General features: G+C 42.6%; 101 protein-coding genes, 31 tRNA genes, 1 other RNA gene and 3 pseudogenes. 73 read left to right on the top strand and 63 right to left on the bottom strand.

Annotation, left to right across the window (positions count from 1 at the left end):
- Nucleotides 1-60: 60 nt before the first annotated feature.
- Together CTN07_RS06155 and CTN07_RS06150 are read left to right on the top strand one after the other, a co-directional pair.
- Nucleotides 61-984, top strand: coding sequence for an ABC transporter ATP-binding protein (locus CTN07_RS06155; RefSeq protein ID WP_005297648.1), 924 nt, complete (start codon nt 61-63; stop codon nt 982-984).
- Nucleotides 981-1,751: an ABC transporter permease gene (locus CTN07_RS06150; RefSeq protein WP_005297650.1), complete on the top strand. Its 771-nt coding sequence runs from the start codon at nt 981-983 to the stop codon at nt 1,749-1,751. Before CTN07_RS06155 ends, CTN07_RS06150 begins: the two co-directional genes overlap by 4 nt.
- Nucleotides 1,752-1,866: 115 nt before the next feature.
- Here the strand turns inward: CTN07_RS06150 and panC are convergent, their stop codons facing one another.
- From panC to sfsA, 7 genes are all read right to left on the bottom strand, one after another.
- Complete coding sequence (gene panC, locus CTN07_RS06145) at nt 1,867-2,757, bottom strand: pantoate--beta-alanine ligase (RefSeq protein ID WP_005297652.1); 891 nt, start codon at nt 2,755-2,757, stop codon at nt 1,867-1,869.
- Nucleotides 2,758-2,766: 9 nt separating this feature from the next.
- Entirely contained in the window at nt 2,767-3,561 is a 795-nt protein-coding gene (gene panB / locus CTN07_RS06140) for a 3-methyl-2-oxobutanoate hydroxymethyltransferase (protein ID WP_005297653.1), read from the bottom strand.
- 25 nt (nt 3,562-3,586) lie between these two features.
- Nucleotides 3,587-4,072, bottom strand: coding sequence for a 2-amino-4-hydroxy-6-hydroxymethyldihydropteridine diphosphokinase (folK, locus tag CTN07_RS06135; RefSeq protein ID WP_036763212.1), 486 nt, complete (start codon nt 4,070-4,072; stop codon nt 3,587-3,589).
- A complete protein-coding gene (gene pcnB, locus CTN07_RS06130; protein WP_080551703.1) occupies nt 4,069-5,517 on the bottom strand; it encodes a polynucleotide adenylyltransferase PcnB in 1,449 nt (482 codons plus the stop codon). Before pcnB ends, folK begins: the two co-directional genes overlap by 4 nt.
- 56 nt (nt 5,518-5,573) lie before the next feature.
- A complete protein-coding gene (gene gluQRS / locus CTN07_RS06125; protein ID WP_036764796.1) occupies nt 5,574-6,464 on the bottom strand; it encodes a tRNA glutamyl-Q(34) synthetase GluQRS in 891 nt (296 codons plus the stop codon).
- Between the two features lie 265 nt (nt 6,465-6,729).
- Nucleotides 6,730-7,179: an RNA polymerase-binding protein DksA gene (dksA, locus tag CTN07_RS06120; RefSeq protein ID WP_005297660.1), complete on the bottom strand. Its 450-nt coding sequence runs from the start codon at nt 7,177-7,179 to the stop codon at nt 6,730-6,732.
- 129 nt (nt 7,180-7,308) lie between these two features.
- Entirely contained in the window at nt 7,309-8,022 is a 714-nt protein-coding gene (sfsA, locus tag CTN07_RS06115; protein WP_005297662.1) for a DNA/RNA nuclease SfsA, read from the bottom strand.
- A gap of 223 nt (nt 8,023-8,245) precedes the next feature.
- Between sfsA and hrpB the strand changes: the two genes are divergently transcribed.
- Entirely contained in the window at nt 8,246-10,738 is a 2,493-nt protein-coding gene (gene hrpB, locus CTN07_RS06110; protein WP_005297665.1) for an ATP-dependent helicase HrpB, read from the top strand.
- Between the two features lie 180 nt (nt 10,739-10,918).
- Complete coding sequence (gene mrcB / locus CTN07_RS06105) at nt 10,919-13,462, top strand: penicillin-binding protein 1B (protein WP_005297667.1); 2,544 nt, start codon at nt 10,919-10,921, stop codon at nt 13,460-13,462.
- 256 nt (nt 13,463-13,718) lie between these two features.
- Here the strand turns inward: mrcB and CTN07_RS06100 are convergent.
- The 21 genes from CTN07_RS06100 to mutY all read right to left on the bottom strand — a co-directional run bounded on the left by CTN07_RS06100 (nt 13,719) and on the right by mutY (nt 18,477).
- Nucleotides 13,719-13,794, bottom strand: a tRNA-Thr gene (locus CTN07_RS06100).
- 52 nt (nt 13,795-13,846) lie between these two features.
- Nucleotides 13,847-13,922: transfer RNA gene (locus tag CTN07_RS06095), tRNA-Asn, on the bottom strand.
- A gap of 4 nt (nt 13,923-13,926) precedes the next feature.
- Nucleotides 13,927-14,002, bottom strand: a tRNA-Phe gene (locus CTN07_RS06090).
- A 57-nt stretch (nt 14,003-14,059) separates the two neighbouring features.
- Nucleotides 14,060-14,135 (bottom strand) — tRNA-Thr (locus tag CTN07_RS06085).
- A gap of 52 nt (nt 14,136-14,187) precedes the next feature.
- Nucleotides 14,188-14,263: transfer RNA gene (locus CTN07_RS06080), tRNA-Asn, on the bottom strand.
- A 4-nt stretch (nt 14,264-14,267) separates the two neighbouring features.
- Nucleotides 14,268-14,343 (bottom strand) — tRNA-Phe (locus CTN07_RS06075).
- Nucleotides 14,344-14,400: 57 nt separating this feature from the next.
- A tRNA-Thr gene (locus tag CTN07_RS06070) sits at nt 14,401-14,476 on the bottom strand.
- A 52-nt stretch (nt 14,477-14,528) separates the two neighbouring features.
- Nucleotides 14,529-14,604, bottom strand: a tRNA-Asn gene (locus tag CTN07_RS06065).
- Nucleotides 14,605-14,644: 40 nt separating this feature from the next.
- Nucleotides 14,645-14,720: transfer RNA gene (locus tag CTN07_RS06060), tRNA-Phe, on the bottom strand.
- Nucleotides 14,721-15,078: 358 nt separating this feature from the next.
- Entirely contained in the window at nt 15,079-15,558 is a 480-nt protein-coding gene (locus CTN07_RS06055) for a hypothetical protein (protein WP_036763213.1), read from the bottom strand.
- A gap of 249 nt (nt 15,559-15,807) precedes the next feature.
- Nucleotides 15,808-15,883, bottom strand: a tRNA-Thr gene (locus CTN07_RS06050).
- Nucleotides 15,884-15,935: 52 nt separating this feature from the next.
- A tRNA-Asn gene (locus tag CTN07_RS06045) sits at nt 15,936-16,011 on the bottom strand.
- Between the two features lie 4 nt (nt 16,012-16,015).
- Nucleotides 16,016-16,091 (bottom strand) — tRNA-Phe (locus CTN07_RS06040).
- Nucleotides 16,092-16,148: 57 nt separating this feature from the next.
- A tRNA-Thr gene (locus CTN07_RS06035) sits at nt 16,149-16,224 on the bottom strand.
- A 52-nt stretch (nt 16,225-16,276) separates the two neighbouring features.
- A tRNA-Asn gene (locus CTN07_RS06030) sits at nt 16,277-16,352 on the bottom strand.
- Between the two features lie 4 nt (nt 16,353-16,356).
- Nucleotides 16,357-16,432: transfer RNA gene (locus CTN07_RS06025), tRNA-Phe, on the bottom strand.
- 57 nt (nt 16,433-16,489) lie between these two features.
- Nucleotides 16,490-16,565: transfer RNA gene (locus tag CTN07_RS06020), tRNA-Thr, on the bottom strand.
- Between the two features lie 52 nt (nt 16,566-16,617).
- A tRNA-Asn gene (locus CTN07_RS06015) sits at nt 16,618-16,693 on the bottom strand.
- A gap of 40 nt (nt 16,694-16,733) precedes the next feature.
- Nucleotides 16,734-16,809 (bottom strand) — tRNA-Phe (locus CTN07_RS06010).
- Between the two features lie 211 nt (nt 16,810-17,020).
- A complete protein-coding gene (locus CTN07_RS06005; protein WP_005297669.1) occupies nt 17,021-17,293 on the bottom strand; it encodes an oxidative damage protection protein in 273 nt (90 codons plus the stop codon).
- Nucleotides 17,294-17,406: 113 nt separating this feature from the next.
- Nucleotides 17,407-18,477 carry an A/G-specific adenine glycosylase gene (mutY, locus tag CTN07_RS06000; RefSeq protein ID WP_005297671.1) on the bottom strand — a complete coding sequence of 357 codons (1,071 nt, stop codon included), beginning with the start codon at nt 18,475-18,477 and terminating at the stop codon, nt 17,407-17,409.
- Nucleotides 18,478-18,684: 207 nt separating this feature from the next.
- Here mutY and trmB point away from each other — a divergent pair, with 207 nt between their 5' ends.
- The 3 genes from trmB (at nt 18,685) to CTN07_RS05985 (ending at nt 20,912) form a co-directional block, all read left to right on the top strand.
- The gene (trmB, locus tag CTN07_RS05995; RefSeq protein ID WP_005297673.1) at nt 18,685-19,422 is read left to right on the top strand and encodes a tRNA (guanosine(46)-N7)-methyltransferase TrmB; all 738 of its coding nucleotides are present in this window, start codon (nt 18,685-18,687) and stop codon (nt 19,420-19,422) included.
- A 118-nt stretch (nt 19,423-19,540) separates the two neighbouring features.
- On the top strand, nt 19,541-20,461 hold the full coding sequence (gene glsB, locus CTN07_RS05990) for a glutaminase B (RefSeq protein ID WP_005297674.1): 921 nt from the start codon (nt 19,541-19,543) through the stop codon (nt 20,459-20,461).
- A gap of 46 nt (nt 20,462-20,507) precedes the next feature.
- The gene (locus CTN07_RS05985; RefSeq protein ID WP_050787742.1) at nt 20,508-20,912 is read left to right on the top strand and encodes a DUF2884 family protein; all 405 of its coding nucleotides are present in this window, start codon (nt 20,508-20,510) and stop codon (nt 20,910-20,912) included.
- Nucleotides 20,913-20,986: 74 nt separating this feature from the next.
- On the opposite strand, the gene hemW is transcribed toward CTN07_RS05985, so the two are convergent.
- The 6 genes from hemW to CTN07_RS05955 all read right to left on the bottom strand — a co-directional run bounded on the left by hemW (nt 20,987) and on the right by CTN07_RS05955 (nt 25,242).
- The gene (gene hemW / locus CTN07_RS05980) at nt 20,987-22,147 is read right to left on the bottom strand and encodes a radical SAM family heme chaperone HemW (RefSeq protein ID WP_005297677.1); all 1,161 of its coding nucleotides are present in this window, start codon (nt 22,145-22,147) and stop codon (nt 20,987-20,989) included.
- Nucleotides 22,147-22,740 carry an XTP/dITP diphosphatase gene (locus CTN07_RS05975; protein WP_005297680.1) on the bottom strand — a complete coding sequence of 198 codons (594 nt, stop codon included), beginning with the start codon at nt 22,738-22,740 and terminating at the stop codon, nt 22,147-22,149. The genes hemW and CTN07_RS05975 overlap by 1 nt, the downstream gene beginning before the upstream one ends.
- A gap of 101 nt (nt 22,741-22,841) precedes the next feature.
- Complete coding sequence (gene yggU, locus CTN07_RS05970) at nt 22,842-23,141, bottom strand: DUF167 family protein YggU (protein ID WP_036763214.1); 300 nt, start codon at nt 23,139-23,141, stop codon at nt 22,842-22,844.
- Entirely contained in the window at nt 23,138-23,695 is a 558-nt protein-coding gene (locus CTN07_RS05965) for a YggT family protein (RefSeq protein WP_005297682.1), read from the bottom strand. Before CTN07_RS05965 ends, yggU begins: the two co-directional genes overlap by 4 nt.
- Nucleotides 23,696-23,706: 11 nt before the next feature.
- Nucleotides 23,707-24,525 (bottom strand): pyrroline-5-carboxylate reductase, encoded by an 819-nt coding sequence (gene proC / locus CTN07_RS05960; RefSeq protein WP_005297684.1) that lies wholly within the window; start codon nt 24,523-24,525, stop codon nt 23,707-23,709.
- A gap of 15 nt (nt 24,526-24,540) precedes the next feature.
- The gene (locus CTN07_RS05955; protein WP_005297686.1) at nt 24,541-25,242 is read right to left on the bottom strand and encodes a YggS family pyridoxal phosphate-dependent enzyme; all 702 of its coding nucleotides are present in this window, start codon (nt 25,240-25,242) and stop codon (nt 24,541-24,543) included.
- Nucleotides 25,243-25,264: 22 nt separating this feature from the next.
- On the opposite strand from CTN07_RS05955, the gene CTN07_RS05950 reads away from it, so the two are divergent.
- Together CTN07_RS05950 and CTN07_RS05945 are read left to right on the top strand one after the other, a co-directional pair.
- Nucleotides 25,265-26,299 (top strand): type IV pilus twitching motility protein PilT, encoded by a 1,035-nt coding sequence (locus CTN07_RS05950; RefSeq protein ID WP_005297689.1) that lies wholly within the window; start codon nt 25,265-25,267, stop codon nt 26,297-26,299.
- A gap of 11 nt (nt 26,300-26,310) precedes the next feature.
- A complete protein-coding gene (locus CTN07_RS05945) occupies nt 26,311-27,417 on the top strand; it encodes a PilT/PilU family type 4a pilus ATPase (protein WP_005297691.1) in 1,107 nt (368 codons plus the stop codon).
- 327 nt (nt 27,418-27,744) lie between these two features.
- Here the strand turns inward: CTN07_RS05945 and ruvX are convergent, their stop codons facing one another.
- The 7 genes from ruvX to metK all read right to left on the bottom strand — a co-directional run bounded on the left by ruvX (nt 27,745) and on the right by metK (nt 33,289).
- Nucleotides 27,745-28,170 carry a Holliday junction resolvase RuvX gene (ruvX, locus tag CTN07_RS05940; RefSeq protein ID WP_005297693.1) on the bottom strand — a complete coding sequence of 142 codons (426 nt, stop codon included), beginning with the start codon at nt 28,168-28,170 and terminating at the stop codon, nt 27,745-27,747.
- On the bottom strand, nt 28,167-28,730 hold the full coding sequence (locus CTN07_RS05935) for a YqgE/AlgH family protein (protein WP_005297695.1): 564 nt from the start codon (nt 28,728-28,730) through the stop codon (nt 28,167-28,169). Before CTN07_RS05935 ends, ruvX begins: the two co-directional genes overlap by 4 nt.
- Nucleotides 28,731-28,883: 153 nt before the next feature.
- Nucleotides 28,884-29,831 carry a glutathione synthase gene (gshB, locus tag CTN07_RS05930; RefSeq protein WP_005297697.1) on the bottom strand — a complete coding sequence of 316 codons (948 nt, stop codon included), beginning with the start codon at nt 29,829-29,831 and terminating at the stop codon, nt 28,884-28,886.
- 20 nt (nt 29,832-29,851) lie between these two features.
- Nucleotides 29,852-30,583 (bottom strand): 16S rRNA (uracil(1498)-N(3))-methyltransferase, encoded by a 732-nt coding sequence (rsmE, locus tag CTN07_RS05925; RefSeq protein ID WP_005297699.1) that lies wholly within the window; start codon nt 30,581-30,583, stop codon nt 29,852-29,854.
- Between the two features lie 131 nt (nt 30,584-30,714).
- Nucleotides 30,715-31,419, bottom strand: coding sequence for a deoxyribonuclease I (gene endA / locus CTN07_RS05920; protein WP_005297700.1), 705 nt, complete (start codon nt 31,417-31,419; stop codon nt 30,715-30,717).
- A 130-nt stretch (nt 31,420-31,549) separates the two neighbouring features.
- The gene (locus CTN07_RS05915) at nt 31,550-32,032 is read right to left on the bottom strand and encodes a SprT family zinc-dependent metalloprotease (RefSeq protein ID WP_036763215.1); all 483 of its coding nucleotides are present in this window, start codon (nt 32,030-32,032) and stop codon (nt 31,550-31,552) included.
- 102 nt (nt 32,033-32,134) lie between these two features.
- Nucleotides 32,135-33,289 carry a methionine adenosyltransferase gene (gene metK, locus CTN07_RS05910; protein ID WP_005297702.1) on the bottom strand — a complete coding sequence of 385 codons (1,155 nt, stop codon included), beginning with the start codon at nt 33,287-33,289 and terminating at the stop codon, nt 32,135-32,137.
- A gap of 417 nt (nt 33,290-33,706) precedes the next feature.
- Here metK and tkt point away from each other — a divergent pair, with 417 nt between their 5' ends.
- The 5 genes from tkt (at nt 33,707) to mscS (ending at nt 40,735) form a co-directional block, all read left to right on the top strand.
- Nucleotides 33,707-35,719 (top strand): transketolase, encoded by a 2,013-nt coding sequence (gene tkt, locus CTN07_RS05905; protein ID WP_005297704.1) that lies wholly within the window; start codon nt 33,707-33,709, stop codon nt 35,717-35,719.
- A gap of 287 nt (nt 35,720-36,006) precedes the next feature.
- Nucleotides 36,007-37,047: an erythrose-4-phosphate dehydrogenase gene (epd, locus tag CTN07_RS05900; protein ID WP_036763217.1), complete on the top strand. Its 1,041-nt coding sequence runs from the start codon at nt 36,007-36,009 to the stop codon at nt 37,045-37,047.
- Nucleotides 37,048-37,121: 74 nt separating this feature from the next.
- Nucleotides 37,122-38,285 carry a phosphoglycerate kinase gene (locus CTN07_RS05895; protein WP_005297708.1) on the top strand — a complete coding sequence of 388 codons (1,164 nt, stop codon included), beginning with the start codon at nt 37,122-37,124 and terminating at the stop codon, nt 38,283-38,285.
- Between the two features lie 140 nt (nt 38,286-38,425).
- Complete coding sequence (gene fbaA / locus CTN07_RS05890) at nt 38,426-39,502, top strand: class II fructose-bisphosphate aldolase (RefSeq protein ID WP_005297710.1); 1,077 nt, start codon at nt 38,426-38,428, stop codon at nt 39,500-39,502.
- Between the two features lie 348 nt (nt 39,503-39,850).
- Complete coding sequence (mscS, locus tag CTN07_RS05885) at nt 39,851-40,735, top strand: small-conductance mechanosensitive channel MscS (protein WP_005297712.1); 885 nt, start codon at nt 39,851-39,853, stop codon at nt 40,733-40,735.
- An 85-nt stretch (nt 40,736-40,820) separates the two neighbouring features.
- Here mscS and CTN07_RS05880 read toward each other — a convergent pair whose 3' ends face one another.
- Nucleotides 40,821-41,351 carry a YbaK/EbsC family protein gene (locus tag CTN07_RS05880; protein ID WP_036763218.1) on the bottom strand — a complete coding sequence of 177 codons (531 nt, stop codon included), beginning with the start codon at nt 41,349-41,351 and terminating at the stop codon, nt 40,821-40,823.
- 246 nt (nt 41,352-41,597) lie between these two features.
- Here CTN07_RS05880 and CTN07_RS05875 point away from each other — a divergent pair, with 246 nt between their 5' ends.
- Complete coding sequence (locus CTN07_RS05875; RefSeq protein ID WP_005297715.1) at nt 41,598-42,326, top strand: oxidative stress defense protein; 729 nt, start codon at nt 41,598-41,600, stop codon at nt 42,324-42,326.
- A gap of 67 nt (nt 42,327-42,393) precedes the next feature.
- On the opposite strand, the gene serA is transcribed toward CTN07_RS05875, so the two are convergent.
- The 5 genes from serA to zapA form a co-directional block, all read right to left on the bottom strand.
- Complete coding sequence (gene serA, locus CTN07_RS05870; protein ID WP_005297718.1) at nt 42,394-43,623, bottom strand: phosphoglycerate dehydrogenase; 1,230 nt, start codon at nt 43,621-43,623, stop codon at nt 42,394-42,396.
- A gap of 290 nt (nt 43,624-43,913) precedes the next feature.
- A complete protein-coding gene (rpiA, locus tag CTN07_RS05865) occupies nt 43,914-44,573 on the bottom strand; it encodes a ribose-5-phosphate isomerase RpiA (protein WP_005297720.1) in 660 nt (219 codons plus the stop codon).
- A 201-nt stretch (nt 44,574-44,774) separates the two neighbouring features.
- Nucleotides 44,775-45,356 carry a 5-formyltetrahydrofolate cyclo-ligase gene (locus CTN07_RS05860; RefSeq protein ID WP_005297722.1) on the bottom strand — a complete coding sequence of 194 codons (582 nt, stop codon included), beginning with the start codon at nt 45,354-45,356 and terminating at the stop codon, nt 44,775-44,777.
- A 133-nt stretch (nt 45,357-45,489) separates the two neighbouring features.
- A non-coding RNA gene (gene ssrS, locus CTN07_RS05855) (6S RNA) lies at nt 45,490-45,672 on the bottom strand.
- Nucleotides 45,673-45,680: 8 nt separating this feature from the next.
- Nucleotides 45,681-45,983, bottom strand: a complete 303-nt coding sequence (zapA, locus tag CTN07_RS05850; protein WP_036763220.1) for a cell division protein ZapA — start codon at nt 45,981-45,983, stop codon at nt 45,681-45,683.
- Nucleotides 45,984-46,309: 326 nt separating this feature from the next.
- Here zapA and CTN07_RS05845 point away from each other — a divergent pair, with 326 nt between their 5' ends.
- The 4 genes from CTN07_RS05845 to gcvH all read left to right on the top strand — a co-directional run bounded on the left by CTN07_RS05845 (nt 46,310) and on the right by gcvH (nt 49,847).
- Nucleotides 46,310-46,885 (top strand): YecA/YgfB family protein, encoded by a 576-nt coding sequence (locus CTN07_RS05845; RefSeq protein WP_036763222.1) that lies wholly within the window; start codon nt 46,310-46,312, stop codon nt 46,883-46,885.
- A 43-nt stretch (nt 46,886-46,928) separates the two neighbouring features.
- Complete coding sequence (gene ubiH / locus CTN07_RS05840) at nt 46,929-48,116, top strand: 2-octaprenyl-6-methoxyphenyl hydroxylase (protein WP_005297726.1); 1,188 nt, start codon at nt 46,929-46,931, stop codon at nt 48,114-48,116.
- 2 nt (nt 48,117-48,118) lie between these two features.
- On the top strand, nt 48,119-49,324 hold the full coding sequence (locus CTN07_RS05835) for an FAD-dependent 2-octaprenylphenol hydroxylase (protein WP_005297728.1): 1,206 nt from the start codon (nt 48,119-48,121) through the stop codon (nt 49,322-49,324).
- A gap of 136 nt (nt 49,325-49,460) precedes the next feature.
- Complete coding sequence (gene gcvH / locus CTN07_RS05830) at nt 49,461-49,847, top strand: glycine cleavage system protein GcvH (RefSeq protein WP_330942545.1); 387 nt, start codon at nt 49,461-49,463, stop codon at nt 49,845-49,847.
- 71 nt (nt 49,848-49,918) lie between these two features.
- Here the strand turns inward: gcvH and CTN07_RS05825 are convergent, their stop codons facing one another.
- Nucleotides 49,919-50,122 carry a DUF1107 domain-containing protein gene (locus CTN07_RS05825; protein WP_036763229.1) on the bottom strand — a complete coding sequence of 68 codons (204 nt, stop codon included), beginning with the start codon at nt 50,120-50,122 and terminating at the stop codon, nt 49,919-49,921.
- A gap of 541 nt (nt 50,123-50,663) precedes the next feature.
- Here CTN07_RS05825 and CTN07_RS05820 point away from each other — a divergent pair.
- From CTN07_RS05820 to nqrM, 3 genes are read left to right on the top strand one after another with little or no spacing between them, the layout of a single operon-like run.
- Nucleotides 50,664-50,957, top strand: coding sequence for a DUF134 domain-containing protein (locus CTN07_RS05820; RefSeq protein ID WP_036763230.1), 294 nt, complete (start codon nt 50,664-50,666; stop codon nt 50,955-50,957).
- Nucleotides 50,958-51,431, top strand: coding sequence for a NifB/NifX family molybdenum-iron cluster-binding protein (locus tag CTN07_RS05815; protein ID WP_005297730.1), 474 nt, complete (start codon nt 50,958-50,960; stop codon nt 51,429-51,431). It abuts the gene before it with no gap.
- Nucleotides 51,428-51,622 (top strand): (Na+)-NQR maturation NqrM, encoded by a 195-nt coding sequence (gene nqrM, locus CTN07_RS05810; protein WP_036763231.1) that lies wholly within the window; start codon nt 51,428-51,430, stop codon nt 51,620-51,622. The genes CTN07_RS05815 and nqrM overlap by 4 nt, the downstream gene beginning before the upstream one ends.
- A 91-nt stretch (nt 51,623-51,713) precedes the next feature.
- Here the strand turns inward: nqrM and CTN07_RS05805 are convergent, their stop codons facing one another.
- The 4 genes from CTN07_RS05805 to ygfZ all read right to left on the bottom strand — a co-directional run bounded on the left by CTN07_RS05805 (nt 51,714) and on the right by ygfZ (nt 54,727).
- Nucleotides 51,714-52,646: a LysR family transcriptional regulator gene (locus CTN07_RS05805; protein WP_005297735.1), complete on the bottom strand. Its 933-nt coding sequence runs from the start codon at nt 52,644-52,646 to the stop codon at nt 51,714-51,716.
- An 86-nt stretch (nt 52,647-52,732) separates the two neighbouring features.
- The gene (locus CTN07_RS05800) at nt 52,733-53,104 is read right to left on the bottom strand and encodes a hypothetical protein (RefSeq protein WP_050787743.1); all 372 of its coding nucleotides are present in this window, start codon (nt 53,102-53,104) and stop codon (nt 52,733-52,735) included.
- A 177-nt stretch (nt 53,105-53,281) separates the two neighbouring features.
- Nucleotides 53,282-53,749, bottom strand: coding sequence for an aminoacyl-tRNA deacylase (locus CTN07_RS05795; RefSeq protein ID WP_036763236.1), 468 nt, complete (start codon nt 53,747-53,749; stop codon nt 53,282-53,284).
- A gap of 6 nt (nt 53,750-53,755) precedes the next feature.
- Nucleotides 53,756-54,727: a tRNA-modifying protein YgfZ gene (gene ygfZ / locus CTN07_RS05790; protein ID WP_005297737.1), complete on the bottom strand. Its 972-nt coding sequence runs from the start codon at nt 54,725-54,727 to the stop codon at nt 53,756-53,758.
- 268 nt (nt 54,728-54,995) lie between these two features.
- On the opposite strand from ygfZ, the gene CTN07_RS05785 reads away from it, so the two are divergent.
- Both CTN07_RS05785 and CTN07_RS05780 read left to right on the top strand, forming a co-directional pair.
- The gene (locus CTN07_RS05785; RefSeq protein WP_005297738.1) at nt 54,996-55,256 is read left to right on the top strand and encodes an FAD assembly factor SdhE; all 261 of its coding nucleotides are present in this window, start codon (nt 54,996-54,998) and stop codon (nt 55,254-55,256) included.
- Nucleotides 55,225-55,677: a protein YgfX gene (locus tag CTN07_RS05780; RefSeq protein ID WP_151182663.1), complete on the top strand. Its 453-nt coding sequence runs from the start codon at nt 55,225-55,227 to the stop codon at nt 55,675-55,677. The genes CTN07_RS05785 and CTN07_RS05780 overlap by 32 nt, the downstream gene beginning before the upstream one ends.
- Before the next feature lie 47 nt (nt 55,678-55,724).
- Here the strand turns inward: CTN07_RS05780 and nadB are convergent, their stop codons facing one another.
- Nucleotides 55,725-57,341 carry an L-aspartate oxidase gene (gene nadB, locus CTN07_RS05775; protein WP_036763241.1) on the bottom strand — a complete coding sequence of 539 codons (1,617 nt, stop codon included), beginning with the start codon at nt 57,339-57,341 and terminating at the stop codon, nt 55,725-55,727.
- Nucleotides 57,342-57,754: 413 nt separating this feature from the next.
- Between nadB and rpoE the strand changes: the two genes are divergently transcribed.
- The 11 genes from rpoE to acpS all read left to right on the top strand — a co-directional run bounded on the left by rpoE (nt 57,755) and on the right by acpS (nt 66,827).
- Nucleotides 57,755-58,333: an RNA polymerase sigma factor RpoE gene (gene rpoE / locus CTN07_RS05770; protein ID WP_005297741.1), complete on the top strand. Its 579-nt coding sequence runs from the start codon at nt 57,755-57,757 to the stop codon at nt 58,331-58,333.
- Between the two features lie 23 nt (nt 58,334-58,356).
- Complete coding sequence (locus CTN07_RS05765; protein WP_005297743.1) at nt 58,357-59,007, top strand: RseA family anti-sigma factor; 651 nt, start codon at nt 58,357-58,359, stop codon at nt 59,005-59,007.
- On the top strand, nt 59,007-59,987 hold the full coding sequence (gene rseB / locus CTN07_RS05760; protein WP_005297745.1) for a sigma-E factor regulatory protein RseB: 981 nt from the start codon (nt 59,007-59,009) through the stop codon (nt 59,985-59,987). The genes CTN07_RS05765 and rseB overlap by 1 nt, the downstream gene beginning before the upstream one ends.
- 14 nt (nt 59,988-60,001) lie before the next feature.
- A complete protein-coding gene (locus tag CTN07_RS05755) occupies nt 60,002-60,499 on the top strand; it encodes a SoxR reducing system RseC family protein (RefSeq protein ID WP_036763243.1) in 498 nt (165 codons plus the stop codon).
- A gap of 77 nt (nt 60,500-60,576) precedes the next feature.
- Nucleotides 60,577-62,373 (top strand): translation elongation factor 4, encoded by a 1,797-nt coding sequence (gene lepA / locus CTN07_RS05750; protein ID WP_036763246.1) that lies wholly within the window; start codon nt 60,577-60,579, stop codon nt 62,371-62,373.
- Between the two features lie 148 nt (nt 62,374-62,521).
- Nucleotides 62,522-63,412: a signal peptidase I gene (lepB, locus tag CTN07_RS05745; RefSeq protein WP_005297748.1), complete on the top strand. Its 891-nt coding sequence runs from the start codon at nt 62,522-62,524 to the stop codon at nt 63,410-63,412.
- 10 nt (nt 63,413-63,422) lie between these two features.
- The gene (rnc, locus tag CTN07_RS05740) at nt 63,423-64,097 is read left to right on the top strand and encodes a ribonuclease III (protein WP_036763248.1); all 675 of its coding nucleotides are present in this window, start codon (nt 63,423-63,425) and stop codon (nt 64,095-64,097) included.
- Complete coding sequence (gene era, locus CTN07_RS05735) at nt 64,094-64,999, top strand: GTPase Era (RefSeq protein ID WP_036763249.1); 906 nt, start codon at nt 64,094-64,096, stop codon at nt 64,997-64,999. The genes rnc and era overlap by 4 nt, the downstream gene beginning before the upstream one ends.
- Before the next feature lie 9 nt (nt 65,000-65,008).
- Nucleotides 65,009-65,719, top strand: a complete 711-nt coding sequence (recO, locus tag CTN07_RS05730; protein WP_005297751.1) for a DNA repair protein RecO — start codon at nt 65,009-65,011, stop codon at nt 65,717-65,719.
- On the top strand, nt 65,716-66,447 hold the full coding sequence (gene pdxJ / locus CTN07_RS05725; RefSeq protein WP_005297752.1) for a pyridoxine 5'-phosphate synthase: 732 nt from the start codon (nt 65,716-65,718) through the stop codon (nt 66,445-66,447). Before recO ends, pdxJ begins: the two co-directional genes overlap by 4 nt.
- Nucleotides 66,447-66,827 carry a holo-ACP synthase gene (gene acpS, locus CTN07_RS05720; RefSeq protein WP_005297753.1) on the top strand — a complete coding sequence of 127 codons (381 nt, stop codon included), beginning with the start codon at nt 66,447-66,449 and terminating at the stop codon, nt 66,825-66,827. The genes pdxJ and acpS overlap by 1 nt, the downstream gene beginning before the upstream one ends.
- A 113-nt stretch (nt 66,828-66,940) precedes the next feature.
- Here the strand turns inward: acpS and barA are convergent, their stop codons facing one another.
- Nucleotides 66,941-69,706: a two-component sensor histidine kinase BarA gene (gene barA / locus CTN07_RS05715; RefSeq protein WP_005297754.1), complete on the bottom strand. Its 2,766-nt coding sequence runs from the start codon at nt 69,704-69,706 to the stop codon at nt 66,941-66,943.
- 121 nt (nt 69,707-69,827) lie between these two features.
- Here barA and rlmD point away from each other — a divergent pair, with 121 nt between their 5' ends.
- The 12 genes from rlmD to rpoS all read left to right on the top strand — a co-directional run bounded on the left by rlmD (nt 69,828) and on the right by rpoS (nt 83,070).
- On the top strand, nt 69,828-71,153 hold the full coding sequence (gene rlmD, locus CTN07_RS05710; RefSeq protein ID WP_005297755.1) for a 23S rRNA (uracil(1939)-C(5))-methyltransferase RlmD: 1,326 nt from the start codon (nt 69,828-69,830) through the stop codon (nt 71,151-71,153).
- A gap of 62 nt (nt 71,154-71,215) precedes the next feature.
- Entirely contained in the window at nt 71,216-73,435 is a 2,220-nt protein-coding gene (relA, locus tag CTN07_RS05705; protein ID WP_005297756.1) for a GTP diphosphokinase, read from the top strand.
- A gap of 65 nt (nt 73,436-73,500) precedes the next feature.
- Entirely contained in the window at nt 73,501-74,298 is a 798-nt protein-coding gene (gene mazG / locus CTN07_RS05700; RefSeq protein WP_005297757.1) for a nucleoside triphosphate pyrophosphohydrolase, read from the top strand.
- A gap of 232 nt (nt 74,299-74,530) precedes the next feature.
- Nucleotides 74,531-76,171, top strand: a complete 1,641-nt coding sequence (gene pyrG / locus CTN07_RS05695; protein WP_005297758.1) for a CTP synthase — start codon at nt 74,531-74,533, stop codon at nt 76,169-76,171.
- An 83-nt stretch (nt 76,172-76,254) separates the two neighbouring features.
- Nucleotides 76,255-77,556: a phosphopyruvate hydratase gene (eno, locus tag CTN07_RS05690; protein WP_005297759.1), complete on the top strand. Its 1,302-nt coding sequence runs from the start codon at nt 76,255-76,257 to the stop codon at nt 77,554-77,556.
- 303 nt (nt 77,557-77,859) lie between these two features.
- Entirely contained in the window at nt 77,860-78,147 is a 288-nt protein-coding gene (gene ftsB, locus CTN07_RS05685; protein ID WP_036763251.1) for a cell division protein FtsB, read from the top strand.
- Between the two features lie 42 nt (nt 78,148-78,189).
- Nucleotides 78,190-78,897, top strand: a complete 708-nt coding sequence (gene ispD / locus CTN07_RS05680) for a 2-C-methyl-D-erythritol 4-phosphate cytidylyltransferase (RefSeq protein WP_036763253.1) — start codon at nt 78,190-78,192, stop codon at nt 78,895-78,897.
- Nucleotides 78,897-79,370 (top strand): 2-C-methyl-D-erythritol 2,4-cyclodiphosphate synthase, encoded by a 474-nt coding sequence (gene ispF, locus CTN07_RS05675; RefSeq protein ID WP_005297766.1) that lies wholly within the window; start codon nt 78,897-78,899, stop codon nt 79,368-79,370. Before ispD ends, ispF begins: the two co-directional genes overlap by 1 nt.
- A gap of 3 nt (nt 79,371-79,373) precedes the next feature.
- Nucleotides 79,374-80,429: a tRNA pseudouridine(13) synthase TruD gene (gene truD, locus CTN07_RS05670; protein ID WP_005297768.1), complete on the top strand. Its 1,056-nt coding sequence runs from the start codon at nt 79,374-79,376 to the stop codon at nt 80,427-80,429.
- A 116-nt stretch (nt 80,430-80,545) separates the two neighbouring features.
- A complete protein-coding gene (locus CTN07_RS05665; RefSeq protein ID WP_005297770.1) occupies nt 80,546-81,175 on the top strand; it encodes a protein-L-isoaspartate(D-aspartate) O-methyltransferase in 630 nt (209 codons plus the stop codon).
- 3 nt (nt 81,176-81,178) lie between these two features.
- Nucleotides 81,179-82,015 (top strand): peptidoglycan DD-metalloendopeptidase family protein, encoded by an 837-nt coding sequence (locus CTN07_RS05660; protein ID WP_005297772.1) that lies wholly within the window; start codon nt 81,179-81,181, stop codon nt 82,013-82,015.
- Nucleotides 82,016-82,068: 53 nt separating this feature from the next.
- Nucleotides 82,069-83,070 carry an RNA polymerase sigma factor RpoS gene (gene rpoS / locus CTN07_RS05655; RefSeq protein ID WP_005297774.1) on the top strand — a complete coding sequence of 334 codons (1,002 nt, stop codon included), beginning with the start codon at nt 82,069-82,071 and terminating at the stop codon, nt 83,068-83,070.
- 149 nt (nt 83,071-83,219) lie between these two features.
- Here the strand turns inward: rpoS and mutS are convergent, their stop codons facing one another.
- Entirely contained in the window at nt 83,220-85,790 is a 2,571-nt protein-coding gene (gene mutS / locus CTN07_RS05650) for a DNA mismatch repair protein MutS (RefSeq protein WP_418005612.1), read from the bottom strand.
- 245 nt (nt 85,791-86,035) lie between these two features.
- Between mutS and pncC the strand changes: the two genes are divergently transcribed.
- The 3 genes and pseudogenes from pncC (at nt 86,036) to recA (ending at nt 88,418) form a co-directional block, all read left to right on the top strand.
- Nucleotides 86,036-86,524: a nicotinamide-nucleotide amidase gene (pncC, locus tag CTN07_RS05645; RefSeq protein ID WP_036763256.1), complete on the top strand. Its 489-nt coding sequence runs from the start codon at nt 86,036-86,038 to the stop codon at nt 86,522-86,524.
- A gap of 137 nt (nt 86,525-86,661) precedes the next feature.
- Nucleotides 86,662-87,156: pseudogene (locus tag CTN07_RS05640) on the top strand (ImuA'/RecA-like NTPase); the annotation flags it as partial.
- Nucleotides 87,157-87,368: 212 nt separating this feature from the next.
- Complete coding sequence (gene recA / locus CTN07_RS05635) at nt 87,369-88,418, top strand: recombinase RecA (protein WP_036763257.1); 1,050 nt, start codon at nt 87,369-87,371, stop codon at nt 88,416-88,418.
- 619 nt (nt 88,419-89,037) lie between these two features.
- On the opposite strand, the gene CTN07_RS05630 is transcribed toward recA, so the two are convergent.
- The 3 genes from CTN07_RS05630 to CTN07_RS05620 are packed head-to-tail and all read right to left on the bottom strand — an operon-like array spanning nt 89,038 to nt 90,609.
- Nucleotides 89,038-89,265, bottom strand: coding sequence for a hypothetical protein (locus tag CTN07_RS05630; RefSeq protein ID WP_036763259.1), 228 nt, complete (start codon nt 89,263-89,265; stop codon nt 89,038-89,040).
- Between the two features lie 14 nt (nt 89,266-89,279).
- The gene (locus tag CTN07_RS05625) at nt 89,280-90,023 is read right to left on the bottom strand and encodes a DUF2971 domain-containing protein (protein WP_005297788.1); all 744 of its coding nucleotides are present in this window, start codon (nt 90,021-90,023) and stop codon (nt 89,280-89,282) included.
- Nucleotides 90,013-90,609: a tyrosine-type recombinase/integrase gene (locus CTN07_RS05620; RefSeq protein ID WP_005297790.1), complete on the bottom strand. Its 597-nt coding sequence runs from the start codon at nt 90,607-90,609 to the stop codon at nt 90,013-90,015. The genes CTN07_RS05625 and CTN07_RS05620 overlap by 11 nt, the downstream gene beginning before the upstream one ends.
- Before the next feature lie 109 nt (nt 90,610-90,718).
- Here CTN07_RS05620 and CTN07_RS05615 point away from each other — a divergent pair.
- From CTN07_RS05615 to CTN07_RS05600, 4 genes and pseudogenes are all read left to right on the top strand, one after another.
- Nucleotides 90,719-92,421 (top strand): annotated as a pseudogene (locus tag CTN07_RS05615) (type I restriction-modification system subunit M).
- A complete protein-coding gene (locus tag CTN07_RS05610) occupies nt 92,411-93,676 on the top strand; it encodes a restriction endonuclease subunit S (protein ID WP_005297792.1) in 1,266 nt (421 codons plus the stop codon). The pseudogene CTN07_RS05615 and the gene CTN07_RS05610 overlap by 11 nt, the downstream one beginning before the upstream one ends.
- A complete protein-coding gene (locus CTN07_RS05605; RefSeq protein WP_005297794.1) occupies nt 93,677-94,876 on the top strand; it encodes an SIR2 family protein in 1,200 nt (399 codons plus the stop codon).
- Nucleotides 94,873-98,097 carry a type I restriction endonuclease subunit R gene (locus CTN07_RS05600; RefSeq protein ID WP_005297803.1) on the top strand — a complete coding sequence of 1,075 codons (3,225 nt, stop codon included), beginning with the start codon at nt 94,873-94,875 and terminating at the stop codon, nt 98,095-98,097. Before CTN07_RS05605 ends, CTN07_RS05600 begins: the two co-directional genes overlap by 4 nt.
- A gap of 53 nt (nt 98,098-98,150) precedes the next feature.
- On the opposite strand, the gene CTN07_RS05595 is transcribed toward CTN07_RS05600, so the two are convergent.
- Nucleotides 98,151-99,377, bottom strand: a complete 1,227-nt coding sequence (locus CTN07_RS05595; protein WP_005297805.1) for a ParB N-terminal domain-containing protein — start codon at nt 99,375-99,377, stop codon at nt 98,151-98,153.
- 150 nt (nt 99,378-99,527) lie between these two features.
- On the opposite strand from CTN07_RS05595, the gene CTN07_RS05590 reads away from it, so the two are divergent.
- Entirely contained in the window at nt 99,528-100,694 is a 1,167-nt protein-coding gene (locus tag CTN07_RS05590; protein ID WP_005297807.1) for a hypothetical protein, read from the top strand.
- Nucleotides 100,695-100,810: 116 nt separating this feature from the next.
- On the opposite strand, the gene CTN07_RS05585 is transcribed toward CTN07_RS05590, so the two are convergent.
- The 4 genes from CTN07_RS05585 to CTN07_RS05570 are packed head-to-tail and all read right to left on the bottom strand — an operon-like array spanning nt 100,811 to nt 106,956.
- Nucleotides 100,811-102,271: a site-specific integrase gene (locus CTN07_RS05585; RefSeq protein WP_005297809.1), complete on the bottom strand. Its 1,461-nt coding sequence runs from the start codon at nt 102,269-102,271 to the stop codon at nt 100,811-100,813.
- Nucleotides 102,272-102,985 (bottom strand): hypothetical protein, encoded by a 714-nt coding sequence (locus CTN07_RS05580; protein WP_005297811.1) that lies wholly within the window; start codon nt 102,983-102,985, stop codon nt 102,272-102,274.
- Entirely contained in the window at nt 102,966-104,987 is a 2,022-nt protein-coding gene (locus tag CTN07_RS05575; protein WP_050787744.1) for a hypothetical protein, read from the bottom strand. The genes CTN07_RS05580 and CTN07_RS05575 overlap by 20 nt, the downstream gene beginning before the upstream one ends.
- On the bottom strand, nt 104,974-106,956 hold the full coding sequence (locus tag CTN07_RS05570; protein WP_005297817.1) for a hypothetical protein: 1,983 nt from the start codon (nt 106,954-106,956) through the stop codon (nt 104,974-104,976). The genes CTN07_RS05575 and CTN07_RS05570 overlap by 14 nt, the downstream gene beginning before the upstream one ends.
- Before the next feature lie 167 nt (nt 106,957-107,123).
- Here CTN07_RS05570 and CTN07_RS05565 point away from each other — a divergent pair.
- From CTN07_RS05565 to CTN07_RS05480, 18 genes and pseudogenes are all read left to right on the top strand, one after another.
- A pseudogene (locus CTN07_RS05565) lies at nt 107,124-107,687 on the top strand (recombinase RecA family protein); the annotation flags it as partial.
- A 188-nt stretch (nt 107,688-107,875) separates the two neighbouring features.
- A complete protein-coding gene (gene kch / locus CTN07_RS05560) occupies nt 107,876-109,108 on the top strand; it encodes a voltage-gated potassium channel protein (protein ID WP_005297823.1) in 1,233 nt (410 codons plus the stop codon).
- A 276-nt stretch (nt 109,109-109,384) separates the two neighbouring features.
- Nucleotides 109,385-112,006, top strand: a complete 2,622-nt coding sequence (alaS, locus tag CTN07_RS05555; protein ID WP_005297824.1) for an alanine--tRNA ligase — start codon at nt 109,385-109,387, stop codon at nt 112,004-112,006.
- Nucleotides 112,007-112,063: 57 nt separating this feature from the next.
- On the top strand, nt 112,064-113,260 hold the full coding sequence (locus CTN07_RS05550; protein WP_005297825.1) for an aspartate kinase: 1,197 nt from the start codon (nt 112,064-112,066) through the stop codon (nt 113,258-113,260).
- A gap of 83 nt (nt 113,261-113,343) precedes the next feature.
- Entirely contained in the window at nt 113,344-113,541 is a 198-nt protein-coding gene (gene csrA / locus CTN07_RS05545; RefSeq protein WP_005297826.1) for a carbon storage regulator CsrA, read from the top strand.
- Nucleotides 113,542-113,757: 216 nt separating this feature from the next.
- Nucleotides 113,758-113,849: transfer RNA gene (locus CTN07_RS05540), tRNA-Ser, on the top strand.
- A 14-nt stretch (nt 113,850-113,863) separates the two neighbouring features.
- Nucleotides 113,864-113,940, top strand: a tRNA-Arg gene (locus CTN07_RS05535).
- A gap of 64 nt (nt 113,941-114,004) precedes the next feature.
- A tRNA-Arg gene (locus CTN07_RS05530) sits at nt 114,005-114,081 on the top strand.
- A gap of 11 nt (nt 114,082-114,092) precedes the next feature.
- Nucleotides 114,093-114,184: transfer RNA gene (locus tag CTN07_RS05525), tRNA-Ser, on the top strand.
- Between the two features lie 44 nt (nt 114,185-114,228).
- Nucleotides 114,229-114,305 (top strand) — tRNA-Arg (locus tag CTN07_RS05520).
- A gap of 57 nt (nt 114,306-114,362) precedes the next feature.
- A tRNA-Arg gene (locus tag CTN07_RS05515) sits at nt 114,363-114,439 on the top strand.
- Nucleotides 114,440-114,449: 10 nt separating this feature from the next.
- A tRNA-Ser gene (locus CTN07_RS05510) sits at nt 114,450-114,541 on the top strand.
- A gap of 43 nt (nt 114,542-114,584) precedes the next feature.
- Nucleotides 114,585-114,661: transfer RNA gene (locus CTN07_RS05505), tRNA-Arg, on the top strand.
- 93 nt (nt 114,662-114,754) lie between these two features.
- Nucleotides 114,755-114,831: transfer RNA gene (locus CTN07_RS05500), tRNA-Arg, on the top strand.
- A gap of 42 nt (nt 114,832-114,873) precedes the next feature.
- A tRNA-Arg gene (locus tag CTN07_RS05495) sits at nt 114,874-114,950 on the top strand.
- Nucleotides 114,951-114,992: 42 nt separating this feature from the next.
- A tRNA-Arg gene (locus CTN07_RS05490) sits at nt 114,993-115,069 on the top strand.
- A gap of 42 nt (nt 115,070-115,111) precedes the next feature.
- Nucleotides 115,112-115,188, top strand: a tRNA-Arg gene (locus CTN07_RS05485).
- A 42-nt stretch (nt 115,189-115,230) separates the two neighbouring features.
- Nucleotides 115,231-115,307: transfer RNA gene (locus CTN07_RS05480), tRNA-Arg, on the top strand.
- Nucleotides 115,308-115,343 lie beyond the last annotated feature (36 nt).

Here is a 115,343-nt window from a genome sequence, read left to right as displayed (position 1 = left end):
AGCTGAGCTGATAGCAAATCGGATTAGTTATGTAATTTTCTAACAATAAGATCGCATTTTATGAACGCTCTGGAAATAAAAAATTTAAATAAGATATATAAGGGTGGAGTAAATGCCCTTAAAAACATGAGCTTAGAAGTTAAGAAAGGTGACTTTTTTGCGCTTCTAGGTCCAAATGGTGCTGGTAAATCGACGACAATCGGTATCATAAGTTCGTTGGTAAATAAAACATCTGGTTCGGTTAGTATTTTTGGTTTTGACTTAGATAAGCAAAAAGTTGAAGCAAAAAATCAGCTTGGACTCGTACCGCAAGAGTTCAATTTCAACCCTTTTGAAACCGTAGAACAAATTGTGATGAACCAAGCGGGCTATTACGGGGTTGAACGCTCTGTTGCTAAAGAGCGAGCTAAAAAATATCTCTCTCAGTTGGATCTTTGGGGTAAACGAGGGGAGCGAGCTCGTAATTTATCTGGTGGAATGAAACGCCGTTTAATGATTGCTCGTGCTCTGATGCATGAACCTAAATTATTGATCTTAGATGAGCCAACTGCGGGGGTAGATATTGAACTTCGCCGATCTATGTGGACATTCTTACGCAGTATCAATGAACAAGGGGTGACCATTATTTTGACCACCCACTATTTAGAAGAAGCTGAGATGTTGTGTCGTAATATCGGCATTATTAATCATGGTGAGTTAATCGAAAACACCACGATGAAATCATTATTGAGCAAATTGGAGGCTGAGACCTTTATTCTGGATCTCAGTGCGCCTATTGAAACCGTAGCACTTGAACAGGTTGTGTGGCGTTTGCTTGATAGCACAACCTTAGAGATTGAGATTAATAAAGGTGAAAGCCTAAATCATGTTTTTGCCCAATTGTCAGAGCAGGGCATCAATGTGCAATCGATGCGAAATAAAGCCAACCGTTTAGAAGAGTTATTTGTCACATTGGTGGCGCAAGCAAAAGAGGATAAGGCATGAGACACCAATATTGGATCGCCTTTAAGAGTTTAATCACCAAAGAAGTTCATCGTTTTACCCGTATTTGGGTGCAAACATTGGTGCCACCTGCAATCACCATGACCCTGTATTTTATTATCTTTGGTAATTTGATCGGTAGTCGAATCGGAGAGATGCACGGTTTTAGCTATATGGCGTATATCGTGCCGGGTTTAATTATGATGTCGGTGATTACGAACTCCTATTCGAATGTCGCATCTTCCTTTTTTAGTTCGAAGTTTCAGCGCAATATTGAAGAGCTTTTAGTTGCGCCAGTACCTAATTACATCATCATTGCGGGTTATGTCGGCGGTGGTGTTTTACGTGGTCTTGGGGTGGGCTTTATTGTTTCTATGGTGTCACTCTTCTTTGTCAAACTCTCTATTGCCCATATTGGCGTAGTGATTGCGACGGTTGTCTTAACCTCTATTGTGTTTTCACTCGGTGGTTTGATTAATGCCGTATTTGCGCGTACTTTTGATGACATCAGTATTATTCCCACCTTTGTATTAACCCCTTTAACCTATCTTGGTGGTGTTTTCTATTCTATTGATCTGCTGCCTGAGTTTTGGCAAGGCGTGTCAAAACTTAACCCTATTGTCTATATGGTCAATGCGTTTCGTTATGGCTTTTTAGGAGTATCGGATGTGGGTATCGGGACTTCGTTTGCAGTATTAGTTGTTCTTGTTGCTGCACTTTATGCGGTGGCGTATCACTTAATTTCAAAAGGTATTGGTCTACGAACTTAAGCAGGATATCCCAAAGCGATATATCCAAACTTAATATCACTCCATTTGTGATATAAAAAAACGCAGCGCTCTATAAAAATAGAGGCTGCGTTTTTTAATATTCAGTAATGAATGATTACTCTTCAACTGCCTCGGTGACAGTTGTGGTTTGTATTGGCGTAAGATCAACAACTTGGTTATCGATAAGACGAGCTTTACCTAGTTGCGCAGCCATGAGGATAACGGCTTTAGTGCTAGTTTCGCTTACTGGTTGCAGCGTTACAGCATCGCGAATAAAGCTAGCATCAGGCTGTAAACCCGCAGCACGCAGCTGATCATTGGCATCAACAATCAAATCATCATAGTCGGTACGGCCACCACGCATCTGACTGCTAACCCAACGCATAGTGCGAGCCAACACAGGAGCACGCTGGCGTTCATCAACGGTTAGATAACCATTACGAGAACTTAGCGCAAGGCCATCCAGCTCACGAACTGTTGGTACACCAACGATCTCAATGTCCATCGCCATGTCTTTAACCATCTGGCGAATTAATGCTAGTTGCTGGTAGTCTTTTTCACCAAAGCAAGCTACATCAGGCTGCACGATATTAAACAGCTTGGTAACGATAGTTGCTACACCACGGAAATGACCTGGACGTAGAGCACCTTCTAGCATTTGTGAAAGAATAGGCACTTCAACAAAAGTTTGTGATTCAAGACCTTGTGGGTACATCATTTCAGGTGTTGGGGTGAAGACTACATCAACATGTTCTGCATCTAGCTTAGTTAGATCATCGTCTAAAGTGCGAGGATAGTTTTGTAGATCTTCTGGTTTGTCGAACTGCATTGGGTTGACAAAAATACTGACCACGACAATATCTGCATATTTACGCGCTTTACGTACCAAGCGCATATGACCGTCGTGTAAATTGCCCATAGTTGGAACAAAAGCAATGCGGCGACCTTCACGGCGCCAAGTGCGAACTTGCTCTCGCATTGAGGCAATATCGGCGAATGTTTGCATCTCTATTCCTTATTCAAAGGTACGTTGAGCATCAGGAAATGCACCTGATTCAACTTCTTCTAAAAATTTACGAACTGCAGCACGCACGTCTCCAGTTTCAGCTAGATAGTTCTTGGAGAACTTAGGAATGTAATTAGCTGAAATACCGAACACATCATGCATAACCAGAATTTGACCATCGGTTACATTACCGGCACCGATGCCAATGACAGGGACATCAACCGCGTTGGTAATTCGCTCGGCTAGACTAACTGGTACACATTCAAGCAGAATCACTTGAGCACCAGCACGCTGAAGTAGAATAGCATCTTTTACCATCTGCTCAGCGCGGTCTGCGTCACGACCTTGCACTTTAAAGCCACCAAAAATGTTAACTGACTGAGGTGTTAGCCCTAAGTGAGCACAAACAGGAATTGCGCGTTCTGTCAGTTTTGTGATGGTCTCTGCCAGCCATGCGCCACCTTCAAGCTTCACCATATTGGCGCCAGCTCGCATCAGTTGCGCGGCATTATCGCAGGCTTGTTCTGGGGTGCCGTAGCTCATAAACGGCATATCTGCCATTAATAAGGAGTTTTGATTGCCAGCACGAACACAACGTGTGTGATAAGCAATATCTTCTACTGTTACGGGTAAGGTATCGGGTTTGCCTTGTAGCACCATACCTAATGAATCACCTACCAGTAGAACTGGAACCTCTTGTTGCTCAAAAAGTTGAGCAAAACTCGCATCGTATGCAGTAATTGATGCGAACTTACGACCTTCACGCTTCCATGTCATCAGATCGTTAATAGTAATTTTTTTCATAGCTTCTCCCTTGCCCTAATCTTACTCACTTATGCCAAATAGCTAAGCCGTTACGGTCTACCTGAGTTAATAACGCTTGCAAAGATGTGTTATCAGGCAGTACCAGATCAGGGGTAATTTCGGCCAGTGGATAAAGTACGAATTCACGCACTTTCATTCCATAGTGTGGAACGGTTAGACGTTCACAATCGTGCACTAGATCGCCATATAAGATGATATCGAGATCCAGTGTTCTAGGGCCCCAACGCTCATCCTTTCGCACACGACCATGCTCAAGCTCAATCGCCTGAGTTCTGTCCAGTAGGTCTAATGGAGCTAATGGGGTGTCGATAGCAACAACCGCATTAATATAGTCGGGTTGATCTTGAGGTCCCATTGGGCTACTGCTGTAGAGGGACGACTCTGCAACCACATAAATATCAGGTGTGTTTTTAAGTGCTTCAATGGCACTTTTTGCTTGGGCGACAGGATCGCCCAAGTTACTGCCGATCGCAATATAAGCTCGGATCATGATGATGTTTTCGTCTGCTGTGGCTTTTTAGGTCCATTATTACGACGAGGGCGGCGACGTGGACGACGACGTTGAGGATTACCGCCATTGTCGTTGATCGCTTGTACCATTTTGCTGCGAACAAAACGATCTGCAGCTTGGAAGTCTTGCCACCATTTTGCCAGTTCTTTGATGTCGTCTTGTTCGAAGTGGCTACGCATCTCTAGGAAATCAAACGCTGCACGGAACTTCGGATGCTCAAACATCTTAAATGCGCGTTTACCGGTACGACGGCTAAAGCGTAATTGTTGCATCCAAATATCACGAATCGTGGTGGTATGACGACGAGGAATAGCAATACTACGAACCTGTTCATCTAAGATGTCGTTTGCCGCAACCATAAATGCATCATAGAAGGTTAGGCCACTAGCATAGGTGATCTCTTCAGCACGAGTCATTAATGGATACCACAGCATAGCAGCAAACATAAATGCAGGGTTAATGCGCTTGCCTTCAGCGATACGCTCATCTGTTGCTTGCAGAATGTGTTCAAGCATCAGTTCTGTTTGGCTGCTACGATCTTCTGTGAAGTGTTCGCCAAGCAGTGGGAATAGTTGCTCAAATAGATTGTATTGACGCAATAGATGATAAGTCGCTAAACCTTGACCTGATTGCAGCAGTTTCAGACTCTCTTCAAACAGGCGTGCCGCTGGAATATCTTGCAGCAGGTGAGCCAGTTGTTTGATTGGTGCTTCGGTATTACGCTCGATGTTCATATCAAGCTTTGCTGCAAAGCGAACTGCACGCAGCATACGTACAGGGTCTTCTCGGTAGCGTGTTTCAGGATCGCCTATTAAACGAATGATGCCATCATCAAGATCTTCAACACCATGAGCATAATCGGTCACAGTAAAATCTTTTACGCTGTAGTAAAGCGCATTGATAGTAAAATCGCGACGTTCAGCATCTTCATCAATGGTGCCATATACGTTATCACGCAATAGCATGCCTGATTGGTTTTGCGCTGAAGTCTGTTTCTGTTTAGCTTCTTTTTCTTTTGGTAGTGGTTGAGGATCTGAGTGGTGACCACGGAAGGTCGCAACTTCAATAATATCTCGACCAAATAAAATATGAGCTAAACGGAAACGACGTCCGACTAAACGACAGTTACGAAATAGGGCTTTGATCTCTTCGGGTGTTGCATTGGTTGCAATATCGAAGTCTTTTGGCTGCTTGTTGAGTAGTAAATCACGGACGCCACCACCAACAAGATAGGCGTCAAATCCCGCTTTATTTAGACGATAAAGCACCTTCAACGCATTTTCGCTGATGTCTTTTCTTGAAATTCCGTGTTCTTGACGTTGGTAAACTTGCAAACTCTGATCCTCAGTGAACTCATCAGAAGCTTGTCGATTCAATATCTTACGGCAGAAAGTGGCAACTCGACTAAAAATAAAACACCCCATTTTTCATATATATCGTTCAACAGACAGCCGCATATGATATATCACGGCTGCACATTTTAGAATGCCAGAGTGATGGCTGTCGCTTGTGGCAGGTTATCTACTTGCCAATGCGCGATGCCCCAACTCAGTATTTCTTCAATAGAATTAGACGCTAATTCGTTAGGTGGCTGCATGGCAAGAAAATGCATTGCGGCCAATAACTGCGGTCTAGGATCCTGTTTGTTGATAGCAGGAGCATGATTCTGTTTAGATAACTTACAACCATTATCCATTGTAGCTAATGGTAAATGTAAGTAACTCACTTCAGGTTGTTGCAATAATTGGTACAAGCTAATTTGACGACCCGTTGGTTCAATCAAATCGGCACCTCGAACCACCTCGGTAACACCTTGTTCAATATCATCGAGTACCACGGCAAGATTATAAGCAAACAGACCATCGCGGCGGCGAATGATAAAGTCTTCAGCGGCTAATTGTGCTGGAATGTCGATACGGCCATGAAGTTGGTCGATAAAGTGAGTTATTGGATTATCTATTTTAAGTCGAATTGAACTTTCATCTGCACCGTGATTGAGGTGGCGACAAGTTCCTAAATAGTAGCCGCCGCCATCTTTGATCTGTTTACGAGTACATTGACAGTAGTAGGCATCACCCGTTACTAACCAGTGTTCTACTTGGCTTTGGTATACATCAAGGCGCTGACTTTGATACATCAATTCGCCATCCCAATGTAGCCCAAAGGCATCCAAGGTACGCAATATATCATCGGCAGCACCTGGCATTTCACGAGGTGGATCCAGATCTTCGATTCGGACGATCCAGCGACCTTGTTGTGACTTGGCTTGTAAATAGCTTCCTAATGCCGCCACCAAAGAACCAAAGTGGAGTGGTCCTGATGGTGATGGGGCAAAGCGGCCAACATATTGATGATTGCGTTCTGTACTCATAACAAATAAGGCAGTTAAATTAAACGGCTTACGGTTAATGGATCGAATAGGGCAACCAAACTGATTAGCCCACTTAAGCAGAAAGCTAATCAGTTTGGTGTCAAGAATATGGGTGCAATGGTTTTGCAACTATCATTAACAGCCTATCCGATAATAAAGAGTCTCTAATGTCGTAATTGGGTTTCAATTGCCATAAATAGAGACAAAAGAAAGAGGGAGCACTCTGCTCCCTCTTTCTTGCTGCTGCATAATACCTTGTTAAGGATTAACCAGCCATCTGTTTTTCTTTTAGCTCAGCGAGAGTTTTACAGTCAATGCAAAGTTCTGCTGTTGGGCGAGCTTCAAGACGACGAATACCGATTTCGATACCACATGAATCACAGAAGCCGAAATCATCATCTTCGATACGCTGAAGTGTTTTTTCGATTTTCTTGATTAGCTTACGCTCGCGGTCGCGGTTACGAAGTTCTAAGCTGAACTCTTCTTCCTGCGCTGCGCGGTCTACAGGATCTGGGAAGTTCGCGGCTTCGTCCTGCATGTGGTTTACTGTGCGACCAACTTCTTCACGTAGCTGGTTACGCCAAGCATCGAGAATCTTACGGAAGTGCTCAAGTTGAGCCTCACCCATGTACTCTTCGCCTGCTTTTTCTTGGTAAGGTTGTACCCCAGCAATAGCCAGGATGCCTAGTGATTTTTTAACGTTGCTCTCTGGCATATAGCATCTCCTAATATACCTAATAACCGTCACTGGTTAAAAATGGGCGGTATCTATAGCAGAAAGGTTCTTTGGTGGCAATTACAGCTTATCTTCAATTTTACACCAATGTGAAGAATTCAACATTTTTCAGTTTGAATGGTGAAATTGTAGCCGTTTATTGATTGCCATTTCATCTGTTGCAATACTTGCTTGATAACAGATGATCTCGACGCCTGCCTGTTCCGCCTGTTTAAGTAAATGGTAATAGTTCGGGTCTATATGGTGTGCGATAGCGACATTTTCAATCCCTGAATGCAAAATAGCGAAAAAAAGCACCGCTCGGTGTCCTTGTTGTGCCATCTCCATCAATTCTCGAAGGTGTTTTTGACCGCGAGTCGTCACAGCATCAGGAAATAGGCCTTGCCCATGTTCTGCTAGCAACGTGACACTTTTGACTTCGATATAGCAATCCGCTTTCGCTTCATCTTGCAGTAGGATATCAATTCGGCTGTTTTCACTGCCATATTTCACTTCTGTACGCAGAGTGCTGTAGCCTGCGAGTTCAGGAATGATTTGATGATTAATCGCTTCTTCTACCAAACGGTTTGCTTGAGCGGTATTTACACAGATCCAATTTCCTTGCTGAGTGTAAGTGAGCTCCCAACTATTGGGATACTTACGCTTTGGGTTATCGGAGGTGGAATACCAAACCGTACTTCCTGGTTCCGCACAACCGGTCATGGCCCCTGTATTTGCGCAATGAATCGTGATTTCACGGCCATCTGCTAAGGACACATCGGCTAAAAAACGTTTATAGCGTTTAATGAGGGTGGCAGGTTGTAGTGGTTTTGCAAACTTCATAGAACCTCTTTGTTTGTTTTACGTACAAATATAGCGAATCTGTCATGTTTTCTGCTATTTTGAACAGCATTCAGACCATAGGTTTTGCAAATGGTGCCATTAATAAGCAAAAAATATACACAAAATAAGGTGTTTTTGTGGTCTATTCGTTTTTGATGAGACTGCAAGTTTTATCCCAAGCCCGTTACAATAGTGACGTATTTAATGATTAAAAGGCTCCGCTGTGGCTCAACTTCCTATTGATGCAGTATTAGCAGATATTACAACCGCATTGCAATCTGGCTCCCAACTTATCTTAAAAGCGCCTCCAGGGGCAGGTAAATCGACGCAATTACCGCTGCATTTGCTTAGAACGGCATTTTGTTCAGAAAAGTGTTCAGGAAAGATAATTTTGCTGGAACCTAGACGTTTGGCGGCTCGTAATATTGCTCGCTATTTGGCATCTCAATTAGGTGAAGAGGTTGGCCAAACGGTGGGATTGCGCATGCGAGGTGAAAATAAGGTTAGCAGCCAAACTCAGTTAGAGATTGTAACTGAGGGGGTGATGACCAAGATGCTTCAGCAAGATCCTGAGCTTAATGGCATCGAGCTACTGATTTTTGATGAGTTTCACGAGCGTAGTATTCATGCCGATACCGCGCTTGCTCTGGCTTTGGAAGTTCAAGAAGCGTTGCGAGATGATCTGAAAATCTTATTGATGTCGGCAACCTTAGATCAACAGGCACTACAAAACTTACTGCCAGAGGCCCATTATATTGAGTCTCAAGGTCGTTGCTATCCGATAGAATACCGTTATCAGTCTCTGCGAAATATTCGTGATTTGACCGAGCAATGCAGTAAAGCCATCCTGCAACTGCTACGAACGGAAACGGGCTCTATATTAGTATTTTTGCCTGGTGTTGGTGAAATCAAGCGGGTTGAGGAGCTATTACAGCAGCACGATCTTGGTGCTAATGTTGTGATTGCTCCTTTATATGGTCAACAGAGTTTATCTGCCCAGCAACAAGCCATAATGCCAACGGCGCAAGGGCAGCGAAAAGTGGTACTGGCGACCAATATTGCAGAAACCAGTTTAACCATTGAAGGCATACGGTTAGTCATCGACTGTGGCTTAGAGCGCATTGCACAATGGGACGGTCGTAGCGGTATTAGCCGATTAGAATTGGTCAAAATCGCTCAATCATCGGCAGAACAACGAGCTGGTCGAGCAGGACGATTAGAACCTGGAATCTGTGTGCGTCTTTACAGTGAAGAACAATTAAGTCGTCAGCCCATTGTTCCTGTCCCTGAGATTCAACGAGCTGATTTAACCTCATTGGCGCTGGAATTAGCTCAGTGGGGATGTCGTGATATCAGCGACCTGCAATGGCTCACTCTACCGCCTAAATCATCCATGCAAGCGGCGTATCAGCTGTTGTCACGTCTTGGGCTTTGTCAGATAGATAGACAGTTGACCGAGCTAGGACAACGACTCTATCAACTTGGAACCGATCCTCGTCATGGATTGATGCTATTGCAAGGCGAGCAACTGACTGAGCAAGGGTATGACCATGGTGTAGCAACGGCAGCTCTGTTAGTGGCATTGCTAGAAAATCCACCTAAAGGGGTGAATAATCCAGACTTAGCTTTTGCCCTTAATCTGTTGGATGAAAAAAAACTGGCTCAAGGTGGCAGCTATTTGCAACGAGCTCAGCAGTACGCAACTAAGTTTGGCCACCAGATCAAGCCAGGCCAGATCCACCTTGAACTGATAGCGGTTATTCTTGCCGCCGGTTATCCCGATCGCATTGCTAAAGCACGTACTCAATTAGGCCGTTATGGATTGGCAAATGGACAAGGAGCCATGATTAATGACGATGAGAAGCTTGCTGGTAATGACTATTTAGTGGTGGCAGATTTAGTACGAACACAACAAGGTGATAGTCGAATATTTAGTGCAGTGGCTGCGGATATTGCGCTATTAGAGCAATACTTGCCTTATCTGTTTGAACGTAAATCTTGGTTAGATTGGGATGAGAAAAAAGGGCGATTAACCGCAGAAGAGCGTCTCTATTGTGGTCAGTTAATTGTGAGTACAAAAGCGTTACCTGAACCGAGTGCCGATCAGACGGCTGAAGCGTTACTAAATGCAGTGCGCCGTAAAGGGCTAAGTTGTCTGCCGTGGAATGAAGCCAGTCAAAATCTATTGGTACGAGCGCGAAATGCTCAGCATTGGAATCTTAACCTGACTTTACCTGATCTCTGTGATAACGGCTTATTACAAGGCCTAGATCAGTGGTTAGCGCCTTATCTACAGGGCATAAATTCTTTTAAGGCTTTAGCCAAACTTAATCTGGTCGCAGCACTAGAGGCGTATATTGGTTGGGAAGCGATGCAACAACTTAACCTATGGTTGCCTACTCACTATCAGGTGCCAACGGGATCGAATATTCGTTTGCGTTATGAGTTACATCAGCCGCCTGTTCTTGCGGTTAAACTGCAAGAGATGTTTGGCGAACCAACATCTCCTTCGATTGCTAATGGTCAAGTTCGATTGGTGTTAGAGCTGTTATCGCCTGCACAAAGGCCGCTACAAATCACTCAAGACTTAGCGGCTTTTTGGCAAGGCTCTTACCGAGAGGTACAAAAAGAGATGAAAGGGCGCTATCCCAAGCACCCGTGGCCTGATGATCCAGCAAGTCATATTCCAACCCGAAAGACTAAACGCCAGCTTTAAGACTTTAATAACAGAGATAAATAATAGATATCAGGCGTTGTGCTGAGCTATTTCCCACTGGTTTAAGTTATCGATTCGCGTCAATTGTCGCAAACCATGATACCTGTATATATGAACAGGATTCATAATCAGGTATCATGGCATTTAGGAATCGATAATTAGATAATCAAATAGTGATGGATGATGACTAAGTTGCCTGCCAATATAAGCCATATTAGCGCTCACAATCAGTCTCTTTCTCAACGAAAGTGCGCCCAAAGACCCAGCTCTCGCCGAAAAAAAACGGGCGATGAGGGGGAAGATAAAAAAACGCCTACCCGAAAACCGCCAGCCAAGAAAGCGCCTGCAAAAAAGCCTGAACCGAAAAAAACGGCAGAAAAGAAGCCGGCAGTAAAAAAAGCACCAAGTAAGAAAACCTCATCAAAAAAGAAGAAAGCGAAAACCGCAAAAGTATCAACTTGGCAGAAAAAACTGGCTTGGCTTGCTTTTAAAATTGGTCTAGTTGTATTGGCTATTTTGCTAGTTATCGGTATTTATCTTGATAATGTGGTACGCAGCAAAATGGACGGCCAAACATGGCAGTTACCTTCAGTTGTTTATGGTCGAGTACTCACTCTTGAGCCCGGACTTACGCTCTCTCTTCCTGCCTTAAAACGCGAATTGGATGTGTTGCAGTACCATAAAGTGGCTCAGCCAAATCAAATTGGTGAGTATGCCGCATCTAGCCATTCTATTGAGTTTATTCGTCGTGCTTTTGATTTCCCAACCGGAAAAGAAGGGCGCCGTCACGTAAAAATTAATTTTAGTGGCAGTGAAATTAGCTCAATTGTTGATATGAGCAATAACCGTAAATTGGGTTATGTTCGTTTAGAGCCCAAAATGCTTGGTATGCTGGGAGCTACCAGCGATGAACAGCGTATGTTCTTGCCATTAAACCAATTTCCTAAGTTATTAAGCCAAGCTTTAATTACGACCGAGGATCGTGATTTTTATGAGCATGATGGTGTCTCTCCAATGGCGATTGCTCGTGCTCTGTTTGTCAATCTAAGGGCCGGGCGAACCGTTCAAGGAGGCAGTACCTTAACGCAGCAGTTAGCAAAGAACCTATTCCTAAGTCGTGAACGAAGCTTATGGCGTAAGATCCGAGAAGCGTATATTGCCGTAATTTTAGATTATCGCTATAGCAAAGATCGCATCTTAGAAGCGTATTTAAATGAGGTGTACATGGGGCAAAATGGTGGCAAAGAGGTCCACGGTTTTGCTTTAGGTGCTCGACTTTATTTTGGTCGCCCAGTACAAGAGCTGGCACCAGAGCAGTTGGCTATGCTGGTGGGTATGGTTAAAGGACCATCACAATTTAACCCTTGGCGACACCCTGAGCGTACTAGAGAGCGCCGAGACCTCGTTCTACGATTATTGATGGATAATGACATTATCTCAGGTCAAGAGTATGAGCTTGCTGCGTCCAAGCCGCTGGGAGTACAAAAAGCACCGCAGATAGCCACTCGTCAGCCCGCTTACTTTGATTTATTACGTCGAGAGCTAAGAGACAGTGTTGGTGATATTTACCAATTAGGTTATGGCTTGAAGATTTTTAGTACCTTAGATCCGGTTTCCCAGCAAGATGCTGAAGATGCCGTTGAGGCTATGGTGCCGCAGCTAAATAAACGAGCTGGGATGCAAGTGGAAACTGCTATGGTGGCTGCAGATCGAATGAGTGGTGAGATCCGTGCCATGATCGGAGGAAGTCGCACCGGATATGCTGGTTTTAACCGAGCTTTAGATGCAAGTCGTCAAATTGGCTCATTGGTTAAGCCGGCGGTTTATCTCTCTGCTCTGCGTCAACCGAATCGCTATACCCTAGCAACGACTTTAGATGATAAGCCGATTGTACTGCGAGGTAGTAATGGGGATAACTGGAAACCTCGTAACTATGATCGTAAATACCGAGGTGCTGTACCGCTGTATTTGGCTTTAGCTAAATCTCTTAACGTACCGACAGTGAATCTAGGTTTGCAAGTAGGCTTAAAAGACGTCATTCATACATTAAGCGAACTTGGCGTGAATCCAGATGAAGTACCTCATGTGCCATCGATCCTTTTGGGCTCATTTACTTTAACACCGCTTGAAGTGACCCAGATGTTCCAAAGTATTGCCAGTGGCGGAAAACGAGCGCCGTTATCTGCGTTACGTGCTGTGATGACAAAAGAAGGGAAGGTGGTGTATCAGCATGTGCCTAAATATCAACAGGTAGTGCCATTACAGGCCGCTTGGCTTACAACCTATGCCATGAAGCGGGTTGTGAGTGAAGGGACAGCTCGTTATCTCCAGAGTAAATTTGGCTATGCCTCACTTGCGGGTAAGACTGGTACTACGGATAAATCTCGTGATAGTTGGTTTGCCGGGGCTGATGGACGTGAAGTGGTCGCGATCTGGGTTGGACGTGATGATAACAAATCGGTGCGTTTAACTGGCTCAAGTGGAGCGCTGCGTATTTATGGTGAGTATTTAACACGCCGTAAACCAGAGCCATTGCGTTTACCCTGGCCTCAACAAATCCGTACGGTGAAGTATCAACGCTTAAGTAATGGTACATTACGTTTTGATTGTGGTGGTAATGTGTCACTTCCTGCGTGGGATCAAAATGGCAGTTTGAAAGCTGCGTGCCAAGGTGGTGGCAGCAAGCAACCTGCCGCATGGATTCAGAATATGTTTGCAAATTAATATTTGCGCGTTAATTGAGTCAATGAGGTCCTCAGTATAGAAATATGCTGGGGATTTTTTTTATATTCAGTATCGTAAGGATAGGGCGATGTACTGAGTCTGCTAAGGCTAGCTCTAAAATCACATCGGGGATGGACCGTTACCACGGAAACAAATATTGAAGGACGTAGCGTAGTAAATATTGAGTGATGGAGTAGGGGATTGATTTTATTGAGATGAAAAAAAACCTCATCAGATGATGAGGTTTCTTAATAGATGGTGCCGACTACCGGAGTCGAACTGGTGACCTACTGATTACAAGTCAGTTGCTCTACCTACTGAGCTAAGTCGGCACTAAATCTGTAGATTTCAAGACACTCAAATGAGATATCACAAAATCGAATGTGGCTCCTCCTGCTGGACTTGAACCAGCGACATACGGATTAACAGTCCGCCGTTCTACCGACTGAACTAAGGAGGAATAGTGGTGCCTCGAGGCGGAATCGAACCACCGACACGGGGATTTTCAATCCCCTGCTCTACCGACTGAGCTATCGAGGCAAAAATAGGGGAGGTAAATCCTCTATTTTGCTCTTACTACAAGAGTAAGAAGAATAATGGTGCCGACTACCGGAGTCGAACTGGTGACCTACTGATTACAAGTCAGTTGCTCTACCTACTGAGCTAAGTCGGCACAAAATCCGTGGATTTCAAGATACTCAAATGAGATATCATAAAATCAAATGTGGCTCCTCCTGCTGGACTTGAACCAGCGACATACGGATTAACAGTCCGCCGTTCTACCGACTGAACTAAGGAGGAATAGTGGTGCCTCGAGGCGGAATCGAACCACCGACACGGGGATTTTCAATCCCCTGCTCTACCGACTGAGCTATCGAGGCAAAAATAGGGGAGGTAAGTCCTCTATTTTGCTCTTACTACAAGAGTAAGAAGAATAATGGTGCCGACTACCGGAGTCGAACTGGTGACCTACTGATTACAAGTCAGTTGCTCTACCTACTGAGCTAAGTCGGCACAAAATTCGTGGATTTCAAGATACTCAAATGAGATATCATAAAATCAAATTTGGCTCCTCCTGCTGGACTTGAACCAGCGACATACGGATTAACAGTCCGCCGTTCTACCGACTGAACTAAGGAGGAATAGTTTGTTGCATCACACATTACTTCGAAAGGGAAGTAATGGTGCCTCGAGGCGGAATCGAACCACCGACACGGGGATTTTCAATCCCCTGCTCTACCGACTGAGCTATCGAGGCAACGAGGCGCATTAAAAAGGTTTTCCGTCTTTTCGTCAACGGTTTTTTTGAAAAAAAAATCCAATGCTTGTTTTTTTGCTCTTTTTGCTGGAATTTTAAACTTAATTGCGTGATTTATTACTGCTATTTGAAAATGTTAACCTTCTTTGCAAGAGATTTTATAAGGGGGATTTAATCGAAAATAGGGTGTTTTATTTCCCGTTTTTTGGCCGATTTTGTTAAGGTCGGGTGATGGATAGAAAAAAGAGTCTAATAGAAATCTATTTTGAGAGTCGTAACTCAGTTAAATAACTGGGCGGGGAGCTTTTAATGTCTGTTTTATTGAACTCGAAAAGCAGAAAGATTGCCCTATCTGTCGCTAATGAATCGAAAGAGTCCAAGAGTAAAATGGATCGGGAAGGATTAATTTGGCCTGATAGACATTGCTGGCTGCATCATGTTGAGAAAAAGAGCGGATAGTCAGCCATGGACTGTATTGCTGTTGAAGCCGCTGGATCAATGTTACTCCCCAAACCTCAGGTAAGTGATTATCCTCCGTTAAAATTAACTCGGTAAAAATGACTTCTTGCTGATAATAATTATGAACTTGAAACCAGATTCGATCTCCTGCAAAAGTTTGGAGTTTGCTGGCAATTAAGTAGCCATGATCTGAATTACTATGATCTAAGGAGTTAGGCTCTAAGTACTTCTGGCCGTAGGTCGGTTGAGCCAAAGGGGACGAGGGGAGTTGATGGCGATTTAAGGTATCCGTTTCTATGTTTATCTCAGCCGAGAATGCCCAGCTTACCGTTGAATTTAAGATAAGTAATAAATAACAGAGTAAAGCCGTTAGGTTCATAGCTGCTGTCTATGATAAATAAATGATGGTGACAGTTTGCAAATACGTACTGAAATTCGAAGCTTAGCTTAACAATATAGGTTTAAATTGAGAGGTCGCTTGAAGCAATGGGGTGGGTGATGAGTACGATAGCACCGTAATTGTTATCTCGCTCGCACTGATATTTCCCTGTAATTTTGGATATACCATCACAATAGATTTTGTTGAGATGAAAAAAAACCTCATCAGATGATGAGGTTTCTTAATAGATGGTGCCGACTACCGGAGTCGAACTGGTGACCTACTGATTACAAGTCAGTTGCTCTACCTACTGAGCTAAGTCGGCACTAAATCTGTAGATTTCAAGACACTCAAATGAGATATCACAAAATCGAATGTGGCTCCTCCTGCTGGACTTGAACCAGCGACATACGGATTAACAGTCCGCCGTTCTACCGACTGAACTAAGGAGGAATAGTGGTGCCTCGAGGCGGAATCGAACCACCGACACGGGGATTTTCAATCCCCTGCTCTACCGACTGAGCTATCGAGGCAAAAATAGGGGAGGTAAGTCCTCTATTTTGCTCTTACTACAAGAGTAAGAAGAATAATGGTGCCGACTACCGGAGTCGAACTGGTGACCTACTGATTACAAGTCAGTTGCTCTACCTACTGAGCTAAGTCGGCACAAAATTCGTGGATTTCAAGATACTCAAATGAGATATCATAAAATCAAATGTGGCTCCTCCTGCTGGACTTGAACCAGCGACATACGGATTAACAGTCCGCCGTTCTACCGACTGAACTAAGGAGGAATAGTGGTGCCTCGAGGCGGAATCGAACCACCGACACGGGGATTTTCAATCCCCTGCTCTACCGACTGAGCTATCGAGGCAAAAATAGGGGAGGTAAGTCCTCTATTTTGCTCTTACTACAAGAGTAAGAAGAATAATGGTGCCGACTACCGGAGTCGAACTGGTGACCTACTGATTACAAGTCAGTTGCTCTACCTACTGAGCTAAGTCGGCACAAAATTTGTGGATTTCAAGATACTCACATGAGATATCACAAAATCAAATTTGGCTCCTCCTGCTGGACTTGAACCAGCGACATACGGATTAACAGTCCGCCGTTCTACCGACTGAACTAAGGAGGAATAGTTTGTTGCACCACACATCACTTCGAAAGGGAAGTAATGGTGCCTCGAGGCGGAATCGAACCACCGACACGGGGATTTTCAATCCCCTGCTCTACCGACTGAGCTATCGAGGCAACGGAGCGCTATTAAACGGATTTTCTGGCCTTTCGTCAACCTTTTTTTCGAAAAAAATCAGATTTTCATTTGGTTGCTGAGAAACTAAACAATTACTGACTTAATCGCTGAAAATATCTCGGGTGATTTTTCATGTTGTTAAGCGGCTAACGAAAAAACGAGTTAATTTTATCACTGGTTATAAGCGAATTAACTCGTTTTATTGATTATTTATTCGCTTGGTGGAGTGTATCCATCGATAACGACGTCTTTACCTTCAAACAAAAAGTTAACCATTTCTGTTTCAAGCAGCTGACGATGCTCTGGATTCATCATGTTTAACTTTTTCTCATTAATGAGCATGGTTTGTTTTGCTTGCCACTGAGCCCATGCTTCTTTAGAGATATTATCAAAAATGCGTTTACCAATTTCACCTGGGTAAAATTGAAAATCCAAACCATCGGCTTCTTTTTGTAAACGAGTACAGAAAACAGTACGGCTCATAAGATATTCCTTACATGCTACATCTGGTATTTATAATGCTAGTTATACCAGAGTCAGGTTCGATGGGCTATAGCGAAAACTGGGTGCTCACTATAGCGTCGTAGTTAATTGGGTTATCGAGGCAAATCGTAGCTTAAACTGTCCAAAATCTTCTGAACTGGAGCGGCTAATCCCACTTTAGCAGGGTGAGTGAGGCTATACCATTGGCCATTTTCGCGGATCAAATTGGGCTGGTGTTGGATCGTAAAGAGCACCGGAATGATATCGAGATGATAGTGACTAAATGTGTGGCGAAAAGCGGTTAGTTGCTCTTTTTTAACCATGCCATCAGCATCTAACTGTGCGAGAGTCATGCCTAATCTAGATTCGATTAATGGGGTTAGATCTTCATGATCTTGCTGTGGGAAGCACCACAATCCGCCCCAAATACCGCTTTGTGGTCGTTGTTCAAGCCAAACTTCATCACCACATTGAATAATGGCGAACCACGCTTGCTTTTCTGGTTTGGTGGTTTTGGGCTTTTTCCCCGGGAAATCGGTTTGGCGACCTTGCGCTTTTGCTACACACATATCAGCAACAGGACATAACTCGCACTTGGGTTTACTGCGAGTACAAATCATTGCGCCCATGTCCATCATGGCTTGGTTATAGCGCTCAACTCCATCGCTTGGTGTATTTTGTTCGGCAATTTGCCATAACTTATTTTCTACGGCTTTTTGCCCAGGCCAACCCTCAATACCATAACAGCGAGATAGGGTACGTTTTACATTGCCATCTAAAATAGGGTGATGTTGTTTTAGTGATAGCGATAAAACGGCTCCCGCTGTTGAACGACCGATACCTGGTAAAGCTTGTACTTGGTCGATATCGGTGGGGAAAATGCCATTATATTGCTCAACAATTACTTGGGCCGCTTTATGTAAATTACGGGCACGGGCGTAATAACCTAACCCTGTCCAAAGGTGAAGCACCTCATCTTGTGGGGCTTGAGCTAAATCTTGAACGGTGGGAAATTGCGCCATAAATCGTTCGAAATACGGGATAACCGTTGCGACTTGGGTTTGCTGCAACATGATCTCAGACAGCCAAACTTTATATGGTGTTTTATTTTGCTGCCAAGGTAGGGTTTTACGACCAAATTTATCGTACCAAGTTAAAATGGCAGTGGAGAAGTTATGACTCATGGGGCTCACTTTACTTTGCGATTCGTGCAAGGCTTATCTATGATGGAAAGACTCAGTTGGTACTGAGGCTTTCTTGTTGGTATTTATTGTAGGTTCTGGGACCAAATTGCATCATAAAGTTGGTTGTTTCGCAATCGATGGGGTTGCACTTAGCCCGTAACTTTGGATAATGCCGCTTCATTTCTTTTTAGTGTGGATAGTAAAAGCATGTGCGAAGATACAAAGAAGTCTGGTGAAGTTACCATGATGGATTTAACCGATGATGGCAAAGTAAAGCGTAAGATTCGTAGCTTTGTTCGTCGTGAAGGCCGTTTAACCAAAGGGCAAGAAGCTGCTCTTGAGAATAACTGGTCTACTATGGGTATTGACTTTGCACCTGAGCTACTAGACTTAAAAGAAGTGTTCGGTCGTGAAGCACCAGTAGTATTGGAAATTGGTTTTGGGATGGGTGCATCGCTAGTTGAGATGGCGAAAAACGCACCAGAGAAAAACTTTATCGGTATCGAAGTACATAGTCCAGGTGTTGGCGCATGTCTAATGGCTGCAGAAGCGGAAGGTTTAACTAACCTACGCGTAATGTGTCACGATGCAGTTGAAGTGTTTGAACACATGCTACCTGAGCAAAGCTTAGATACACTGCAACTGTTCTTCCCTGACCCATGGCATAAAGCGCGTCACCATAAGCGCCGTATCGTACAGCCAGAGTTTGCTCAAATGATCCGTAGCAAATTAAAAATTGGTGGTATTTTCCATATGGCAACAGACTGGGAAAACTACGCAGAACATATGGTTGAAGTTATGGATGCTGCACCAGGTTACCGTAACACGGCGACTGATGGTCCATACATTGAGCGTCCAGAAGATCGTCCGCTAACTAAATTTGAAGCACGTGGTCACCGTTTAGGTCACGGCGTGTGGGATATGAAGTACGCACGTACAGAATAATTAGCCGAAATTACGGTTGCGTGATATCTCGTATGGGAATATAACGTTAGCTGTGTTAGAGCAAGAATTAACGAAAAGCCAGCCTTAGTGTTGGCTTTTTTGTCCTTGGAGAAATGCAATGAAGCCAACTCAAGCGCTACTGAATGAAATCTTAGATGAAGCAAGACCGCTAATCGGCCAGGGAAAAGTCGCCGACTATATTCCAGCTCTTGCTAATGTTCCGGCCAGTAAACTTGGTATTGCGGTTTGTTACAACGATGGTGAGATCATCGGAGCCGGTGATAGCCAAGAAGGATTTTCGATTCAGTCTATTTCTAAAGTATTAGCACTTACTTTGGCAATGACCTTGTATGAGCCTGAAGAAATTTGGACCAGAGTGGGTAAAGAGCCTTCAGGTCATGCTTTTAATTCAATGATCCAGCTTGAATTAGAAAATGGCATTCCACGTAATCCATTCATTAATGCTGGTGCCTTGATTGTGTCTGATTTGCTGCATAGTCGATTATCAGCACCTCAATATCGAATGCTCGAACTGGTGCGGCAATTGTCGCAAAACCCGACGATTATCTATGACAAGATCGTTGCCAGTTCAGAGATGCAGCACAGTGATCGTAACGCCTCAATTGCATATTTAATGCGATCTTTTGGTAATTTTAGCAACGAAGTAATGCCAGTTTTAACCAACTATTTTAGCTATTGTGCTCTTAAAATGAGTTGTGTCGATTTGGCGCGAACCTTTAGTTATTTAGCCAATAAAGGGGTACCGTTAGGTGCAGAACAGGGAATTATAAGCCAAACTCAATGTAAGCAGATGAACGCATTACTTGCAACCTGTGGGCTTTATGATGGTGCTGGCGAATTCGCTTATCGAGTAGGAATGCCTGGTAAATCTGGCGTAGGTGGCGGGATTATTGCAGTGGTACCTGGAGAGATGACTGTCGCTGTGTGGTCTCCTGAATTGGATCACTCGGGCAACTCTTTAGCAGGGACTGCAGTACTTGAGATGTTTGCTGAGCGTGCAGGTCGTTCTATTTTCTAATCGGGCATTTGTGGTTGTCATGCCCATAATGATAAAGGGGTATGACATGTTATTTATTGCGCTAAAAGCCATCGTCGTTCAGATTGGAATCATTGCGATTTTGATGTTTCCTAAATGGTTACAAGCTCAGCCTTGCCAAATTGAGTGGCAAAATGAGATATCTTTGCAAGATGGAAGGGTGAATCTGCAGGGCGGAAATGGGTCTTTTTCGATCACCGAACAAGGTCATTTATACTTTGATGTACATCCGGTTCAGTTAAATTCACAGCAGCAACAGGTATTGAGTGAATATCATCATCTGATTGCGCAAGATCTGCCGTATGTATTGTCGCGTAGCCAAGTGATAGATCAAAAAATCTGTGATATTGGACTGCAAAGACAAGCGCAAGAGCATAAGATCCAGCAATTAATTCCAGCCCTTAAACAGTGGCAAAGTGTTCAAGTTCTATAATTGGGTTTGATTGATTAAAAAGGCGAACGGTGATTCGCCTTTTTATTTGTTACTTTGTTCTAGCGTGCAGTGTATTACTCATCATCTTCAACAAAGGCGGCTAAAAGATCATTTAAGAATAGTTTGCCATGCTCTGTGATCTGCCAATGAGTATCGCTTTCGGTGAGATAATTTTGTGCCAAAGCCCAGTCTATAGCCCCTTGAATGTGGGTTAATGGTAAGCCAGTTCGCGCTACAAAATCTTGCTTTGGACAAGCTTCTAATAAACGAAAACGGTTCATAAAGAACTCAAAAGGACGCTCGTCATTAGCGACTATGGTTTCTTGGTCAAGATAGGCCTTTTCTGGATTTAAATAACCACGGGGATGCTTCACTTTTATGGTACGAACGATACGTCCATCATCAAAGCTGATTTTGCCGTGAGAGCCACACCCAATTCCTAAATAGTCACCAAAACGCCAGTAATTAAGATTATGCTGACACTGCTTTCCTGGTTTGCTATAGCCTGAAATCTCATACTGAACGTAGCCCGCATAGGTGAGCATTTTATGGCCTTGCTCGAAGATATCCCATAGATCATCATCATCAGGCAGTGTTGGCGGTTGAGAATAAAATAGGGTGTTGGGCTCAATAGTCAGTTGATACCAAGATAAATGTGGCGGATTTAACCCAATGGCTTGAGCAAGATCGGCTAAAGCATCATTGATACTTTGATCGGGTAGGCCATGCATAAGATCAATATTAAAGCTATTGAGTCCGGCTTCTGCTGCCAGTTTTGCCGCTGTAATCGCTTCTTGAGCACCGTGAATTCGACCTAAACGTTTTAATTTCTCATCTTGAAAACTTTGGATTCCAATTGAGATCCGGTTAACGCCTGCTTGTTGATAAGCTTGGAAACGCCCAGCTTCAACCGTACCTGGGTTGGCTTCCATCGTAATTTCAATATCATCACTAAAAGGAATGCGAGCTTCGATCCCCTGGAGTAATCGAGCAATTTCCTCCGGTGAGATCAAGCTTGGTGTACCACCACCGATAAAGATCGAATGCAGTTTTCGTTCGCCATGCTCTAAATGGTAAGCAAGGAGATCGGTGCTGAGATCATCGAGTAAGGCATCAATATAATCGAGCTCTGGGATCTCAGCTTTTAGGGCGTGAGAGTTAAAGTCACAATAAGGACACTTTTGCACGCACCATGGAATATGGACATACAAACTGAGCGGTGGTGGTATTAACATTAGGCGTCCTTAAGAGCGGCAAATAACTGCTGTAGTGCTTGTCCGCGATGAGATAATTGCTTTTTACGGGCAGGCTCTAGTTGAGCTGATGAACACTGATCTTCTGGTACCCAGAAAATAGGATCGTAACCAAAGCCATTTTCACCCAGACGTTCTGTAAGAATACGACCTTCCCAACGACCATGACAAACTAAAGGGGTTGGATCGTTTTCATGGCGCATCATCACTAATACGCAGTGGAATCGAGCGGTGCGTTGGTCTTCTGGCACATTCTCCATCGCAACTAATAACTTATCGATATTGGCGCTATCAGAGGCATCTTCACCGGCATAGCGTGCAGAATAAATACCAGGAGCACCTTGCAGGTAGTCAACCTCTAAACCTGAATCATCTGCAATGGCTGGAAGTCCAGTCTCTTTAGCGGCGTGACGCGCTTTAATGATGGCGTTTTCAATAAATGTCGTACCGGTTTCAGCCACAGAAGAGACATTAAAATCACTTTGGGCCACAACATTGAAACCAAAATCAGACAGCAGATCGGCCATCTCTTTTACTTTACCTTGATTTCCCGTTGCTAATACTAGTTTGCTCATGGGGTAGCCTTGTTATGTCGATTGAGTGGGTATGATACAAATAAAAAAGCGAATGCCCAAGGTGGGGATTCGCTTTTGTAAGATAGCGGTAAGTGACTTATCTAGCTATTGAGAAGCTCAGTTATGATGGCTGGCATCTCTCTTGGGCTTTCGACTCGAACTTGTTTATGGCGACCTAATTCGCCTTTTTCGATAACGATATGACCCTTAGCAACTTTAAATTGTTTTGATAAGTACTTGGTCAAATGGGCATTCGCTTTTCCGTCTACCGGTGGTGCGGTAATGGCGATTTTCAACTCTTCACCATGAATGCCGACGATCTGATCGCGGCTGGCTTTGGGTTGAATATACAGACGAATAATAAGATCGTCTCCCATAAGACTTAACGCTGGACAACTCATAGCTGGAACCAAATAGGTCCAATTAAATCACCCATTAGGTAATTTGCAAACTGCAGAGCTAAAAAGAGCACAAGAACGCTTAAATCTAGACCACCCATTGCAGGAATAACGCGACGAATAGGGGCTGTTAGCGGCTCAGTTAATTGATGCATTACATATTCAATTGGACTGCGGCCTTGGCTCACCCAGCTCATAATAGCGCGGATTAATAGTACCCAAAATAGTAAACCACCTGCGGCTTTGATCATAGAAAGTAGACCAATCCATAGGAAGTCAGGACTAAATAGCATGTTGCCGCCAGTGAAAATCATCTGTAGCAGAACAAATTTAAGTACACTAAGCACGTAGGCAAATAGCAGTGTTGCCATATCAACCGAGCCAATAGATGGGATCACTCGGCGTAGCGGTGCAATAACAGGCTGAGTAGCCTTTACGACAAATTGTGAAAACGGATTGTAGAAGTCTGCTCGTGACCATTGAAGCCAGACACGAAGCAACACCACCATGATGTAAAGATTAAATACAGTTTGGACTAGAAAGCCAATTGAGTTCATAGCATAAGACCTTAAAACAGTTGTTCCATTTCTTGTGCGCGAGCGACGGCCGCTTGCATAGCTTGCGCTACAGTATCACTGAGCTGGTGTTGATTAAAAGTAGCAATTGCTTCTGCGGTAGTTCCACCTTTCGATGTTACTTGCTCTCGCAGTGTGGCAAGGGAAGTTGCAGGGTTTGCTTCTACCATGTGTGCCGCACCTAGTGCTGATTGTTGAACGAGTAGGCGAGCCGTTTCTGGATCAAACCCTTGGCGTATTGCTTCTTGTTCCATAGCTTCCATAAATAGGAAGAAATAAGCCGGCGCACTACCTGCTGCGGCAATCACGCCATTAATGTCAGCTTCTTGGCTAACCCAGCAGACTTTACCAACGGCAGTCAGTAGCTGCTCAGCAAAAGCTTTATCAGCTTGAGCTAATCCATCAACAGCAAATAAGCCACTCATGCCTTGGCCAATAAGAGCCGGTGTATTTGGCATCACTCGCACCAGATTTAATTGGCAAGCGAGCATTTCGTTGAGACGAGCTGATGAAACACCTGCGGCAATAGAAATCACCAGTTTATTGCTAAAGTCTACCTTTTGTAGCGGCTTACACACTTCGGCCATAAGCTGAGGTTTAACGGCTAAAACAACCACATCAGCGGCAGCTGCACTAGCAAAGTTGTCGCTACTGGTTTGGACACCGTATTCTTCTGCTAATGGCTGACGACGTGTCGCACTTGGCGCTGTTACGGTAATTTTCTTTGGGTCATAACCACTATTTACCAGTCCGGCAATAATGGATTTAGCCATATTGCCCGCGCCGATAAAAGCGATAGAGCGTTGTGTCATGAGTTAATCCTTAACTTAGTTATAATTGCGAGCGCCAAAAATAGCCGTACCAATACGAACTATGGTGCTACCTGCTGCGATTGCGGCATCCATATCACCACTCATACCCATAGATAATGTATCCAGTTGAGGGTGCAGGGGTTTAAGTTGCTCTAGTGCTTGTGCCAGAGAGCGGAAAGCGGCCAATTGACTCTCGTAGTCATCAGCTTGCTCTGGAATCGACATTAAACCACGTAAAACCAGATTTGGCATTTGAGCGACTTGATTAGCCAGTTCTGCTACTTGTTCAAAGTCCAGACCTGACTTACTTGCCTCACCGCTGGTATTAATTTGCAGTAATACGTTTAGTGGTGGCAGATCGGTTGGTCGCTGGTCATTGAGACGCTGAGCAATTTTAAGGCGATCAACTGAATGAACCCAATCAAAATTTTCTGCAACCGGGCGGCTTTTGTTTGATTGTAGCGGGCCGATAAAGTGCCAAGTGAGCGCATCGGCTTGAGGATGAGCGCGGAAGTGTTCAATTTTTTCGACACCTTCTTGGACGTAGTTTTCACCAAAAGCAAATTGGCCCGCTTGAATTGCTTCTTCGATCGCCGCGATTGGTTTGGTTTTACTCACGGCTAGAAGTTGCACAGAATCGGCGGTTCGACCGCATTTTTTTGCTGCAGCATCAATCTCACTGATGACCTGCTCAATATTTTGTTTGATACTAGTCATAATTACGTCTTAAGGAAAAAGTATGGATATCACCGAATTATTAGACTTCAGTGTAAAACATAACGCATCGGATCTGCATCTTTCAGCAGGTGTTCCACCTATGATCCGTGTAGATGGTGATGTACGCAAGTTAAGTTTACCTGCATTAGAGCACTCAGAGGTTCATCGTCTGATTTTTGATATTATGAATGATGCCCAACGTCGTCAATTTGAAGAAGAGTTAGAAGTCGACTTCTCATTTGAATTACCCGATGTTGGCCGTTTTCGTGTTAACGCTTTTCACCAATCTCGAGGTTGTTCTGCGGTCTTTCGTACTATCCCTATGACTATTCCAACCTTGGAATCTCTGAATGTGCCCGATGTTTTCTACAAAATAGCACAATGTCAGCGTGGATTGGTATTAGTTACAGGGGCTACAGGTTCTGGTAAATCCACCACCATTGCAGCATTGGTTGATTATATTAATGAGCACACCAATCGTCATATCCTCACGATTGAAGATCCAATTGAATTTGTGCATCACAGTAAACGTTGTTTGATTAACCAACGAGAAGTGCATCGTGATACCCACAGTTTTCAAGCCGCTTTGCGCTCGGCATTACGTGAAGATCCCGATGTGATTGTTGTGGGGGAATTGCGAGATCAAGAGACCATCAGTTTAGCGTTAACTGCTGCAGAAACCGGACACTTGGTTTTAGGTACGCTACACACAAGTTCAGCAGCCAAAAGTATTGACCGTATTATCGATGTATTTCCTGGTAGTGATAAATCCATGGTTCGCTCCATGTTATCTGAGTCATTACGTGCAGTGGTTTCCCAAAGTTTGTTGAAATGCATTAGCGGTGGTCGTGTGGCTTCCCATGAGATCATGATGGCAACCCCTGCGATTCGAAATTTGATCCGCGAAGATAAGATTGCTCAGATGTATTCCATGATCCAAACCGGATCGGCAATGGGAATGCAGACAATGGAACAGAGTGTGAAGATGCTGGTTGCCCAAGGACTAGTGGAAGCAGAAGAAGGTCGTCGTATTGTCGACAGTGCCCAACAGATCTAAGAGTTGATGGGATGAAACTACAAGAAATTTTAAATCAGGTTGTTGAACGTAAAGCGTCGGATCTCTATATCACCGTGGATTCTCCGTGCCTATTAAAAGTGGATGGTGTGTTGCATCCCATTGGCGATACGTTAGATCGTACAGGGGTTGATTTACTGTTTGATGAGGCGATGGACAGTGCTTTATATCAAGAGTTTGTTGATACCCGAGAAGCGAATTTTGCTTTAGTTCGTGGCGATTGGCGGTTTCGTGTCAGTGCGTTTTGGCAGCGAGAATTACCCGGCATGGTTGTTCGTCGGATTGAAACCGATATTCCAGATATCTTTAGCCTGAAATTGCCGATGGATATGCAAAAAATGGCTCTAGCTAAACGCGGTTTAGTTTTAGTGGTTGGTGCAACGGGGTCGGGTAAATCGACTTCGATGGCGGCAATGACCGGGTTTCGAAATCAAAATCGCAGTGGCCACATTTTAACGGTTGAAGATCCGATTGAATTTGTCCACAAACACGATAAATGCATAGTGACTCAGCGTGAAGTTGGTCTCGATACTGAGAGTTATGAAGTGGCGCTTAAGAACTCTTTGCGACAAGCGCCTGATATGATCTTAATCGGCGAAATTCGTACGCAAGAGACGATGGAATATGCGATGAATTTTGCGGAAACGGGTCATTTATGTATGGCCACATTGCACGCCAATAATGCTAACCAAGCGTTAGAGCGCATTCTGCATCTGGTACCGAAAGAGCGCCAACATCAGTTTTTGTTTGATTTATCCTTGAACCTTAAATGCATTTTAGCTCAGCAACTTATCCCTGATGCTCATGGTCAAGGACGGCATGCAGCCTTTGAACTATTAATTAATACACCGCGAGTGGCAGATCTTATTCGTCGTGGTGAACTTTATGAGATCAAAGATGTGATGGCCAAATCAGGTGAATCGGGAATGATGACTTTTGATCAATCGTTGTATGAGTTATTCACTAAAGGTGCCATTACAGAACAAGATGCTCTTCATCATGCGGATTCTCCAAATGATTTACGTTTAATGATCAAAGTAGGGAGTAAAGATAAAACGGCGATCAATGCGTTGGATGGGGTAACGGTAGATTTTAATTAAGGTTCATGATGATCTACTTACTAATAGGTCATCATAGGCTAAAAAGTAAATAAGTTTACAATAAGATATAAAGTATTGAATTTATTATTGTATAAGTTCGATGCCTTTTTTATTGTTCAGCAAATGGGGTTTTTGAGTACAAATAGTCCAAAAGCTGTACAAGCTGTACACAATAGATCTGCTGCGGGTTTGGGGAAGATCAACTCAGAATGTTTAAGGCGTGGTCAGCTTTTGGCTGTAAAGGATGATCTTTGTTGATCAAAAGTGGATTTAAGCAGCAGAAAGAGATCTGCTGCTTAGGAAAAAGATCGGATAAAAATTTGCAGATTAATATTGGTTTTCAAACCAGCTTTCTAAAATGACAACCGCTGACTGTGAGTCAATGTTGCCTTTACTTAGATTACGGTAACCACCAAACTCAAACAGTTCAGCACGAGCTTCTGCTGTTGATAAACGCTCATCGTGGAGTTCTACCTGACAACCAAAACGGCCATGCAGACGATTGGCAAATTTTTTCGCTCGTGGCGTGATGGTTTCGAGTTCGTGGCCAGACATATCAAGTGGTAGGCCAACGACGACTAAATCTGGCTGCCACTCTTTTAGAATTTGCTCAATGGCTTCCCAACTTGGAATCCCATCGCGCGCTTTAAGGGCTTTTAATGGTTGAGCGGTACCTGTGATTTCTTGCCCGATAGCAACACCGATACTTTTTGTGCCGTAATCAAAAGCTAATACTGTACGAGATTGACTCATGCGTGTCCTACATCTGTTGAAAGCTGAGCGGCAGTAAAGCCCATTTTACTAATGGCGTGCTGCCAGCGTTGATTAAGTGGGGTATTAAAAATGATCTCAGGATCGGCTTCAACGGTTAACCAACTATTTTCTGCCAGTTCTTGCTCTAATTGTCCCGCATCCCAGCCTGCATAACCTAATGCCACCAGAAATTGTTGCGGACCTTGAGAAGAGCCTAACTCAGAGAGCACATCCAGTGATGTGGTAAGAGCAAGTTGATCTGTAATTAAAATACTTGAAGTATAGTTGTGATGGCCTGAATGCAAAACGAAACCACGATCTTCGGAAACTGGCCCGCCATTAAGAACTTGCGCGGTGAGTTTACTTGGCTGAGTGATCAAATAACTTGGTTCTACTTCGATCTTTTCGAACATTTCAGCAATGGATACATCGACAGATTGGTTGATGATAACGCCCATCGCCCCATCTTCATTATGCTCACAAATATAAATAACCGTTTTTTCAAACAGTGTCTGCTGTAGCGATGGCATCGCAATTAAAAAATGGTTGGTGAGGTTCATGAAGGTTTCCCAAAACACAAATGAGACAGAGTTGTCTTACCGTGTTATTAGTATGCCGAGTCTTAGCCATAATTGGTATTGGTTTTCGATAAAGAATAAAAAACGCAGCAATAAGTGCTGCGTTTGATTGATTTACGAAACTTTGATGAGAGATTAACGGCCAAGTCGGCGTTCAATCGCATCCATCAATTTACCTGTAATTGAGATATCAAATGCCGCTTCGATTTCTCGAATACAGGTTGGGCTCGTTACATTGATTTCAGTTAGCTTATCGCCAATCACATCAAGGCCAACAAAGATAAGGCCTTTTTCTTTGAGTGTTGGTGCTACAGCTTCTGCAATACGACGATCTGTTTCGCTCAGTGGGCGAGCTTCACCACGACCGCCAGCCGCTAGATTACCACGAGTTTCCCCTTTAGCCGGAATGCGCGCTAGGCAGTATGGCATTGGTTCACCATCAACCACTAAGATACGCTTATCACCATTACTGATATCAGGAACAAAGGTTTGTGCCATACAGTAATTTTGCCCCATGTTTGTTAGGGTCTCGATGATAACCGAAACGTTAGGATCACCATTCATTACGCGGAAAATAGAAGATCCACCCATACCATCAAGTGGTTTTAAGATCACATCACCGTGTTGCTGGTGGAAAGCTTTGATCTTATCGGCACGGCGCGTCACCATAGTGGTTGGCGTTAGTTCTGGGAACCAAGCGGTAAAGAGTTTTTCGTTACAATCACGTAAGCTTTGAGGCTTATTGACGATAAGTGTACCTTCAACTTCTGCACGCTCTAAGATATATGTTGCGTAGATGTATTCGGTATCAAATGGAGGATCTTTACGCATTAAAACGGCATCTAGTTCAGATAGCGCGATCTCTTGCTCCGATTGGAATTCAAACCAACCATTTGGATCTTCTTTTAAGCTAACCACACGAGTACGCGCAACCGCTTTACCTTGCTCTAATGATAAGTCATTCATTTCCATGTAGTGGATTTCCCAGCCGCGACGCTGAGCTTCCATCATCATAGCAAAGCTTGAATCTTTCTTGATATTGATAGACTCGATAGGGTCCATCACAATACCCAGTTTGATCATTCGTATCTCCTTGTTGTGGATTAGCCTAAATCACCAAAGCGAACTTGCAGTGCGGTGATGGCTGTCATTGCTGCGGTCTCAGTTCGTAATACGCGAGGACCTAGCAATATCTCATCAAAGTTATAATTTTCTGTCATATCGATTTCATCACTAGAGAGGCCACCTTCAGGGCCAATTAAGAGACGAACATCAGTAACAGGTGTTGGCAGAGTATTAATTGAGTATTTTGCACGAGGATGAAGATTCAGTTTCAACCCGGAAAATTCTTCTGCACACCAGTCTTCTAATTTCATAATTGGGCGGATCTCAGGGACCACATTACGGCCACTCTGTTCACACGCAGCAATCGCAATTTTTTGCCATTGCGCCAGTTTTTTATCAAAACGTTCGCCGTTAAGTTTTACGCCACAACGTTCAGAAATCAGTGGGGTAATGGTATTTACGCCTAATTCGACCGACTTTTGAATGGTAAATTCCATTTTTTCGCCACGAGAGACAACCTGACCTAAATGGATATTCAGTGGCGACTCAATGCTGCATTCAACACGTTGTTGGATTTCAACTTCAACGTTCTTTTTACTGGCATTGGTGATGATCGCGGGAAATTCAGCATTACTTCCATCAAACAGCATGATTTCTTGACCTGCTTGCATTCGCATAACGCGACCAACATGGTTTGCCGCATCGTCACTCAACATAACAGAGCCTTGGCTTGGTAACGATTCTGGGTGGTAAATACGTGGAATTCTCATGAGGCGCTGATCAACCTATGTTTATAATCTTGTTAAGGGATAAATAGTATCACGAATCACAACAGATCAAATCGTAATGGTAAAGAATAAAACACCCAGTGAGTGTGGGGCTCACTGGGTTGTTGTTTCAATTACAATTTAGCGGTTTGACAGGCGTTGTGTACAAATGGATTGTGATTACCTTGAATTTTTGCAATTTCACGGTCTCGTTGGCATTCCCACGCAGTCACTGGATACATTTTATCCCAGGCTTCCATCAGGCGACGTTGCTGTTTTGATAGGTTAAATTTGTATTTGTTGTTCATATATAGATAGGTACGAGCAATGGCTCCACGGGCTCGTGTTGGTGGATCGGCTCGACGACCTTTAAAGTCAATTTTCATTTCACATTGACCATAATAAGCGCCTTCATTGCCATTCCACGGCATAAATTGGAAATTAGAGCGATCGCCGTTGACTTCACCAATAGCTGGAGTCAAATTATGCAGATCCGACTCCATTTTTTTGAATGTTTTATCTTTGCCACACTCTTTGCGTCCGCCGTTTTGCCAACACTGTAATTGGTGACCAAATTGCCACGCAGGTACAACATGTTCCCACTCTATTCGGTTCGCCCGTTTTTCCTGTTTGCGGACTTGATAACCACAACTTTCAAGATCGGGCACCATTTTTTTACCCTGCCATTTAATATCACAGCCACAGTAAAACGTAATGGGATGCTCTTGGTAGAGCTCAGAAGCGACACGCTTAGCACTGGAGAAGTTAGCGGGTGCTTTGGCAAATGCTGTAAGCGGTAATAGTGCGCCGAGTACCAACAAGCGCAGGGATGGTCTCATATCCAGTCCTTTTACTTATTTAATGCGAGTGATATCACATCAAGATGTATTATGAATTAGCATAATTACACCATAAAAGAGGATAGATCGCGTTATAAATAAGTAAGTTTGCGATTTATTCTAGTAATTTCTATTGGCGAGCTTTGAGTGGTTGTTTGCAACTTCGGCAGTGATATACCGCTTGTTGGCGCTGAATTTTATTATGACGACGAATACTCAATTGATGCTCTTGGCACTGGCAGTCATAGAGGTAGGTTTGACCTTGAACTGAAGAAACATCAAAACTGTGGGTGGTTTGAGCGGGAATATTAAACACTTGAGTCATGATTAATTGCCACTCTCGACCATGGGGTTTTACTCGACCAAACAGTTTAAATACGATGAGGTGAGCAATCTCATGGGGGACAACATGATTAATAAAAGCGTCAGGATTTTCTTGTAATAGCACCGGATTAAACCGTACTTCCCAGCTCTGCAGTCGGGCACTACCGGCAATCTTACCGCGCTGGGTAAAGGTGACTTTAGGGACTGAGAAATGCTTTTGCAATCGAGTATTGGCGTGCTGAATACAATGAGTAACTTGGGCAATGATCTGTTGTTGTAGAGCTGACATACGATGAAGTGAAAAGGGGAGACACTTGATTAGAATAAATCAATTTAATGCAAAAAGGGAGCTCGCAAGCTCCCTTTTAAATTTGTGTCTTTAACGGCTGACTTAGCTTAATTTAGCGAAGTCACGCAGCGCTGCAACTTTATCTGTTTTTTCCCAAGGGAACTCTTCACGGCCAAAGTGACCGTATGCTGCAGTTTTCTTATAAATAGGCTGAAGAAGATTTAGCATCTCTTGTAGGCCGTATGGGCGTAGGTCAAAGTGCTGACGTACTGCTTCGATGATGATCTCTTGTGCTACTTTTTCAGTACCAAAAGTTTCTACCATGATAGATGTTGGATCTGCCACACCGATTGCGTAAGAAAGCTGGATTTCACAGCGATCTGCCATGCCTGCCGCAACGATATTTTTCGCAACATAACGAGCAGCATAAGCAGCACTACGGTCAACTTTTGATGGATCTTTACCAGAGAATGCACCGCCACCGTGACGAGCTGCACCGCCGTATGTATCAACGATGATCTTACGACCTGTTAGACCACAGTCACCCATTGGTCCACCGATAACGAAGCGACCTGTTGGGTTGATGAAATACTTAGTATCACGGCTTAACCATTCAGCAGGTAGGACTGGCCTAATGATCTCTTCCATTACCGCTTCACGAAGATCCGGTGTTGAGATTGAATCGCTATGCTGAGTAGAAAGCACTACTGCATCGATACCTACAATCTTACCGTTGTCGTATTGGAACGTTACCTGAGATTTAGCATCAGGACGAAGCCATGGCAGGGTACCATTCTTACGTACTTCTGCTTGACGCTGCATTAGTAGGTGAGAATAAGTAATAGGAGCTGGCATTAGCACATCAGTTTCGTTAGTTGCATAACCAAACATAATACCTTGGTCACCAGCACCTTGTTCTTTAGGATCTGTCTTATCAACACCTTGGTTAATATCTGGTGATTGCTTACCGATGGTGTTTAAGATAGCGCAAGAGTTTGCATCAAAGCCCATATCTGAATGAACATAACCAATTTCACGAACAGTTTCGCGAGTCAGTTCTTCAATATCAACCCAAGCAGAAGTAGTGATCTCACCACCAACCATCACCATACCGGTTTTTACGTAAGTCTCACACGCCACACGTGCTTTCGGGTCTTGTTCTAAAATTGCATCTAGTACCGCATCTGAGATTTGGTCTGCGATTTTATCAGGATGACCTTCTGATACTGATTCAGAAGTAAACAGGTGTTTAGCCATGAAAGATCTCACTTTTTTATTTCTTAAATAAGGTAACTAGGTAGCGTTTTACTGTGAACTCTTACTTAGCAGTAGTGACGTATGTATGGTTATACGTTTAGAGCTACCTCCGTCTAGACGTCTATAATACGCAGAATCGAGATAAAATCAACAACACAAACTGTGGGGAAAAGAGAAAGGAGCAGGAATACGTGTCAGGTTTAGTTTCCAATAGATAAAAGCAAACGATTACTTAACTGTTTGGTTATTCGCGCTAATTTAATAAAAATGTTGCTAGTTGTCTGAAAATGTACCGATTTTTTACAGGAAATCGTTTGCAGTGGTGAAATGGGTTTGCGACAATATTGCACCGTTGATGAAGGGAAATAAGATCATTTTTCTTCTTTTATATAAGTCTAGGTATTTCTTGGAGCAGACATGACTTCTAGCAACGCGATTTCTCGTAAACAGTTGGCTAATGCAATCCGCGCATTGAGCATGGATGGGGTTCAACAGGCAAATTCTGGTCACCCTGGTGCGCCTATGGGTATGGCTGATATCGCTGAAGTTTTATGGCGTGGTCATATGAACCATAACCCGCAAAACCCAAATTGGGCTGATCGCGACCGTTTTATCCTATCAAACGGTCATGGTTCTATGCTTATCTACTCTCTGCTTCATTTAACAGGTTACGATCTAGCTATCGATGATCTGAAAAACTTCCGTCAACTGCATTCAAAAACTCCTGGTCACCCAGAATACGGCTATGCACCAGGCGTTGAAACAACAACAGGTCCTCTAGGCCAAGGTATTACTAATGCTGTAGGTATGGCATTAGCTGAAAAAGCATTGGCTGCACAATTTAACCGTGAAGGTCATGATATTGTTGACCACCACACATATGTGTTTATGGGCGACGGTTGTATGATGGAAGGCGTTTCTCATGAAGCGTGTTCTCTAGCAGGTACTCTAGGTCTTGGTAAATTGATCGCATTTTGGGATGACAACGGTATTTCTATCGATGGTCATGTTGAAGGTTGGTTCTCTGACGATACGCCAAAACGTTTTGAAGCATACGGCTGGCATGTTATCCCTGCTGTTGATGGTCATGATGCTGAAGCAATCAATGCAGCAATTGAAGCGGCAAAAGCAGAAACTACACGTCCAACACTGATTTGTACGAAAACCATCATCGGCTTTGGTTCACCAAATAAAGCAGGTTCTCACGACTGTCACGGTGCACCACTAGGTGCTGAAGAGATTAAAGCTGCTCGTGAATTCCTTGGCTGGGAACACGGCCCATTTGAAATTCCTGCTGATATTTATGCTCAGTGGGACGCAAAAGAAGCGGGCAGCGCAAAAGAAGTCGCTTGGGATGAAAAATTTGCGGCATATGCTGCACAATACCCAGAATTAGCGGCTGAGTTTAAGCGCCGTGTTAATGGTGAACTACCTGCAAACTGGGAAGAAGCAACCTCGGCAATCATCGCTGATCTGCAAGCAAACCCAGCTAATATTGCTTCTCGTAAAGCATCACAAAACGCACTAGAAGCATTTGGTAAGTTACTGCCAGAATTTATGGGCGGTTCGGCTGACCTTGCTCCATCAAACCTAACTATGTGGTCGGGCTCTAAAGCTTTAACCGCTGATGATGCATCGGGTAACTACATTCACTACGGTGTGCGTGAATTTGGTATGACTGCGATTATCAATGGTATGGCTCTTCACGGTGGCTTCGTACCATACGGTGCAACATTCCTAATGTTCATGGAATACGCTCGTAACGCAATGCGCATGGCTGCACTAATGAAAGTGCAAAACATCCAAGTTTACACACACGACTCTATCGGTTTGGGCGAAGATGGCCCAACACACCAACCGGTTGAACAAATTGCTTCTCTGCGTTTAACACCAAACATGAGCACATGGCGTCCGTGTGACCAAGTTGAATCAGCTGTTGCTTGGAAATTTGCTATCGAGCGTAAAGATGGCCCAACTGCACTTATCTTCTCTCGCCAAAACTTAGCTCAACAAGAGCGTGATGCTCAGCAATTAGCTGACATCACAAAAGGCGGTTATGTGCTTAAAGATTGTGATGGCAAGCCAGAGTTAATTCTGATTGCAACGGGTTCTGAAGTTGAACTTGCAACAGAGGCTTATGCTCTACTTACTGCTGAAGGCCGTAAAGTGCGCGTTGTCTCTATGCCAGCAACAGATGTATTTGACAAGCAAGATGCTGCTTACCGTGAATCTGTACTACCATCTGATGTAACTGCACGTATCGCTGTTGAAGCTGGCATTGCAGACTTCTGGTACAAATATGTTGGTTTTGAAGGCCGCATCATCGGTATGACATCATTTGGTGAATCAGCGCCAGCCGATCAACTGTTTAAGCTATTTGGTTTTACCGTAGAAAACGTGGTTGATACTGCAAAAGAGCTACTTGCTTAATTAAACCGCACTTAAATTGTTGACCAAGACGAGATCTATGTCTCAAAAGTGATACGATTTATTTCGCTGAGTGAAAAAAAGGGCCTGAGAATGGGCCCTTTTTTTATCTTTTTGTAGAAATAAAAGACATAATTGGTCACTGAAATTGCATTTTTTACATATTTTTAAACTATAACTTATTGATTCTTATCTGTTGTTACAATAAATAATCATTAGTTCACAATTTAAGTGATAATCTCTTTTCGATGTTATACACTAACGCCGCTTGGTATTTTTGTAGCACGGATATGACACTAAGAGTCGCAATTAACGGATTTGGTCGCATTGGTCGCAGTGTATTAAGAGCACTGTACGAAAGTGACAAATACCGACATATCAACGTCGTGGCAGTCAATGAATTGGCTGAGCCAGAAGCTATGGTTCACCTTTTACAATATGATTCCAGCCATGGACGATTTACAAAGCCTGTCTCATACGACCGGGAGCATCTTGTTGTCACTCATGAAAATGGTCAACAAGACCGTATCGCTATTCTCCATCATGATCAGATAGAACAACTTCCTTGGCATCAATTGGATGTCGATATTGTCTTAGATTGTACCGGTGTCTACGGTTCACGTTCTGATGGCTTAGCTCATATTGATGCTGGCGCGCGCAAAGTTCTTTTTTCTCATCCTGCTACTCATGATATCGACAATACCATTATCTATGGTGTTAACCATGACTCTCTAACGCCATCGCAGCGTATTGTTTCTAACGGTTCTTGCACCACCAATTGTATTGTTCCAATTATTGATGTTCTTGATAAAGCCTTTGGTATTGAATCAGGAACCATTACCACGATTCATTCGGCAATGAATGATCAACAAGTGATTGATGCATATCATCCAGACTTGCGCCGAACTCGAGCTGCAAGTCAGTCTATTATTCCAGTTGATACTAAACTTCATCTTGGAATTGGCCGTATTTTCCCGAAATTTTCTGACAAATTTGAGGCGATCTCTGTGAGAGTGCCCACAATTAACGTGACCGCAATGGATTTAAGCGTTACTGTTAAAACAAATTTGAAAGTTAATGACATAAATCAATCACTATCAAATGCTTCTCGTTGTACATTAGAGGGCATCATCGATTATACAGAAGCACCACTGGTTTCGATTGACTTCAATCACGATCCCCATAGCGCGATTGTTGACGGTACTCAAACCCGTGTCAGTAATCAGCATTTAGTTAAAGTGCTGGTGTGGTGTGATAATGAATGGGGCTTTGCTAATCGTATGTTAGATACTGCGTTAGCAATGCACGCTGTCGGCTATTTGGACAGCTAACGAAGGATTATAGGGTTTGGCAGTGACGCTAAACCGACAAAACTTTAACTTTAATAATGTTGAGAGGACAAACCATGTCTGTAATCAAGATGACTGACCTGGATCTAGCAGGTAAACGTGTATTCATCCGTGCTGACCTTAACGTGCCAGTAAAAGATGGCAAAGTAACTTCTGATGCTCGTATTCTTGCATCTCTACCTACTATCAAGCACTGCCTAGAAGCGGGCGCTAAAGTAATGGTTACTTCTCACCTAGGCCGCCCAACTGAAGGTGAATATGCAGAAGAGTTCTCTCTACAGCCAGTAGTTAACTACCTAAACGATGCACTAGATTGTGACGTTAAACTAGCTAAAGATTACCTAGACGGCCTAGAGCTAAACGCAGGTGAGCTAGTTGTTCTTGAAAACGTTCGTTTTAACAAAGGCGAGAAGAAGAACGAAGACGAGCTATCTAAGAAATATGCAGCTCTTTGTGATGTATTCGTAATGGATGCATTCGGTACTGCTCACCGTGCACAAGCATCAACTTACGGTGTTGGTATGTTCGCGCCAATCGCGTGTGCTGGTCCTCTACTAGCTAACGAACTAGAAGCACTTGGCAAAGCAATGGATAACCCAGCTCGCCCAATGGTTGCTATCGTTGGTGGTTCTAAAGTTTCTACTAAACTAACTGTTCTTGAGTCTCTATCTAAGATTGCTGACCAGATCGTTGTTGGTGGTGGTATTGCAAACACATTCATCGCAGCAGAAGGCAACGATGTTGGTAAATCTCTATACGAAGCAGATCTTATCGGCACAGCTAAAGAGCTTATGGCTCAAACTAGCATCCCAGTTGCAACTGACGTTGTATGTGCAAAAGAGTTTTCTGAGTCTGCAGAAGCGACAGTAAAAGCAGCAACTGAAATTGCCGCTGATGACATGGTACTAGATATCGGTCCTGACTCTGCAGCAGAACTTGCTCGTATCATCAAAGATGCAAAAACTATCCTATGGAACGGCCCTGTAGGCGTATTTGAAATCGACCAATTTGGTAAAGGTACTGAAGTTGTTGCTAAAGCAATCGCAGAATCTGAAGGTTTCTCTGTAGCTGGTGGTGGTGATACTCTAGCAGCTATCGACAAGTACGGTATTAAAGATCAAGTATCTTACATCTCTACTGGTGGCGGTGCGTTCCTTGAGTTCGTTGAAGGCAAGAAACTTCCTGCAGTTGAAATGCTTGAGACTCGCGCTAAAGCATAATGATTCTGGCGCGAAAGCTTAGTCTTTCGCGCTTTAATCGTTTGTGAATCATATCGGCTTCGACTAAAATAGGAGCCTACCGCAAACGATTGCACAGATTTTTATTTTAAACAGACAACAAGGCAAATAGGACTATTGTTATGTCTAAGATCTTCGATTTCGTAAAACCTGGTGTTATTTCTGGCGATGACGTTCAGAAAGTATTTGAAGTAGCAAAAGAAAACAAATTTGCTCTTCCAGCTGTAAACGTAGTTAACACTGATACAATCAACGGTGTTCTAGAAGCTGCTGCTAAAGTTAAAGCTCCAGTTATCGTTCAGTTCTCTAACGGCGGTGCTGCATTCTTCGCTGGTAAAGGTCTAAAACTTGAAGGTCAAGAAGCACAAATTAAAGGTGCTGTAGCTGGTGCTAAATATGTTCACGCTATCGCTGAAACTTACGGTGTGCCTGTAATTCTTCACACTGACCACGCTGCTAAGAAACTTCTTCCATGGATCGACGGTCTACTAGACGCTGGTGAAGAGTTCTTCGCTCAAACTGGTAAGCCTCTATTCTCTTCTCACATGATCGACCTTTCTGAAGAGTCTCTAGAAGATAACATCGCAATCTCTTCTAAGTACCTAGAGCGCATGGCTAAGATGAACATGACTCTAGAAATCGAACTAGGTTGTACTGGTGGTGAAGAAGACGGCGTTGACAACTCTCACATGGATCAGTCAGAGCTTTACACTTCTCCAGAAGACGTTGCATACGCATACGAGAAACTAAACGCTATCAGCCCACGTTTCACTATCGCTGCATCTTTCGGTAACGTACACGGTGTTTACAAGCCAGGTAACGTTGTTCTTACTCCAACTATCCTACGTGATTCTCAAGCATACTGTTCAGAGAAGTTCGGCCTACCTGCTAACTCTCTAAACTTCGTATTCCACGGTGGTTCAGGTTCTACTGAAGCTGAAATCCAAGAGTCTATCGGTTACGGTGTTATCAAAATGAACATCGATACTGATACACAGTGGGCAAGCTGGGATGGCGTTCGTAAGTTCGAAGCTGAAAACCACGACTACCTACAAGGTCAAATCGGTAACCCAACTGGTCCTGACGCTCCTAACAAGAAGTACTACGATCCACGCGTATGGCTACGTGCAGGTCAAGCTTCTATGGTTGCTCGTCTTGAGAAAGCATTTGCAGACCTTAACGCAATCGACGTACTATAATTTAGCCTCTTGCTGATTATATAATCGAAAACGTGAAAAAGGCTCATCGTAAAGATGAGCCTTTTTTTATATCTAAAACAAAAGCTTAAAAACATTTAATCAGTAAATATCACTATTTTTATTTTAATTTATCAAATCTACTGAATTTTTTACTACCCTTGATCGTGCAAAATATCAATAATAGTGATCTATGACAGATATTTGACAGTCGTTGAAAAAAACGCTGTTATATTAGGACGAGCCTTCCGCTGGCTATAGTCCTCATCACTCTGATTGCCACAGTAGGATGATTGACTATCACTAGCGATGCTTTCTTAACTAACTATAATTTTTAGAGAGTAATGATCAATGAGTGAGAACGTTGCAGAAAAAGTGGTAGATAAAATCACTGATAATTCGCTAACTGATGGCGTAATGCACGCAGGCAATTGGATTGCTGATAACCAAGATCTACTAATTCAATACGCAGTAAACCTGGTTTCAGCATTGCTGATCCTATTTATTGGTAACATCGCAGTGAAAATGATCGCTGGCGGTGTAGCTAAAATGCTACGTAAAAAAGATATGGATAATGCTGTTGTTGAGTTTATCCATGGTCTAGTTCGCTACACTTTATTTGTGATCGTTCTGATTGCAGCACTTAGTCGAGTTGGTGTTCAAACTGCATCTGTGGTTGCGGTGATCGGTGCAGCAGGTCTTGCTGTGGGTCTTGCTCTTCAAGGCTCTCTATCTAACTTTGCTGCTGGCGTATTGATTGTTGCTTTCCGTCCATTTAAATCAGGTGACTTTGTTGAAGTTGCAGGTGTTTCTGGTTCTGTTGAATCTATCCAAATTTTCTCAACTGAACTTCGCACTCCTGATAACAAGACGGTAGTGGTGCCAAACTCATCAATTATTGGCAACCCAATCACTAACTACTCTCGTAATGCGACTCGCCGTGTTGATTTAACTATTGGTGTGTCTTACAAGGCCGACCTTCAGCAGACTAAAGAAGTATTAACTCGCGTAGTTAAAGCAGATGAGCGTGTACTTCAAGATCCAGAACCAACAATCGGTGTGGTTGCTCTTGCTGACTCATCTGTAAACTTTGTGGTTCGTCCATGGGTGAAAACTGCTGATTACTGGGCTGTATACTTCGACCTAACTCAAGCCATTAAAGAAGAGCTTGATAAAGAAGGCATTGAAATTCCATTCCCACAAATGGATGTACACCTAAATAAAATTGAAGGCTAATTCTAATTAGTTAATAAAAAGGAGCTGATTTCAGCTCCTTTTTTTTGATCTTTACTATGTATCCGGTAAATTCAAGTTACAGGATTTAGAGCGTTGTTATTGATTCTGATTTATCGGGTGTAAGTAATACGACAGGATTGTTTAGTTGACCTAAAAGTAGAGGAAGTTGCTCGGTTGCAAAGGCAAAAGTATGATCAGGTTTTCCTGGAGTAAACATAATTTCTTGATAATTGTAGATATCAGGATCAACCAGTAACGTGATATGTTGAGGTAGGGAAAATGGACAAACAGCACCCGGTACACAATGGATTTGTTCTATCATTTCTTCATCACTGCACACAGAAACACGCTTACCAATGGCTTGTTTAATTTGCTTACTATTGAGACGGTTATCTCTATGGGTCAGCAAAAGGCAATAGCCTCCGCCTTTTATTTTTAGGAATAAGCTTTTGGTTGGTGCCGCTGTCCAGCCTAAACGCTCTGCTACAATAGCATCAGTTGTAAAGTCTAAGATATCTTCATGTTGCCATTCTTGATATGGGATACCCGCTTGATTAAATAGCGTCCAGTTTGCTTGATATAGAGTATCAAGTTTTTTTTGCTGTTCTGTAGGCAAAATCTATCCTCCTGTGATTAACCCTAATGTATACCCAAGTAATTTCAAATATATCTTACCTTGAGTATCTAAGTGGTATCTGTGATCCATTCCTAAATCAAAACTGAACAATGTTCATAATTTCATTGCGTAGAAAAAACTTTTTTGTTAGTTTGAGGAGGTATCAAGCAGTTTTATTGATGGTTTACCTACCTTCCACTTATAACAAGACTGTGGAAATAACATTAGGATATAGAGGATATTTATATGAAAAAAACAGTACTTGCTGCCGTATTAAGTATGTCATCTTTGCTATCTATTAATACAATGGCTGCGGATCTGTCCTTTCCTCATCTTGAAACTCAAGGATCGGGTGAAATTGTAGTTCAGCCAGATATGGCTATTTTTTCTGTTCGTGTGGTTGAGACCAAAGCAACAGCAAAAGAAGCGAAAGAAGCTGCAGACAGTGCTGTCGCTAAATTTGTAGAGCGTTTAACTCAAGTTGGCGTTGAACGTAGCGATATCAACAGCGCTAATATCAACCTAACACCACAATATAAATATCCTAAAGACGCTAAGCCTGAGTTAACAGGTTATAAAGCATCGCGCCAAGTTACCGTGACGGTTCATGCGCTTGATAAGCTCAATACCTATTTAGATGATGCGTTAGGTGATGGTATTAACCGTATCGATAATATTCAGCTAAAAGTGGCTGATGAAACTAAGTATCAAGAACAAGCTCGTCAGGCTGCAATAAAAGATGCGATCTCAACCGCTAAGTCTTTAGCTCAGGGCTTTGGTGATAGCTTAGATGGGGTATGGCAGATCTCATATCGTAATGACTATCGACCTCAACCATATATGGTGAATTTGGGTGCTGCGCCTCGTAGTGCAATGGCCGATGAAGCTGCGGTCAATGCCAGTTATAACGACGCATCCATTAAGATCCGTGATGAAGTCAATGTGATCTTTAAGCTTAAAGATGGTGCTCAATAAGCATATAGCACGATGTTAAAAGGGGAGAGTCGATGCTCTCCCTTTTCTATTTGTGTCTGTCTGGCACTTAATGAAGAATTCGAGCGCGAATGGTTCCTTCAATAGCCTTTAGTTTTTGTAGTGCTTGCGGTGCATGTTCGGTTTCTACATCGATAACAACATAGCCAATCTCAGGGCCTGTTTGCAGGAACTGTGCTGCGATATTGATACCATCATCGGCAAAAATAGCTGTGATCTGATTTAGGATTCCTGGTCTATTTTGATGAATGTGTAGCAAGCGAGAACATTCACGCTGTTCGGGTAGAGATACTTCAGGAAAACCAACTGCAGATAGGGTTGAGCCGTTATCAGAGTATTTCACCAGTTTTCCAGCGACTTCCAAGCCGATGTTTTCTTGTGCTTCTTGAGTTGAACCGCCAATATGAGGTGTCAGCAATACGTTATCATATTGCATTAAAGGTGACTCAAATGGGTCATTGTTCGTTTTCGGCTCAACTGGGAATACATCAATAGCCGCACCTGCAATATGCTTACTTTCTAGAGCCGAGCATAACGCATCGATTTCAACTACTGTACCTCGTGCTGCATTAATGAAAATCGCTCCTGGTTTCATGCGGGCAAATTCATCGGCTCCCATCATATTCTTGGTTTCTGGCGTTTCTGGTACATGAAGGCTGATTACATCACATTTATTTAGCAGCTCGGTCATGGAAAGCACTTGAGTTGCATTACCTAGTGACAGTTTATTTTCAATGTCGTAATAGTAGACGCGCATACCAAGATTTTCAGCCAAGATACCAAGCTGAGTACCAATATGACCATAACCAATAATACCAAGGCGTTTACCGCGCGCTTCAAAGGATGCATCGGCAGACTTAAACCATTCACCTCGATGGGCTTTAGCATTTTTCTCTGGAATGCCTCGAAGCAGTAATAGGATTTCACCTAAGACTAATTCGGCCACGCTGCGAGTATTGGAAAACGGGGCATTGAAAACGGGGATGCCGCGGCGGGTTGCGGATTTGAGATCAACTTGATTGGTACCGATACAGAAGCAGCCAACAGCTATTAGTTTATTAGCAATGGCAAAAACATCATCGCTAAGTTGAGTACGAGAACGAATACCGACAAAGTGCGCATCTTTAATTGCTTCGCGTAACTCATCGTCAGCAAGAGAGCCTTTATGATATTCAATGTTGTTGTAGCCTGCTTGTTTAAAAACCTCAACCGTTGATGGGTGCAATCCTTCTAATAAGAGGATCTTTATTTTATCTTTATTGAGAGATACTTTAACCATGTTGTTCTTATCCTTAAAAACATAAAGTATGAAAGCATCATAGATTCAATCGAATTCGATCGTTTAGTCGGTGTATCGGAAATCTTGTGAGATTGGCAAACCCGGTTAGCGTCCATATCGATTAAAACTGTGATCGCTGTTGCTAACTAAGGTATCAAAAAATAATCAACTAGGGTAAGAACATTACAAAAAAGAGTATAAAAAACGGCATAAGCAATATCTTTAGTGATAAAACTATGCCGTTTTGTAATTAAGCAACATGATGAGCAGGATTGTGCTCGTTTGTTAGCTTATTTTTCTACTTTTTTTACACCGTCAGGTGCGCCTACTAATAAGATATCAGCACCACGATGAGCAAATAAACCGACAGTTACTACACCTGCAATACCATTAATTGCATCTTCCATCGCTTTTGGATTGGTAATTTGCATATTATGAACATCAAGAATAATGTTACCGTTATCGGTTGTAACACCTTGACGGTAAACTGGATCACCACCTAGTTTTACCAATTCGCGCGCAACATAAGAGCGAGCCATTGGGATTACTTCTACTGGTAGGGGAAACTGACCAAGTACGTCTACTTCCTTGGTGTTATCTACGATACATACATATGTTTTCGCAATGGCTGCTACGATCTTCTCACGAGTTAACGCTGCGCCACCGCCCTTAATCATGTCAAATTCGCCATTGATTTCATCGGCACCATCAACATAGATATCTAGGCTTGCAACTTCATTTGCATCAAATACTGGAATTCCAATTTGTTTAAGGCGCTCGGTTGATGCAACTGAACTTGATACAGCACCTTTAATTTCTTCTTTACGAGTGGCAAGAGCATCGATGAAGTGATTGACGGTTGAGCCTGTACCTACACCGACAATGCTGCCTTTCTTAACGTATTCCAGTGCAGCCCAGCCAGCAGCTTTTTTCATTTCATCTTGTGTCATGCTTTTCTCCTAGTGATGACCCATATATGCGAAGTGGCAATTATAACTAAGAGTAAGCACTACGTCAGGAGATAAATTGCGCTTTTAGCAAAACATAATCTTGCTAAAAAACATAATCTTTTTAATAACATAAACTTAAGAAATTGTTTGTGGCACAAAAAAATACAAACGTTTGCGTAAAGACGTTAAATAATACCCTGATCACCAAATATAGTGTTGTGTGGGTGTAATAATTTGAGGTAAGGGAACATCCCACACTTCAGAGGGAAGGGCTCGAACTTGTTGGCAATGATGCGCTAACCCAATTGGCATGGGGCCCTTTTTATGGGTGTGCCAATGCTGCAAAGTTCGATCATAGTAGCCGCCCCCCATTCCCAGGCGTTGTCCTTGCTGGTCAAAAGCCACCAGAGGGGTCGCAATCAGATCAAGTTGTTGAGTTGGAATAACATGCTCAATATTGAGTTTAGGCTCGGAAATGCCATATTTATTGCAAATAAGCTGGCTGTGAGGCGAATAGTGTAAGAACAGTAAGTGTCCTTTAGAAAAGGGGTGTAGTACCGGAAGGTAAACTTGTTTGTGTTGTTGCCATAGCCAATGGATGAGTGGGGTAGTATCAATCTCGCCGTCATTAGACAGGTATAAAGCAATATGTTGAGCTTGGCTAAAGCAAGATGCATTTTGGCACTGTTGCAACAGTTGTTGTGCTGCTTCTTGTTGCTGTTGGGTGGTCAATTGACGTCGCTTTTGCCGTATTTGTTGGCGAAGTTGTTGCCGTAATAACATGATAATTCATCCCTGATTGCGCACAGATTCATACAACTAGCGCTTAAAATAGAATTTGCTTGGATCTAATGATAATGATTAGAGATCAAAGAAAATAGCAGGGAAAACAGTAACAGAAAAGTAATTAAGAGAGGTGTACCCCAGGGTGCCGTTGCGAATTGTGGCCCTTGAACCAGAAGTTCAAGGTGGATCTACAACACTAACCGTAGGCTTCTCAGTACGAGCTGAGCATGCTCAGTAGCTAATAAAAGTAGATCCTGGGTATTTGCTTATCGGCTCGGGGACGTTAATCCGCTGACGCACACCCCAGGGTTAATTCCATTATCAACGCTTTGGTTGATTTTGCAATGCTTTATCTAAAAAATCTGTGAGCGCGGTAATACGATTGGATAAATTTGAATCACCTAGTTGCTTTTGCTGGCGCTCTAAATGCAGTTCATTGCAAATATTAAGACCTGTAAACAGTAATAGCTGCTCAACATTGGTCAAACGGGTACGATCCGACAGATCCTTCAAGCGCTGATCAAAATCGGCTGCTGCAGCATGTAACGCTTCTTCTTGACCTGCAGGGCAATTCACTTTTAGCTTACGGCCCATTACTTGAATTTCAATTGCCTGAGTACTCATAAAAAATCTTGTTTAGCTCCTGCCATAATGGGTAATCATTTGGCTTGTAATTGGCTCTAACTATAGAAAAAGCCTATGCAACAATCAAGTATCCTGACCAAGGCTTGACGAGGATTCGATACTGACTTAACAGTTCTTAAACAGTGGTTATTTTATATTGCTTTCATATTGTCTAATCATTAGGCAATTACAGCCCGCTACTTAACTAACCTTGCTAAAAATACCCCTCGGCTTGGTTGGGGATTTTCGCTCTCTAATGGTAGCATGGAGGCATTCATTTTGATGCTGGAACTTTAAGCATCCAGTTAGTGTAAAAGGTAAAGAAAATGACAGACATGACATTACCCTCGTACGAAACGGCAGCGGCAACATTAAAATCTTATCAGCTTGCGGTTTCTCCAGCTGAACTTCATGGGTTACTAACGGGTATGATCTGTGGTGGCTTGGCGCTTGATAATCAAATGTGGTTAGGTCCTGTGTGTGATTATGCTAATGAAGGTGAGCCTTTAACTGATGGGGCGAAAACCTTTACTGAAACCCTATTTGCGACAACCTCTCAAGAACTGGTTGGTGGCGACTTTGACTTTACGTTACTACTTCCTAGCGATGAAGCTGATCTGTTTGAACGTGCTGAAGCATTAACTGAGTGGGTCAGCAGCTTTATGTCAGGTTTTGGCTTGGTTGGCGTTAATACTAGCCAGCTTCCTGAGGCCGTAACAGAAGCTCTGGCTGATTTACGTGATATTACTCAGCTAGGCATTGATGAAGATGATGATATGGAAGAGCAAGCGGCATTATTTGAACAAGTGACAGAGCATGTTCGTATGTGTGTGCTGACCTGTCATGCGGAATTAGGTCAATCCGTGGTTGATGAAAACGACTCTAAGCCGACACTACACTAACAATAAAAATAGAGCGGTGTTGGTCATTTAAGAAGGATAGAAAGTGAAGCAGTTTGATGTGGTTATTGCTGGTGGTGCAATGACTGGTGCAACCTTAGCCATCGCACTGGATAAATTAAGTAGCCAAGGGTTATCGGTTGCTGTCGTTGAAGCTGTTGCTCCTCAGTTAGATCAGCATCCGGGCTTTGATTCTCGGGCGATTGCATTATCTTACGGCTCAAGTGAGATTTTACAGCAGTTGGGAATGTGGGCGGAGATTGCTCCTGTTGCCACTGCAATTAAAGATATTCATGTTTCTGATCGAGGTCATGCAGGTCGAGTTGATATGTCGGCTCAAGAGCAGGGCGTCGATGCCTTAGGTTATGTGGTGGAGTTAGCGGATATTGGCCAAATATTCCATCACAAATTAGCTCAACTTAGCTCTATCACACTCTATTGTCCCGACTCTGTTGCTGAGATTGAGCGTGATGTTCAAGGTTGCACGATCACATTATCTTCGGGACAGCAACTTCGTACGCAATTATTGGTTGCCGCCGATGGTGCGCTTTCTCACTGCTGTGACATGGTCCATATAGGGCGTACGGAGCATGACTTTGATCAGCTAGCGGTTATTGCCAACATCACAACTGAGCAAGCACATCAAGGGCAAGCGTTTGAACGTTTTACCGAGTTTGGACCTATTGCGTTACTGCCAATGTCTCAAGGACGCAGTTCATTAGTGTGGTGTATTAATCCTGAACAACAACATCAAGTTATGAGTTGGTCTGATGATGATTTTCTTACTCAGTTACAAGCTGCATTCGGTTGGCGATTAGGAAAGCTTCAACACACAGGAAAACGCGCCTGTTATCCTCTGTTGTTGCGGCAAAGCGGTCAAATAACCTCACACCGTGTCGCTGTGGTTGGTAATGCGGCTCAAACGCTTCATCCAATTGCTGGGCAAGGATTTAACCTAGGTATTCGTGATGTGATTTCGCTTGCTGAGGAAGTCGCGTATCAATATCGTCATCATCATGATGTGGGTAGCCAAAGTGTACTGAGTCGTTATCGTCAGCGTCGAGAAAACGATAGACAACAAACTGTTATGATGACAACCGGTTTGGTTCATCTCTTTGCTAATCACTATGCACCATTAGTTGTTGGTCGAAATTTAGGATTGATGGCAATGAACGCTTTTCATTCATTACAAGCACCGCTACTGCGTCGTGCGATGGGACAGGTAGAACGATAATTATGATGCAAAATGTAGACATAGCCATTATTGGTGGCGGTATGGTTGGGCTGACTCTTGCAGCGGCTTTGGCTGACACTGAATTACGCATCGCAGTTATTGAAGGCCAATTACCCGATGAAACATTAGCAGAATTGCCCGATCTTCGAGTATCGGCGTTAAGTCGTGCCAGCGAGCGTATTTTACGTCGAGTTGGTGCTTGGTCTGGAATCGAGTCTCGTCGTTTAAGTCCATATCAACATATGGAAGTGTGGGAGCAAGATAGCTTTGCCAATATTCAGTTCAGTGCAGAGCGATTAGCACAGCCAAATCTCGGCCATATCGTTGAGAATCGAGTGATTCAATTAGCACTGCTAGAGCAGGTGAAAAAGCAGCATAATGTGACATTATTAGCTCCAGAACGCTGTGATAACATTGTGTTTGGTGAATCAGAAGCCTGGTTAACTTTAAGCTCTGGCAAGCATTTAACCGCTAAATTGGTTGTTGGGGCTGATGGGGCAAATTCTTGGTTACGCAATGCGTTAAACATTCCATTGACTCATTGGGATTATGGTCACAGTGCCATTGTGGCAAATATTCGTTGCGGTGAACCTCATTTAGCAACGGCACGCCAGATTTTTCGCCCACAAGGACCATTAGCTTTTCTGCCATTATCTGAGCCAAATTTATGCTCTATAGTTTGGTCTACCGAGCCAAAAGAAGCAGAGCGTTTATGTGCGATGTCTGATGAACAATTTAATCAGTATTTAACTACTGCATTTGATGGCCGCTTAGGGCTTTGTCAAATTGAAGGTCAACGTCAAGCATTTCCATTACGAATGCGCTACGCTCGTGATTTTGTTAAAGATCGAGTGGCATTAATTGGCGATGCGGCCCACACCATCCATCCATTAGCAGGGCAAGGTGTTAATCTCGGTTTATTGGATGCAGTCGCCTTGGCTCAAGAATTAAAACAATTGTGGCTAGAGCAAAAGGATATTGGAAGTAAAGCCAATCTTCGTCATTTTGAACGTTGGCGTAAAGCTGAAGCGGCCAAAATGATTGCTGCAATGCAGGGTTTTCGAGATTTATTTGCTGGCTCTCATCCGGCGAAAAAACTATTGCGTGATATTGGTATGCTAGTGGCTGATAAGGCTCCAGGACTCAAAGATGAGTTAATGCGAAAAGCACTCGGCTTATCAGGAGAACTGCCAGATCTTGCCAAATAATTGAGTCACGTATTGACCACAAAAAACCACCATTTTCATCGATTGAAATTGGTGGTTTTTTATTTTTTTCATCCCTGAAATCCTCTGCTATTTTTAAAACATCCATCAATGATTAGGAAACGTCGTTATGAGTTATGTGCCATCTGATTTGAAATTTACCCATAGCCACGAATGGGTAAGGGATGAAGGTAATGGGATATATACAATCGGTATTACCGATCATGCCCAGTCTTTATTAGGTGATATGGTTTTTATTGATCTACCTGAGTTAGAAGATGAGCTAGAAGCTGGGGATGATTGTGCGGTTGTGGAATCAGTAAAGTCGGCTTCCGATATTTATGCGCCGTTAACAGGCGTAGTCGTTGCGATCAATGAAGATTTAGATGGTGCGCCAGGATTAGTTAATAGTGATCCTTATGGCGATGGATGGTTATTTCAATTACAGGTAGAGGATGATATTGAACTTGGTGAGTTACTCGATGGCGAGGATTACTTAGAAGCAATTGCCGACGATGACGATTAAGTGAGGATATGAGCTCGATTCTAATAAGCCCATGGCAAGATGGGCTTATTGATAACGTATTGAATGAAATTTTAATCAAGTTGACGTAAGCGACGAATCTCCTGATTGACTTCATTAACCGTATCAAAATGTTGCCGCTGAGCTTTTATGGGGACGAGAAGTAAACCATTATCAAAATGATATCCACCTCGACCATTGATGTAGATCCTTCCACTAAATAAACGACTGACATGCTTGGCAATAAGCTTCGGCAGGTAGTGTTTGAACATGCGCATAATTACACTGAGTCCTTGTTGCTAGGTAAAACTACTTGTTACACCAATCTGATGTAGCAGATCGGTATCGGAATCCAATTCTTATAATCCAATCTGACCTCTATTATAACAGAACCTTTATGACGCTTCTGTGATAGTTCTAGCAGCGAATTGAATTACCCAATTAAATATTAGTTGATTATTCTATTAATAGTTAATTTGCAGATTATTATTTTATTTTTCTTTATAACCTAGGCTTTGGTTTGTATTACAAATCATTTGTAATACAATAGCTAAGCCTGTTTAATGATTGTATTTTAGGCTGTTATGCCTATTTTGACACATGTCATTCGCGACCACATGGATGAAGATATTTTGTGAAAAGATGTCTTCCTACATTGGTCGCCTTCTTCCTTGAGACCTTTCTTTTTGCTTCCTCTTTCATTAATAGCAACAAATTTCTAATTTTCACTTTTATTTATGCTTCTTGCACAAGATCAAAGATCTGTTTTTGGCATAGGCTAATAATATCGTTATTGGCATAAGCTAAAAATGAGTTGATATGGCTAGACCAAAAATTGCTCGTCGAATTTGTTGCCGCCCTCCATATAGCTGTTTTAAACCTAATGGAGTGCCGATGACACAATTACAGTCATTAGTATTAGAGCCTGATGAATTAGAAGCACTACGCTTAGTCGATCATCTAAAGCTCCAGCAAATAGAGGCGGCAAAAGAGCTTGGTGTCTCTCGACAAACTCTCGGTAATACGGTCGCAAGAGCACGACAAAAAGTAGCGCAAGCATTAGTTGAGGGAATGGCACTAGAAATGGCCAAACCCGTGATAGAGGATAAGTAAATGATGATGGCAGTTGCTGTAACTGGGCGTCATGAAGTTGCTGGCCATTTTGGTAAGGCAGCAGCATTTGTGGTGTTTGATGAGCAAGGTCAGCAAGTGGCCTTGGTTGAAAATCACAATACTAAAGCCATTGGCTGTAAACATAAAAAACGTATTCAACGTCAATTAAGCGATCTCGGTGTTACTCAAATTGTATTGGGTAACATTGGTCAACGCTCACTGGCTCGATTACTTAATGCGGGTTTTGCTGTCTATCAGGTTCCTAATCGTAGTGAGCTTTCTGATGTTTTAAATGAACAGGTGGCAAAGGTTCCATTATTAGCTCCGGAGCAAGGTCGCCCTTGTAAGCGTGAGAAAGGGGAGTGCGGCTGTGGTTGTGGTTCGAAAAAAGAGACTGCACCCAAAGTAGGGACGGTTATGCAACCACAAGGTGTAATCCGTGGGCTAAAAACATTAGGAGGATTTAAGCTATGACATATTTACTCACTGCAGCAGTATTTTTTATTGTGATGATTGCGATGGCAATTGGTTGGATTCTAAAGAAAAAGACCATTGCCGGCAGTTGTGGTGGTTTGGCGGGTGTTGGTATCGAAAAAGAGTGTGATTGCGATAAACCTTGTGATGAGCACAAGTTGTATCAAATCCAAGAACCTGGTCAGAAGTAAACAAACGCTTTAACAAATCGGGGTATATACCGTCGACAAGCAGAATTTATCTTAGTTTTTACTGATGATAAATCTCTACTTGTTGTGTTAGTCAGCCCCGTAGCAACCTAACTTGTTCTGTAATAACGCCAGTCACAGTCTCTCGTAGCCAACTATTACGAGGATGGGGGGCATTACGTCTGAGCCAGAGCAGATTGATATCAAAATCAGCAATATGAACCGGCGGTGGGCACTGCGTAAGTTTGTCGTTAAAAATATCCAACTGCGCCATAAGTCGTGATACCACACAGATTAATCGGCGATGACTAAGCAGATGACGAATGGTCAGAAAATTTCGGGAACCTACCGCAATTTGTCGTTTCAGACCTTGCTCATGTAGCTGGTTATCAACTTGAGTAAAAAGCTGACCATCAGGGCTAACAAGAGCGTGAGGAATGGCCGCGTATTGTTCAATACTGATCGGCGGTTGAATTTGGGTTGCCCCTTGGTCAAATAAGCAGACGTGATCTTCAGTATAAAGATGGTGATACTCAATCTCTTTTGGTATCTGAGTCATCGAACCGATTACTAGATCCAGATTATCTTGGTTAAAACGATCTAAGTAGTTATGGCGGTCGATATTAAAAAAGCTCAATTGGCAGTGCGGTGCTGCTTGATGGATTGCATCAAATAGGGCCGGGGCAAATAGCAATTCAGCATAATCGGTTAAACCAATCTTAAAAATTCCCTCATAGTCCAAAGGCTCAAAATCATCAGGACGTAAAATATCTTGAGTGATGATATTCAGTACGTTTTCAACACTGGTGATAAGCTCTAAGGCTTTTTGTGTTGGCAACATAGAGTGCCCCTGTCGTTCAAACAGAGGATCATCGAGCAATTCTCGCAGTCGAGCCAAATTATGACTCATTGCTGACTGACCAATCGATAGCTTTTGCGCCGCTTTGGTGACACTGCGGGTTTCCATTAAAGCAGAAAAGGCGATGAGTAAATTAAGATCCACTCCTCGCCAGTTAATTCGTTGCATTTTTCCTTGCGCCATAATCAGTTAGTTTGCCATGTAACGGTAATATGATTGTACGAAACAACCGATTATTAGACCAACTGCTTTACTCAACCGATTTGGCCTTGATGGCATTTCGGGCAAGTATTATCCATATTGGCAGAACTAATATCTTGCGACCAACAGTGTGGGCAAGCATGTTTATCTCGTTGTAAATCTAAGCTAAATGGACGAGCACATTGGTGACAATGGTGAGGGTGGAGTTGGCCCGTTAGCTGGTTTAGCATTTGCTGAATAATTGTCGCTTCTGGGGTTTGATGGTTTAACGCTTGATGGAGTTGCTGATCGTTGATGTGGTAGAGAGAAGAAAAGGTAGAAGTAACAGACTGGGTGGTAACTCTTTTCCCTTGTGGGGTAATGACATAATCTTGGGGAAGCAGTTGTTCAGTTTGAAAGTCGCAGTGGTTGCAATGGTGGCTCATAATGGTTTCCTCAATAATACAAGCAAATGATTATTGAAAGGATATTCTACATAAATGCAACTCTATGCAAAACTGTAATTACGATCTCGGTTGAGACTTGAGACTAAAATTAAGGTGACTTCACAATATGATGAAATCACCTTAGAGAGATTTAGTTAAAATGTGATCTACAGTGGGTTATTCATCGCGGCAAATATCAGCAAAAATAGGATCACATAGCAGTTCTAAATCATCCATTTCAAGTTCAATTCCCGCCATACGATCGCCGCTACTAATATTAACCAAGTTGTGCTGTTTTATCTGGTGATCAAACACAATAGGTAGGGGCGATTTAAGGCCGATAGGAGCAACGGTACCAATGACCAGGCCTGTAATTTTCTCAACATCGGTGGCATCAGCACAGGTCATTCTACGACAACCAAGGAGTGCTCGAACTTTTTTGGGATCGACCGAGCAAGGGCCTGGCACACAAGCTAAGACATGAAAGCCAGACATATCGCGCAATAGAATCGATTTGACCATTTGTTCTGCGGCAACGCCTCGCTCTGTTGCCGCTTCTGCTATGGTTTTTGCTGGTTTGCTATGGGGTAGAAGACGGTAATTAACCCCTTCTAGCTCAAGCAATTGTGTTACGGTAGTCTTCATGTTTGATTAGGCATCAGCCAATGAGTATGGCAGAGTTGCTAACTGCCAATGGGCAATCTCATCGCTTGCAAAACGTAGCGAGGTTTCAGGTTCTAGATCGTTGGGTAAAACCACAAGCGCAAGAGCATGATTATCGCTAAAGTGATAGCCTGTAATAACAGTACCGCCGCTACGCCAGTTTTCACCTACTTGGCGTTCAATACTATCGCCAGCTTGAGGCGCATGGTCGGCATGGCCAGTAACAATGAACATGGCACGCTTATTAATACCGCGATACTTTGCTCGAGCCACGGTTTCTTGGCCCACATAGCAGCCTTTTTTAAAGCTTATGCCATCGACCGCTTGTAGATTAAGTGCTTGAGGAATGAATTCTAATTCGATCGCGCTATCAATACGAGGAAGAGCGGCGCGAATATCATAAAGATCCCATAGCGTGCTATCACAACAAGTGGCTTTTTCTGGTAGAGCGTGGATCAGTTGCTCGGCCAGTTCAGGACTGATCAGTAATTGCCAGCGCTGTTCATCAATTTTGATGGCACTGCCTTGGTCATGATGGCGTACATTGCTCGTGCCATTAAAGTGTTGATCAATAAAGGCTTGAGCATCACTGCCCGCAATACCTAAAATGACTTCATTGCTTGGCTTGATCTCTACTTTGGAGAATACCGCATATTTTTTTAATTCAGGCAGTTGTGAATCCATCACACTTTGACGTTGAATATAGGCATAGCCTTGTTGGTGGTGGAAAAGACGAAATATAGTACGCATTTTTCCTTTGGCATCACAATGAGCGCCAAGCGTTGATTCTTGCTCAGGTAATGAAACCACATCGCAGGTTACCTGACCTTGCAAATAAGACTTAGCATCCTGGCCAACTAAGGTAACCGCTGCCCAATCGTGTAAATCGATCACTGCCAATGACGGTAGAGCATCTTGCGAGCTCAAGGCTAATGATGAGAAATTAAACGGAGTGCTCATAAGGGTATTCTCTAAATTAAATCAGTTATGCGTTATGTTATACCTAAACCCCTCCTAGATGCGAGTATCGAGGTAGAGATTAAGAATGAACAAGCCTTTTTAAGAAACGCAACATTAAGACTTTCTTGAATAAAATTGATCTAAGATCGCAACTTAGTCGATTGCTTGAGCTATCTCATGGTCGAAAATGATGGCTCTTGCTACTATGGACACTTAGAAAAAATAAGCCTGCAGCAGAATATATCGCAGGGATGAACTGAGGTTTTGTATGTTAAGTGCCGATGATAAAGCGCGCGTAAAATGGGCATGTCGCCGTGGTATGTTAGAGCTTGATGTGATCATCATGCCGTTTTTTGAAGAGTGTTTCGATGGTTTATCGGAGCAAGAACAGCAAGACTTTATTGCATTACTTGGTTGTGATGATCCAGATCTCTTTAAGTGGGTTATGAATCATGGTCGCAGTGAAGATCCAGCTCTTGCTGTAATGGTGGATAAAATTGTCGCCCATAACAACAGTAAGCTTCGCTAGTCTTCACTTTACGCCTTCTTATCGCGCAAAAGTAATGCTCAATCTCGGTTATTTGAGTATTGCTTTTGCTCTTTTTTTATCTGCCTATTTTCTGCTTTTATCGGATCACCGTTATCTATTTTCCTACTTAACTATTGCATTACTGTGGCTATGGGGGGAGTACCTATTGTGTGAGTGGTGGCGACGTTATCAGGTCATTATGTCTCAGCAAGGGGTACTTATTATCTCTATGGATCAGAGTATCTGCTGGCAAGGGTATTTTGGGACGATTATTGAGGTTCGCTTTCGTTCTCGATGGGGCTATTTATTGAAGATCGAATTATTGGAATGTACTCAAGGTTGGCTCTGGCTAGATCCAAGCATGACAACCGATGAGCAGTATCGAACTTTAGCATTATGGCTTAATCAGCACTACCGCTAGCCCAATACACTTACGTATAAGCCATTTAGCTAGCGGCTGGTGCAGTATTACTCTTGGTGTGGCGTTAGAATCGTTGGGTGTGAGTTAGGCTCAAGATCTGGATAATCTAGCGTATAGTGCAAGCCTCGACTCTCTTTTCGTTCCATGGCACAGCGAACAATTAATTCAGCAACTAAAACTAAGTTACGTAGCTCCAATAGGTTATTAGATACTCGGAAATTACCGTAATATTCGTCAATCTCTTGTTTAAGGAGCTGAATACGCCGCATCGCCCGTTCTAACCGTTTGGTTGAGCGGACAATTCCCACATAGTCCCACATAAATAATCTAAGTTCATGCCAGTTATGCTGAATAACCACTTCTTCATCGGAGCAAGAAACCTGGCTTTCATCCCAAGTTGGCAAAGAATCTGGCATCGCAATTTCAGACCATTGCTCTCCAATACTTTGTGCTGCGGCGTAGGCATAGACTACACACTCAAGTAATGAATTTGATGCCATGCGATTGGCGCCATGTAGACCGGTATAACTGACTTCACCAATTGCATAAAGGCCAGCCAGATCGGTATGACCTTCGGTGTCAACGACCACACCACCACAAGTATAGTGAGCCGCTGGCACAATAGGAATGGGTTGTTGGGTGATATCAATGCCAAAGGTCAGCAGTTTTTCATAGATGGTCGGGAAATGCTTAATAATAAAATCAGCCGGTTTGTGACTGATATCTAGGTACATACAATCGGCGCCTAGACGTTTCATTTCATAGTCGATGGCTCGGGCAACAATATCTCTCGGGGCTAACTCTGCTCGCTCATCAAACTCAAGCATAAAACGGGAGCCATCTGGTCGACGAAGGTAGGCCCCTTCACCACGGAGTGCTTCGGTCAACAGGAAGTTGCGAGCATCTGGGTGGTATAAACATGTTGGATGGAACTGATTGAACTCTAAGTTAGCAACACGGCATCCTGCGCGCCATGCCATTGCAATACCATCACCTGAAGAGACGTCTGGATTGGAGGTATATTGATAGACTTTTGATGCTCCGCCCGTTGCCAGAACAACAAAACGGGCGCGAATGGTTTCCACTTGCTCTTGATTTCGATTCCAGACATAGGCCCCAAGAACACGATTGGGCTTATCCATTTGTCCCAGTTTGTGTGTGGTGATTAAATCGAGCGCATTGTGTCTTTCTAACAAATTGATATTGGGATGATCGATCACATTTTCTTGCAGTGATTTCTGCATCGCCATTCCGGTGGCATCTGCCGCATGTAAAATTCGACGATGGCTGTGACCGCCTTCTCGGGTGAGATGATAACGAGGAGATTGTTCATCACTGGCTTCTTCTTGATCAAATGGAACGCCACCGTCAATTAACCATTGAACACAATTTTTTGCATTTTCAGCGATAAAACGCACCACGGCTTCATCACAAAGGTGAGCTCCGGCGACTAAGGTATCTTGTACATGAGAGTCTATGCTGTCTGATTCATCAAAAACAGCGGCAATTCCACCTTGAGCGTAATAGGTTGCCCCTTCGCTAAGCGGGCCTTTACTTAAAACTGTAATGTTACCAATTGAGGCTAAACGAAGTGCTAAAGATAGGCCAGCTGCGCCGCTACCAATGACGAGTACATCGCACTGATGTTGGGGAGTGTCGGTCATATTTATTCCCAGTCCCTGTGGTTGTTGTTTCCCATTTTGCGCGGAATTTGTCATTATGAGGCAAATTCGCGTGATAGTTAGCAAATGTATGCTAGGACTATCACCATAATGCATGCTAACGCTATATAATCCGAATTAGCGTTAGTCATATTGAGCACTATTAATACAAAAAAAATCGCTCTTGTCAGGAACTTTGTCTTTTTTCCTGAGTCTTAAATAGTGCTCAAGCTCATAACCGTTTCATATTACACTGTTTTTATTGCAAAGTTTTATGTTCTAAATTTTTGAAAACTAAGACTGCAAAAGCATGAGTTATCAAGCAAGGCGTTGCTTTTATTACGATGTAACCCCATAAGCGAACTCAGTAATAGTGAAATCACGAGTGAACACAGATTATAGGAGTACACGCTCGAATGAGCGAGCAGCAAACCGATCAGGTATTAATCGAACGAGTGCAGCGAGGAGATAAACAAGCTTTTAATTTATTGGTCATAAAATACCAGAATAAAGTTTGTAACCTGATCTCACGTTATGTGAGTAATTCAGGTGATGTACCCGACGTTGCCCAAGAAGCTTTTATAAAGGCTTACCGTGCGCTTCCGACATTTCGAGGCGACAGTGCTTTTTATACTTGGCTTTATCGTATTGCCGTTAATACAGCAAAGAATTACTTAGTTGCTCAGGGCCGCCGTCCGCCTGCATCTGATATTGATGCCGATGATGCGGAGTACTACGAAACCGGTAGTGCAATGAAAGAAATTTCGAACCCTGAGAACCAAATGTTGTCTGATGAACTGAAGAGGGTGGTTTTTAGTACCATCGAATCTTTACCTGAAGACTTAAAAATGGCGATTACACTGCGTGAGCTAGATGGACTTAGTTACGAGGAAATTGCCGAAGTTATGGGGTGTCCTGTAGGTACAGTACGCTCTCGTATTTTCCGAGCTCGAGAAGCTGTTGAAAAACGCATTCAACCTCTCTTGCAGCGATAATGTTTAGCCTTACGGTGAATAAAATGGCTGATAAAGAAAAGATTTCGGCGTTATTGGATGGCGAAGATCTTGATCAGAGCATCATTAATGCCCTGACAGTTGATAAGGAAAGCGAATTAAGCTGGCATGACTACAACCTAATTGGTGATGTTATGCGAGGTGATGCGCCACAATGCAAGGAATGGGATATTGCTGCTAATGTCGCATTAGCACTAGACGCTGAACCTGCACATTCAGTATCTACTGCTGAGGTTGTTGACATTCAAGTTGCTAAAGATATCGTTGAATCTCAACCAACACCGCAACAAGCAAAACGTTTTCTGCCTGCATGGCTTACTCAATTTGGTCAAGTTGCCGTTGCAGCTTGTGTATCGCTTGCGGTTATTGTTGGTGTTCAGCAGTACAATGGCTCCGATTCGAACGCAACCAATGCGCCAGAAACCATGCCAGTGTTGCAGACTATTCCATTTGCAGGCAAAGCTGAACCAGTAAGCTTTACTCGTGACTCTTTGCGTAATTCGCATAGCAGTGCACCAAGTGAAGCTCAATTAATGGAACAGCGCCGCCGAATTAATGCGATGTTGCAAGATTATGAATTGCAGTTACGCTTTAATGCAGAAGATGGTAGCATCGATAAAACTAAGCTTGAAACTGATAATACAGTGGCTCATTAATGAAAAAATTTCTGGTCGGTGCATTTGCACTGGTCAGTCTCGCGATGCCATTGCAAGCCTCTGCCGAAGGTATAACAGCCTCGTCAGAGGCTTTGTTGCATCAAATGGACGAGGCTAGCCAAAACCTTAACTATGAACTGTCATACATCCTAATTAAGAAAAATAGTATAGAACCGCTTCGCTATCGCCATGCTTTAGAAAATGGCGAACCGTATGCTCACTTAATGTATTTAAGTGGACCACCACGAGAAGTGATTCAACGTGGTAACGAGGTAAGCTATTTTGAACCTGGGATTGATCCTTTTACCATTGAAAGTAATAAAATGGTTGCGCCTCTGCCTCCTGTGATGGGAACAGATCTGAAAAGCTTAGCGCAATCTTACGACTTTATTTCGATGGGGAAAGCACGCGAAGCCGGTGTGGCCTGTGATGTGGTTCGTATCGCACCTAAAGATGGTTTGCGTTATTCTTATCTACTTTGGATTGACCAGAAAAATCATTTGGTGATGCGAGCTGATCTCTTAGATCGCGATGGTGAACCACTGGAACAGTATCGAGTGGTCGCTTTTGTGATTAATTCAAGAGTCCAGCAGATCTTAAAGCAGCTCCAAACGGTAGAATTGCCAGCCGTGGTACATTTACCGCCACAGCAAAAACAAAACCTAGATTGGAAAGTTGATTGGCTTCCTCAGGGGTTTGAGGCGATGTCTGGCAGTCGTCACCGTTTAATGCTGACTGAACGTCCTGTTGAAAGTAAGATGTTCAGTGATGGCTTATTTAGCTTTTCAGTCTATGTGTCAAGTATTGATAACTATACTGTAAGAGAACAATTGGTTCGCCAAGGAAGACGTACTCTCACCAGCGTAGCAATGGGTAATAAGGAAGTGACGGTTGTCGGCGATATTCCGCCATCAACAGCACGTCGTGTTGCCGATTCTGTTGTGTTTAATGCCACAAGTGCACAAGATACAACCAAGTAAGAGACGATAGTCCTATGATGCAAACACTTGCAACGGTGGTTGCCGTTGAACCGGGAAAAATCACCGTCAGTTGTCAGCAACAAACTAGCTGTGGTCATTGTGCCTCGCGAGACAGTTGCGGTACGGGTATTGTGAGCAAAGCCATTCCGGGTCGAGCTCACTCGATTACATTAAATAGCAATGAAAAAGTATCGATAGGTCAGGTGGTTGAAATCGGCCTATCAGAGCGCAGTATGTTAAGTTCAGCCTTACTGGTTTATATGCTGCCGCTGTTATTTTTGGTGCTAGGTACGGTGTTTAGTCAGTGGATACTTAATACTGTTCACTATCAAGGTGAGCTCGGTGTTATACTTTGCGCCATAGTTAGTACTGGGGTGGGATTGGCAGTTGTACGCTATTATGCGAAGCAGCTGGAAGGGAATTCCGCCTATAAACCAAGTTTGATTCGAGTACTGGGACAACCTATTTCTACCGATAATCTGATAAATGCTGCATTGAAAGATAGCGACTAGCGGTGAAATTCGGTAGAATCCGCCCACTCGATCTTACGATCCCATTCATTTTAATTACGAGTTAGTCACGCCAATTCATGAAGCACATTCGTAACTTTTCGATTATTGCACATATCGACCATGGTAAGTCGACCTTATCCGACCGTCTAATCCAAGTTTGTGGTGGCCTTTCTGATCGCGAAATGGCCGCACAGGTTCTAGACTCCATGGATCTTGAACGCGAACGCGGTATCACCATCAAAGCCCAGAGCGTGACGCTCGACTATACGGCAAAAGATGGTGAAACTTATCAATTAAACTTTATCGATACTCCAGGACACGTAGACTTCTCTTACGAAGTATCTCGTTCTCTTGCAGCCTGTGAAGGTGCATTGCTGGTGGTTGATGCTGGTCAGGGTGTAGAAGCTCAGACTCTAGCGAACTGTTACACCGCTATTGAAATGGATCTAGAGGTAGTGCCAATCTTAAATAAGATTGACTTACCTGCTGCAGAACCAGAGCGTGTATCAGAAGAAATTGAAGATATTGTTGGTATCGACGCTATTGATGCTGTTCGCTGTTCTGCGAAAACAGGTCTAGGTGTTGATGACGTATTAGAAAAAATTGTAGAGGCGATCCCATCTCCTGAAGGTGATCCTGATGCGCCGCTGCAAGCTCTAATCATCGACTCATGGTTCGATAACTACTTAGGTGTTGTTTCTTTAGTACGTATTAAAAACGGTCAACTAAAGAAAAATGACAAGATCAAAGTAATGAGTACTGGCCAAACTTGGGGTGTAGACCGTTTAGGTATCTTCACACCAAAACAGGTTGATAAAACAGTACTGAATACTGGTGAAGTGGGCTGGGTTGTTTGTGGTATCAAAGATATCCTAGGTGCACCAGTAGGTGATACCTTAACACTGGCTAAAAACGGTTGTGAAACTGCGCTTCCTGGCTTTAAGAAAGTGAAGCCTCAGGTTTATGCCGGTCTGTTCCCTGTATCATCTGATGATTATGAAAACTTCCGTGATGCACTAGGTAAGTTAAGCCTAAACGACGCATCGCTATTTTATGAACCAGAAAGTTCAAGTGCACTTGGCTTTGGTTTCCGTTGTGGCTTCTTGGGTATGCTGCACATGGAAATTATCCAAGAGCGTCTAGAGCGTGAGTACGACCTTGATCTGATCACAACGGCACCAACAGTAGTGTACGAAGTGAAGAAGACCAGTGGTGAGACTCTGTATGTTGATAGCCCAGCAAAATTGCCGGCAGTAAACGACATCGAAGTGATTGGTGAGCCAATTGCGCGCTGTAATATTCTGGTTCCAAGTGACTACCTAGGTAACGTAATTACTCTGTGTGTTGAAAAACGTGGCGTACAGGTTGATATGGTTTACCACGGTAATCAAGTCGCTCTAACTTATGACATTCCAATGTCTGAAGTGGTTCTAGACTTCTTTGACCGTCTAAAATCAACCTCTCGTGGTTATGCATCACTAGATTATAACTTCCAACGTTATGAAGAATCCGACATGGTTCGTGTTGATATTCTTCTAAACGGCGAGCGTGTTGATGCTCTTGCTATTATCACCCACAAAGAGAACTCTCAAGGTCGTGGTCGTGATTTAGTTGAGAAGATGAAAGAGTTCATTCCTCGTCAGATGTTTGATATCGCAATTCAAGCGGCAATCGGTAACCACATCATTGCGCGTTCTACGGTGAAACAGTTACGTAAGAACGTTATCGCAAAATGTTACGGTGGTGACGTAAGTCGTAAGAAGAAACTGCTACAGAAGCAGAAAGAAGGTAAGAAACGTATGAAGCAGATCGGTAACGTTGAACTGCCTCAAGAAGCGTTCCTTGCTATTTTGCATGTAGGTAAAGATAAGTAGTAACCTTACTTCTGTTTTTGCGGAATAAAGACTCAAGAAAGTGCTTATTTAATTTATTAAATGGCACTTTCTTTCTCTTAAGCGCTCTAAACGGAAATAAGTTTGGTAGAGTATCGTGCTCTACCCGTTACATTAATTAGGGAAACATATGGCAAATACTTTTTCGATTATTCTGGTGTTAGCAACCTTAGTTACCGGAATCATCTGGGCGTTGGATAAATTTGTTTGGGCGCCAAAACGACGAGCAAAGATTGAAGCTGCGGCGGCTAATGCTGGCGATCAAGTAGATGCTAAAACCCTAGAGCAAATTGCCCCACAACCTAGTTGGGTTGAATCGGCAAGCTCAATGTTCCCGGTTATTGCATTAATCATGATCTTCCGTTCATTTGTTTATGAGCCATTTCAGATTCCATCTGAGTCTATGATGCCAACTCTGTTGGTGGGTGACTTTATTTTGGTTGATAAACATGTGTATGGTTTACGTGATCCTGTTTTCCACGATAAGTTCCTAAGCTTAGGTGAACCAAAGCGTGGAGATGTAGTAGTATTTAAATATCCACCACAGCCTAAAATTGATTACATTAAGCGTGTTGTTGGCCTTCCTGGCGATACCGTACGTTACAATGGCAATAAGCAGCTGTGTATTGCGCCTAAGGGTTCGGATGTTTGTACTCCAGTACCTCAAACTGATCCTCGTCAGTATCCGCCAATGCCGGGTATGATTGAGTTAACAGAACAGTTAGGTAATGTGAGCCACAATATTCTGATTAACCCACTACGTCGAGATCGTACGCTAGCGTATCAACCTCGTCCTGGTGTGGCTGAATGGGTAGTACCTGAGGGTGAATACTTTGTGATGGGTGATAACCGCGATAACAGTGCAGATAGCCGTTATTGGGGCTTTGTACCGGAGGCAAACTTAGTAGGTAAGGCGGTCGCAATTTGGATCAGTTTCGAATTTGATCGTAGTCCAGATAGTATTTTGCCATCTTGGATTCCTACAGGTGTGCGTTTTAACCGCATCGGTAAAATTATTTAATTGAGATAAAATGACAACTCCAGCGAATAGACTTCAGCGCAAGCTGGGTTACCAATTTAACAAGAGTGAGTTGATGACATTAGCACTGACACATCGCAGTGCTAATGGTACTCACAACGAGCGTTTAGAATTTCTTGGCGACTCGATTTTGAGCTTTGTAATTGCTGATGACTTATATCACCGTTTTCCTAATGTGGATGAAGGTGATATGAGCCGTATGCGTGCAACACTGGTCCGTGGTAAAACACTTGCCGAATTAGGTCGTGAATTCGAACTAGGCGATCATTTACTGCTAGGCCCTGGTGAGCTAAAGAGTGGCGGCTTCCGTCGTGATTCAATTCTAGCTGACTGTGTTGAAGCAATCATTGGCGCGATTTATTTGGATAGTGATATTGAAAAAGTACGCAACATCGTACTGGATTGGTATCAGTCTCGTCTGGAAACCATCCAGCCGGGTGTAAACCAAAAAGACCCTAAAACACGTTTACAAGAGTGTCTGCAAGGTCGCCGTCTACCATTACCTGCATATACTGTAACTAAGGTACATGGTGAAGCTCATAACCAAGAGTTCACAGTACAATGTGAAGTAACAGGTTTGGATAAGCCTGTTGTCGGTAAAGGCGGCAGTCGACGCAAGGCTGAACAGGCTGCGGCAGAATTAGCTCTTCAACAGTTGGAATCATGACAGATAAACAACATTGTGGCTTTATCGCCATTGTCGGTCGCCCAAATGTAGGTAAATCGACACTTTTAAACCGCTTAGTAGGACAGAAATTGTCTATTACTTCGCGTAAGCCTCAAACGACCCGCCACCGTATTATGGGGGTGGATACGCGCGATGGTTATCAAGCGGTTTATGTTGATACTCCAGGACTTCATATTGAAGAAAAACGTGCTATCAACCGTTTAATGAACCGTGCAGCAAGCAGTTCATTAACCGATGTTGAGTTAGTACTGTTTCTTGTTGACGGCACTGTGTGGACACAAGATGACGAGATGGTACTGCGTAAGCTTGAAAAAGCTCAGCTACCAACGGTTCTTTTGGTTAACAAAGTCGACAACGTAAAAGAGAAATACGATCTATTCCCTCATATGCAAGAAATTGCCAGCAAAATGAATTTTGTTGATGTAGTACCAGTATCTGCTAAGCACGGTACTAACATTGAGGTGGTAGAAAAAATCGTTCGCAATCATCTGCCAGAGTGTGATTACTACTTCCCAGAAGAGTATGTAACAGATCGCTCTCAGCGCTTTATGGCATCAGAAATCATTCGTGAAAAGTTGATGCGTTTTACTGGTGATGAGCTTCCTTACTCAGTTACCGTAGAAATTGAGCGCTTTGACTACAACCCAGAAACTGACGGTTTTGATATTAACGGTCTGATCTTGGTTGAGCGTACTGGTCAGAAGAAGATGGTGATCGGTAAAGCGGGCCAAAAGATCAAAGTGATTGGTCGCGAAGCTCGTATCGATATGGAAGAGCTTTTTGAACGCAAAGTGTATTTAGAACTTTGGGTTAAAGTGAAATCTGGTTGGGCTGATGACGAGCGAGCACTTCGCAGTCTAGGTTATATCGACGATCTATAAGGGGCTTTAATGGAAGGGCTTCAACGCTGTTTTGTCCTTCATTCTCGTCCTTACAGTGAGACGAGCTTGATTCTTGATGTCTTTAGTGAAGATTCAGGCCGTCTCTCTATCTTATCAAAAGGGGCGCGACGTAAGCGTTCTAATCTTAAAGGGGCTTTGCAACCTTTTACACCACTATTTATGAAATGGTCGGGTAAAGGAAGTATGCCTGTCCTCACCCATGCTGAACCTATCAGTATCGGTCTGCCGATGCGCAGCTATATTCTCTATTCTGCTATGTATGTTAATGAGGTTTTGTGTCGAGTTTTAGAAGCACAAACCCCTTATCCTGTGCTGTTTCTGGATTATCTCAATGTATTGCGTGAGCTTGCCCAAGCTGATAATCCAGAACCTGCTCTGCGCCGATTTGAATTAGCATTATTACAACATCTCGGTTATGGTATCGACTTTCTTCATTGTGCAGGCAGCGGATTGCCTGTCGAAGATAATATGACTTATAACTACCGTGAGCAGCAGGGATTCATTGCATCGATTAAAATGGGTCAACTCACTTTTACCGGTGAGCAACTTAAAGCCATTGATGCAAGACGCTTTGAAACCCCAGAACAGTTGCGAGCGGCTAAACGTTTTACACGGATTGCTTTAAAACCTTATTTAGGGTCGAAGCCGTTAAAAAGTCGGGAGCTGTTTATCCCGCGAGGAAGGAGTACCAGAACATGAGCCACATTCTTCTTGGCGTTAATATTGATCACGTCGCCACTCTTCGTAATGCCCGCGGTACACGTTACCCAGATCCAGTTCATGCAGCGGAAATTGCAGAGCGTGCTGGCGCCGATGGTATTACCGTTCACTTGCGAGAAGATCGCCGTCATATTACCGATCGCGATGTGCGTATTTTACGAGAAACCATTCAGACTCGCATGAATCTTGAAATGGCGGTTACCGATGAGATGGTTGCCATTGCATTAGAAATAAAGCCTGAATATGTCTGTCTAGTCCCAGAAAAACGTGAAGAGTTGACAACCGAAGGTGGATTAGATGTTGCTGGCCAACTTGAGAAAGTGAAATCTGCGACAGAAAAACTAACCGCAGCTGGTATTAAAGTTTCTCTATTTATCGACGCAGATCGTTTGCAAATTGATGCGGCAAAAGCGTGTGGTGCGCCATTTATTGAGCTTCATACTGGCCATTATGCCGATGCAACCAATGAATGCGAGCAGTTAGCTGAGTTGAAAAAGATAGCTGCAGCTGCCAGTTATGCCGCTGATCTCGGTATTAAAGTCAATGCTGGGCATGGTCTTACTTATCATAATGTATCGGCCATTGCTGCAATTCCTGAGCTATATGAACTTAATATTGGTCACTCTATTATGGGACGAGCTCTGTTTGATGGTTTAAGCACCGCGGTTGCAGATATGCGTCAATTGATGTTGGATGCACGTCGCTAATGGCTATTGTTGGACTGGGAACCGATATCGCTGAAATTGAGCGAGTGGCGAAAGTATGGCAACGACAGGGGCTGGCCTTTGCTGAGCGCATTCTAACTGCCAGTGAATTAATCGAGCTGAGTCAAACCAAACGTCCAGAACGATTTCTTGCTAAACGTTTTGCGGTAAAAGAAGCGGCGGCTAAAGCGTTAGGAACGGGTATTGCCGCGGGCGTGAGTTTTCAAGACTTTGAAGTTGGTCATGATGAGTTCGGTAAGCCGTTACTAAACCTAACCGGGCAAGCACAGAAGTTTGCTCAACAACGTTTGGTTAACCACGTTCATTTAACCATTGCTGATGAGCGTCATTATGCGGTAGCAACGGTTATTTTAGAGTGCTGAAATTTCCTGGTTAGTTTGCGCTTTTTGTTCCCAGCCAATAAAAAACGAGTACTTCCTATTATCGGTAAGTACTCGTTTTTTTGTTGTTAAGCTATTAAAACAATAAATTAGAATTAAGTCCGATAAGCTTTGGAAGCGCGGACCACATTTTCCATTTCATCGACTAACTCAAACAACTCTGGTTCAATATCTTCATTCGATGCGTTGCCTTTAAGAGCTGTTTCTATGGTGTGACAGAGATTTTTTAATCGTGGCACTCCACTATAGGCACAGCTGCCGTGCAATTTATGAATTGGAGGCCAGAGATCGACCTCTTTGCCATCTAAGGCTTCATTAACCAACATTTCAACTTCAGGCATAAAATCAAGCAGCATCTGAATCATATCGCGAGCAAGATCTTCTTTGCCTGCCGCTTGTTTTAGAGCCAGATCCCAATCAAAACTGATATCTTGTTTGGGTACTGACTCAACCGATGTCGGTAATGGCGCAATTAAAGCTTGAGGCTCTATTTGAGATTCAATAGGAGCAATCCAGCGTCCCAATACTTGTTGTAGAATGTGCTCTTCAATCGGCTTGGTGAGGTAGTCATCCATTCCAGCGTTAATTAAGCGCTCTCTTTCACCGGCCATCGCATGGGCCGTTACTGCAATAACTGGCGTGGTGCGGTTGAGTTCGGTATCGTGAATCTGCTGGCATGCGGTAACCCCATCCATTTCAGGCATTTGAATATCCATAAAGATAAGATCAAAGGCTTTCTGTTTTGCATACTCAACAGCTTTGCGACCACCGGTTGCCGTAATGACGGTTTCTACTCGTTCACATAAAAGGGCAGAGATAAGCTTAAGGTTAGCTGTGTTATCATCCACAGCCATCACAGTAAGAGGTTGAATTGGGCTAGCCGGTTCTGGAAGTAGTGGCTGTTCAGGTTCCATCTGCTCATTATCACCACACATCACTTCAAACAGTCGGCGCTGACTTAATGGCTTACCTAAGCAGGCGCTCACTCCCGCATTCACCAAACGCTCAGATAGCGCCAGCTCTGTTGTTGGTAGGCAGACAATGACGTTATCGGTCATTTGTTCAGCCTTAAAGACTTGGTCGATTAATGTTGCAATCGGTGGTTGTTCACCAGGTGATAAACACAATAGGGTGTAATCGTGGCGTTCCACATCTTCTGGCATAACAGAGCGGTAGGTAACATGAACTCCCACATTAATTAAGCGCTGTTGTATCACAGATGCTGCCTGCATGTTCGGCTCAATCAGTAGTACTTTTTTACCACTAAGTGATGAAGTATCAATAAGTTGTGATACAGGCAAATCAGTTTTGGTTAGGCGGACAGTAAACCAGAAGGTTGATCCTTGATGCAAACGACTGGTTAGACTCACTTCACCACCCATTTGAGAGACCAGTTTTTGAGTAATAACCAATCCTAATCCTGTGCCGCCATAGCGACGTGAAATGCTGGCATCTGCTTGACTAAAGGCTTGGAACAGTTGCGCTTGCTGTCGTTCAGAAATACCAATACCGGTATCTCGCACCATAAACTGCAGCTCAATCCCTTCATCATCTTTGTCTGATTTGAGCTCTACTGTGACATCAATATTGCCACGTTCGGTAAACTTCACCGCATTGCCAATTAAGTTGGTCAACACTTGCTGAATACGTAGGGCATCACCAATAAGACTTGGTGGAATGCGATCATCGACTTTTAAGGTAAGCTCTAATCCTTTCTCATGGGCTGTCGGGGCCAGAAGGCGCATGACTTCATCTAAGGATTCAGCAAAATCAAATGGGATATTTTCCAGTAATAGTTTACCCGCTTCGAGTTTAGAGAAGTCCAAAATATCATTAATGATGGTTAAGAGATTATTGGCCGATTTTTCAATGGTAAGCAGATAGTCTTGCTGACTTGGGTTGAGTCGCGTTTTTAGCATCTGGCGAGTAAAGCCCAGCACACCATTGAGTGGCGTTCGAAGTTCGTGTGACATATTGGCCAAGAATTCTGATTTTACTCGGGCCGCTTCTTGTGCTCGTTTTTTCGCAATATCAAGCTCAACGTTTTGGATTTCTAATTGCTCTAAGGTTTCTCGAAGATCGGATGTTGCCTGATCGATACTTTGTTGCATCTCTACATGGTATTCAGACAATGAAATTGCCATTGCATTGATGCCATTTTTTAGTGTGTCTAATTCACCCAGTAATCGGCCTTCAATTCGAATATCTAAATGGCCGCGACGAATACGGTCAACCACACTAACCATATGAGAAATAGGGCGAGTCACATCTTGCATCAAACGATAGGCAAATAGCGATGATAAGGTTAGCCCTAATAACAAGACCATTAAAGCCGTAAAGACCTCTTGATATTGCTGTAATCGTAGTGCGCTAAGATCTAATTCAAGCGAGATATAGCCAAGTGGTGTGCCTCGTAAGCTAGGATCTGCATGGGGACCAAATTGCCCTTCGGTTAGAATCGGGGCTCGCATAATTAAAGCATTGTCGCGCAACTCCGTTTCCAATAATGGGGGGATTGGTTTATCAGGTGGATACATCAGCGCTTCAAAATTGCGATGGAAATTAGAAGTGACGAAGAGCTGATTATGCGCATCAAACACCGCAATACTGCGGACTATGTTAGAATGTTTGCGATGGGCATAGCTGATCAGACGACGAACTGCTTCGCGGTTTTTGTCTGTCATGCCATATTCTGCGGAGATCGCCAACGGCTCAATAATACTGGTGCCTGTTGATATTAATTGGTGCTCAAGATCCTGATAGCGACTCAGGGTAAAAAAGGCACTTAATAACAAGCCTATAATCAGTGTGGGTGCTAATGTTAGGGTAAAAACCCGAGCACGAAGTCCGTATCTGGTCATGGTTCTCTTAATTACAAGAATGCGATTCTGTGGGAGAATTGTCGCCCATTAGAGGCCCTTAGCTTAAAGAATCAAGGGCCATTCGACAAACACTCAATGTCTGAACAGTGAGCAAAACACTATGGCACGCTTTTTTAAGCCTCAAAAACGTAAAATTACCGATACTAAACATAAGGAAATTACCATTACTCGCCTTGACCATCTAGGAGCGGGTATCGGCCATCTCAACAATAAACCTGTTTTTGTTGAGGGAGTACTTCCAGGTGAAAGTGCGGTTGTTCAGTTCACTGAAGATAAAAAGCAATATGCGCGTGCCCGCGTGATAAAGCGTTTAACTGATAGTCAGGCGCGTATTAAACCTCAATGTCCTATCTATGACCAGTGCGGTGGCTGTAACTTGCAGCATTTATCTCATCAAGGTCAGGTTACGGCCAAGCAGCAATCGTTAACTGAGTTAATGACTAAGTTTGCCGGGGCTGATCAAGCAATTACTCAGGCTAAACCGATTGTCGGTCCCGATACGCACTATCGCCGCTGTGCTCGATTTGGTATCCGGTTAGATAATCGCGGTCAATTGCAGTTTGGCTTCCGTAAAAAGCAGAGTAAAGAGATTGTAGATGTGCCGCAATGCATGGTTCTTGCTCAATCACTAAATGAACTGTTACCTGTATTGCGCGAGCTATTAAACAGTTTAAAAGGGCGTAAACACTTAGGCCATGTGGAATTGGTAGAAGCGGATAATGGTCGAGTGGTGATGATTCGTCATCTGCAACCTTTCTCTGATGCTGATATGAGTAAGCTACTTGAGTTTGCAAAATCCCAGCAAATTATGTTGTTTATGGCCCCAACAGCAGACTCAATTGAGCAGATTTTTGGTGATCGCCCGTATTATGAATTAGACTGCCAAAAGTTATATTTTTCACCAAAAGACTTTATTCAAGTCAATCGTGACGTCAATATTGCAATGGTTAAGCAAGCAATAGATTGGCTAGATGTTCAAGCTGATGACCGTGTGTTAGATCTATTTTGTGGCTTAGGTAATTTTAGTTTACCGCTGGCAAAACGAGCAAACACACTGGTAGGTGTTGAAGGTGTTGATGAAATGGTTCATCGTGCACAAGACAATGCTCAATATAATCAAATCAATAATGCGGCGTTTTTCCAAGCTAACTTAGAACAGGATGTGACTGAGTTTAGTTGGGCAAAGAAGCCATTTAACAAGATTTTACTCGACCCTGCTCGTGCTGGCGCTGCAGGTGTAATGGAACACGTAGTTAAACTTGCTCCAGAAAAAGTGGTCTATGTGTCATGTAATCCAGCAACATTGGCTCGTGATAGTCAGATACTTTTGCATAAAGGGTATCAGCTAACTCAATTGGGTATGATGGATATGTTCCCTCACACCGGACATTTAGAGTCAATGGCGTTATTTGTTCGTTCTAAGTAATAATAAACAACAGTATCAGAACGGCGTGTTTTCACTATTTTAGAAGATAGCAGGATAGAAAAATGGTCGCAGTTCGTGGGGCGCATTTAAAGGAAAATTCCAAGTTTGAATTAGCTGTATGGGTTGATAGTTTGCAGCAAGAGCCGGCAACGGCAGAGCAAATTAAGTCTACTTATGAGCGATGTTTAAGCTTGGTGACAGAGGAAGAGTCAGCCGCGTTATTGTTATGGCGCGGTCGCGAAATGGTAGAAATCTTAGTTACCCTAAGTATGGATGCCGATACACTGGTCGCTGCGATGCTATTTCCTTTGGTTGAAGCGGGGTTATATAGCCACGAAGCTTTAACTGAAGACTATGGCATTACAATTTCTCATATGGTTGTTGGCGTTGAGCAGATGTGCGCCATTAGCCAACTAAAATCAACCACTGAAGAAACGGCACAACCTGGACAAGTTGATAATATTCGTCGCATGTTGTTGTCGATGGTGGATGATTTTCGCTGCGTAGTGATTAAATTAGCCGAACGTATTTGTCATCTTCGCGAAGTCAAAGATGAAGAAGATGCTGTTCGTCGTACTGCAGCACAAGAGTGTGCCAATATCTATGCGCCGTTAGCAAATCGCTTAGGTATCGGTCAGCTCAAATGGGAAATTGAAGACTACGCTTTTCGCTATCAACACCCAGATACCTATAAGCAGATAGCAAAGCAGTTATCTGAGCGACGTATCGATCGTGAAAACTACATTACTCACTTTGTGACTGATTTATCTGAAGCCATGAAAGCTTCAAATATTAAAGCCGAAGTGCAAGGCCGACCTAAGCATATCTATAGTATCTGGCGTAAGATGCAGAAGAAAAACTTGGCCTTTGATGAACTGTTTGATGTTCGTGCGGTGCGTATTATTGCTGATCAATTGCAAGATTGTTATGCCGCGCTCGGGGTTGTACATACCAAATATCGTCATCTACCAAAAGAATTTGATGACTATGTGGCTAACCCAAAACCGAATGGTTACCAATCAATTCATACGGTAGTGTTAGGCCCAGAAGGCAAAACCATTGAGATTCAGATCCGCACCAAACAGATGCATGAAGAGTCTGAATTGGGTGTAGCGGCACACTGGAAATACAAAGAAGGATCATCTTCGGGTGCTAAGTCTGCGTATGATGAGAAAATTAACTGGCTACGTAAGCTTCTAGCATGGCAAGAGGAGATGTCAGACTCTGGAGACATGCTTGACGAGTTACGCAGTCAGGTGTTTGATGATCGCGTGTATGCTTTTACTCCCAAGGGAGATGTCGTTGACTTACCGCTTAATGCAACGCCATTAGATTTTGCTTATCACATCCACTCTGAAGTGGGACACCGCTGTATTGGTGCTAAAGTCGAAGGGCGTATTGTACCTTTCACATATCACCTACAGATGGGGGATCAGGTTGAAATTATCACCCAAAAAGAGCCCAACCCATCGCGCGACTGGTTAAACCCTAACTTAGGCTTTGTTAATTCGAGTCGAGCCCGAGCTAAGGTTCATGCTTGGTTCCGTAAACAAGATCGCGATAAAAACATCATTGCTGGCCGTGAAATTCTTGAGCAAGAGTTAGCCAAAATTGGTGCAACATTAAAAGATGCGGAAGCGTATGCGATTAAGCGTTTTAATGTGAAAACGCCAGATGAACTGTTTGCCGGCATCGGTAGTGGTGATGTCCGAATCAATCAAGTTATCAACCATATTAATGCCCTGGTAAATAAACCAACTGCTGAAGAAGAAGATCAGCAATTGTTGGAGAAATTGACAGAGGTAAAAGCTCGAACCGCCAAGAAACCACAACGTGATGCGGTGGTTGTCGAAGGGGTTGATAACCTAATGACGCACTTAGCGCGTTGCTGTCAGCCAATTCCAGGTGATGATATTCAAGGATTTGTCACTCAAGGTCGGGGTATTTCAGTACACCGTAGTGATTGTGAACAGTTAGATGAGTTACGCCATCATGCACCAGAACGAATCATTGATACCGTATGGGGCGGAGGTTATGCCGGTAACTACACCATCACGGTTCGAGTGACGGCCTCTGAGCGAAATGGCTTAATTAAAGACTTAACCAATACGTTTTCTAATGAAAAGGTGAAAGTTTCTGGGATGAAGAGCCGAATCGACTTTAAGAAACAGATGTCGATTATGGACTTTGAACTTGAATTAACCGATTTAGAAGTGCTTGGTCGAGTCTTAAAGCGAATCGAGCAAGTTAAAGATGTGGCAGAAGCTAAACGTCTATACTAGTACATAACAATAATTAGATAACGGGTAGCCACAGTGCTGCCCGTTTTTGTTTTTAAGGAATGATTATGCAATCTTCAGACATCGAACAGCTCTTATCTATTATGGCCAAATTACGTGATCCTAAAGACGGTTGTCCTTGGGATATTAAGCAGAGCTTTGATTCTATTGTCCCTTATACTCTTGAAGAGGCGTATGAGGTGGCTGATGCGATTGAAAAACAAAATTGGCTCGATGTTAAAGAAGAGTTGGGCGATTTATTATTTCAAGTTGTGTTCTATAGCCAAATGGCAAAAGAGCAGGATTTATTTGATTTTGATGAGGTCGTTGCCGGAATTTGTGAAAAGCTTACTCGTCGTCATCCTCATGTCTTTGCCAATAAACAGTTTGCATCCGAAGCCGAAGTGAAAGCTAATTGGGAGGCCGAAAAAGCCAAAGAGCGAGCAGATAAAGCTGTCGATAATAGTATTTTGGCTAATGTACCGTTAGCGATGCCAGCCCTTACTCGTGCCGATAAAATTCAAAAACGATGTGCCCAATTTGGTTTTGATTGGGATAGTTTGGCACCTGTTGCTGAAAAAGTTGTCGAAGAGTTAGATGAAGTGATGGATGAATATCAGCAAGTCACCCTTGATCAAAATCGAATTGAAGAGGAGATGGGCGACCTTCTATTTTCAGTAGTGAATTTAAGTCGTCATCTTAATGTGAATCCAGAACGAGCACTGCAAAAAGCCAATAAAAAATTTGAGCGCAGATTTCGCAAAGTTGAAAAAAATGTGCTAGAAAAAGGTATGGAAATTTCAAATTGTTCACTGGAACAGTTAGACCAAGAATGGAATATTGTGAAAAAAATGGAACTAAAATGATTTTTCACAGGTCGTAATAAAGAATTTGGTTGAGGCTAATTTGCCAATTTTTATTGGTTAATGGCTGCAAAAATAAGCAATTAGAGTGACTAGTTAGCTTAATTGATTTGAAACAAAAAAAAACGTGGGCAGCTGTGATAGTTTTCACGTTGTAGCAATAAAAGGTGTCTGGTATACTAATTTCCCGTCCAGATACTTTTTAATTCCTCTACACCAATCTTCCAGGTTAAACATGACAACGAATTACATTTTTGTTACGGGCGGAGTTGTTTCCTCTCTAGGTAAAGGTATTGCTGCAGCATCTCTTGCGGCTATTCTAGAAGCACGTGGTCTAGACGTGACTATGATGAAACTAGATCCTTACATCAACGTTGATCCAGGCACTATGAGCCCAATTCAGCACGGTGAAGTATTCGTTACGGAAGACGGTGCAGAGACCGACCTTGACTTAGGTCACTACGAGCGTTTCATCCGCACTAAGATGACTAAGCGTAATAACTTTACTGCTGGTCGTGTGTATGCAGACGTACTACGCAAAGAGCGTCGTGGTGATTACCTAGGTGCTACAGTTCAGGTTATTCCTCATATCACTAACGAAATCAAATCTCGCGTTATCGCGGGTGCGAAAGGTCACGATGTGGCTATCGTTGAAGTGGGCGGTACTGTAGGTGATATCGAGTCTCTACCATTTATGGAAGCTATTCGTCAGCTAGCAGTTGAGCTAGGCCGTGAGCGTGCGATGTTTATGCACCTTACTCTAGTTCCTTACCTTGCAGCGGCGGGCGAAGTGAAAACTAAGCCAACTCAACACTCTGTTAAAGAACTACTGTCTATCGGTATTCAGCCTGACGTATTGATCTGTCGTTCAGATCGTATGATCCCTGCGAACGAGCGTGCGAAGATTGCACTATTCTGTAACGTTCCAGAGAAAGCTGTTATCTCAATGAAAGACGTAGATTCTATCTACAAAATCCCTCAGTTAATCAAAGCTCAAGGTCTAGATGATCTTGTATGTCAGCGCTTTGGTATTACAGCACCAGAAGCAAACTTAGCTGAGTGGGAACAAGTGATTTATGAAGAAGCGAACCCAACCGGTGAAGTAACTATCGGTATGGTTGGTAAGTACATTGAACTACCAGATGCTTATAAATCAGTAAACGAAGCGCTTAAGCACGCAGGTCTTAAGAACCGCCTATCTGTTAAGATTAAGTACATCGACTCGCAAGATGTTGAGTCAAAAGGCACTGAGATCCTTGAAGGTCTAGATGCAATCCTTGTACCTGGTGGTTTTGGTAACCGCGGTGTAGAAGGTAAGATCCTAACGGCTAAGTACGCTCGTGAAAACAAGATTCCTTACCTAGGTATTTGTCTAGGTATGCAAGTAGCGTTAATTGAATACGCTCGTAATGTAGCGGGTATGACTGACGCGCACTCTACTGAGTTTAGTCAAGATACAACTCACCCAGTTGTTGGTCTAATCACAGAATGGATTGATAATGAAGGTAACGTTGAAGAGCGTAGTGAAAAGTCTGATCTAGGCGGTACAATGCGTCTAGGTGCACAGCTTTGTCATCTACAAGATGGCACAAAAGCTCGTGACTTATATGCTCAGCCTTCTATCCATGAGCGTCACCGTCACCGTTACGAAGTGAATAACAGTCTGCTTCCTAAGCTAGAGAAAGCAGGCCTTAAAGTTTCAGGTCTATCTGCAGACAAGAAACTGGTTGAAATCATTGAGATCCCTAACCACCCTTGGTTTGTGGCTGCTCAGTTCCATCCTGAGTTCACTTCAACGCCTCGCGATGGCCACCCTCTATTTGCGGGCTTTGTGAAGGCGGCTGGTCAACACCAGCGTGGTGAGCTTAACAAGTAAGGATTACGGATAATAGCTGTAGCGACTTAGCCGCAGCTATTTTTTTAGCTTTTAATTTGAAGATAAAGCAAAGAGGAAACACAATGTCTAAGATCGTTAAAATTCTAGGTCGTGAAATCATTGACTCACGTGGTAACCCAACAGTTGAAGCAGAAGTTCACCTAGAAGGCGGTTTCGTAGGTATGGCTGCTGCGCCATCTGGTGCATCAACTGGTTCTCGTGAAGCTCTTGAGCTACGCGACGGTGACAAGTCTCGTTTCCTAGGTAAAGGCGTTCTTAAAGCTGTTACAGCTGTTAACGGCCCAATCGCTGAAGCTCTACTAGGTAAAGATGCGAAAGATCAAGCTGCAATCGACCAGATCATGATCGACCTTGACGGTACTGAAAACAAATCTAACTTCGGTGCTAACGCAATCCTAGCTGTATCTCTAGCAAACGCAAAAGCTGCTGCTGCTGCGAAAGGCATGCCTCTATACGAGCACATCGCTGAGCTAAACGGTACTGCAGGTCAGTTCTCTATGCCTCTACCTATGATGAACATCCTAAACGGTGGTGAGCACGCAGACAACAACGTTGACATCCAAGAGTTCATGATCCAGCCAGTTGGCGCTAAGACTCTTAAAGAAGCTCTACGTATCGGTGCTGAAGTATTCCACAACCTAGCTAAAGTTCTTAAATCTAAAGGCATGAGCACAGCTGTTGGTGACGAAGGTGGTTTCGCTCCTAACCTTTCTTCTAACGCTGAAGCACTAGCAGTAATCAAAGAAGCTGTTGAAGCTGCAGGTTACGAGCTAGGTAAAGACGTAACTCTAGCTATGGACTGTGCTGCTTCTGAGTTCTACAACAAAGAAGAAGGCATCTACGATCTTAAGGGTGAAGGTAAGAAATTCACTTCTGAAGAATTCAACCACTTCCTAGCTGAGCTAGTTGATCAGTACCCAATCGTTTCTATCGAAGACGGTCTAGACGAGTCTGATTGGGATGGTTTCGCACACCAGACTAAACTTCTAGGCGACAAGATCCAACTAGTAGGTGACGATCTATTCGTTACTAACACTAAGATCCTAGCTGAAGGTATTGAGAAGAATATCGTTAACTCTATTCTTATCAAGTTCAACCAAATCGGTTCTCTAACTGAAACTCTAGCTGCAATCAAGATGGCTAAAGACGCTGGTTACACTGCAGTTATCTCTCACCGTTCTGGTGAAACTGAAGATGCAACTATCGCTGACCTAGCTGTTGGTACTGCTGCAGGCCAAATCAAGACTGGTTCTATGAGCCGTTCTGACCGTGTTGCTAAGTACAACCAGCTAATCCGTATCGAAGAAGCACTAGGTGAGCGTGCTCCTTTCAACGGTCTTAAAGAAGTTAAAGGCCAAGCTTAATTTTTAGCTTAGCTTAAGAGATTTATTCTCTGTGATTAATAAACCGCCTCAACAGAGGCGGTTTTTTTATTCTTGCTACTTATTGTTATCAACATAATTTTGCTGATATTTAACCTAATTGCAGGGGATCTCTGACAATCAAAGGAACTAACTCCTTATAATTGTGGTCACATAACTTCGTTTATGGGATTATTACTCACCTGACTAAGAGTGGTTTTATCTATCAATCGACGTTCATCATGTTGTTCTTTGTGAGACAAAACCATTTTTTATTCTTAAATTTCGCGGATATTAGGAAGACGCATGCGTTTGCTGACAATTGTACTGCTGGGGTTATTGTGTTGGCTTCAATATGATTTTTGGACTGGAAAAAATGGCATGGATGAATACCGTTCAGTACAAAATAACATTCAAATCCAAGAGCGTGCGAATGCGGAATTAGAGCTACGAAACCAGCAGATGTATGCAGAGATCAACGATCTTCATGGTGGTAATGAAGCTGTTGAAGAGCGAGCTCGTAGTGATCTGGGATTAATTAAGCCCAATGAAACCTTTTTCCGAATTGTAGGCGATGACAATGACGATTCTTAATCGCCGTCATGTATTTAACATCAAATAATAATCGTATTTAATATGACTCTCTCTTTAACGGCGATTGTTCCCGCCGCTGGTGTTGGCAGCCGAATGGCAGCAGATCGACCAAAACAGTATCTTGAAATTGCAGGTAAAACAATTTTAGAGCATACCGTAGATCGATTGTTTAGCCACCCAAGTATTGGTCGAATCGTCATTGCCATTAGTGCAGGGGATCCTTATTTCCCGACCTTACCGTTGGCGTCAGATCCTCGTATCACCGTTGTTGATGGTGGTGCAGAGCGTGCAGATTCTGTTTTTTCAGGCCTTGCTGTAGTGGATGATAATGATTGGGTATTGGTTCATGATGCGGCACGTCCATGTGTGCGAACCTCTGATCTCTCCCAATTGATTGATGCTGCACTATTAAGTGAATCGGGGGCCATTTTAGCGGCACCGGTTCGTGATACGATGAAAAGAGGGGCGGCCTCAGATAGCGAGCACGGAACGATATGTTCGACAGTGGATCGTAATAATTTATGGCATGCCTTAACCCCTCAAATGTTTAAAGCTGCGCAGTTAAAAGCGGCATTAACCTATGCTTTAGAGCAAGGCGCGACAATAACCGATGAAGCTTCGGCTTTAGAGTTCTGCGGCTATGCTCCTTTACTGGTAAAAGGTCGAGCTGATAACTTGAAAGTGACTCAGCCAGAAGATCTTGCTCTTGCCGGTTTTTATTTAGAACAACTCATGAAGGAATTGCCATAATGCGTATAGGTCATGGCTTTGATGTACATAAGTTTGGTGGCGAAGGTCCGGTCATTATCGGTGGAGTAGCAATTCCTTACGAACAAGGTTTGATTGCTCATTCCGATGGTGATGTCGCTTTACACGCTGTTTGTGATGCATTACTGGGTGCTATTGGGGCTGGTGATATTGGCCGTCATTTCCCTGATACAGACGCTGAATGGAAAGGGGCAGACAGTCGCTTTTTGTTGCGTGATGTATATAAGAAAGTAAAAGCAAAGGGTTATGTGTTAGGTAATGTGGATGTCACCATTATTGCTCAAGCCCCTAAAATGACTCCTCATATTGAAGCTATGTGTCAGGCTATTGCCGACGATCTTGAAACCGAGATGAGTAACGTGAATGTGAAAGCAACGACTTCAGAACGTTTAGGTTTTACAGGTCGTAAAGAAGGCATTGCGTGCGAAGCGGTTGTATTAATTAAAAAGGCATAACAGATGGCTGATATTATGGATTCTTTTGCTTATCTTTACGGTAAGCCAGAAGCTAAAGGTCTTTTAAAAGCACAAGACAGTGATTTTGAAGTTGTTGAACAATTAGGTTATGACTTTGCCGGCCACGGTGAGCATTTTATGGTGCTGATCCGCAAGAGCGGTGAAAACACTAAATATGTGGTAAATGAACTGGCAAAAGCGTGTGGTGTTAAATCTCGCGATGTGAGCTGGGCCGGTCTTAAAGATCGCCATGCGGTAACTGAACAGTGGCTCAGTGTACAACTACCTGGCAAAAGCGATCCGGATCTGACTGACTTCGTTGCCGAACACCCAGGTATTGAAGTGTTAGCAACCGCTCGCCATGATAAGAAACTGCGTCCAGGCGATTTACAGGGTAACCGCTTCACTTTGCGTATTACCGAATTAGAAAACTGTGATGAATTAAACGCTCGTTTGGAGCAAATTGCTCAAGGTGGCGTACCAAACTATTTTGGTGAGCAGCGTTTTGGCCATAACGGTAATAACGTAGTGAAAGCTCGTGCATGGGGTAATGATGAATTTCGTGTCCGTGATAAAAGCAAACGCAGTTTTTATCTGTCTGCTGCACGTTCATGGATGTTTAATCAGGTGCTATCACAGCGCATTGAACAAGGTAAAGTTAGCCAACTGATGTTAGGCGATTGTCTACTTGCTGCTAACGATAGCCGTCCTATGGTTGTGACAGAGATAACGCCTGAGTTAGAACAGCAAGTAGCATCAGGTGAACTTGCTATTTCAGCGCCACTACTTGGTGATAACGAATTACCAACTAAAGCCGATGCTCAAGCATTTGAGTTGGCTATTGTTGAGCAAGAGCCAGCCTTGGTTAAGCTTGTGCGTGATAATCGTATGCGCCATGAGCGCCGTGAGTTACTGCTTGTTCCAGAGCAAATGACTTGGCAGTTTGATGAAAATACACTGACATTATCATTTAGCTTGCCAGCTGGGGCATTTGCAACTGCTGTTGTTCGTGAATTGCTTGATGCTCGTGAACCTGAGCGTGAGTTTTCTCACGATTAATACGTGAAATAGGAAGAGGTGAATATGTTGACCTCTTCCTGTTATAGGGCATTCTTATACGCATCAATTTTATTGTAGAGTTGATGCGTATAACAATAAGTGGAGACAACATCAAGATGCGCTATTTAAGTGAGCGACATAGCTTGGTGGCATTTCTAAGAAACAAAGGGATTGATAACGAACGTGTTCTTCATGCCATTGCTGCTGTTCCCAGAGAGCGGTTTGTGGATGAAGCATTTTCTTATCAAGCCTATGAAAATAATGCGTTACCAATTGGACATGGTCAAACAATCTCGCAGCCGTATATGGTGGCGAGAATGACGTCTTTGTTAGAGTTAGAGCCTAGCTCTAGTGTATTGGAAATAGGCACAGGAAGTGGATATCAAACTGCCGTGTTAGCGCATTTGGTTGATCACGTTTGTTCTGTTGAGCGCATTAAAGTGCTGCAGTGGCAAGCCAAACGACGTTTAAAGAGTTTAGATCTGCATAATGTCTCAACTAAGCACGGTGATGGATGGCAAGGATGGGCTAATCGTGGTCCTTTTGATGCCATTATTGTGACTGCTGCGCCTGAATGTGTTCCATCAGATTTGCTTGCTCAATTAGCTGATGGAGGACGTTTAGTATTACCTGTTGGTGAAGACTCACAGGTATTAAAGAAAATTGTCCGTATTGGTGATCGCTTTGTTCATCATTCTATTGAGGCCGTTCGATTTGTGCCGTTAATTGCAGGGGAGTTAGCATAAGTAATGAGTGTCATTCAAAAGATAGTAAAGCCCGTTGGTCTGATTGCACTAAGCAGTGTGATCTTTGGTTGTAGTAGTCATACACCCGCACCTGTCACCAGTTTAACTAAAGATTATTCGCAACTTGCTCGCGGCAGTTTTCACGGTAGTGATTATGTGGTGCAAAAAGGGGATACACTTTATTTTATTTCCTATATTGCTGGTCAAGATGTGAAAGATCTTATTGCTTATAACAATTTGACTCCACCTTATACTATCTATCCTGGCCAGCGATTAAATGTTCGTGGTTCAAACAGTTACAGTACGGCTTCTCGCTCAACAAGTACGACTGTAACCAAGCCTGTGACACAAACGAAACCGGCAGAGCAAAAAACGAACAATAAAAAAGTTGATCAGAATCAAGCAAAAGAGTACTCTCAAAAAGCAACTGATAACAAACCTGTAACAAAACCAGTACCAAAACCGGTTGCGCCAGCCGTCACTGGTTGGTTATGGCCTGCAAAAGGAAAAGTGATCTCACGCTTCTCTTCTACCAATAAAGGTATCGATATTGCAGGTAGTCGTGGTGAAGCAGTTAATGCAACCGCTGCTGGTAAAGTCGTTTATGCCGGTAATGCTTTACGTGGTTACGGCAACTTGGTCATTATTAAGCATAATGACGATTACCTAAGTGCTTATGCTCATAATGATAAGTTATTGGTGAAGGAACAACAGCAAGTAACCGCTGGCCAGAAGATCGCTCTGATGGGGGATACGGGTGCCGATAGCGTTAAATTGCATTTTGAAATTCGTTATAAAGGTAAATCAGTCGATCCACTACGCTATTTACCTCGACAATAGAGACGACATGAAACAGTTGTAATGTCTTGCTAACTCGCCATCTGGGAGGCGCTATGAGTAAAAGCAGTACAGTCACAAACCTTGATTCATTCGATTTCGATGACGAGATAGAGTTAGATACTGGCGATGCGGTAAATGCTAAAAATACCGCAACGGCAGATGATGACTCAGCAGAAGAATTGAGCTCTGGTAGTAACAATCAGGCTCAAAAAGTTCTCGATGCGACCCAACTTTATTTAGGTGAAATTGGGTTTTCTCCCTTACTTACGGCCGAAGAGGAAGTGCTGTATGCAAGGCGAGCGCTGCGCGGTGATGATGTTGCCCGTAAACGTATGATTGAAAGTAACTTACGTTTAGTGGTGAAAATTTCTCGCCGTTACAGCAATCGAGGACTGGCTCTGCTCGATCTGGTCGAAGAAGGAAATCTCGGTCTTATTCGAGCGGTTGAGAAGTTTGACCCCGAACGAGGTTTCCGATTTTCTACTTACGCGACATGGTGGATTCGACAGACCATTGAACGCGCCATCATGAACCAAACCCGCACCATTCGTTTACCCATCCACGTTGTAAAAGAACTTAACGTTTATTTACGTACTGCCCGTGAGTTAGCACAAAAGCTCGATCATGAACCAACCGCTGAAGATATTGCGATTCAATTGGAAAAACCGGTTGATGACGTCAATCGTATGTTGCGTCTTAATGAGCGAGTCAGCTCTGTTGATAACCCGATAAGTGGAGATGCCGACAAAGCACTGCTTGATATTATTCCTGATGAAAAAGGTGGTACTCCTGAGGTTTCGACACAAACGGATGATATTAAGTCCTCTATTGTTGATTGGTTAGATGAGTTAAACCCAAAACAACGAGAGGTGTTAGCAAGACGTTTTGGCTTGTTAGGCTACGAGGCATCTACACTAGAAGATGTTGGGCGTGAGATAGGACTGACGCGAGAGCGAGTGAGGCAGATTCAGGTTGAGGGCTTACGTCGCTTGCGAGATATGTTAACCCATGAAGGTTTGAGCATAGAATCTTTATTTGATCCGGATGAAAACTAACTTTTTAAGTCACTTCTTATTTCACTCCGTGTTCAGTGAGTTCATTGCTTGAGACATTAGAACAAGCCATAAAGTCGATAATAATCAGGTAGTAAAAAAGACGCATAATATAAGCGTCTTTTTTATTTTTCATGAAAAGTTACGAGAACTTAGTTTAGCAGAGCTTTAAGGCGATAAAGCTCATCTAATGCTTCTCGTGGTGTCATGTTATCAGGGTTGAGACGAGCCACCGCTTCTTCTACTTCACTTGATTCAGGGATCAGACTCAGTTGATGTTCCTGACGAACCGCTTTTGCTGATGTTGGGGCATCAGTAGTTGTTGGGTTCGGTACATCGCTTGCTTGCTGATGCCCCGATGCTTCTAGCTGCTGTAATTTAATTTTCGCACGCTTGATAACAGATTTTGGTACGCCAGCTAATGAGGCAACGGCTAAACCATAGGACTTACTTGCCGCCCCTTCTTGTACTGCATGCATAAAGGCGATTTCATCCCCATGTTCAACCGCATCTAAATGAACATTAGCAAGTCCACTCATTAAGGTTGGCAGTTCTGTAAGCTCAAAATAATGCGTAGCAAACAGCGTCATAGCCGCGATTTTATCCGCTAACCACTCGGCACTTGCCCAAGCTAAAGATAGACCATCATAAGTACTGGTGCCTCGGCCAATTTCATCCATTAAGACTAAACTGTGTTGAGTCGCATTATGAAGAATGTTTGCCGTCTCCGTCATTTCGACCATAAAAGTTGAACGACCGGAAGCTAAATCATCAGATGCTCCAATACGGGTAAAGATACGATCTAGCGGTCCAATCTTAAGGCTGTCTGCGGGTACAAACGATCCCACGTGTGCCAGTAGAGCGATAAGTGCGGTTTGGCGCATATAGGTTGATTTACCACCCATATTCGGACCTGTAATGATCAACATACGGCGATCATGATTGAGCGAAATTGGGTTAGCAATAAACGGTTCACTCAGTACTTGTTCTACAACAGGGTGACGACCAGCTTCAATCTCGATTCCGGTTTCATCCATTAACTGAGGGCGGCAATAGTTAAGTGTATCGGCACGTTCGGCAAGGTTGGCAAGTACGTCTAATTCCGATAGCGAGTTAGCCATATTCTGCAACTGCTCAAGGTTTGGCATCAGCAGATCAAACAGTTCATCCCACAGTTTCTTCTCAAGAGCTAGCGCTTTTGATTTGGAGTTAAGCACTTTATCTTCATGCTCTTTTAGCTCTGGGATAATATAGCGTTCAGCATTTTTTAGGGTCTGACGACGGATATAGTGACTCGGTACCAGATGGCTTTGGCCTCGGCTTACCTGAATATAGAAGCCATGTACTTGGTTAAATCCAACTTTTAGGCTATCGATATCATGGCGCTCACGTTCGCGGGCTTCTAGCTCTTCTAAGTATTTTGTTGCGCCATCGGCAAGGTCGCGCCACTCATCCAATTCAGCATTATATCCAGGAGCTAGTACACCACCGTCACGAATAATAACTGGCGGATTCTCGATAATAGCATGTTCAAGAAGTTGGCATACCTCATCCATAGGAGCGGCAAGAGCGGCTAACTCGCCAATACGAGGGTCAGAAACTTCCGCTAAAAGATCTGCAAGCTCTGGCAGATTTTGTAGCGCGATACGCATACGAGCCAAATCGCGAGGTCGAGCTGAGCGCAGTGCTAGACGGGCAAGAATACGCTCTAAGTCCCCCATATGACGTAATACGCCAGCTAGCTCACTAAATAGGCCGCTGTCTTTAAACGCACCGATAGCGTTGTATCGACCATTAAGCTGTTTAGGATCACGAATAGGCTGATGTAACCAACGTTTTAATAAGCGACTACCCATGGGTGTAGCTGTTTGGTCTAAAACAGAAGCCAGTGTGTTATCAAAGCCGCCAGCAAGGTTTTGGGTCAGCTCTAAGTTGCGACGTGTTGCTGCATCTAAGATAACGGCATGATCTTTAGTATCTAATGTAATCGCTCGAATATGAGGTAACGCAGTACGCTGTGTATCTTTTACATATTGCAGTAAACAGCCCGCAGCACACAGGCCGCGTTCAGCGTGTTCAACACCAAAACCAACCAGATCGCGAGTGCCGAACTGCATGGTTAATTGTTGGCGTGCTGTACTAAGTTCGAATTCCCATACTGGGCGACGTCGTTTACCTTTAAAACTTTCAATTAAATGAAGGTAAGTAAAGTCTTCAGGATAAAGCAGTTCTGCAGGCATTGTCCGTTGCAGTTCTGCCTGCATTTCCTCTTCTGTATTCGGTTCGGTCAACATAAAGCGACCAGAGGTAATGTCTAATGTGGCATAACCGAAACCATCATTGTACGCAAAAATGGCAGCAATGAGATTATCGCGGCGCTCATTAAGTAAGGCTTCATCACTCACAGTACCAGGCGTAACAATGCGAACAACTTGACGCTCAACGGGGCCTTTGCTGGTTGCTGGATCCCCAATTTGCTCACAGATCGCAACAGAAACACCTTGCTGTACTAACTTGGCTAAATAGCCTTCAGCAGCATGATGTGGTACCCCTGCCATAGGAATTGGCTGACCATTGGATGCACCACGTTTAGTGAGTGAGATATCCAGCAATTTCGACGCTTGTTTTGCATCATCATAAAAAAGTTCGTAAAAGTCGCCCATGCGATAGAACAACAGTACATCAGGATTTTCCGCCTTGATTTTTAGATACTGTTGCATCATTGGTGTATGTTTTTCTAAGCCTTGTACTGTCACGATTACGCCTGCTTTCGCTAATGAATGACTCAGCAACCAAGTTGTTTCTGAGGTATAAAATTCTGGTTGCTTAGGATACGTGAATCGGGTCATTGGGCAAAGTGGCGGCCACAATTTTATTTGCGAAACTTGTTTATTGTGCGCAAAACCCCCATAACTAGAGAGAAGAAAATATTGGATCAGTTATCCACTATAGCCGTGAGGAATCAGCTATGGAACACATTCAAGCACTAGCAAATCAACTGGGAGAAGCGCTAGCAAAACAGCAGTGGGTTGCCACAACGGCAGAATCTTGCACCGGTGGTGGAGTTGCAACAGCTATCACAGATATAGCGGGAAGCTCCCAATGGTTTGATCGAGCATTTATCACCTACAGTAATGAAGCAAAAATGCAGATGCTGGGAGTGCAAGCTGAGACATTAGCAAACCATGGAGCAGTCAGTGAACCTGTTGTAGAGCAAATGGCTGAAGGGGCGCTTACAAACTCGTTGGCCGATATTAGTGTCGCGATTAGTGGTATTGCAGGACCAACGGGTGGAACAGAAGAAAAGCCAGTTGGTACAGTTTGGTTTGCATGGGTTGATAAGCAGGGCTGGCGTAAGACGATGGTTTGTCAGTTTAGCGGTAACCGTAGTCAAGTACGTTATCAGGCTATCACACAAGCAATTTTAGGCATGCTTCACCACTTGGCTGAACTTTAAAACAAAAGTTACGTCAGAACTGATACCTGTTTCAAAAAAAATTTTATTCAGTGCTAGACACTGTATGAATAAACAGTATACTAAACCCAGTTAAATAAATTCAGATTTTCACACATTAGCATCCGATGGAGAGTCGAATGGACGAGAATAAACAAAAGGCTCTTGCCGCTGCGTTAGGCCAAATTGAGAAGCAGTTCGGTAAAGGCTCTATCATGAAGCTTGGCGATAACCGTACTATGGATATCGAAACCGTATCAACTGGTTCGTTAGCTCTTGATATCGCATTGGGTGCTGGTGGTTTACCTATGGGCCGTATCGTTGAGATTTTTGGTCCTGAATCATCAGGTAAAACAACATTAACATTAGAAACCATCGCATCAGCTCAGCGCCAAGGTAAAACTTGTGCCTTTATTGATGCTGAGCACGCACTGGATCCTATTTATGCTAAGAAATTAGGCGTAGATATTGACCAACTTTTGGTTTCTCAGCCAGATACTGGTGAGCAAGCGTTAGAGATTTGTGATGCATTAGCACGCTCTGGTGCTGTTGACCTTATCGTTGTCGACTCCGTTGCGGCATTAACACCAAAAGCGGAAATTGAAGGCGAAATGGGTGATTCACACATGGGTCTGCATTTTATCGGAATGCCAATAGCCGCGTAGGTGTAAGGTGACAAGATTAAGACTCTAAGAAATATTATTAAACTCTTGTTTAGCCAAAAATTAAAAAACTTTAATTTTACTCTGATACAGAAATTGAATGTATATTCACTTTAGCGTTGTTAATGATAACTAAAATGAATATGTATTGCAGAGTTATACAGCAGATTTAAAGGTACCCGAAGATGGATGAAAATAAGCAAAAAGCTCTAGCAGCCGCGCTAGGTCAAATCGAGAAACAGTTCGGTAAAGGCTCAATTATGAAGTTGGGTGATAACCGTGCGATGGATGTTGAAACAATTTCGACTGGTTCTCTTTCTTTAGATATTGCCTTAGGCGCAGGCGGCCTACCAATGGGTCGTATCGTTGAAATCTTTGGCCCCGAATCATCAGGTAAAACTACGCTAACTCTTGAAGTTATTGCATCTGCGCAGAAAGAAGGAAAAACTTGTGCGTTTATTGATGCTGAACATGCTCTTGATCCTATTTATGCTCAAAAGCTAGGTGTTGATATTGATCAGTTACTTGTCTCTCAACCTGACACTGGTGAACAAGCATTGGAGATCTGTGATGCTTTAGCTCGTTCAGGTGCTGTCGATGTTATTGTTGTCGATTCAGTTGCAGCGTTGACTCCTAAAGCAGAGATTGAAGGTGAAATGGGCGATTCACACATGGGTCTTCAGGCTCGCCTTCTGAGTCAAAGCATGCGTAAAATGACTGGTAATTTGAAGGCTAGTAACTGTATGTGTATCTTCATCAACCAGATCCGTATGAAGATCGGTGTGATGTTTGGTAACCCAGAAACCACTACTGGTGGTAATGCGCTAAAATTTTATGCTTCTGTCCGCCTTGATATCCGTCGTACTGGCTCAATCAAAGAAGGTGACGAAGTTGTCGGCAACGAAACTCGCATTAAAGTTGTTAAGAACAAAATTGCTGCACCATTTAAACAAGCAGATACGCAAATCTTATACGGTCAAGGATTTAACCGTAACGGTGAACTAATTGATTTAGGTGTTAAGCATAAGCTAGTTGAAAAAGCAGGTGCTTGGTACAGTTACCAAGGTGATAAAATTGGTCAAGGTAAGGCAAACTCTTGTAAATACCTTGTAGAAAATCCAGCAGTTGCCGCTGAAATTGAAAAGAAATTACGTGATTTGTTACTGACTCCGGTTACAGAGGAAGAGCAAGTTGATGCAAAAAGTACTGGTATTGAAGAAGACGAAGCATTCTAAATTACTTTGACTTTACTATAAAAGAACCAATCTTCGGATTGGTTTTTTTATTTGCGCAGCGAAGTAGGCAAGCTTGTCAGCTTGAGGTGTCTATAATTACTGAATATCAAAAGTATTGAGTAGATTATCTTCATACAAAGTTGCATCTACATAAGGTATAAAATTAGTGCTCTGCACTACTTTGGAACAATAGCGACTTTGGTGCCAATAGTAAGGTTAAGTTTTACACCTTGTCTCCATAGTTATCAGATAGTGTATGAGCCAGACTGAATTATTAAATCGTTTAATAATTTAAACTAATTATTTTGTATCAAAGGCTTATATCTGTAAAAGTTGTCACTATTTAAGATTGCATGCGTATGGGGTTGATGATCATCGCTACTAGTGGCACTAAACATCGAATCTGGACAAGAACACTTTAATCTCGGATTAGTTATTCTTTTCATCAAATCGTAGTGAATTGTAGTGAATTTTTACTGGTTCTAGTGTAGGTAATTGATATTAAATATTTTTTGTTTTTCTAAACCGTTATTTGGTTTAATTAGCCATTATCTCTGTTAGTTGAAATTCATTGTTTACACCATATCTCGCTTTGGGACAAAAGCGAGATAGTGGATCTTTAATCACTTGTAGCTATATCAAACAAGTATTTGTAATGCTCATCGAAATCGTCGCTATGGCTAACACCTAGAATGCATGCCATCCGTGCAATATTGACGCCCTGCTCAATCGTGATGCCACCTTCAACTAAATGACTTTCAATGTATTGGTATACGTGTTCGCTTACATCAGAATTCAGCATTTTATCTGCAAATTCAATCATTTTGAGAGTGGTGTTTTGACTCATCTCCGGCAAAACTCCTAAATTGACTCTAAAACCAAATCATTCTCAATGAAGATTCGATAACGATTCTTTCGTATATTGGCGTACTTGATTTTTGAATCTTGACCAGTCAACTTGATGATACTTTCTAATAGCTTTCGGTCATGGTCGGACATCTTAGAGCCAATAATCACTTCTCGAAGAGTATTTAAGTGATTGTACTTTAGTTCGCCATCCCCAGTTTTAATGAATCGATATTCCTTTTCATTTGCATAGCTGTCAGGTTTGTTCATATATGCTGAGGTGACTAGTCTTCCAAAGTTGTCATGTTTGAAGTTTTTTCCCGGAACTTCCTCTAGTCCCGATTCTTCAGTAATTAGGTTATCGCCGATGAGAATGTTCGAAATAGGCTGATAGCCTATATAATCATGGACTAAAGTCTCATCGTTGAATTCTTCAACAAGTCTCTGCTTATCAAAAACCATACAGAAGCCTCTCAGCCCATCTGCATAATAAGACCAATGGAACAAGGAGTCGGATAGCTCGTATGGACGTCCCATATCGACAGCCATAGATAGAGCTGCGATGTTTTTGAAATGTTCTAAGTCGGGACAGTATTTATCGTCCCGATTTGGGAGCTCTAATTCAAAGAGCGACTCTGTAGGGTCGTTCAAGTTTGCAGGTTTCGCAAAATAAAGGCATGTATTCAGCAGGTTTGCTACTGAGTATTTGTCAACTCTTTGAAATTTATATAAATACAAATTGGAACCCTCACGTCTCACAACTCTCTGAAATCCTTAGTGCATCTTCAATCTCGACACCAAGGTATTCAATCGTGCTTTCAAGCTTAGCATGACCAAGAAGTAACTGAATAGCGCGTAAGTTCTTGGTTTTGGCGTAGATCAAAGAAGCTTTTGTTCGGCGTAGAGAATGTGTGCCATATTGGGTTTTATCTAACCCAATATCGGTCACCCAACGATTCACCAGTGTGGAGTAGTAATGGTACGAAATCGGCTGTCCTTCACGGCGAGGACTGGGGAAAAGGAAGTCTGTTGGTGCCAATGCATTTTGAATGATCCATTGTGACAGCGTTTGTTGAGTTTTTGGTGTGATTTCAAAATGAACTTCTTGCTGAGTTTTCTGTTGTTTAACAATGGTTCGTGACATCACGCAACCACTACGACTAACGTCTTGAACTTTTAAGTTTCGTAAATCACAAGATCTTAATTTACTGTCGATCGCCAAGTTAAATAACGCTAACTCAAACAAGCGTTCTTCAAGCTCTAAGCGAATTCGGATGCGCCAAATATCCTCCAATTTAAACGCTTTCTTTTGCCCAACTCTTTTACCTTTATTCCAAGCACTCATAATGTGCTCCTTATGTCATAAATTCACTATTAAGTAAGGCAGATATCAGTGAAAATGACTGAATAACTGGTAGAATATGCGCAATTTTTCTAGTTCAAGATAACTCGACATGAAACAAGCAGAACAACAATTCTTAAAAGAGCTTGAAGGTAAGCTGTGGAATGCAGCAGACAAACTACGCTCAACGTTAGATGCTGCGCAATACAAGCACGCGGTACTTGGCTTAATCTTCGTTAAATACGTTTCTGATGCCTTCAAATTGCGTCAGGAAGAAATCAAAGCCGATCTTGCAAACCCAGAGCACGAATACTACTTAGACCCTACTGACTTCTCAGAAGAAGAGTTAGCGGAAGAGATTGCCATTGAGCTTGAGCAACGTGACTTCTACACCGAGAAGAACGTATTCTGGCTACCTACCGAATCTCGCTGGCAGTTCTTGCAAGACAACGGCCCTCGTGTGATTGGTGGTGCTGATCTTGAGATTGATGGTAAAGTGAAGAAAATCACTTCTGTTGGTCACTTAATTGATAATGCATTAGAAGGTATTGAGCGTGATAACCCGAAACTGAAAGGTGTGCTTAATAAGTCTTATGCTGCATTAAAAATAGATCAGGCAAAATTGAACGAGCTAATCAACTTGATTGCTACCATTCCGTTTGATCACGCATCACTGAATAGTAAAGACATCTTAGGTCACGTATACGAATATATGCTTGGTCAGTTTGCATTGGCTGAGGGTAAAAAAGGTGGTCAGTTCTATACGCCCGCATCCATTGTATCGCTAATCGTTGAGATGATTGAACCTTTTGAAGGTCGAGTGTATGACCCTGCAATGGGTTCTGGTGGTTTCTTTGTTCAATCAGACAAGTTCATTGAGCGCAGAGCGAATCAAAAAGAAATTGACCCGCTAACGCAGAAGCAGAAGATCTCTATCTACGGTCAGGAATACAACCACACCACATGGCAGCTAGCGGCGATGAACATGGCGATCCGTGGTTTGGATTACGACTTTGGTAAAGAGCCAGCCAGTACCTACACTAACGTTCAGCATCCTGATCTACGAGCTGACTTTATCATGGCAAACCCACCATTCAACATGAAAGAGTGGAATACGGGTGTTGATGATAACGATCCACGTTTCAAATATGGTCAACCGCCAGCAGGTAACGCCAACTTTGCGTGGGTGCAGCATATGCTTCATCACCTATCTGCTGATGGCTCTCAAGCGCTTTTATTAGCTAACGGTTCTATGAGTTCAACCACTAACACTGAAGGTACTATTCGTCAGGCATTAATCGAGAATGATTTGATTGAATGTATGGTTGCACTTCCGGGGCAACTGTTACCAACACCCAGATCCCAGCGTGTATTTGGTTCCTAACTAAAAACAAAACAGCTCGTACTGATAAAGCAGGCCGCAAGCTGCGTGATCGCAAAGGTGAAGTGCTGTTTATTGATGCACGCAACCTTGGCTACATGAAAGACCGTGTTCTACGTGACTTTACTCGTGATGATATCGAGAAAGTGGCTGATCTTTACCATGCATGGAAAACAGGCGCAGAAGTCAATGGCATCGCTTATGAAGATCAAGCGGGCTTTTGCAAATCAGCAACGATAGAAGAAATCACTAAGCATGATTTTGTGCTTACTCCGGGGCGTTACGTTGGCGCAACTGAAGAGCTGGATGACGGTATTCCATTTGGTGAGAAAATGGCAACGCTAACCGCTAAGTTGGGTGAGCAGTTTGTAGAATCGGCAAACCTAGAAACAAAAATCAAGGCTAACTTAATGGAGTTAGGCTATGAAATTTAAGTCCTATTCTTTCAAAGAATTGCTTTCCAATATAGTTGATAATAGAGGTAAAACGTGTCCGGTAGGAGATGCGGGGTTACCATTGATAGCCACAAACTGTATCAAAGAGCACAGTCTATATCCGGTATATGAGAAAGTAAGGTACGTTTCAGATGAGACATACACTAATTGGTTTAGAGGACACCCTCAACCCGGGGATATGATATTTGTTTGCAAAGGTTCTCCGGGGCGTGTTAATTGGGTTCCCGATCCTGTTAATTTTTGTATCGCTCAAGATATGGTTGCGATAAGAGCGGATACAACAAAGGTTTATCCAAAGTATCTTTTTGCTCTACTTCGCTCTCAAGCATCACAGCAAAAAATATTAAATATGCATGTTGGCTCCTTAATACCACACTTTAAAAAAGGTGACTTCGGTAATTTGTATTTTGAACTTCCAGAAGATTTGGAGTACCAAAAAAAAGTTGGCGATGCATATTTCGATTTTTGTTTGAAAATCGAGTCAAACAATCAACTTAACCAAACACTTGAACAAATGGCACAAGCCATCTTTAAGTCATGGTTTGTTGATTTCGATCCAGTAAAAGCCAAGATGAATGGTGAGCAACCCGTGGGTATGGATGCTGACACTGCCTTGCTATTCCCAGAAAAGCTCGTTGAGTCTGAATTAGGTTTGATACCTGAAGGGTGGGAAGTAGGCTCTTTATCATCCATTGTAGATGTCATAATGGGTCAGTCACCTAAAGGGACTACATACAATGATCAAGGTGAGGGAACGCCTCTAGTTAATGGTCCTGTTGAGTTTGGTGTTTATCATCCTGTTGCTCAAAAATGGACAACGGCCCCAACTAAGTTGTCAAAGAACAAGGATCTCATTGTATGTGTTCGCGGCTCAACCACTGGTCGCTATGTAGTTAGTGATGGCGAATATTGTCTGGGGCGTGGTGTGTGTTCTATCCGTTCAGATGACTCGCCTGCTTTTGCTAACTACTTGTTCAAAAGTCATCTAAATAATCTCTTAAACCTTACAACTGGATCTACATTCCCTAGTTGGAGTGGACCTACGCTAAAGAACTTCAAAGTGGTTGTTCCACCCCAAAGCATCATTGGGAAATTTGAGACAATAGTCGGTAACTTGTGCTCGATGATGGCTCAAAATACTGGTGAAAACGAATCCCTTTCATTGCTAAGAGATACGCTACTCCCTAAATTGCTTTCGGGCGAAATCGACTTAGCTCCTCAGGGGAATCAATAGATGAATAAGCCGTTGCATGATAGCCGTCATATTATTGAGAAAGTTGAGCAATATTTAGATACAAAGCTTCAAGAAAATGCTGAGTTTAACGAAGAGTTGAATTTAAGTGCTTCAGTTGCTATATCAACTGAAGGCCCAAAAATTAATATTACGAGCTTGTCTGATTCAGATACTAAGTTCCAGTTCGATGTCAGTGATATTCTTTACTGGGTTGAGCGTGATACCTATTTTGATGAACTTGCCAAATGGAATGGCGTTAAACTTGAAGAAAAGCATAATGGTGCATTGGATTTTTTGAAGAAATCTGAACAGCTTCCAATATTTCTGGACTTTGTCGATGCAATCAAACGTCAACGAATCGCCCCTTTTATTGGAGCTGGCGTATCGTTGCCAGCAGGCTACCCATCATGGGGAAAAGCTTTGGAACGCCTTGCTAGACAAATGGGCGGGGATATTCCTGCGCAAATAAAAGATGATTTAGATAATTATCGTTACCTTGCGGTAGCAGAAACACTTTATTTACACAATGAGCATTTGTTTAAAAATTTCGTTCAAACGGAATTTCGCCTTAAAGCCGCTCAAGAAGATGACAGACCTGTTTTCCCACCAGTAATTGACCTATTGCCTCTACTAACGAAATCGTGTGTAGTAACCACTAATTTTGATCGTCTTATTGAGAAAAAGTTTGAATTAGTAAGCGGGAAGCCTCTAAGTGGCTATATGTATGGTAAACAAGAACAAAATGGTTTTGTTAGTCAGCTACTTAAAGGTGAACAATGTCTAATGAAGCTACATGGTGATGCAGATCAGGCGCAGTCTTATGTGTTTACTGAGTCACAATACAAAGACGCATACGGTGATACAGATATTGATTTTACGAAACAATTACCCAGATCTCTTCGACAAATATATATCAGTTATTCTTTGATATTTATTGGATGCTCATTGGAACAAGATCGAACGTTAGAATTGTTTAAATCTGTGATGGATCAAGGCCACTTTGAAATACCTTGGCATTATGCTCTTCTGGCGGATAGTGACTCAGCAAGTAAAGCAGAAAAAATGGGGCGATTATTAAGTATGAATATCAAACCAATCTGGTATGAGGTCGAGGATAATAACCATTCTATGCTTGTAGATTTGTTGCTGCTTGCAATTGATGTGGCCAATAAAAAATTTAGTTTGGGGAATACTAGATGATTACAGAAGAGCAACTTGAGCAACAGTGTATTAATTGGTTCATCAACCAAGGCTACCTCTATAAAAATGGTTACGACATCGCCTCTGATGGTGATACACCAGAGCGTGAGGATTACCATCAAGTCATATTAAAGCAACGCTTACTTGCTCGCTTAGAAATCCTCAATCCAGATTTACCGTCTGATTGCCTCAGTGTGATTGTAAATACTGTCAGTACGCCAGACACGCCTGTACTGATTAAAAGCAATCGAGCTTTCCATAAGTACCTTATTGAAGGTGTGCCTGTTGAATACAGTGTGTTTGAGGATGGTGAAACCAAAACCAAGCATACTCACGCTCGATTAATGGATTTTAACGAACCTGATAACAATGAATTTTTGGTGGTTAATCAATTCACCATTACAGGTAAAAAAGGCAATCGCCGCCCTGATATTGTTGTGTTTATTAACGGTCTACCAATCTCTGTTATTGAGTTGAAAAACCCAGCCGATGAACATGCTGATATTTGGGATGCATTTAATCAGCTTCAAACCTACAAAGATGAAATTTCAGATCTGTTTGTTTTCAATGAAGCATTGATTGTCAGTGATGGTTGGACAGCTCGCGTTGGCTCATTAACGGCGAATAAAGAGCGATTCTTGCCTTGGAAAACCGTCAGCACCGAGGAGGATAGACCGTTATTGGAATTTCAATTAGAGACGATGGTTCGTGGTTTTTTCAAGCAAGATCTACTGCTAGATTACATTCGTTACTTTGTGCTATTTGAAACCGACAACGATAAAATCATCAAGAAAATTGCTGGCTATCATCAGTTCCACGCAGTGAGAGCTGCTGTCGAAGCGACGGTTCGCGCTGCTAACACGTCGGGCAACTTCCTAGAGAGCGCTATCCCTGCACTAAAAAAGATTAAACAAGGCAGCGGTAAAGCTGGTGTAGTTTGGCATACACAAGGCAGTGGCAAAAGTATCTCGATGGTTTGTTATGCCAGTAAGCTATTGCAACAACCCGCAATGAATAATCCAACGATTGTTGTGGTCACCGACCGAAATGATTTAGATGGTCAGCTTTATAATACCTTTGGTATGGCGAACGAGACACTAAAACAAATTCCGCAGCAAGCTAATGATCGTGATGAACTTCGAGAGCTGTTATTAAACCGTCAATCTGGCGGTATCATTTTCACCACTATCCAGAAGTTTGCGTTACTGGAAAATGAAATTGAGCATCCTGTTTTATCTGAACGTGCCAATATTGTGGTGGTTTCAGATGAGGCGCACCGTAGTCAATATGGTAATAAATCCAAGTTAGTCTCAGTAAAAGATGCTGATGGAAATATCATTGGATCTAAGTATGTATTTGGGTATTCGAAATACATGCGTGATGCGTTGCCAAATGCGTCTTTCATTGGCTTTACTGGTACGCCTATTGCGATGGATGACAAAGATACTCGTGGTGTATTTGGTGAATATGTCTCTGTCTACGATATTCAAGATGCTGTCGATGATGGTGCCACGGTTCCAATCTATTACGAATCACGCTTAGCAAAACTGGATATCAACCAAGCTGAAATTGAAAGTCTTAATGATCAAATTGATGATGAGATCAGTGAGGAAGATGAAACAGAAACACGTGAAAAAATTAAGTCACAATGGGCAACATTAGAAAAGCTCGTTGGTGCTGAGCCTCGTCTAAAACAAGTGGCTCAAGATTTAGTGACTCACTTTACCACTCGTACTGAAACGTTCCCCGGTAAAGCGATGATTGTCGCAATGAGTCGTGAAATATGTGTCGATTTATATAATGCAATTATTGCGATCAAACCTGAGTGGCATAGTGATGATCCGAATCAGGGAGCTATTAAGATTGTGATGACTGGATCTGCTTCTGATAAAGAAAAAATGCAGCCTCATATTTACGATAAGAAAACAAAGAAACTGTTCGAAAAGCGCTATAAAGACACTAATGATGAACTGAAGTTAGTCATTGTACGTGATATGTGGCTAACAGGCTTTGATGCGCCTTGCTGTCATACTATGTATATCGACAAGCCAATGAAGGGACATAACTTAATGCAGGCTATTGCCCGTGTTAACCGTGTATTTAAGGATAAACCCGGTGGCTTAGTTGTCGATTATATTGGTATCGCAAGCGAGTTGAAAAACGCCCTGAAAACTTACACAAATAGCCAAGGTAAAGGGCAGCCAACAGTTGATACTGCTGAAGCTTTCTCTGTATTGATGGAGAAGATAGATATTGTTCGTGGGATGTTTGCCACACCTGTTGATGGTGCAGTGTTTAACTACCGACCTGAGTTTGAAACTAATGCTCTGCGCTTACTACCGGGAGCGGTAAACCATTTATCAGGTTTATCTTATACCAATAGTAATGGAAAAGAAGAACGCGATGGTAAACGACGATTCCTTGATGTGATGGCGGCGATGACGAAAGCCTACTCACTGTGTAACACCATGGATGAAACTCAAGGCTATAAGAACGAGATTGCCTTTTACTCTGCGATTAAAACGGCGTTTGTTAAACACTCTACGGTGGATAAAAAACGCAGTGATGAACAACGTAACAGTGTATTAAAGCAAATTTTAGATAATGCCATTATTGCTGAAGGTGTGGATGACATCTTTTCTATGGTGGGTTTAGACAAACCGAATATCGGATTACTGTCTGATGAGTTCTTAGAAGATGTAAAGAACTTAAAAGAGAAAAACCTCGCAGTAGAGCTGCTTGAAAAGCTTTTGCGTGATGAGGTTAAAGCTCGTATGAAGAATGATGTGGTTCAGGAGAAGAAATACTCTGATCGCATTATGACGACACTGCAAAAGTACCATAACCGTAGCATTGAAACCGCTCAGGTTATTGAAGAGCTGATCAAATGGGCAAAAGAGATGGCTGCTGATGCCGAAATGGCAGCAGGTTTAAATCTTTCACCTGATGAAATCGCTTTCTATCGAGCATTGGTACTGAATGAAGCATCGGTACGTGAGCTTGGTGATAACAATCTTCGACAATTAGCCATTGAACTAACACTTCAGCTACGTAAATCTGCAACAGTAGATTGGCAAAAACGAGAGAGCGTTCGTGCCCGAATGCGTAACCTTGTTCGCCGTTTGTTACGTCGCTGGAAGTATCCGCCAGACAAAGCTGATGAAGCCATTAAACTTGTTCTTGAACAAGCCGAAGTTCTGGCTGACGGTTGGTATAAGTAAGGTTTTAGTACAAAGGCAAGGTTGATACCTTGCCTTTATTATTACTTAATTCACTATTTTTTGATTTGAATATTGCTTTGTTTATGGATGCGCTTAGGTATTGTACCTTTGGCTAAACAAGGCACCGTGAATGCTTCGTTGATATTACCTGCTGATGGTAGTGGCAGCTTGTTGCCATCAGCATCCCTTTTAAATTGAGCGACTCGCTTCACACTGACTTTATTGCCAGTGACGGGGATGTTTAGGTGAAGATTCCAACCTTTAAAAATTGCAGAGAGCTTACACAACAGTGCATAGGATGTTGATTCACGTACCAATGATTGCAAATAATTACGAACTTGATACTCAATATCTTCTTCTGAATTTAACCCTAAACCAGATATCACCCTTGTGAGGTAAACCTCGGGTGTAATTGGTAAGCAATCAAACTCAAGCTCTTTTAAGTTTTGTGTTATCAAATAATGCGCAAATGCGTATATTGGCTCTGATATTTGGCTTTCTAGTTTGTGTCGCTTAACAATGGTTGACGCAAAATCTACTGAGAGCGCTAGCTCCTCGTGTTCTTCAACATAGCTGAGAATTTCAGCAGGTTGAAAAGAGGTGCCTTGAGTTCCTCTAAAATTGAACTTATTCTTTGTCATATCAAAGGCTTTTGCCAACATTGCTACGCGAGATAAGATTGGGGCGCTGACTTTTACCCCTGACATCTCTAAAACCTGCGCTCTAGAGCGCGTGTTGCCAACATCTATATGAGCAAAAGATAAATCATCAGTTACACCATATGTAACGGTTGATATAAATCCGACACCAGCTTCTAGGCAGGCTTGTAAGCGGTGATGTCCGTTTAGAATTTCCCCATCATCAGATATGATTATTGGCTCGCCAGTTAAGCACCACTTTCCTGCTTTCATTGCCTCAGCATATTTGTTTACTTTAGTTCTGTTTAGTTTCCTATTCTTGTTATTTTTATTCACCGCACCACGTTGAGAAAATTGCAACATATCCCTTGCTAATTGAGGTGAAATGAAAATTTCAATGTGTTTAAGACTGGTTCTAACCGATTTGATTCCAGCGTAATACTTAGATTTAGATTTGAAAATATCATAAACCCTTTGAGATGTAAGGATTTCACTAAACTTATCTACAATCACCTTAGAGCTTGCTAAATAGCTAGAGTTTTCTTTGTTTTCGTATTTGTTTACCAAACTACTACTAATAGAGTTTGCTAGGGAATTGTCTCCAATTTCATCTAATTGATTGTGTTCACTGTTATCGTTCATCTGTATTACCCAAGCGATCTGTGTTAGTGGTCGAATTATTGATTCGAGAGGAAGTTTTTTATTACTATAATTGATCAGACATAATGTCTGATCAAGTTATTTGTTTTCGTTAAACTGTCTTTAGAATTCTTAAAAGATGTGAGACAAAGGTTGTCTGAGTTAAATTTAACGGGCTGCTTGATTTCTAGTTCAGATAAAACAGTAAAAAGTTTAGTAACTTACTTGCCAGCAATAGAGCTTGAAAATTATTTTTATATTAATCGTATACCTCCTCAGTTAGAGGTGTTTTTTGATGCCGCAAAAAATAAAACCAACCTGAAAAGAGTGAGTGATATTCAAGCGGATTTGGAAAAAGAACTGTCCCAAAAGATGATTGGTACACCAATTTCACTCACCGTAGTGCTAGATGGAAAACCGACTCTCTCTTTGACTGATGGTGCAGCAAAGGTCTCCTACGATCGAGATTCTAGCTTCATCGTGGGAGAGATTTTGATTTTGACTGCGGTACTAAAATCTCTAGGTATCAAAACGCCTCTTTTTTCATCTAGATTAAGTGCTTCGGAAATAAAGAAAAAAAGTGCATTTCGTCAGATATTATCCGTTCAAAGTGTTGTATTGACGGTTATTTTTGATGATGAAAGCGGCATCGATGAAGAGCAAGTTAAAGAGTTATTCTTTAAATTTAATCGGCAACATTCAGGCATGCATCTCAGCCAATTCTCGCAAACGAACGACGCATTTCCTTTGAGGCCTTATGTATTGAAGCTCGCTGTTGAGTTGAGTTTGGATAGTTTTGGGGGGGTATCCGACAAGTCCAAACATGTAAAAATGTCAGAAAGCTATCTAACGACAGAGTACATCTTGTTTAAGTTCTTAGTGGGAGCTGTCGCTGGTGCGCATGTTCAAGAGATTTGCAAGATGTCAGATGAAGTGACGACTTCGTCTGGTAAGACAGTCTCAGAATGTCTTTCTAATGGCAACTTTGACTACATAAAAGCATTCTTGAGTTCGTGGCTTACTCCCTTAGAGCAAGGTGGTAAGGTTGAGCGTGCTGGTTTTCGTTTATCGGCGCAAATATGGCAAGCACTGGCTTTAGTCATACACCGACTAATTTCTGATGGTGCCAGCGTTCAAGAAGTTAGCCATGCAGGGTTAATTTTGGGGCAGCTTGATTATTGTAAAAAAGCTAGTCATTGGGGTGACTGTGAAGTAATGGCTCTAGATTCAAATGGTCGTCTGTATAAAAACGCCGCCAATTCAACTCGTGAGTTTAGAAATGGATTGGCAGACTATTTTTATAGAGTTGTAAGTAAGTGAATTTTGGTTCATCCATTTCGAATGAGAATGTGTGAGTTGTTTAATGGCGTAGGATACATCATTTACACATAATGAGCTTATGTGGGAATTTCGTTAAATATTGAAAGCTAACTTCATTAGGAGGTCAATGTTTCTTTAACTTGTTTGAGTATCAACCCTTTCTCTAGTTGCGCAACATGCTCTTCTCCTAGTTCTGAAACTAAGTGCTCTCTTGTTGTGCTATCAAAGCCAGAAAGTTTGTCGATTTCCAATTCAGCTTCTGCAAGTTCAACATAGTGAAGCATTGTATCAATACTGGCATGTCCAGTTAATCCTTGGATTCGCTTTAAGATTAGTCTGGCAAGTTGTGTTCCTCCCATATTACTATTGAGCGCTTTAAGTTGTTGAACTGTTAAAAGAGTAATAAAACGATGTCGAAAAAGGTGAGGGTTTCGTTTATGTTTACTTTTATATTTTCTGCCAAATATTTCATAGAATAGGCTAGAAATCATTACTCCAGTCATCGGCAAATGAGAGCGATGATGAACAAATAATTTTCCAAATTTTGCGCGATTTATCCTACAAAGACCTTCGTTAGTTCGGTCTAACTCATTAAGAATATAGTCGTCATAGAATCGGACTAGGTATTGTGCTGCGGTAAATGAAATAGGAATAATCCGAAAGGTGTTTTTGTTGTTGCCTTTGGTTGTTTTAATTTTAATCCAAACAAGTTGGTTATTATTGCCACCAACAGCCGACTTTCGATAAATAGCTTCAGCAGTCTTCAAACTCTTAGCATCAACAGTGAGTTTGTTTAGTCTAATGATATCATTGAGTTCTACTGCCTTACTGGCTAAAGAGGCATTCACTTGAGCGCGTAAGATCTCAATTGTATGAGCGTCTATATTTGCAGCTTCGCTTACACGAATACCTGTTGCTTCAAGTAAGCCGATAAGTGTCGATAAAAACTCAAACAGAAATTCTTCACCTTCGTCCTCTAATTTGTCCAAATCATTATAAAGGCTTTCAATTGCAGCTTCGGTTATTGGACTTCTGCTGCCATAGTCTTCACTATGAGGTATGCAGTCATGATGTAAAAAACTCTTCTTATTATGAGATGAGATTTTACGTTTAGCATTAACTAACCCTTTTGAGGAGTAGTGACCATCAGCGTCGGAGATAGCAATCAACGTATATCTCAAGTGGTAGTTTTCTTGGATGAACTCTAGAAAACGCAAAGCCATTCTGACTCTTTTGGCGATAGCGTTTCGATTAAGACCAATATCGTCTTCTATGTATCGAACGAAATCATAAAAATGCTCATCAGTTACAGTTCCGATGGATACAGGCTTCCCTTGAGTGTCTCCATACTTCCAATTTTCATAATACTCTATGTATTCAAGAAAGTAGCGAATCAAGCCTTTAGCACCTTTTTTAGAGGCTCTTGGTATTTTGTTGGACATTAAGAAGTCTGTAGCAAACCAATTAACGTCACCATTCCCATATAAAAACAAACATAATTCGTCATTATCATGGGAGTCAGATTCACTTGAGGCTGGGCGGGATTTAATGTCTATTTTTAAACTGTTCATTACCATCTACCGTTCCCCTAATATTTGTACAATACTATCTTCGTTATCACCAAATGCTTCATCAAACTCACGAGACAACTCATGTAGGTTTGATATTGTTTTTTCGAGCGAGGGTTTAATGAATTCTCTAACTTGACAGAGGTCATCTTGGTGCTTGTCGAAGTATGCCTTTAATGTACGTGATGCGTGACGATCCCTCTCCCTGATGACGGATATTAGAGTGTTGTTTGCGCGGCGTTGCTTCAGTAGTTCCTTGGCTAAAGACTCAATTAGAGCTGCTTGCTCCTTAATTGTTCCTTTCAGTTCCCCCTTGGTTTTCGTTTTGGGAGTGTTAAGACTAGAATCAAAAGCCGCATCATTGCTTTGCTCTAGCGGGACACATGGCATTTCGAGCTTTTTCAACTTATCTATTTTCAGTAACAAGTAGTCTTTACAATCTATTACTGCTGATGCAGAACCTTTAAATGAAGGATCTATATCAATAATCGGAATGTTCTTCTTTGAAAGAATGGATTGATAACTCCGTTGTTCTATTTCACCACCATCAGAATACGCCAACAGCTTTAGCAAGCCAGTATGTGCAGTAAACCCATCTGGTACACCATTCTCAATGAAGTCATTTAGAAGGCTTATGCGGAGTTTAACTTGTTCGAGAGTTGCAGCTCGTTTTTTTGTTGCGTTATGGTTTTGGGATAATACCTTACTCTGATGTTTCTTCATCACTAATATCCATCCATAGAATAATTTTACCCGAATCATCGGTGTAATTATAAATTTTTGCGCCAGAGAGGATTTGCTCTCTAATAAACTCTCTAGCCACATCGTCGGACTGATTGTTGAATCTGATGTTTAGTTTAGATTTAATGGTATCTTCAACCTGACATGTATCGACATTGCTTTTGTAAATAGCATCCAATACACATTGGGCTTCTTCTTCTGATAGGTGCTCGTTACCAACTTCTTCTAGCAGGTAATGCCAAGTTTCTTCTGTATCACGGTGTCCCATTAGCCAAGAAAGAGCAGGAAAATCACTCAAGTCGGAAAGAGCATAAAAAGCACGAGCAGCGAAACGCCTTAGAACGTGCGTTCGAGTTAGATAGAATCGGGATTCAACTCCATTAATAATTTCTGTTGGGACTTGGATAAAATCTGCGAATGATTGTAGAGCACCAACAATTGCAACTCGACTCATTTTTTGGTTTTTAGGGTATTCCCCTTTACCTGTTGATGTGCACTTTGATGGGAATATAAAAGGGTCTTCGTGTTCAGCGTAGTAATGGTAGTTTGCTTCAGTCAAGCATGAAATGCCTTCAAATAATACATGGGGTATTGGTCGCCCGGTAACCAGAATTGAATTATCTGTCGGTGCAGCTTTTCTTATACCGAAGGACAGCTCATAGCCTCCCCAAAGGCTATGTTCTAAACTAGATTCCTTTAGCTCAAGTATTTCTGAAACACGCTTTATACAGAAGGTATGAGCGAGAATATAGGTTGCCGCCAGTAGCATTTTGTACCCGAATAGTACGGTAACATTTGTACGAAGTTCTTTAGGTGTAGAGCCTGTTGGTAAATCGTTGTACCTAGTTACTTTGAAGTCTCTAGTGAACTTGTTCTCAGGAATAATAATCTTGTGAGGGCAGCGGCTTTCGAAAATATAATCGCGGCGATATTTGGGATTTTCCGCATGGATTCTATTAAGTTGATATTCACAGATTTTCTTAGTTTCAACAATGTCTTCGCCATAAACAGTTACTATCCGAATTGCTTCATTTAAATAATACAGGGCGGTTTGTGTCGGAATGTTTGGTGTGCGTTCTTTTGGCCTGATGTATGTATTCGCAAATGATTCGGTTACTGTAACAGTAGGGTTGCAGTAATGACACAGTTCAGGTAAGTAATGAGAATACCTTTTTAAAAGGTTCGGGGCTTTAGTCAGGCTATCAAAAGTATTGTTGCTAACCGTTGTCTCCTTTCCTGTGAATGTCATTGGGCACGAGTTTGGGAATTCTTTAACTTTCTGGATAGTCTTACCCGTAATTACGAGAGACAGTTCAGGGAACAGCTCAGATAACTTTTCTGAAATTAAATGTCTGGTGAAACTCGATACGCGGACTTTCGATATTCCGAATTTTTCCAAAAAACGTCCAATTGGTAATTCATCTTCTGAGTTGACACCAAGAAGGTGGATGATGGATTCGCTATCCATTACTGATATTTTATCGAGAATAAGTTCAGTTAGACCTGTCGCTTTATCCGCCCTCCCTGTCGCAATTTCCAAGTGGAATTTCTTTATGTCTGCGGTGGTTAAAAGGCTGAAACCTTCTTTACATACAGCATTCTCACCGTATTCTTTAATGAGGAATACTGCGAGTGTTTTGAGAGCCGTTGCGTTCTCAGTCATACTTGCAAAGCGAGTTAGCATCGACTTGTCACTATCTTCTGTTGCTAAATGCCCAGTTCTGCTCAATGCGAGCACTTTTTTTATAGCATTAGTTACAATCAGATACTTATTGTCGCTCAGTGAACCGCCTGTTGCTGGGATATAGTCATCGAAAGAAATATACGGTAGGTTTTCAGCATTAGACCCATCATTAATGAACCATATATGGTCATTGAAGTTACTATGAAGCCACGGGAAGCACCAATTTCGGGTGTCATCAGACGCATAAGACCAATCTTCACCTTTACGGAGAGTGACATTGTTGATATTAATTAGAGCCACGATTGACCTCTTGCTTGGTTATTTTTATGTCAGAATAATTTCCGGTTTTTTTCTCGTAGAGTAGATCGCCCTTATGAACAGTGCGCTTTAACCTCCTGTCTGGATGTGTGCGCAAATAATCACTCAAAGCTTGATACACATAGGATAGCTCTTTGATACTATCATCCACAGACTTGCCCGACTCTATACGCTGCATCGCTATTACATGACAAGCCTTCATTACTGCTATGTTTTCTGGACAGATATTCAGAGTAACCTTAGCGCCACAGGCTGTATTGGGCTTATCTTTATTGGCTGATACAGTTTTCATTATGCTCTTCCAGTGAGGGATACGCTTTTCTAACCGTGATAAATACTCAGTTAGTTCAGCTTCATCTTTCAGATTTAGAGCTTTAATTTGGTAATCTTTTCCATCAGTAGCACTTGCGATCAAAACATTTTGGAATCGTCTTACTCGCTGATTATAAACCGCTAACTGTAGCTCTTTTGGTAAATAATTTCTTATGGATACAGCCTCAGAGTTCCCTAGATATTTCGCTGCAACAGCAGGGTTGCCGCCACTTTCATACCAGCGAATGATTCCTTCGGTAGTTCGTAGCTTTTTTGCTGTTGGTCGAAGGAGTTTATTTTCTTTTAGTTTCGCTTTTAGGGATGGGTTTAGTATCTCGTCAATACATTCAGGTGTTACATCCTCACACCAGCTAGGATTTTGCTCTAGGAGTTGTTTAGCTTCTCTTAAAAGACGAATAAAGCCTGATTTGAAGGCCATATCACTAACTGGAATTATAGAATTGGAGGTACTGGATGACTGATATAAAAAAAGTCGTTTAGATGTGTTTCCAGATACGAAAGTACGGTGGTGTGATGTCGCCGTTACTAGATAGTCAAAAGCCCGTTCTATAAAAGGTTCAGTAGTTACATGTTTTAATGTGCGTTTAAAATGAGCTTTGGCTCTGGCCTTATGATAACTGATTCGAAACCCATTTGGAGTTGGTTCGAAAATCTGATTAGTAGAACCTTGTGACGACAGTGATAAGTTACGGATACTATCAACATTAATGCCAGATTCAACGATTATAATATTGCAGCAAGCGACAGCAGATAGAGTTGATAAACCAAAATATTCTCGAAGCTCGAATCGGTTTTTTGAATGCTTGTAAAGGTTGTTATTTGCGCCCGAAAAATCACGATTAACGAATCCACGTTTGCAATGCCAGATGTATGCAAGTAAATTGTCTTTTCCACATTTACCGTTCGATAAGTCAGAATTAAACAGGCTGTATCGTTGCCCTTTACATGATACGCGGGTGGGATGTAGTAGATCAGGATTATCATCAAATAAGCTACGATCTATTTTTGCAACCACTTTTTCTCTAAAGTTGAATCTATCCGATGCATCAAGTAGGTACCTTTTCGATATATTGTAGATCACATCACGATGTTTTTTCATCGTAGATATCAAATCACCAAGAAAGATATCAATATCTGTTTCCAGAGCTAAAGTAAGACTTTTCCCTTGTATGTCCGTTGATAGGTCAAATCCACCAAGAACTTTGCTGCGAGAGTTTACTGTATTCGAGAACACAGTAGTATTTAGGCGTCTTAGTGGAGCTATGTGGTTAGTTTCAGGCAGCCCCCTAATAGAGTGACTGCAAAGTCTAGATAATGCTATCTTTAGTGCTCTTGCATTACTAATTAATGTATAAGGCTGCTTATTTGTGTTGCCATCAAAATACTTTTCTTGCCATGCAGAGAAACATAGTGATACATCAGAACCTGTTGTCATCTGTAAGTTGTGTTCAAAACAAAATGTGAAGAATTCTCCCAGTATTCGAGTTGTACGTATTTGGTAACTATACTCCTTTCCAGAAATAATTTTTTCGATAGATGCATTCATTTTTGAAGCATATTTATGCGACATAATTTTATGACAATGAATGTTGTTAACCACAGAGCTTACTTTCGCCACTTGAATTTATTACCTTACATATCATCACTTTTATTACCTTATATATATAAGTATAGTATAACTATTCGTGTGATTGTTTTTTTGATTTAACTATCAGTATTATAAGAATTTTAATTTTATTTTTCGTATTTATTGATTTCGGTTATATTTTTTTGTTCCGATAAAACTTGCAAGCTCGTATGCTGTCTCAAGCAATGCGTAAGCTAACGGGTAACCTAAAGCAGTCTAACTGTATGTGTATTTTCATCAACCAGATCCGTATGAAGATCGGTGTGATGTTCGGTAATCCAGAAACAACAACTGGTGGTAATGCACTTAAGTTTTACGCTTCTGTTCGTCTTGATATCCGTCGTACGGGTTCAATCAAAGATGGCGAAGAAGTTGTGGGTAACGAAACTCGTATTAAAGTGGTGAAGAACAAAATCGCTGCACCATTTAAGCAAGCTGAAACGCAAATTCTGTACGGACAAGGCTTCAACCGTGTTGGTAAGCTTATCGACCTTGGTGTTAAGCAAAAGCTAATTGAAAAAGCTGGTGCTTGGTACAGTTATAAAGGCGATAAGATTGGTCAAGGTAAAGCGAATGCAGGTAAATACTTAACCGAGAATCCTGCTATTGCCGATGAGATCGAAAAACAAATTCGTGAGTTGTTATTAACACCACCGCAAGAAGATACAACTGAAGATGCTTCTCTTGATGCTATCGAAGCTGGTGAAGATAAAGCATTTTAAGCATTGTTGCTGATAACAAGATTGAATCAAAACCCAACCTAAGTGTTGGGTTTTTTCATTTTTAGCAAAATTTATTATGTTTAATGATTCATTATCGCTATATGTGCAATTAGTATATAAACTTATGGTTATCTCTAGATATAACTAGACATAAACAGACAACTAATACTATTGCGAAGTTACATTATATGAGTTCATGCCGTACGTTTTGGCACCGATGTTGGCGCTTTATCAGGGAAAGTTTTACGACGTTATATGCCATTAGACATATTTTTATTGCGCTGCTTGTTTTAGGTAATAGTGCATTTATTTTACATGTAATATATGGCTTACCAATCGATCTAGTCTCGATTTTTAATGTTAAGAATTACGAAGACCTCAATCTCACTTTTTTAATAAACGCACCGTATTTTATGTTAGGTGTATTTATTGCAATGAGCACGATTGGTTTGTTTTTTCGAGCCAGAATATCCTGGGTAATTTGTTTTACCTTGCTGATTATTAATGCTTTTTATGCAATGCAGTTAAGGCCGTCAGAAGAGTATAACTTTCATTACAGTCTCTTTACGATAGCGGTACTATTTCTTAATCGAAAACATTTTTCCAAAAGCAGTGTTGCGGCAGGTACCATTTTTGCCTTAATCAGTATGATTTCCTTAATGCTGACGTCGACATATGGGGCACTGTATTTTGGTGATGGTTATAAGCCTCCGATTAACGATTTATCAACGGCACTTTATTACGCCATCGAAACTATGACAACAGTCGGTTATGGCGATATTGTTCCTGTTTCTGAGCCCGCTCGATTATTTACAATTTCCGTTATCATTGCGGGTATTACTGTATTTGCAACCTCACTTACCTCGGTGTTAGGTCCTGCGGTGCAAAGTGGTTATGAGCGATTAACAAAGGGAAAAACGAAGAAAATGAAGCGTAAAAACCATTTTATTATCTGTGGCTTATCTAGTCTTGCGCTCAATACCATTCAACAGCTAATACAAAGAAAACAACCAGTGACTGTGATTGTTTCTCCGCGAACACAGCAGGCGGCAAAAGATTTACTTGAAGACTTGGATGTGGTTGTTGGTGATTACAGTGATGGCAGTGTTTTAAAACAAGCAGGTGTTATGGATGCCAAAGCACTATTAGCTCTTAGTGATGATGATGCTGATAATGCTTTTATTGTGTTATCTGCCATTGAATTAAAAACTGACGCCCATAATGTCGCGTTAGTGAACGACAGTAAAAATATCAACAAAGTAAAAAGTGTTAATCCTGACATCGTAATTTCACCCCAGCAGTTTGCGAGTGATATCTTAGCGCGAGTTCTAAATGGCGAAACTATCGATAGCGAGTCGATTGTTTCATCACTACTTAATTCGGTTCAAGGGTTAAATGAAAAGCAGATCAGCAAAGATTAAGAGTGAGTTAGTCAGTATAGGTTAAAAGTTTTAACTAAAATGGCTTTCTTATCCTTGGTTTTGTGGTGATGTTGAGCTTATAACTTATTATTTGCTGAATTTCTGTATATAACATTTCACCAAATGAGGGGCGTTGTTTTACAATTACGCCCAAAATATTTATCTTAGTCTGATCACGTCGCACTAAGCTAGCTAGGGTAGGGAAGCCGAACTCTAGCCGATTGACTAAGTGTCATTTTCGTTTTTTACAAAAAGCATTAATTTCAGGATTTGCCAATGTACATGAGCACTGATGAGATCCGCCGTGCGTATCTTGCGTTTTTTGAGAGCAAAGGCCACCAAATCGTGGAAAGCTCATCTCTAGTTCCTGCGAACGACCCAACGCTGTTGTTCACCAATGCGGGTATGAACCAATTTAAAGATGTTTTCTTAGGTTTAGAAAAGCGCAGCTACACGCGAGCGACAACCGCACAGCGCTGTGTACGTGCTGGTGGTAAGCATAACGACCTTGAAAATGTGGGCTTTACTGCTCGTCACCACACTTTCTTCGAAATGCTAGGTAACTTTAGTTTCGGTGATTACTTTAAGCATGATGCTATTAAATATGCTTGGGAGTTTTTAACAACGGTTCTTGAGCTACCAGAAGATCGTCTACTTGTAACTATTTATGAGTCTGATGATGAAGCATTTGAAATCTGGAATAAAGAAGTAGGTATCCCTGCGGATCGTATCGTTCGCATTGGTGATAACAAAGGCGCGCCTTTTGCTTCAGATAACTTCTGGCAGATGGGTGATACAGGTCCTTGTGGTCCATGTACTGAAATCTTCTTCGATCACGGTGATCACATCTGGGGTGGTCGTCCTGGCACTCCAGAAGAAGATGGTGACCGTTTCATCGAGATCTGGAACAACGTATTTATGCAATACAACCGTCAAGCTGACGGTACTATGGAACCACTACCTAAGCCATCTGTTGATACTGGTATGGGTATTGAGCGTATTGCAGCAATCATGCAAGGTGTTCACTCTAACTATGAGATCGACATCTTCAAAACTCTGATTAAAGATGCGGCTGACATCATTGGTTATGATGATCTTTCTAACCAATCGCTACGTGTTGTAGCAGACCACATTCGTTCATGTGCTTACCTAATCGCAGACGGTGTAATGCCATCTAATGAAGGTCGTGGCTATGTACTTCGTCGTATCATTCGTCGTGCAGTTCGTCATGGTAATAAGCTAGGTGCAAAAGGTGCATTCTTCTACAAACTAGTAGGTCCTTTAGCTGATGTTATGGGTACTGCGGGTAGTGAGTTGAAGAAACAGCAAGAGATGGTTGAGAAAGTACTTAAGATCGAAGAAGAAAACTTTGGTCGTACACTTGACCGTGGTCTGACAATTCTAAATGAAGCTCTAGATAACCTAGACGGTTCTATTTTAGATGGCGAAACAGTATTTAAACTATACGATACTTACGGTTTCCCAGCTGACTTAACTAATGACGTTGCGCGTGAGCGTGGCTTTACCATTGACGAAGAAGGCTTTGAAGCTGCAATGGAAGAGCAACGTCAACGTGCTCGTGATGCTGGCCAGTTTGGTGTGGACTACAACAACGTAATTAAAGTTGATGCAGACACCGAATTTAAAGGTTATGAAGCAACTGATGGCGAAGGTGTTATTGTTGCAATTTACCGTGATGGTGAAGAAGTTGACGCTTTAGCAGCAGGTGAAGAAGCGATTATTGTACTTGACCAAACACCATTCTACGCAGAATCAGGTGGTCAATGTGGTGATACAGGCGCATTAGCTGCAGCGGGTGTTGCATTTACTGTTGCTGATACTCAGAAGTTTGGCCATGCAATTGGTCACAAAGGTACGCTAACTGAAGGTGCACTAAAAGTTGGCGATAAGTTAGCTGCTACTGTTGACCATGTTCGTCGTGGCGCGATTAGCCTAAACCACTCAGCAACGCACTTAATGCATGCAGCACTTCGCAAGTTATTAGGTGAGCACGTAGCTCAGAAAGGCTCTCTAGTTAAGCCAGATAGCCTACGTTTTGACTTCTCACACCTAGAAGCGGTTAAGCCAGAGCAACTTCGTGAAGTTGAGCGTATGGTGAACGACCAAATTCGCCTAAACCATGCTATCGATACTGAAATTATGGATATCGAAGCGGCGAAAGAAAAAGGCGCAATGGCACTATTTGGTGAGAAATATGATGATCAAGTTCGTGTGTTAAGCATGGGCGATTTCTCAACTGAGCTATGTGGTGGTATTCACGCTAAACGTACTGGTGATATCGGCCTATTTAAGATTGTATCTGAAGGCGGTATCGCAGCTGGTATTCGTCGTATTGAAGCGGTAACAGGCGCTGCGGCAATCGAAGCTCTACACGCACAAGATGAGCAATTAGCAAAAGCAGCTCGTTTAGTGAAATCTGATACTGCTTCTGTGGTGAACAAGGTTGAAGCTCTTGTTTCTCATAGCAAGCAATTAGAAAAAGAAATCCAACAGCTAAAAGATAAGCTTGCAGCTCAAGAGGGCGCAGGTCTTATCAATCAGGCACAAGAAATTAACGGCGTTAAAGTTCTTATTGCTAAGCTAGATGGTGCAGATAACAAAGCATTACGCGGAATGGTAGATGAACTTAAGAATCAGCTATCAAGCGGTATTGTGGTGTTAGGCAATGTGAGTGATGACAAAGTTGGTCTAATCGCTGGTGTAACTAAAGATCTTATCGGCAAAGTAAAAGCGGGTGAGCTTGTTAATATGGTTGCACAACAAGTTGGCGGTAAAGGCGGCGGTCGTCCTGATATGGCTCAAGCAGGCGGTACTGACGCAAGTGCACTTCCTGCAGCGCTAGAATCAGCTAAAGCATGGATTGAAGAGCGTCTGTAAGGTGCTCTCATCGGCATTGCAAAGCAATAGGCTTAGGCCTTAGGAAGGTAAAGTAACGTGACGCAAAAAGCGTGTAAGTCGCTAATAGTGCAAAAATTTGGCGGAACATCTGTGGGCTCAATTGAGCGCATTCACGCTGTTGCTGAACGAGTTATCGAAGCTAAAGAAGCAGGATCACAACTGGTTGTTGTGGTCTCTGCTATGGCGGGGGAAACCAATCGATTACTTGATTTAGCGCAGAAGATAGATTCGGTTCCAACCGATCGTGAATTGGATGTTCTGTTATCGGCTGGCGAACAGATGTCGATGGCGCTGTTGGCAATGACATTAAATAAACTTGGTCATGAAGCGGTGTCGCTAACTGGATGGCAGGCGGGTATTGTTACCAACCAGCAATTTAATAATGCGAGCATCGATTCGATTGATACCACGCGTATTCAATCGTTACTTGAACAAGATAAAATTGTTATTGTTGCAGGCTTTCAAGGTATTACTGATGAAGGTGACATTACGACATTAGGTCGTGGCGGTTCCGATACCACGGCAGTGGCTTTAGCTGGAGCGTTAAACGCAACTGAATGCCAAATCTTTACTGATGTGGATGGCGTGTACAGCTGTGACCCTAGAGTCGTACCTGAGGCGTGTCGTTTGCATACTATCGATTTTCCAACGATGGAAGCAATGGCAAAGCAAGGTGCTAAAGTACTGCATTTACCTTCTGTTCAATTTGCATGGAAAAACCGAGTGCCACTACGTGTGCTATCTTCTTTTACTAAGCAGGGGGGAACCCTTGTAACAGGAGAAGAGTGTATCCATGATATTAGTGGTATTGCGCTACAGCGTGATTTGCTTCATGTTCAGGTTGCTCACGAAGATTTAGCAGCACTGGAAAAACAGTGCTATTTATTAGGTATTAAAGTTTGGACTGTGATCTCTGAGGCAGAACGTGCCGGAGTTGTGATCAAACAAGATGCTTATGCTAAGTTAAATCTGGTATTTGCTGAAAAAATTCGTAATAGTGTTGATGTTAGCTCGTTGACTTGTGTTGGTAATAACGTCGAATCAGTTATAACCAAAGCGAATCAATTGCTTGGTGAATATAACATTAGTGTATTAGCAACCGAACCTGGTATTCAGTGTCTATTAATGTTGTTTGAACCTGATTTGGTTAATAAAGCAGCAAATATAATTCATGAACACTATGTTTTAGCTAATGTGAAGCAAAAAGATCCACAAAAAGTCGTGGTTTCTTAAATCCTGTGTTTACGGAATTATTGCTTTTAAGGGATAATAGTTTTAAAGAAAGATAAGACAGAGATTACTCAAGGAGCACAAGAATGCTAATTTTGACTCGCCGCGTAGGTGAAACCCTTATGATTGGTGATGAAGTTACAGTAACTGTACTAGGTGTTAAAGGTAACCAAGTACGTATTGGTGTTAACGCACCTAAAGAAGTTTCTGTACACCGTGAAGAAATTTATATGCGAATTCAAGCGGAAAAAGAAACTGGTACCCCAAGTACTGGTAACTACTAGTCGCGAAAAAGCCAGCTTTGATAGCTGGCTTTTTTATGCCTGAAATTTGGAATTTATTTGTGAGCAAATTATAAAAACAATCAAATATTTCAACGGTTACGTTGCATAATTTATCGTATTGTTTATTAAGTGTTCATGTGTGCAATAAACCTCATTTTTTAGCAATAAAGTGTTTGACTTATTTTTGCTTAACAGTAATATGAGCCCCCGCAAGACGGTGAGGTGGCCGAGAGGCTGAAGGCGCTCCCCTGCTAAGGGAGTATACGGTTTATCCCGTATCGAGGGTTCGAATCCCTCCTTCACCGCCATTCTTGCACAATGCGCGTCCGTAGCTCAGCTGGATAGAGTACCTGGCTACGAACCAGGCGGTCGGAGGTTCGAATCCTCCCGGACGCGCCATTATTTTTAAATACATGGCTTTGCTTTTTGTTCAAAGCGGTGTATAAAAAACCGAATTAAGTGTGCGCTCGTAGCTCAGCTGGATAGAGTACCTGGCTACGAACCAGGCGGTCGGAGGTTCGAATCCTCCCGAGCGCGCCATTAATTTGTGTGGTGAGGTGGCCGAGAGGCTGAAGGCGCTCCCCTGCTAAGGGAGTATACGGTTTATCCCGTATCGAGGGTTCGAATCCCTCCTTCACCGCCATTCATTCTTCTTTAAGACTGCTGTCTTAAATCAGAATAGCCTGCGCGTCCGTAGCTCAGCTGGATAGAGTACCTGGCTACGAACCAGGCGGTCGGAGGTTCGAATCCTCCCGGACGCGCCATTATTTAAAATGTACGACTTGTTCTTCAAGTGGTATAGTACAAACCGAATTAAGTGTGCGCTCGTAGCTCAGCTGGATAGAGTACCTGGCTACGAACCAGGCGGTCGGAGGTTCGAATCCTCCCGAGCGCGCCATAATTTGAGTGGTGAGGTGGCCGAGAGGCTGAAGGCGCTCCCCTGCTAAGGGAGTATACGGTTTATCCCGTATCGAGGGTTCGAATCCCTCCTTCACCGCCATTTATTCTCCCCCAAGATCAATTCTTGAGTCAGAATTGCCTGCGCGTCCGTAGCTCAGCTGGATAGAGTACCTGGCTACGAACCAGGCGGTCGGAGGTTCGAATCCTCCCGGACGCGCCATTATTTCTTTAAGTAACAATGGATTGCTACTTATACTGATATCGAATTCGATATTGGTAGGGTTAGTGATTTTATTGTTGTTTAAACCCCTGTGCGCTCGTAGCTCAGCTGGATAGAGTACCTGGCTACGAACCAGGCGGTCGGAGGTTCGAATCCTCCCGAGCGCGCCATTATTTAAATAGTATTGATCCAAACGATTGATATTAGCCTGCGCGTCCGTAGCTCAGCTGGATAGAGTACCTGGCTACGAACCAGGCGGTCGGAGGTTCGAATCCTCCCGGACGCGCCATTCTTCAAGTTTGATGAAGATAAAATTGTCAAACAACCCTGCGCGCTCGTAGCTCAGCTGGATAGAGTACCTGGCTACGAACCAGGCGGTCGGAGGTTCGAATCCTCCCGAGCGCGCCATAATTTAAATAGTATTGATCTAACCGATTGATATTAGCCTGCGCGTCCGTAGCTCAGCTGGATAGAGTACCTGGCTACGAACCAGGCGGTCGGAGGTTCGAATCCTCCCGGACGCGCCATTCTTCAAGTTTGATGAAGATAAAATTATCAAACAACCCTGCGCGCTCGTAGCTCAGCTGGATAGAGTACCTGGCTACGAACCAGGCGGTCGGAGGTTCGAATCCTCCCGAGCGCGCCATAATTTAAATAGTATTGATCTAACCGATTGATATTA

The organism is Photobacterium damselae, assembly GCF_003026815.1.
Taxonomy (GTDB): domain Bacteria; phylum Pseudomonadota; class Gammaproteobacteria; order Enterobacterales; family Vibrionaceae; genus Photobacterium; species Photobacterium damselae.
This window is presented reverse-complemented; position numbering and strand designations above follow the sequence as displayed.

Excerpts from the sequence above, each read along its gene's own strand:
- rsmE (WP_005297699.1), bottom strand. The coding sequence starts at position 30,583 with ATGAGAATTCCACGTATTTACCACCCAGAATCGTTACCAAGCCAAGGC.
- nadB (WP_036763241.1), bottom strand. The coding sequence starts at position 57,341 with ATGACCGACACTCCCCAACATCAGTGCGATGTACTCGTCATTGGTAGC.
- pyrG (WP_005297758.1), top strand. The coding sequence starts at position 74,531 with ATGACAACGAATTACATTTTTGTTACGGGCGGAGTTGTTTCCTCTCTA.
- CTN07_RS05985 (WP_050787742.1), top strand. The coding sequence starts at position 20,508 with ATGTTATTTATTGCGCTAAAAGCCATCGTCGTTCAGATTGGAATCATT.
- yggU (WP_036763214.1), bottom strand. The coding sequence starts at position 23,141 with ATGAGTTGTCCAGCGTTAAGTCTTATGGGAGACGATCTTATTATTCGT.
- fbaA (WP_005297710.1), top strand. The coding sequence starts at position 38,426 with ATGTCTAAGATCTTCGATTTCGTAAAACCTGGTGTTATTTCTGGCGAT.
- CTN07_RS06155 (WP_005297648.1), top strand. The coding sequence starts at position 61 with ATGAACGCTCTGGAAATAAAAAATTTAAATAAGATATATAAGGGTGGA.
- CTN07_RS05755 (WP_036763243.1), top strand. The coding sequence starts at position 60,002 with ATGATGCAAACACTTGCAACGGTGGTTGCCGTTGAACCGGGAAAAATC.
- ruvX (WP_005297693.1), bottom strand. The coding sequence starts at position 28,170 with ATGAGTCAATCTCGTACAGTATTAGCTTTTGATTACGGCACAAAAAGT.
- CTN07_RS05975 (WP_005297680.1), bottom strand. The coding sequence starts at position 22,740 with ATGAGCAAACTAGTATTAGCAACGGGAAATCAAGGTAAAGTAAAAGAG.
- CTN07_RS05845 (WP_036763222.1), top strand. The coding sequence starts at position 46,310 with ATGACAGACATGACATTACCCTCGTACGAAACGGCAGCGGCAACATTA.
- CTN07_RS05785 (WP_005297738.1), top strand. The coding sequence starts at position 54,996 with ATGTTAAGTGCCGATGATAAAGCGCGCGTAAAATGGGCATGTCGCCGT.
- CTN07_RS06055 (WP_036763213.1), bottom strand. The coding sequence starts at position 15,558 with ATGAACCTAACGGCTTTACTCTGTTATTTATTACTTATCTTAAATTCA.
- folK (WP_036763212.1), bottom strand. The coding sequence starts at position 4,072 with ATGATCCGAGCTTATATTGCGATCGGCAGTAACTTGGGCGATCCTGTC.
- zapA (WP_036763220.1), bottom strand. The coding sequence starts at position 45,983 with ATGAGTACTCAGGCAATTGAAATTCAAGTAATGGGCCGTAAGCTAAAA.
- ispF (WP_005297766.1), top strand. The coding sequence starts at position 78,897 with ATGCGTATAGGTCATGGCTTTGATGTACATAAGTTTGGTGGCGAAGGT.
- serA (WP_005297718.1), bottom strand. The coding sequence starts at position 43,623 with ATGGTTAAAGTATCTCTCAATAAAGATAAAATAAAGATCCTCTTATTA.
- endA (WP_005297700.1), bottom strand. The coding sequence starts at position 31,419 with ATGAGACCATCCCTGCGCTTGTTGGTACTCGGCGCACTATTACCGCTT.
- ygfZ (WP_005297737.1), bottom strand. The coding sequence starts at position 54,727 with ATGAGCACTCCGTTTAATTTCTCATCATTAGCCTTGAGCTCGCAAGAT.
- tkt (WP_005297704.1), top strand. The coding sequence starts at position 33,707 with ATGACTTCTAGCAACGCGATTTCTCGTAAACAGTTGGCTAATGCAATC.
- nqrM (WP_036763231.1), top strand. The coding sequence starts at position 51,428 with ATGACATATTTACTCACTGCAGCAGTATTTTTTATTGTGATGATTGCG.
- pncC (WP_036763256.1), top strand. The coding sequence starts at position 86,036 with ATGGAACACATTCAAGCACTAGCAAATCAACTGGGAGAAGCGCTAGCA.
- CTN07_RS05665 (WP_005297770.1), top strand. The coding sequence starts at position 80,546 with ATGCGCTATTTAAGTGAGCGACATAGCTTGGTGGCATTTCTAAGAAAC.
- mutY (WP_005297671.1), bottom strand. The coding sequence starts at position 18,477 with ATGAGTCATAACTTCTCCACTGCCATTTTAACTTGGTACGATAAATTT.
- lepB (WP_005297748.1), top strand. The coding sequence starts at position 62,522 with ATGGCAAATACTTTTTCGATTATTCTGGTGTTAGCAACCTTAGTTACC.
- CTN07_RS05895 (WP_005297708.1), top strand. The coding sequence starts at position 37,122 with ATGTCTGTAATCAAGATGACTGACCTGGATCTAGCAGGTAAACGTGTA.
- CTN07_RS05610 (WP_005297792.1), top strand. The coding sequence starts at position 92,411 with ATGAAATTTAAGTCCTATTCTTTCAAAGAATTGCTTTCCAATATAGTT.
- CTN07_RS05795 (WP_036763236.1), bottom strand. The coding sequence starts at position 53,749 with ATGAAGACTACCGTAACACAATTGCTTGAGCTAGAAGGGGTTAATTAC.
- CTN07_RS05800 (WP_050787743.1), bottom strand. The coding sequence starts at position 53,104 with ATGAGCCACCATTGCAACCACTGCGACTTTCAAACTGAACAACTGCTT.
- CTN07_RS05765 (WP_005297743.1), top strand. The coding sequence starts at position 58,357 with ATGGCTGATAAAGAAAAGATTTCGGCGTTATTGGATGGCGAAGATCTT.
- eno (WP_005297759.1), top strand. The coding sequence starts at position 76,255 with ATGTCTAAGATCGTTAAAATTCTAGGTCGTGAAATCATTGACTCACGT.
- CTN07_RS05935 (WP_005297695.1), bottom strand. The coding sequence starts at position 28,730 with ATGAACCTCACCAACCATTTTTTAATTGCGATGCCATCGCTACAGCAG.
- pdxJ (WP_005297752.1), top strand. The coding sequence starts at position 65,716 with ATGAGCCACATTCTTCTTGGCGTTAATATTGATCACGTCGCCACTCTT.
- sfsA (WP_005297662.1), bottom strand. The coding sequence starts at position 8,022 with ATGAAGTTTGCAAAACCACTACAACCTGCCACCCTCATTAAACGCTAT.
- CTN07_RS05950 (WP_005297689.1), top strand. The coding sequence starts at position 25,265 with ATGGATATCACCGAATTATTAGACTTCAGTGTAAAACATAACGCATCG.
- trmB (WP_005297673.1), top strand. The coding sequence starts at position 18,685 with ATGTGCGAAGATACAAAGAAGTCTGGTGAAGTTACCATGATGGATTTA.
- hemW (WP_005297677.1), bottom strand. The coding sequence starts at position 22,147 with ATGTTAATACCACCACCGCTCAGTTTGTATGTCCATATTCCATGGTGC.
- ftsB (WP_036763251.1), top strand. The coding sequence starts at position 77,860 with ATGCGTTTGCTGACAATTGTACTGCTGGGGTTATTGTGTTGGCTTCAA.
- CTN07_RS05875 (WP_005297715.1), top strand. The coding sequence starts at position 41,598 with ATGAAAAAAACAGTACTTGCTGCCGTATTAAGTATGTCATCTTTGCTA.
- CTN07_RS05620 (WP_005297790.1), bottom strand. The coding sequence starts at position 90,609 with ATGAGTGCTTGGAATAAAGGTAAAAGAGTTGGGCAAAAGAAAGCGTTT.
- panB (WP_005297653.1), bottom strand. The coding sequence starts at position 3,561 with ATGAAAAAAATTACTATTAACGATCTGATGACATGGAAGCGTGAAGGT.
- alaS (WP_005297824.1), top strand. The coding sequence starts at position 109,385 with ATGTACATGAGCACTGATGAGATCCGCCGTGCGTATCTTGCGTTTTTT.
- rseB (WP_005297745.1), top strand. The coding sequence starts at position 59,007 with ATGAAAAAATTTCTGGTCGGTGCATTTGCACTGGTCAGTCTCGCGATG.
- gluQRS (WP_036764796.1), bottom strand. The coding sequence starts at position 6,464 with ATGAGTACAGAACGCAATCATCAATATGTTGGCCGCTTTGCCCCATCA.
- CTN07_RS05815 (WP_005297730.1), top strand. The coding sequence starts at position 50,958 with ATGATGATGGCAGTTGCTGTAACTGGGCGTCATGAAGTTGCTGGCCAT.
- pcnB (WP_080551703.1), bottom strand. The coding sequence starts at position 5,517 with ATGGGGTGTTTTATTTTTAGTCGAGTTGCCACTTTCTGCCGTAAGATA.
- ispD (WP_036763253.1), top strand. The coding sequence starts at position 78,190 with ATGACTCTCTCTTTAACGGCGATTGTTCCCGCCGCTGGTGTTGGCAGC.
- panC (WP_005297652.1), bottom strand. The coding sequence starts at position 2,757 with ATGCAAACATTCGCCGATATTGCCTCAATGCGAGAGCAAGTTCGCACT.
- CTN07_RS05965 (WP_005297682.1), bottom strand. The coding sequence starts at position 23,695 with ATGAACTCAATTGGCTTTCTAGTCCAAACTGTATTTAATCTTTACATC.
- CTN07_RS05605 (WP_005297794.1), top strand. The coding sequence starts at position 93,677 with ATGAATAAGCCGTTGCATGATAGCCGTCATATTATTGAGAAAGTTGAG.
- rpoE (WP_005297741.1), top strand. The coding sequence starts at position 57,755 with ATGAGCGAGCAGCAAACCGATCAGGTATTAATCGAACGAGTGCAGCGA.
- CTN07_RS06005 (WP_005297669.1), bottom strand. The coding sequence starts at position 17,293 with ATGAGCCGTACTGTTTTCTGTACTCGTTTACAAAAAGAAGCCGATGGT.
- proC (WP_005297684.1), bottom strand. The coding sequence starts at position 24,525 with ATGACACAACGCTCTATCGCTTTTATCGGCGCGGGCAATATGGCTAAA.
- rpiA (WP_005297720.1), bottom strand. The coding sequence starts at position 44,573 with ATGACACAAGATGAAATGAAAAAAGCTGCTGGCTGGGCTGCACTGGAA.
- CTN07_RS05955 (WP_005297686.1), bottom strand. The coding sequence starts at position 25,242 with ATGACTAGTATCAAACAAAATATTGAGCAGGTCATCAGTGAGATTGAT.
- metK (WP_005297702.1), bottom strand. The coding sequence starts at position 33,289 with ATGGCTAAACACCTGTTTACTTCTGAATCAGTATCAGAAGGTCATCCT.
- glsB (WP_005297674.1), top strand. The coding sequence starts at position 19,541 with ATGAAGCCAACTCAAGCGCTACTGAATGAAATCTTAGATGAAGCAAGA.
- CTN07_RS05945 (WP_005297691.1), top strand. The coding sequence starts at position 26,311 with ATGAAACTACAAGAAATTTTAAATCAGGTTGTTGAACGTAAAGCGTCG.
- rnc (WP_036763248.1), top strand. The coding sequence starts at position 63,423 with ATGACAACTCCAGCGAATAGACTTCAGCGCAAGCTGGGTTACCAATTT.
- mscS (WP_005297712.1), top strand. The coding sequence starts at position 39,851 with ATGAGTGAGAACGTTGCAGAAAAAGTGGTAGATAAAATCACTGATAAT.
- recA (WP_036763257.1), top strand. The coding sequence starts at position 87,369 with ATGGATGAAAATAAGCAAAAAGCTCTAGCAGCCGCGCTAGGTCAAATC.
- acpS (WP_005297753.1), top strand. The coding sequence starts at position 66,447 with ATGGCTATTGTTGGACTGGGAACCGATATCGCTGAAATTGAGCGAGTG.
- CTN07_RS05915 (WP_036763215.1), bottom strand. The coding sequence starts at position 32,032 with ATGTCAGCTCTACAACAACAGATCATTGCCCAAGTTACTCATTGTATT.
- CTN07_RS05860 (WP_005297722.1), bottom strand. The coding sequence starts at position 45,356 with ATGTTATTACGGCAACAACTTCGCCAACAAATACGGCAAAAGCGACGT.
- barA (WP_005297754.1), bottom strand. The coding sequence starts at position 69,706 with ATGACCAGATACGGACTTCGTGCTCGGGTTTTTACCCTAACATTAGCA.
- CTN07_RS05660 (WP_005297772.1), top strand. The coding sequence starts at position 81,179 with ATGAGTGTCATTCAAAAGATAGTAAAGCCCGTTGGTCTGATTGCACTA.
- lepA (WP_036763246.1), top strand. The coding sequence starts at position 60,577 with ATGAAGCACATTCGTAACTTTTCGATTATTGCACATATCGACCATGGT.
- CTN07_RS05595 (WP_005297805.1), bottom strand. The coding sequence starts at position 99,377 with ATGAACGATAACAGTGAACACAATCAATTAGATGAAATTGGAGACAAT.
- mutS (WP_418005612.1), bottom strand. The coding sequence starts at position 85,790 with ATGATGCAACAGTATCTAAAAATCAAGGCGGAAAATCCTGATGTACTG.
- CTN07_RS05820 (WP_036763230.1), top strand. The coding sequence starts at position 50,664 with ATGGCTAGACCAAAAATTGCTCGTCGAATTTGTTGCCGCCCTCCATAT.
- mazG (WP_005297757.1), top strand. The coding sequence starts at position 73,501 with ATGCAATCTTCAGACATCGAACAGCTCTTATCTATTATGGCCAAATTA.
- rlmD (WP_005297755.1), top strand. The coding sequence starts at position 69,828 with ATGGCACGCTTTTTTAAGCCTCAAAAACGTAAAATTACCGATACTAAA.
- csrA (WP_005297826.1), top strand. The coding sequence starts at position 113,344 with ATGCTAATTTTGACTCGCCGCGTAGGTGAAACCCTTATGATTGGTGAT.
- CTN07_RS05580 (WP_005297811.1), bottom strand. The coding sequence starts at position 102,985 with ATGAAGAAACATCAGAGTAAGGTATTATCCCAAAACCATAACGCAACA.
- CTN07_RS05600 (WP_005297803.1), top strand. The coding sequence starts at position 94,873 with ATGATTACAGAAGAGCAACTTGAGCAACAGTGTATTAATTGGTTCATC.
- epd (WP_036763217.1), top strand. The coding sequence starts at position 36,007 with ATGACACTAAGAGTCGCAATTAACGGATTTGGTCGCATTGGTCGCAGT.
- CTN07_RS05805 (WP_005297735.1), bottom strand. The coding sequence starts at position 52,646 with ATGCAACGAATTAACTGGCGAGGAGTGGATCTTAATTTACTCATCGCC.
- CTN07_RS05585 (WP_005297809.1), bottom strand. The coding sequence starts at position 102,271 with ATGGTAATGAACAGTTTAAAAATAGACATTAAATCCCGCCCAGCCTCA.
- CTN07_RS06150 (WP_005297650.1), top strand. The coding sequence starts at position 981 with ATGAGACACCAATATTGGATCGCCTTTAAGAGTTTAATCACCAAAGAA.
- truD (WP_005297768.1), top strand. The coding sequence starts at position 79,374 with ATGGCTGATATTATGGATTCTTTTGCTTATCTTTACGGTAAGCCAGAA.
- kch (WP_005297823.1), top strand. The coding sequence starts at position 107,876 with ATGAGTTCATGCCGTACGTTTTGGCACCGATGTTGGCGCTTTATCAGG.
- CTN07_RS05630 (WP_036763259.1), bottom strand. The coding sequence starts at position 89,265 with ATGAGTCAAAACACCACTCTCAAAATGATTGAATTTGCAGATAAAATG.
- CTN07_RS05825 (WP_036763229.1), bottom strand. The coding sequence starts at position 50,122 with ATGCGCATGTTCAAACACTACCTGCCGAAGCTTATTGCCAAGCATGTC.
- gshB (WP_005297697.1), bottom strand. The coding sequence starts at position 29,831 with ATGATCAAACTGGGTATTGTGATGGACCCTATCGAGTCTATCAATATC.
- rpoS (WP_005297774.1), top strand. The coding sequence starts at position 82,069 with ATGAGTAAAAGCAGTACAGTCACAAACCTTGATTCATTCGATTTCGAT.
- era (WP_036763249.1), top strand. The coding sequence starts at position 64,094 with ATGACAGATAAACAACATTGTGGCTTTATCGCCATTGTCGGTCGCCCA.
- relA (WP_005297756.1), top strand. The coding sequence starts at position 71,216 with ATGGTCGCAGTTCGTGGGGCGCATTTAAAGGAAAATTCCAAGTTTGAA.
- dksA (WP_005297660.1), bottom strand. The coding sequence starts at position 7,179 with ATGCCAGAGAGCAACGTTAAAAAATCACTAGGCATCCTGGCTATTGCT.
- mrcB (WP_005297667.1), top strand. The coding sequence starts at position 10,919 with ATGATGACTAAGTTGCCTGCCAATATAAGCCATATTAGCGCTCACAAT.
- CTN07_RS05835 (WP_005297728.1), top strand. The coding sequence starts at position 48,119 with ATGATGCAAAATGTAGACATAGCCATTATTGGTGGCGGTATGGTTGGG.
- recO (WP_005297751.1), top strand. The coding sequence starts at position 65,009 with ATGGAAGGGCTTCAACGCTGTTTTGTCCTTCATTCTCGTCCTTACAGT.